The 115343-nt window shown below is 37.5% G+C and carries 109 protein-coding genes, 2 pseudogenes and 2 riboswitches (1 of these 113 running past the window's edge); of the genes and pseudogenes, 23 read left to right on the forward strand and 88 right to left on the reverse strand.

Annotation, left to right across the window (positions count from 1 at the left end; all coding sequences use genetic code 11):
• Positions 1–88: 88 nt before the first annotated feature.
• The 4 genes and pseudogenes from J2Z82_RS09060 to cls form a co-directional block, all read right to left on the reverse strand.
• Positions 89–1024: pseudogene (locus J2Z82_RS09060) on the reverse strand (aromatic amino acid lyase); the annotation flags it as partial.
• A 393-nt stretch (positions 1025–1417) separates the two neighbouring features.
• Positions 1418–2842 carry an alanine/glycine:cation symporter family protein gene (locus tag J2Z82_RS09065; protein WP_209480485.1) on the reverse strand — a complete coding sequence of 475 codons (1425 nt, stop codon included), beginning with the start codon at positions 2840–2842 and terminating at the stop codon, positions 1418–1420.
• Positions 2843–3001: 159 nt separating this feature from the next.
• Positions 3002–3523, reverse strand: a complete 522-nt coding sequence (locus tag J2Z82_RS09070; RefSeq protein WP_209480486.1) for an acyl-CoA thioesterase — start codon at positions 3521–3523, stop codon at positions 3002–3004.
• Positions 3524–3586: 63 nt separating this feature from the next.
• Entirely contained in the window at positions 3587–5029 is a 1443-nt protein-coding gene (cls, locus tag J2Z82_RS09075) for a cardiolipin synthase (protein WP_209480487.1), read from the reverse strand.
• Positions 5030–5128: 99 nt separating this feature from the next.
• On the opposite strand from cls, the gene J2Z82_RS09080 reads away from it, so the two are divergent.
• Positions 5129–5686 (forward strand): short-chain dehydrogenase, encoded by a 558-nt coding sequence (locus J2Z82_RS09080; protein ID WP_209480488.1) that lies wholly within the window; start codon positions 5129–5131, stop codon positions 5684–5686.
• Here the strand turns inward: J2Z82_RS09080 and megL are convergent, their stop codons facing one another.
• Positions 5687–6871: a methionine gamma-lyase gene (gene megL / locus J2Z82_RS09085; RefSeq protein ID WP_209480489.1), complete on the reverse strand. Its 1185-nt coding sequence runs from the start codon at positions 6869–6871 to the stop codon at positions 5687–5689. It lies immediately after the preceding gene.
• A gap of 786 nt (positions 6872–7657) precedes the next feature.
• On the opposite strand from megL, the gene rarD reads away from it, so the two are divergent.
• From rarD to J2Z82_RS09110, 5 genes are all read left to right on the forward strand, one after another.
• The gene (gene rarD / locus J2Z82_RS09090; RefSeq protein WP_209480490.1) at positions 7658–8560 is read left to right on the forward strand and encodes an EamA family transporter RarD; all 903 of its coding nucleotides are present in this window, start codon (positions 7658–7660) and stop codon (positions 8558–8560) included.
• A gap of 322 nt (positions 8561–8882) precedes the next feature.
• Positions 8883–9000, forward strand: a riboswitch (SAM riboswitch).
• Positions 9001–9097: 97 nt separating this feature from the next.
• Positions 9098–10858 carry a PLP-dependent aspartate aminotransferase family protein gene (locus J2Z82_RS09095; RefSeq protein ID WP_209480491.1) on the forward strand — a complete coding sequence of 587 codons (1761 nt, stop codon included), beginning with the start codon at positions 9098–9100 and terminating at the stop codon, positions 10856–10858.
• 55 nt (positions 10859–10913) lie between these two features.
• Complete coding sequence (locus tag J2Z82_RS09100; protein ID WP_209480492.1) at positions 10914–11918, forward strand: homoserine dehydrogenase; 1005 nt, start codon at positions 10914–10916, stop codon at positions 11916–11918.
• 368 nt (positions 11919–12286) lie between these two features.
• Complete coding sequence (locus J2Z82_RS09105; RefSeq protein ID WP_209480493.1) at positions 12287–13174, forward strand: GDSL-type esterase/lipase family protein; 888 nt, start codon at positions 12287–12289, stop codon at positions 13172–13174.
• A 12-nt stretch (positions 13175–13186) separates the two neighbouring features.
• Entirely contained in the window at positions 13187–13810 is a 624-nt protein-coding gene (locus J2Z82_RS09110) for a YpmS family protein (protein WP_209480494.1), read from the forward strand.
• 29 nt (positions 13811–13839) lie between these two features.
• On the opposite strand, the gene J2Z82_RS09115 is transcribed toward J2Z82_RS09110, so the two are convergent.
• On the reverse strand, positions 13840–14823 hold the full coding sequence (locus J2Z82_RS09115; RefSeq protein WP_209480495.1) for a helix-turn-helix transcriptional regulator: 984 nt from the start codon (positions 14821–14823) through the stop codon (positions 13840–13842).
• A gap of 54 nt (positions 14824–14877) precedes the next feature.
• Complete coding sequence (locus tag J2Z82_RS09120) at positions 14878–15513, reverse strand: hypothetical protein (RefSeq protein WP_209480496.1); 636 nt, start codon at positions 15511–15513, stop codon at positions 14878–14880.
• A gap of 274 nt (positions 15514–15787) precedes the next feature.
• On the opposite strand from J2Z82_RS09120, the gene J2Z82_RS09125 reads away from it, so the two are divergent.
• Positions 15788–17407: an ABC-F family ATP-binding cassette domain-containing protein gene (locus J2Z82_RS09125; protein ID WP_209480497.1), complete on the forward strand. Its 1620-nt coding sequence runs from the start codon at positions 15788–15790 to the stop codon at positions 17405–17407.
• A gap of 18 nt (positions 17408–17425) precedes the next feature.
• On the forward strand, positions 17426–17872 hold the full coding sequence (locus J2Z82_RS09130; RefSeq protein ID WP_209480498.1) for a hypothetical protein: 447 nt from the start codon (positions 17426–17428) through the stop codon (positions 17870–17872).
• On the opposite strand, the gene J2Z82_RS09135 is transcribed toward J2Z82_RS09130, so the two are convergent.
• From J2Z82_RS09135 to J2Z82_RS09175, 9 genes are all read right to left on the reverse strand, one after another.
• Positions 17832–18770: an L-threonine 3-dehydrogenase gene (locus J2Z82_RS09135; RefSeq protein ID WP_209480499.1), complete on the reverse strand. Its 939-nt coding sequence runs from the start codon at positions 18768–18770 to the stop codon at positions 17832–17834. The genes J2Z82_RS09130 and J2Z82_RS09135 overlap by 41 nt on opposite strands.
• A gap of 46 nt (positions 18771–18816) precedes the next feature.
• Positions 18817–20007: a glycine C-acetyltransferase gene (locus J2Z82_RS09140; protein WP_209480500.1), complete on the reverse strand. Its 1191-nt coding sequence runs from the start codon at positions 20005–20007 to the stop codon at positions 18817–18819.
• Positions 20008–20082: 75 nt separating this feature from the next.
• Entirely contained in the window at positions 20083–20487 is a 405-nt protein-coding gene (locus J2Z82_RS09145) for a hypothetical protein (protein WP_209480501.1), read from the reverse strand.
• Between the two features lie 327 nt (positions 20488–20814).
• Positions 20815–21591 (reverse strand): 3D domain-containing protein, encoded by a 777-nt coding sequence (locus J2Z82_RS09150; RefSeq protein WP_209480502.1) that lies wholly within the window; start codon positions 21589–21591, stop codon positions 20815–20817.
• A gap of 412 nt (positions 21592–22003) precedes the next feature.
• Positions 22004–22939 carry an ABC transporter ATP-binding protein gene (locus J2Z82_RS09155; RefSeq protein WP_209480503.1) on the reverse strand — a complete coding sequence of 312 codons (936 nt, stop codon included), beginning with the start codon at positions 22937–22939 and terminating at the stop codon, positions 22004–22006.
• Complete coding sequence (locus J2Z82_RS09160) at positions 22939–23991, reverse strand: ABC transporter ATP-binding protein (RefSeq protein WP_209480504.1); 1053 nt, start codon at positions 23989–23991, stop codon at positions 22939–22941. Before J2Z82_RS09160 ends, J2Z82_RS09155 begins: the two co-directional genes overlap by 1 nt.
• Positions 23992–24009: 18 nt before the next feature.
• Positions 24010–25167, reverse strand: a complete 1158-nt coding sequence (opp3C, locus tag J2Z82_RS09165) for an oligopeptide ABC transporter permease (protein ID WP_209480505.1) — start codon at positions 25165–25167, stop codon at positions 24010–24012.
• Positions 25168–26097, reverse strand: a complete 930-nt coding sequence (opp3b, locus tag J2Z82_RS09170) for an oligopeptide ABC transporter permease (RefSeq protein ID WP_092502152.1) — start codon at positions 26095–26097, stop codon at positions 25168–25170. It abuts the gene before it with no gap.
• A gap of 153 nt (positions 26098–26250) precedes the next feature.
• Positions 26251–27963 carry a peptide ABC transporter substrate-binding protein gene (locus J2Z82_RS09175; RefSeq protein ID WP_209480506.1) on the reverse strand — a complete coding sequence of 571 codons (1713 nt, stop codon included), beginning with the start codon at positions 27961–27963 and terminating at the stop codon, positions 26251–26253.
• A gap of 251 nt (positions 27964–28214) precedes the next feature.
• On the opposite strand from J2Z82_RS09175, the gene J2Z82_RS09180 reads away from it, so the two are divergent.
• The gene (locus J2Z82_RS09180) at positions 28215–28583 is read left to right on the forward strand and encodes a DUF3899 domain-containing protein (protein WP_209480507.1); all 369 of its coding nucleotides are present in this window, start codon (positions 28215–28217) and stop codon (positions 28581–28583) included.
• Between the two features lie 125 nt (positions 28584–28708).
• Here J2Z82_RS09180 and J2Z82_RS09185 read toward each other — a convergent pair whose 3' ends face one another.
• Positions 28709–29608, reverse strand: a complete 900-nt coding sequence (locus J2Z82_RS09185) for a DUF1002 domain-containing protein (protein WP_209480613.1) — start codon at positions 29606–29608, stop codon at positions 28709–28711.
• A gap of 276 nt (positions 29609–29884) precedes the next feature.
• Here J2Z82_RS09185 and J2Z82_RS09190 point away from each other — a divergent pair, with 276 nt between their 5' ends.
• Both J2Z82_RS09190 and J2Z82_RS09195 read left to right on the forward strand, forming a co-directional pair.
• Positions 29885–31084, forward strand: a complete 1200-nt coding sequence (locus J2Z82_RS09190) for an MFS transporter (protein ID WP_209480508.1) — start codon at positions 29885–29887, stop codon at positions 31082–31084.
• Between the two features lie 145 nt (positions 31085–31229).
• Entirely contained in the window at positions 31230–31475 is a 246-nt protein-coding gene (locus J2Z82_RS09195) for a YuzB family protein (protein ID WP_174615030.1), read from the forward strand.
• Between the two features lie 142 nt (positions 31476–31617).
• On the opposite strand, the pseudogene J2Z82_RS09200 reads toward J2Z82_RS09195, so the two are convergent.
• The 4 genes and pseudogenes from J2Z82_RS09200 to J2Z82_RS09215 all read right to left on the reverse strand — a co-directional run bounded on the left by J2Z82_RS09200 (position 31618) and on the right by J2Z82_RS09215 (position 35240).
• Positions 31618–32786: pseudogene (locus J2Z82_RS09200) on the reverse strand (iron-containing alcohol dehydrogenase).
• A gap of 18 nt (positions 32787–32804) precedes the next feature.
• Positions 32805–33182, reverse strand: coding sequence for a RidA family protein (locus tag J2Z82_RS09205; RefSeq protein ID WP_209480509.1), 378 nt, complete (start codon positions 33180–33182; stop codon positions 32805–32807).
• 49 nt (positions 33183–33231) lie between these two features.
• A complete protein-coding gene (locus J2Z82_RS09210; protein ID WP_209480510.1) occupies positions 33232–33852 on the reverse strand; it encodes a lysozyme family protein in 621 nt (206 codons plus the stop codon).
• A gap of 44 nt (positions 33853–33896) precedes the next feature.
• Entirely contained in the window at positions 33897–35240 is a 1344-nt protein-coding gene (locus tag J2Z82_RS09215; protein WP_209480614.1) for an MATE family efflux transporter, read from the reverse strand.
• A 259-nt stretch (positions 35241–35499) separates the two neighbouring features.
• On the opposite strand from J2Z82_RS09215, the gene J2Z82_RS09220 reads away from it, so the two are divergent.
• Positions 35500–37122, forward strand: a complete 1623-nt coding sequence (locus J2Z82_RS09220) for a long-chain fatty acid--CoA ligase (RefSeq protein WP_209480511.1) — start codon at positions 35500–35502, stop codon at positions 37120–37122.
• 454 nt (positions 37123–37576) lie between these two features.
• Here J2Z82_RS09220 and J2Z82_RS09225 read toward each other — a convergent pair whose 3' ends face one another.
• Complete coding sequence (locus J2Z82_RS09225; protein WP_209480512.1) at positions 37577–38611, reverse strand: NAD(P)H-dependent flavin oxidoreductase; 1035 nt, start codon at positions 38609–38611, stop codon at positions 37577–37579.
• Positions 38612–38796: 185 nt separating this feature from the next.
• Here J2Z82_RS09225 and J2Z82_RS09230 point away from each other — a divergent pair, with 185 nt between their 5' ends.
• Both J2Z82_RS09230 and J2Z82_RS09235 read left to right on the forward strand, forming a co-directional pair.
• The gene (locus tag J2Z82_RS09230; protein ID WP_209480513.1) at positions 38797–39588 is read left to right on the forward strand and encodes a serine hydrolase; all 792 of its coding nucleotides are present in this window, start codon (positions 38797–38799) and stop codon (positions 39586–39588) included.
• A gap of 18 nt (positions 39589–39606) precedes the next feature.
• Positions 39607–40899, forward strand: a complete 1293-nt coding sequence (locus tag J2Z82_RS09235) for a hypothetical protein (RefSeq protein ID WP_209480514.1) — start codon at positions 39607–39609, stop codon at positions 40897–40899.
• A gap of 542 nt (positions 40900–41441) precedes the next feature.
• Here the strand turns inward: J2Z82_RS09235 and J2Z82_RS09240 are convergent.
• From J2Z82_RS09240 to J2Z82_RS09270, 8 genes are all read right to left on the reverse strand, one after another.
• Positions 41442–44606: a DEAD/DEAH box helicase gene (locus J2Z82_RS09240; protein ID WP_209480515.1), complete on the reverse strand. Its 3165-nt coding sequence runs from the start codon at positions 44604–44606 to the stop codon at positions 41442–41444.
• A gap of 274 nt (positions 44607–44880) precedes the next feature.
• Entirely contained in the window at positions 44881–45015 is a 135-nt protein-coding gene (locus tag J2Z82_RS09245; RefSeq protein WP_092491349.1) for a YvrJ family protein, read from the reverse strand.
• A gap of 196 nt (positions 45016–45211) precedes the next feature.
• Positions 45212–45427, reverse strand: a complete 216-nt coding sequence (locus tag J2Z82_RS09250) for a DUF2922 domain-containing protein (protein WP_209480516.1) — start codon at positions 45425–45427, stop codon at positions 45212–45214.
• Between the two features lie 33 nt (positions 45428–45460).
• The gene (locus J2Z82_RS09255) at positions 45461–45685 is read right to left on the reverse strand and encodes a DUF1659 domain-containing protein (RefSeq protein ID WP_209480517.1); all 225 of its coding nucleotides are present in this window, start codon (positions 45683–45685) and stop codon (positions 45461–45463) included.
• Positions 45686–45818: 133 nt separating this feature from the next.
• Positions 45819–47018 carry an MFS transporter gene (locus tag J2Z82_RS09260; RefSeq protein ID WP_209480518.1) on the reverse strand — a complete coding sequence of 400 codons (1200 nt, stop codon included), beginning with the start codon at positions 47016–47018 and terminating at the stop codon, positions 45819–45821.
• A 458-nt stretch (positions 47019–47476) separates the two neighbouring features.
• Positions 47477–47578 carry a putative holin-like toxin gene (locus J2Z82_RS19600; RefSeq protein WP_280922988.1) on the reverse strand — a complete coding sequence of 34 codons (102 nt, stop codon included), beginning with the start codon at positions 47576–47578 and terminating at the stop codon, positions 47477–47479.
• Positions 47579–47707: 129 nt separating this feature from the next.
• The gene (locus tag J2Z82_RS09265; protein ID WP_245251320.1) at positions 47708–48427 is read right to left on the reverse strand and encodes a sulfite exporter TauE/SafE family protein; all 720 of its coding nucleotides are present in this window, start codon (positions 48425–48427) and stop codon (positions 47708–47710) included.
• Between the two features lie 159 nt (positions 48428–48586).
• Positions 48587–49180, reverse strand: a complete 594-nt coding sequence (locus J2Z82_RS09270) for a superoxide dismutase family protein (RefSeq protein ID WP_209480520.1) — start codon at positions 49178–49180, stop codon at positions 48587–48589.
• A 135-nt stretch (positions 49181–49315) separates the two neighbouring features.
• Between J2Z82_RS09270 and J2Z82_RS09275 the strand changes: the two genes are divergently transcribed.
• Positions 49316–49693 carry a PH domain-containing protein gene (locus J2Z82_RS09275; RefSeq protein ID WP_209480521.1) on the forward strand — a complete coding sequence of 126 codons (378 nt, stop codon included), beginning with the start codon at positions 49316–49318 and terminating at the stop codon, positions 49691–49693.
• Between the two features lie 232 nt (positions 49694–49925).
• Here J2Z82_RS09275 and J2Z82_RS09280 read toward each other — a convergent pair whose 3' ends face one another.
• From J2Z82_RS09280 to J2Z82_RS09290, 3 genes are all read right to left on the reverse strand, one after another.
• Positions 49926–50435 carry a DoxX family protein gene (locus tag J2Z82_RS09280; protein WP_209480522.1) on the reverse strand — a complete coding sequence of 170 codons (510 nt, stop codon included), beginning with the start codon at positions 50433–50435 and terminating at the stop codon, positions 49926–49928.
• Positions 50436–50707: 272 nt separating this feature from the next.
• Entirely contained in the window at positions 50708–52348 is a 1641-nt protein-coding gene (locus tag J2Z82_RS09285; protein ID WP_209480523.1) for an aryl-sulfate sulfotransferase, read from the reverse strand.
• Between the two features lie 29 nt (positions 52349–52377).
• Entirely contained in the window at positions 52378–52587 is a 210-nt protein-coding gene (locus tag J2Z82_RS09290; protein WP_209480524.1) for a hypothetical protein, read from the reverse strand.
• 79 nt (positions 52588–52666) lie between these two features.
• Between J2Z82_RS09290 and J2Z82_RS09295 the strand changes: the two genes are divergently transcribed.
• Positions 52667–53005, forward strand: a complete 339-nt coding sequence (locus tag J2Z82_RS09295) for a YqzG/YhdC family protein (RefSeq protein WP_209480525.1) — start codon at positions 52667–52669, stop codon at positions 53003–53005.
• On the opposite strand, the gene J2Z82_RS09300 is transcribed toward J2Z82_RS09295, so the two are convergent.
• From J2Z82_RS09300 to J2Z82_RS09335, 8 genes are all read right to left on the reverse strand, one after another.
• Positions 53002–53460, reverse strand: coding sequence for a hypothetical protein (locus tag J2Z82_RS09300; protein WP_209480526.1), 459 nt, complete (start codon positions 53458–53460; stop codon positions 53002–53004). The genes J2Z82_RS09295 and J2Z82_RS09300 overlap by 4 nt on opposite strands.
• A gap of 215 nt (positions 53461–53675) precedes the next feature.
• Complete coding sequence (locus J2Z82_RS09305; protein ID WP_209480527.1) at positions 53676–53924, reverse strand: hypothetical protein; 249 nt, start codon at positions 53922–53924, stop codon at positions 53676–53678.
• Positions 53925–54275: 351 nt separating this feature from the next.
• Positions 54276–54560: a TIGR04104 family putative zinc finger protein gene (locus tag J2Z82_RS09310; RefSeq protein ID WP_209480528.1), complete on the reverse strand. Its 285-nt coding sequence runs from the start codon at positions 54558–54560 to the stop codon at positions 54276–54278.
• A gap of 6 nt (positions 54561–54566) precedes the next feature.
• Positions 54567–54998: a DUF1801 domain-containing protein gene (locus tag J2Z82_RS09315; RefSeq protein WP_209480529.1), complete on the reverse strand. Its 432-nt coding sequence runs from the start codon at positions 54996–54998 to the stop codon at positions 54567–54569.
• Positions 54999–55022: 24 nt separating this feature from the next.
• Entirely contained in the window at positions 55023–55520 is a 498-nt protein-coding gene (locus tag J2Z82_RS09320) for a DinB family protein (protein WP_209480530.1), read from the reverse strand.
• Positions 55521–55727: 207 nt separating this feature from the next.
• Positions 55728–56063, reverse strand: coding sequence for a hypothetical protein (locus J2Z82_RS09325; RefSeq protein ID WP_209480531.1), 336 nt, complete (start codon positions 56061–56063; stop codon positions 55728–55730).
• 218 nt (positions 56064–56281) lie between these two features.
• Positions 56282–56839: a histidine phosphatase family protein gene (locus J2Z82_RS09330; RefSeq protein ID WP_209480532.1), complete on the reverse strand. Its 558-nt coding sequence runs from the start codon at positions 56837–56839 to the stop codon at positions 56282–56284.
• 23 nt (positions 56840–56862) lie between these two features.
• Positions 56863–57294, reverse strand: a complete 432-nt coding sequence (locus J2Z82_RS09335) for a VOC family protein (RefSeq protein ID WP_209480533.1) — start codon at positions 57292–57294, stop codon at positions 56863–56865.
• Between the two features lie 152 nt (positions 57295–57446).
• Between J2Z82_RS09335 and J2Z82_RS09340 the strand changes: the two genes are divergently transcribed.
• The gene (locus J2Z82_RS09340) at positions 57447–58532 is read left to right on the forward strand and encodes an N-acetylmuramoyl-L-alanine amidase family protein (protein ID WP_209480534.1); all 1086 of its coding nucleotides are present in this window, start codon (positions 57447–57449) and stop codon (positions 58530–58532) included.
• A 75-nt stretch (positions 58533–58607) separates the two neighbouring features.
• Here the strand turns inward: J2Z82_RS09340 and J2Z82_RS09345 are convergent, their stop codons facing one another.
• Together J2Z82_RS09345 and J2Z82_RS09350 are read right to left on the reverse strand one after the other, a co-directional pair.
• Positions 58608–59645 (reverse strand): MerR family transcriptional regulator, encoded by a 1038-nt coding sequence (locus J2Z82_RS09345; RefSeq protein WP_209480535.1) that lies wholly within the window; start codon positions 59643–59645, stop codon positions 58608–58610.
• 134 nt (positions 59646–59779) lie between these two features.
• The gene (locus tag J2Z82_RS09350) at positions 59780–61171 is read right to left on the reverse strand and encodes a sodium:solute symporter family protein (RefSeq protein ID WP_209480536.1); all 1392 of its coding nucleotides are present in this window, start codon (positions 61169–61171) and stop codon (positions 59780–59782) included.
• Between the two features lie 143 nt (positions 61172–61314).
• On the opposite strand from J2Z82_RS09350, the gene J2Z82_RS09355 reads away from it, so the two are divergent.
• Positions 61315–62574 carry a hypothetical protein gene (locus J2Z82_RS09355; protein ID WP_209480537.1) on the forward strand — a complete coding sequence of 420 codons (1260 nt, stop codon included), beginning with the start codon at positions 61315–61317 and terminating at the stop codon, positions 62572–62574.
• 178 nt (positions 62575–62752) lie between these two features.
• Here J2Z82_RS09355 and J2Z82_RS09360 read toward each other — a convergent pair whose 3' ends face one another.
• The 8 genes from J2Z82_RS09360 to J2Z82_RS09395 form a co-directional block, all read right to left on the reverse strand.
• The gene (locus J2Z82_RS09360; RefSeq protein WP_209480538.1) at positions 62753–63796 is read right to left on the reverse strand and encodes a ribonucleotide-diphosphate reductase subunit beta; all 1044 of its coding nucleotides are present in this window, start codon (positions 63794–63796) and stop codon (positions 62753–62755) included.
• A complete protein-coding gene (locus J2Z82_RS09365; RefSeq protein WP_209480539.1) occupies positions 63777–64211 on the reverse strand; it encodes a flavodoxin in 435 nt (144 codons plus the stop codon). Before J2Z82_RS09365 ends, J2Z82_RS09360 begins: the two co-directional genes overlap by 20 nt.
• A complete protein-coding gene (locus tag J2Z82_RS09370; protein ID WP_209480540.1) occupies positions 64208–66409 on the reverse strand; it encodes a ribonucleoside-diphosphate reductase subunit alpha in 2202 nt (733 codons plus the stop codon). Before J2Z82_RS09370 ends, J2Z82_RS09365 begins: the two co-directional genes overlap by 4 nt.
• A 383-nt stretch (positions 66410–66792) precedes the next feature.
• A riboswitch (cobalamin riboswitch) is annotated at positions 66793–66985 on the reverse strand.
• Between the two features lie 243 nt (positions 66986–67228).
• Positions 67229–67993 (reverse strand): GNAT family protein, encoded by a 765-nt coding sequence (locus J2Z82_RS09375; protein ID WP_209480541.1) that lies wholly within the window; start codon positions 67991–67993, stop codon positions 67229–67231.
• A 5-nt stretch (positions 67994–67998) separates the two neighbouring features.
• Complete coding sequence (locus tag J2Z82_RS09380; protein ID WP_209480542.1) at positions 67999–68529, reverse strand: GNAT family N-acetyltransferase; 531 nt, start codon at positions 68527–68529, stop codon at positions 67999–68001.
• Positions 68530–68731: 202 nt separating this feature from the next.
• Positions 68732–69211, reverse strand: a complete 480-nt coding sequence (locus tag J2Z82_RS09385; protein WP_209480543.1) for a thioesterase family protein — start codon at positions 69209–69211, stop codon at positions 68732–68734.
• Between the two features lie 19 nt (positions 69212–69230).
• Positions 69231–70205, reverse strand: a complete 975-nt coding sequence (locus J2Z82_RS09390) for a 3-hydroxyacyl-CoA dehydrogenase NAD-binding domain-containing protein (RefSeq protein WP_209480544.1) — start codon at positions 70203–70205, stop codon at positions 69231–69233.
• Positions 70192–71100: a beta-keto acid cleavage family enzyme gene (locus J2Z82_RS09395; RefSeq protein WP_209480545.1), complete on the reverse strand. Its 909-nt coding sequence runs from the start codon at positions 71098–71100 to the stop codon at positions 70192–70194. The genes J2Z82_RS09390 and J2Z82_RS09395 overlap by 14 nt, the downstream gene beginning before the upstream one ends.
• A gap of 195 nt (positions 71101–71295) precedes the next feature.
• Between J2Z82_RS09395 and J2Z82_RS09400 the strand changes: the two genes are divergently transcribed.
• Entirely contained in the window at positions 71296–72954 is a 1659-nt protein-coding gene (locus tag J2Z82_RS09400) for a BCCT family transporter (RefSeq protein WP_209480546.1), read from the forward strand.
• A gap of 77 nt (positions 72955–73031) precedes the next feature.
• Here J2Z82_RS09400 and J2Z82_RS09405 read toward each other — a convergent pair whose 3' ends face one another.
• Positions 73032–73307 carry a phospholipase gene (locus tag J2Z82_RS09405; RefSeq protein WP_209480547.1) on the reverse strand — a complete coding sequence of 92 codons (276 nt, stop codon included), beginning with the start codon at positions 73305–73307 and terminating at the stop codon, positions 73032–73034.
• Positions 73308–73452: 145 nt separating this feature from the next.
• On the opposite strand from J2Z82_RS09405, the gene J2Z82_RS09410 reads away from it, so the two are divergent.
• Positions 73453–74859 (forward strand): Na+/H+ antiporter NhaC family protein, encoded by a 1407-nt coding sequence (locus tag J2Z82_RS09410; protein ID WP_209480548.1) that lies wholly within the window; start codon positions 73453–73455, stop codon positions 74857–74859.
• A 19-nt stretch (positions 74860–74878) separates the two neighbouring features.
• Here the strand turns inward: J2Z82_RS09410 and J2Z82_RS09415 are convergent, their stop codons facing one another.
• From J2Z82_RS09415 to J2Z82_RS09425, 3 genes are all read right to left on the reverse strand, one after another.
• On the reverse strand, positions 74879–75532 hold the full coding sequence (locus tag J2Z82_RS09415) for a DUF421 domain-containing protein (protein WP_209480615.1): 654 nt from the start codon (positions 75530–75532) through the stop codon (positions 74879–74881).
• Between the two features lie 636 nt (positions 75533–76168).
• A complete protein-coding gene (locus J2Z82_RS09420) occupies positions 76169–76693 on the reverse strand; it encodes a hypothetical protein (protein ID WP_209480549.1) in 525 nt (174 codons plus the stop codon).
• 9 nt (positions 76694–76702) lie between these two features.
• On the reverse strand, positions 76703–77875 hold the full coding sequence (locus tag J2Z82_RS09425) for a ParM/StbA family protein (RefSeq protein WP_209480550.1): 1173 nt from the start codon (positions 77873–77875) through the stop codon (positions 76703–76705).
• Between the two features lie 308 nt (positions 77876–78183).
• Here J2Z82_RS09425 and J2Z82_RS09430 point away from each other — a divergent pair, with 308 nt between their 5' ends.
• The gene (locus J2Z82_RS09430; RefSeq protein ID WP_209480551.1) at positions 78184–79443 is read left to right on the forward strand and encodes a GGDEF domain-containing protein; all 1260 of its coding nucleotides are present in this window, start codon (positions 78184–78186) and stop codon (positions 79441–79443) included.
• 5 nt (positions 79444–79448) lie between these two features.
• Here J2Z82_RS09430 and J2Z82_RS09435 read toward each other — a convergent pair whose 3' ends face one another.
• Complete coding sequence (locus J2Z82_RS09435) at positions 79449–80174, reverse strand: DUF421 domain-containing protein (protein ID WP_209480552.1); 726 nt, start codon at positions 80172–80174, stop codon at positions 79449–79451.
• A 208-nt stretch (positions 80175–80382) separates the two neighbouring features.
• Here J2Z82_RS09435 and J2Z82_RS19350 point away from each other — a divergent pair, with 208 nt between their 5' ends.
• The gene (locus J2Z82_RS19350) at positions 80383–80886 is read left to right on the forward strand and encodes an EamA family transporter (RefSeq protein ID WP_245251322.1); all 504 of its coding nucleotides are present in this window, start codon (positions 80383–80385) and stop codon (positions 80884–80886) included.
• On the forward strand, positions 80835–81287 hold the full coding sequence (locus tag J2Z82_RS19355; RefSeq protein WP_245251331.1) for an EamA family transporter: 453 nt from the start codon (positions 80835–80837) through the stop codon (positions 81285–81287). Before J2Z82_RS19350 ends, J2Z82_RS19355 begins: the two co-directional genes overlap by 52 nt.
• Positions 81288–81406: 119 nt before the next feature.
• Here the strand turns inward: J2Z82_RS19355 and rlmN are convergent, their stop codons facing one another.
• The 32 genes from rlmN to J2Z82_RS09600 form a co-directional block, all read right to left on the reverse strand.
• Entirely contained in the window at positions 81407–82480 is a 1074-nt protein-coding gene (gene rlmN / locus J2Z82_RS09445; RefSeq protein WP_209480553.1) for a dual-specificity RNA methyltransferase RlmN, read from the reverse strand.
• 85 nt (positions 82481–82565) lie between these two features.
• On the reverse strand, positions 82566–83543 hold the full coding sequence (locus tag J2Z82_RS09450) for a metallophosphoesterase (protein ID WP_209480554.1): 978 nt from the start codon (positions 83541–83543) through the stop codon (positions 82566–82568).
• 22 nt (positions 83544–83565) lie between these two features.
• Positions 83566–85362, reverse strand: coding sequence for an ABC transporter ATP-binding protein (locus J2Z82_RS09455; protein ID WP_209480555.1), 1797 nt, complete (start codon positions 85360–85362; stop codon positions 83566–83568).
• 12 nt (positions 85363–85374) lie between these two features.
• On the reverse strand, positions 85375–86562 hold the full coding sequence (locus J2Z82_RS09460; RefSeq protein ID WP_209480556.1) for a nucleotidyltransferase domain-containing protein: 1188 nt from the start codon (positions 86560–86562) through the stop codon (positions 85375–85377).
• 19 nt (positions 86563–86581) lie between these two features.
• Positions 86582–87022: a lasso peptide biosynthesis B2 protein gene (locus J2Z82_RS09465; RefSeq protein WP_209480557.1), complete on the reverse strand. Its 441-nt coding sequence runs from the start codon at positions 87020–87022 to the stop codon at positions 86582–86584.
• 20 nt (positions 87023–87042) lie between these two features.
• Positions 87043–87333, reverse strand: a complete 291-nt coding sequence (locus J2Z82_RS09470) for a lasso peptide biosynthesis PqqD family chaperone (protein ID WP_209480558.1) — start codon at positions 87331–87333, stop codon at positions 87043–87045.
• Entirely contained in the window at positions 87330–88265 is a 936-nt protein-coding gene (locus J2Z82_RS09475) for an HPr kinase/phosphorylase (protein ID WP_209480616.1), read from the reverse strand. Before J2Z82_RS09475 ends, J2Z82_RS09470 begins: the two co-directional genes overlap by 4 nt.
• A gap of 76 nt (positions 88266–88341) precedes the next feature.
• Entirely contained in the window at positions 88342–88500 is a 159-nt protein-coding gene (locus J2Z82_RS19605) for a paeninodin family lasso peptide (RefSeq protein WP_209480559.1), read from the reverse strand.
• Positions 88497–90455 carry an asparagine synthase-related protein gene (locus tag J2Z82_RS09485; RefSeq protein ID WP_209480560.1) on the reverse strand — a complete coding sequence of 653 codons (1959 nt, stop codon included), beginning with the start codon at positions 90453–90455 and terminating at the stop codon, positions 88497–88499. The genes J2Z82_RS19605 and J2Z82_RS09485 overlap by 4 nt, the downstream gene beginning before the upstream one ends.
• A gap of 201 nt (positions 90456–90656) precedes the next feature.
• On the reverse strand, positions 90657–90788 hold the full coding sequence (locus J2Z82_RS09490; protein ID WP_209480561.1) for a paeninodin family lasso peptide: 132 nt from the start codon (positions 90786–90788) through the stop codon (positions 90657–90659).
• Positions 90789–90802: 14 nt separating this feature from the next.
• The gene (locus tag J2Z82_RS09495) at positions 90803–92731 is read right to left on the reverse strand and encodes a lasso peptide isopeptide bond-forming cyclase (protein WP_209480562.1); all 1929 of its coding nucleotides are present in this window, start codon (positions 92729–92731) and stop codon (positions 90803–90805) included.
• Positions 92732–92875: 144 nt separating this feature from the next.
• Positions 92876–93955, reverse strand: coding sequence for an acyltransferase family protein (locus J2Z82_RS09500; RefSeq protein ID WP_209480563.1), 1080 nt, complete (start codon positions 93953–93955; stop codon positions 92876–92878).
• 38 nt (positions 93956–93993) lie between these two features.
• A complete protein-coding gene (locus tag J2Z82_RS09505) occupies positions 93994–94710 on the reverse strand; it encodes a metallophosphoesterase family protein (RefSeq protein WP_209480564.1) in 717 nt (238 codons plus the stop codon).
• A 25-nt stretch (positions 94711–94735) separates the two neighbouring features.
• Positions 94736–95794 carry an acyltransferase family protein gene (locus J2Z82_RS09510; protein WP_209480565.1) on the reverse strand — a complete coding sequence of 353 codons (1059 nt, stop codon included), beginning with the start codon at positions 95792–95794 and terminating at the stop codon, positions 94736–94738.
• Between the two features lie 32 nt (positions 95795–95826).
• The gene (locus tag J2Z82_RS09515) at positions 95827–96957 is read right to left on the reverse strand and encodes an acyltransferase family protein (protein ID WP_209480566.1); all 1131 of its coding nucleotides are present in this window, start codon (positions 96955–96957) and stop codon (positions 95827–95829) included.
• 31 nt (positions 96958–96988) lie between these two features.
• Complete coding sequence (locus tag J2Z82_RS09520; RefSeq protein WP_209480567.1) at positions 96989–98311, reverse strand: UDP-glucose dehydrogenase family protein; 1323 nt, start codon at positions 98309–98311, stop codon at positions 96989–96991.
• 31 nt (positions 98312–98342) lie between these two features.
• The gene (locus tag J2Z82_RS09525) at positions 98343–99497 is read right to left on the reverse strand and encodes an NAD(P)-dependent oxidoreductase (RefSeq protein ID WP_209480568.1); all 1155 of its coding nucleotides are present in this window, start codon (positions 99495–99497) and stop codon (positions 98343–98345) included.
• 49 nt (positions 99498–99546) lie between these two features.
• Positions 99547–100614: an NAD-dependent epimerase/dehydratase family protein gene (locus J2Z82_RS09530; RefSeq protein ID WP_342453619.1), complete on the reverse strand. Its 1068-nt coding sequence runs from the start codon at positions 100612–100614 to the stop codon at positions 99547–99549.
• A gap of 22 nt (positions 100615–100636) precedes the next feature.
• Positions 100637–101863, reverse strand: coding sequence for an L-2-hydroxyglutarate oxidase (gene lhgO, locus J2Z82_RS09535; RefSeq protein WP_209480570.1), 1227 nt, complete (start codon positions 101861–101863; stop codon positions 100637–100639).
• Positions 101850–102434, reverse strand: coding sequence for a dTDP-4-dehydrorhamnose 3,5-epimerase (gene rfbC / locus J2Z82_RS09540; protein ID WP_209480571.1), 585 nt, complete (start codon positions 102432–102434; stop codon positions 101850–101852). Before rfbC ends, lhgO begins: the two co-directional genes overlap by 14 nt.
• Before the next feature lie 70 nt (positions 102435–102504).
• Entirely contained in the window at positions 102505–103167 is a 663-nt protein-coding gene (locus J2Z82_RS09545; RefSeq protein ID WP_209480572.1) for a CatB-related O-acetyltransferase, read from the reverse strand.
• A gap of 54 nt (positions 103168–103221) precedes the next feature.
• Positions 103222–104412 (reverse strand): phosphotransferase family protein, encoded by a 1191-nt coding sequence (locus J2Z82_RS09550; protein ID WP_209480573.1) that lies wholly within the window; start codon positions 104410–104412, stop codon positions 103222–103224.
• Positions 104413–104904: 492 nt separating this feature from the next.
• Positions 104905–105810, reverse strand: coding sequence for a glucose-1-phosphate thymidylyltransferase RfbA (rfbA, locus tag J2Z82_RS09555; RefSeq protein ID WP_209480574.1), 906 nt, complete (start codon positions 105808–105810; stop codon positions 104905–104907).
• A gap of 155 nt (positions 105811–105965) precedes the next feature.
• Complete coding sequence (locus J2Z82_RS09560) at positions 105966–107159, reverse strand: hypothetical protein (protein ID WP_209480575.1); 1194 nt, start codon at positions 107157–107159, stop codon at positions 105966–105968.
• Positions 107160–107231: 72 nt separating this feature from the next.
• Complete coding sequence (locus J2Z82_RS09565) at positions 107232–108302, reverse strand: acyltransferase family protein (protein ID WP_209480576.1); 1071 nt, start codon at positions 108300–108302, stop codon at positions 107232–107234.
• Between the two features lie 155 nt (positions 108303–108457).
• Complete coding sequence (locus tag J2Z82_RS09570) at positions 108458–110233, reverse strand: ABC transporter ATP-binding protein (protein ID WP_209480577.1); 1776 nt, start codon at positions 110231–110233, stop codon at positions 108458–108460.
• Between the two features lie 53 nt (positions 110234–110286).
• Positions 110287–110610, reverse strand: coding sequence for an ATP-grasp fold amidoligase family protein (locus J2Z82_RS09575; protein ID WP_209480578.1), 324 nt, complete (start codon positions 110608–110610; stop codon positions 110287–110289).
• Positions 110558–111217, reverse strand: coding sequence for an ATP-grasp fold amidoligase family protein (locus J2Z82_RS09580; protein WP_209480579.1), 660 nt, complete (start codon positions 111215–111217; stop codon positions 110558–110560). The genes J2Z82_RS09575 and J2Z82_RS09580 overlap by 53 nt, the downstream gene beginning before the upstream one ends.
• A gap of 231 nt (positions 111218–111448) precedes the next feature.
• Positions 111449–112342 (reverse strand): ATP-grasp fold amidoligase family protein, encoded by an 894-nt coding sequence (locus J2Z82_RS09585; RefSeq protein WP_209480580.1) that lies wholly within the window; start codon positions 112340–112342, stop codon positions 111449–111451.
• Between the two features lie 44 nt (positions 112343–112386).
• Entirely contained in the window at positions 112387–113397 is a 1011-nt protein-coding gene (locus tag J2Z82_RS09590) for a glycosyltransferase family 2 protein (protein ID WP_209480581.1), read from the reverse strand.
• A 22-nt stretch (positions 113398–113419) separates the two neighbouring features.
• Entirely contained in the window at positions 113420–114448 is a 1029-nt protein-coding gene (locus J2Z82_RS09595; RefSeq protein WP_209480582.1) for a glycosyltransferase family 2 protein, read from the reverse strand.
• On the reverse strand, positions 114449–115343 hold the 3' portion of the coding sequence (locus J2Z82_RS09600; RefSeq protein ID WP_342453617.1) for a glycosyltransferase. It continues 314 nt past the right edge of the window; 895 of the gene's 1209 nt are visible here — the last part of the coding sequence; the start codon falls outside the window, past its right edge; the stop codon is at positions 114449–114451.

A 115343-nucleotide genomic window follows, 5' to 3' on the forward strand; every position in this document is an offset into this window, starting at 1 on the left:
TTTACAATATTCAATTTGAACTCTTTGCTATATTTAGCCATATAAAAACACCCTAAAAGTTAGATTTTTAACTCTAACTTTTAGGGTGCAGTACCTTATCGGTTACGGCATTTACTTCAATTTCCAGCTTTTCTTTTACATAGTTGACTGTTTGCCATGATGCTCCAAGAACTTGTGGAATGCACCTTAATGAATATGCGTCCTGCACCCTGATTTCACCTTGCCTTGTTGTAAGATTGCTGTCGTAGAGAATTTCGCTGATTCGTGCTGCTACATCAATTTGTTCCTGATGGCCACGTACCTGATGCAAGTCATGGTCAAATGCATCCATTATTCCGTTTAATCCTTCCATTGTCATAGCTGCAATCAGTTCACTTTGATGGAGCAGCTTATCCATTTCCAAAAAGGCAACCACACCAACAGAGGTCATTGCCTGTGTCCCATTAATAAGCGCAAGCCCTTCTTTTGCTTTAAGAGTTATCGATGGGATGTCTGCATCTCTTAACGCATTCATCGTGTTCATCCGTTTTCCATTATAGAAAACTTCCCCCTCACCAAGTAAAGCCAATGCAAGGTGTGACAGTGGTGCCAGATCACCGCTAGCTCCAAGTGAACCCTGTTGGGGAATAACCGGATGAATCCCAGCATTAATCAGCGCGATAAATTGATTTATAAGCTGCGGCCGCACTCCCGAGTATCCTTTTACAAGTGCATTGGCTCTTAACAGCAGCATCGTCCGGCTAATTGTTTCTGGGAATGGATCACCGACACCACATGCATGCGAATGTATCAGATTTAACTGCAGTTCATCCAAGTCCTCCTCAGCAATTAAGACATCACTGAACTTCCCAAAACCAGTATTAATGCCATACATGGTCTTTTTTTTGTTAAGCATATTCTCGACGGTATTTCGGCTCGATGTTAAGTTTATCTTGGTATCTTGTGATAAAGCTACCTGCTCATTGTCATAAACAACTCGTTTCACCTCATCCAGTGACAACGTTCCCTCTGTTAAAATAATCATACTGCACCTCCGTATCATCGCTTTACTATAATAAAGCGCGCAAAGTAAAAGGAGGCTATGGTCGTTAAACCATGCCTCCTGGATATCCGTTATTGTTAGTGAGTGAATGTTGCAGTTTTCGATGTGAAAACATAATCGCACCTCAATGTTGAAATTTTCTTACTTTATATTGTAAGCGTTTTCCATTGAGGATGCAAATTTAATTTTGCTGGAGTTGCAATTGTGAACTTCAGCGATTTAATTGTGGGCTTCAGCGGATTTTGTGACAACTTGAGCGGAATCATTGTGAACTTCAGCGGATACTGTGACAACTTCAGCGAATTCACCTAATTCAGCTGTCAAACATTAAAAACTGCCTGCTCCCTCAACTGAGAGCAGACAGCACCATCATAATTATTCTTCTTTTTCCGATGTTTGCTCACGGCCCCAGAATTCAATACCTGTCTGGTCATCCAGTGTATCACGATAAAACACGGGATCTTTACCCGCCTTCCGCTGTTCGCGGTAATCCTGCAAAACGCGATTCGCAATTTTAAACAGCTTGGAAATGGCATAGAGGTTAATCAGCGCCATAATTCCCATTGTCAGGTCGGCCATCGCCCACACTAGATCGAATGTAGCGATTGCACCAAATACTACCATTGCCAATACAGCGATACGATAGATAAATAGTGCTGTCTTGCTTTCTTTAATAAAACCAATATTATTTTCCCCATAGTAATAGTTTCCAAGAATAGAACTATAGGCGAAAAAGAAAATTGCGATTGCTATAAAGACCGCAGCCCAGTCACCAATATGGAATTCGAATGCACTTTGTGTCAATTGAATTCCGTCCGCTTCACTTCCGTAAATCCCACCTGCAGAAATCAGAATAAAACCTGTCGCACTGCAAATAAGGATCGTATCGAAAAATACACCTAATGCTTGAATCAGCCCTTGTTTGGCCGGATGGGAAACCTCAGCAGTGGCAGCAGCGTTTGGCGCACTACCCATACCAGCTTCATTGGAAAATAAGCCACGCTTAATTCCCATTAGAATGGCAGCACCAAATCCACCGCCAGCAATTTCACGAATACCAAATGCATTGGCAAAAATTAATGAAATCATGTCAGGAACAGCAGTTATATTAATAACAAGAATATAAATAGCTATGATAATATACAGAATTGCCATCACCGGAACGATGATTTGCGTTACATTTGCGATGGTTTTTAGCCCGCCAAATATAACGATTGCCGTCAAAAGAACCAGAATTATAGCCATTACATTTTTACTTATATCAAATTCACCATTGAAGGCAAGACTTATTGTGTTGGATTGAACAGAGTTAAATACAAGCCCATATGTAAATGTAATGGTGATTGCAAAAACTATCCCAAGCCAGCGCTTATTAAGCCCTTTTTCCATATAATATGCAGGCCCGCCTCGATATTGATCAGCTTCTGGAACTTTATAAACTTGTGCAAGTGTACTTTCTACAAATGCTGTAGCTGAACCTAGTAACGCAATCAGCCACATCCAGAATATAGCACCAGGGCCTCCAACTGCAACCGCCGACGCAACCCCGGCAAGATTCCCGGTGCCAACGCGTGATGCAGCGCTTATTGCAAATGCCTGAAATGATGATGTACCTTTTTTTCCTGAAGCAAAAATTGTTCGTTTATCAAATAATACGCGGAACATTTCTGGCAGATAACGAAATTGAACAAATTTCGTTTTAATAGTGAACCAAAGTCCAACCCCGATCAAGGCTGCTATTAAAATATATGTCCACATCACTTCGTTTGCTATTCCTAGTAGTTTCTCAAAGAGTTCCATAATGAGTGTTCCCCTTTCAAACCATATTTAAAGATTTATTCCCCAATTTCTTGGTCTGTAATCTTTCTCGAAAAAAATAATAGAAGCCAGTAAAATATGGCTCCTGCTTTAAAGCAATTATATCTTAAATTTATATTTTATCAAAATGGAAATAAAACCCTAAAGCCCTTGGTTCCAAGGAAAATCTGTACCAAATGTAGAGGCTACCTCTTTCGAATGCTTTCTTCGTTCTTTCCGTCTCTCAGCACGAACAGGTGCAGATTCGTGTAAATTCTTTTGCTGACTAGTTACAGGATAAACAGATGGTATTGGTGTTGGGTGTCCATCTTCATCAACTGCTACAAACGTCATAAAAGCTGTTGTGCAAACTTTTCTATCACCTGTCAGCAAATCTTCTGTAACAGCCTTCACAAACACCTCCATTGATGTATTGTGAGTCCATGTTACAAACGCTTCAACACAGATGGTATCACCTTCTTTTACTGGAGCCAAAAAGTCTACTGAATCAGTTGATGCAGTAACAACCGGTTTTCTGGCATGCCGCCCTGCAGCAATCGCACCCACATCATCTATATGGGCCATTAATTTCCCGCCAAATAATGTACCATGTGAATTCGTATCTGGCGGCAAAACGTGTGATGTTTTTACTGCTAATGAATATGAGCATGCTTTACTTTCCATTTAAATCTCTCCTAAATAATATTATCTTAATATATCTTACCCGATATAACCCCCATCTACTCCTTACAGTATGGGTGAAAGTAATCTGGATACCGATTCTTTAAACCGGACTCCTAATGAGCGTTTGGCGTATAGTTTCCTCGTCATTATCGTTGAGTGTGCAACGTCATCGTGAAATGCTTCTACTAACCTTTCCGCTAAGCCTTTATCATATAAAAATGCATTGACTTCAAAATTTAATCGAAAACTTCTCACATCAATATTTGCGGTCCCGACAGAGGCTATCTTTCCATCAACAACGATCGTTTTTGCATGAAGAAATCCATGCTGATAAATATAAACATCTGCACCAGCATTAAGTAAATCACCAATGTAAGAGAGAGTTGCCCAGTAGACAAATGGATGGTCCGGTTTATTCGGGATCATTATCTTTACATCAACACCTGATAATACGGCAATTCGTAATGCATCCCGAAGGCTCTCATCCGGAATGAAATATGGCGTTTGTATGTAAACATATTCTTTTGCTGTCATAATCATTTTGATATAACCGTTTTTAATTTGTTCCCAATCAGAATCCGGTCCACTTGAGACGATTTGCACCCCGACATCCCCGTCACTTTCTGCTTCAAAGTAACGGTCTTCATACATAATATCGTTACGTGACGCCTGATTCCAATCCAAAATAAAGCGTGTCTGCATGTTGGGCACAGCATCACCGCTAATACGTAAATGTGTATCACGCCAGTAACCAAACTTTTTGTTATGGCCAAGATATTCATCACCAATGTTAAACCCGCCAATATAGCCAACTGTACCATCAATAATGGCTAGTTTACGATGATTCCGAAAATTGATTTTCAAATTAACTTTGGGTATCTTTGGCGGAAAGAATGATTCAACCTGAACCCCTGCTTTACGCATACGATTGAGAAACTTTTTACTGATTCCTCTTGAACCCATATCATCATACAATGCACGTACTTCAACACCTTCACTCGCCTTTCTAATCAGGACATCGGAAATTTTCATTCCTAATTTATCATGACGAATAATATAGTAAAGCAAATGTATATGATCCTCTGCCTTCTCCAGGTCCTCAAGCAATGCAGCAAATTTCTTTTCACCATCCGTATATATTTCCACACTATTATCTTGTGTGAAAAGGGCATCGTTATTACGTAGATGTAAATAATATAAATCCTTATATTCAATTAACTCTTTATGTTTAAAGTTAAAACTATTTTCTTCTATTGCCCGCAACTGCTTCTGTACAGCCCTTTTCACACCAAGCTTACTCTTTGTATCCCATGTGAATATCCTCTGGGAGCTTAGTCTCTTACCAAAAATTAAATACAAAATAAACCCGGCAATTGGGATGAAAAGCAATACCATTAACCATGCCCATGTTGAGCTTGGATCTTTTCTTTCCAGAAAGATAATCGCTAATGCCAGTGCAATATTAAAGAATAGTATAAAACCAAAAAAAACAGACAAAAAACTCACGTGTATATCTCTCCTTACCAAGCAGTTACATTATCCTTTAATATAGCATAATTTTGGTTAATACGTTAGCCTAGTATTATATATAAAGGGTGTGGAAAAATGAAAAATCAATACGCATTAGTTGTTGGAGGTACTGGCATGCTGAAAGATGTATGTCATTGGCTGATTCAACAAGAATATCATGTATATGTTATTGGACGGAACAAAACGAAACTTAAAAAGCTTAAACAAGATACTAGACAGCCAGAAAGCCTTCATGGGATTTCTGTTGATTATCAGAACAGTGCTTGTTTATCAAACGAATTATCAAACTTGTTTAAAAAAAATGGCATACCTAACATTGTGGTCAGCTGGATTCATTCGACAGCTCCAAAAGCCCTTCCTTTAATTAAGGATATGATAAGCAAACAAGATTTAAGTACTAATTGGCAATTAATTCATATACAGGGTAGTGCCCGTTTTTTTGGAAAAGAAAACACGCCTGTACCAGAAAACTGTTTGTACAAACGTGTCTATTTAGGATTTATTTTAGAAAATAACCATTCTCGCTGGCTTACGCATAATGAAATTTCAAGCGGTGTCATTCATGCTATTACTAGTGATAATAATGAAACCATAATTGGTACACTTGAGCCCTGGAATTTACGACCACAATAATTAAAGGTTGTTCAAAGATTGTTCCAGATCCTCCCATATATCTTCCCAGGCTTCAAGACCTGCAGATAACCGGATAAGCTGATCTGTTATTCCCATATCAAGACGGGATTCCTCTGGTACAACGGCATGTGTCATAGTTGAAGGATGCTGAATTAATGTCTCCGCATCACCAAGACTTACAGCAATCTTTAGGAAATTCAGGTTGTTCAGCATTCGTTGTGCATCCTGTTTCGCCCCCTTTATTTCGAATGAAATTAAACCACCGCCCCGTTTCATCTGTTTTTGACGAATCGGAAAATCCGGATGACTTTCATCATTCGGATAAAAGACACGTGCAACCTTAGGATGATTACGTAATTTCTCAAATATTTTTTCGGCATTATCACAGTGGCGGTCAATCCGAATCGGGAGTGTTTTAAGCCCTCTTAGTAATAACCACGCATCCAGTGGTGACATAATGCCGCCGATATCCTTTAAGGTTGTCATCGCAACTTTATCCAAAAAGTCTTTTTTTCCAACAGCAAGCCCTGCCACTACATCTCCATGACCGCCTATATATTTTGTTGCACTATGGAGTACAACATCACAGCCTAATTCAAGTGGTCGCTGTAAATAGGGTGATGAAAATGTATTATCGACAACCACTGGAATTCCCTTTTCATGTGCCACTTCAGCAACCATTTTAAGGTCAATTAGCTTCATTGTCGGATTAATTGGTGTTTCGACATAAATACATGTCGTTTCAGGCTTAATTAATGAACGAATTTCATCTTTTGTTTCCATTGCTGAAAAGTCATGTGAAATATTAAATTTTTCTTCCATCATTGCTAGTAAACCGAAAGTACAGCCATACAATCCTGATGAACACAATACATGGTCATTCGCCTTTGTCAGTGCAATCAAAATAGCAGATACAGCTGCCATTCCTGATCCAAAAGCAAGCCCGCGTTCTCCGTTTTCCAAAGCTGCAATCCGTTCTTCTAAAACGCTTACTGTCGGATTTCCCAACCTGGAATAAATATAGCCATCTTCCTCACCCGCAAACCGTCGTTCTCCTTGCTCTGCTGTTTCAAATGTATACGTTGAAGTCTGAAACAAAGGTGTTGCAAGACTACCAAGCATGTCTTTGGAATCGTACCCTTCATGAATAACCGATGTTTCAAAGTGTTTATGTTTTTTTACCATTAGTAAATCCCCCTAGATAAACAATATAGTAATCTCATATACTACTATCATATTGTATTTACCAACTTTTTGAAAGCGTTTTCCGATGAAATGTTAAGAGCAGAGTTATTGCTTTTTTCAGAAAGAAAATCTAGAATTGGTTTACTTACTCAACTTTCGTATCTAAAGAATAAGCCCAAACAGCTATCTTGATAATCTCGAAACGTTTTTAATTGTTGCCTTGATAAAAGTTTTTTTGTACACATAAGATATAAACTGCGAAGTAACTGCAGGAATAAAATCTATAAACTCTCGTCACTCCGTCCGGGATCGCTACGGGCGGATGCGCACCTTAGGGCAACGCTTCAGCTTCCTCGGAAGCAAAAACCGCTTCCTACGGGATCTTCAGCTGTTGCTGTTCCCGCTGGAGTCACCGCCCTCCGCTCACCCGGACTAGTGTAATGCTGTCACACATTTCTTCTATAGGGATTTCTACTCCAGTCAACAGCGTAGGAAATACACGTAGACTCCTGTGGGAGCTGAGGCTCATCAGCCGCCCTAGGTGCGCGAAGTGTATTTCCGGAGCGGCATCATTGCACTCCAACTTTTTACAAAGTACTTCGCATTATATATTAACTACGCACCGTTGATCTAAAGTCAACTCAAGCAGTGTATCTTCAACCTTTCTATTCCTTCAAGGTTTATGCGTTCATTTTACGCTGTGAAGATTGAATTATTTAGTTTAGTAGTATGCATGTCGGAAGTGTTACTTGAATCTGGACACATCGCAGAAATGAGGTTTTCAAAATGAATCAGGACAATAAAATCGGGATTTTATATGCAGCAGGTGCCTATTTATTATGGGGGTTCCTGCCTGCTTATTGGAAGCTTATAGACCAGGTTCCACCTGATGAAATATTAGCACATCGTATATTGTGGTCATTTATTTTCATGATTATTGTAGTTATAGTTGTGCAAAAATGGAAGCTCTTCCTAAAGGAATGCAGAATTATTTTAAACGATAGAAAAAAACTGACCGGAATTACATTCGCATCAATCGCCATTAGTATCAATTGGCTTACCTTCATATGGGCGGTTAACAATGAACATGTAATTCAGGCAAGCCTCGGTTATTACATAAACCCGCTTGTAAGTATTTTATTAGGAATGATTGTGTTAAAAGAAACATTAACACGGGGCCAGATGCTATCATTTCTACTAGCTGCAATTGGTGTGATTAATCTTACAATCAGTTATGGTGTTTTTCCTTGGGTATCACTATTGCTCGCATTCAGTTTTGCGATTTATGGGTTACTGAAAAAAACTGTAGATGTTAGTGCAATGTTCGGTCTAACTATCGAGACAATGATTGTAACCCCTATTGCTCTTATTTATTTACTATCTATCTCTGGCAGTTCATTGGCAGCTGATCCAATGTTCTCAAGCTTTGGGTTATTACTGTTTGGTGCTGGTGTCGTCACAGCGATTCCACTATTATTGTTTGCAAGTGGTGCGAAACGAATCCCATTATCAATGGTAGGATTTCTACAATATATCGCACCAACTATCATGCTAGTTCTAGGTGTGTTTGTTTATCAGGAGACTTTTTCACTGGCGCATTTTATATCGTTTGCACTAATCTGGACAGCACTAATTATCTACATGTCTTCTGCACATCGCAGTTCAGTTCGGCTTAAGGTGAAAAATTAGGCTCTTAGTGATAAAGTGGAAATATACTTGCCTTTCGCAGGCAAGCAGCTCGTCCCCCGCTTCTTGGGTCTTGCGCAGCTTTCTATTTTCCTTGAAGCCTTGCATATTTCCACTGCTGATAAGCTTTTACTATTTTTATTCAACAACAAACTTTAAAAAGCAGCCAAAATTTAAATCAATTTTCAGAATTCACTTGACGTACAATCATTCATACGTATATAATGTTCAATAACTTTAGAAAACTTGGCTTATCGCCAAGCCTTAGTTGCACTTATGCAGTAAGAAAGGATTTATACTTTCTTAACTGCCAATAAAGTTACATCTCTTATCGAGAGTGGTGGAGGGAATAGGCCCTGTGAAACCCGGCAACCTTAAAAGCTTTGTAAATGCTTAGTAAGGTGCTAAATCCTACAGGTCAAGTATGATCTGGAAGATAAGGGGAGGATCGTTACATATTACGCCCTCTTCTTAGGAAGAGGGCTTTTTATTATCTCCTCTCCCTCCAGAAAACAGTAAAATCTAAAGGAGGAATTTATCATGTCAAATTTTCATCTTCACAATCAGGAAACACAGTTACTTCACGGAGGTCAGGAACCAGATCCAACAACCGGATCACGTGCGGTACCTATCTATCAAACTACTTCTTACGTTTTTCGGGACACCGAACATGCACAAAATCTTTTCGGATTGCAAGAACCAGGTAATATTTATACACGAATCATGAATCCGACAGTTGATGCATTCGAACAGCGAATCGCTTTACTGGAGGATGGCGTAGCCGCTGTTGCAACTTCTTCTGGGATGTCAGCCATTACATTGGCCATCTTAAATCTTGCAAGCAGTGGTGATGAGATCATTGCTGACAGCAATCTATACGGTGGAACGTATAATCTGTTCGCTAATACGCTCCCTCGTTACGGAATCGACGTTAAATTTGTTGATGGAACAGACCCAGAGAGTATTCGTGCTGCATTTACCGATAAAACGAAAGCTATTTTCGGAGAGATTATTACAAACCCAAGTCTAAATGTGCTGGACCTTGAAAAAATTGCAGGGATTGCTCATGACAACGGGGTTCCATTAATCATTGACAATACATTTGCGACTCCTTACAATACGAAGCCACTGACATGGGGAGCAGATATAGTTGTACATTCAGCTACTAAGTGGATCGGCGGTCATGGTACAACTATCGGCGGCGTTGTCGTTGATGGCGGCAGGTTCAATTGGGGAAACGGTAAATTCCCAGTCTTCACTGAACCTGACGAGAGTTACAACGGCCTTCGCTATGTCGATATTGGGCCAGCAGCATTCGCCACCAAACTGCGCGTACAGCTGCTACGCGATATAGGTGCCTGCCTAAGTCCACAGAATGCATTCCTGCTTTTACAAGGACTGGAGACATTGCACTTACGGATTGAACGCCATAACAAAAACGCCGAAGAAGTTGCAGCATATTTACAAAAACATCCTGCAGTCGAATGGGTTAATTTTCCTGGATTACAGGATCACCCATCACACGAACTAGCTAATAAATATTTACAGAATGGCTATGGCTCCATTATAACGTTTGGAATAAAGGGAGGCCGTGATGCGGGCAGGAAATTGATTGACGGTGTTACACTCTGGTCACATGTTGCCAATGTCGGTGATGCGAAGTCGTTAATCATCCACCCAGCGTCAACTACACACCAGCAATTAGGAGAAGAAGACCTGGTTAAAAGTGGTGTTACAAAAGAGTTAGTCAGACTTTCTATTGGACTTGAATCAACCAATGATATATTAGTGGATTTAGACCAGGCTATTGCTAATGCTACCGGTGAAGCAAAAACATTCCAGGCAACAGAGGAAGATGCAGTCAAATGGCTTTTATCTTCACCGTTTGACCGTAAAGACGGTGGTATTCGCCAAAAGGTAGTTGCGGTTAGCGGACTGGATGATCAAACTAGTTCCTTTTATAAAAGCACGAAGCAATTACAGCAGTTAGGATTTCAAATTGTGCCGATAAGTTCTTCTTCAAAAGAAATATTAAATGAGCAAACATATAAACAGTTAGATGATGTGCCACTTGAAATCGATGCCGTTCTGTCCTATGACAAAATTCTACCACCAGAAACTATTGAGCAATTTATTAATAAGGACGGTAAAATTCTTTGGGTTGAAAATCCAAAAAATACAGATGAAACAGTGAAACATGCAAAAGCTGCTGGGATTTCTGTTATTACAGATAAAAACATTTATCAGGAAGCGGTTCGTATTCGAGCAAATGGCTCTAGAAGTGTGCTAGTAGAAGCTTAAGTGTAGAAATCGGGGGATCTGCGGTTCATGTTTTAAAAATGAGGGAGGGTAACAGATGAAACCGATAAATGTTGCATTGATCGGTCTTGGAACAGTTGGCTGTGGAGTCTACCAAACACTGCACATTCAAAGGCAGCGGCTCGAAAAGCTAGTCGGAGCCCCCATCAACATTTTAACAATTATTATTGAGAATCCTGACAAACATCAAAAAATTTCAGCCAAGACTAACGTTACAACAGATGTTAATGCTGTTTTAAACAATCCTGAAATCGATGTTGTCTTTGAAGCAATTGTTGGGAAAGAACCAGCATTTTCAATACTAAAAGAATGTATCCAAGCAAAAAAACATGTCATCACTTCTAATAAGGAAATGTTCGCAACCCATGGTGAAGAGTTGAAAAGACTTGCCTCCAAGTATAATGTTCAAATTGGATATGATGCTACAACAGCTGGTGGTATACCGATTATTCAGATTATCCAGCAACTGTTAAAAGCAAATCAGATCCAATATGTCCAGGCAATTTTAAATGGTACTACAAACTATATCCTGTCAGCTATGCGGGAAAAGAATATAACATTCTCCACTGCATTGGATGAGGCACAAAAATGGGGTTACGCAGAACCAGATCCAGAAAAGGATATTGAAGGCTTTGATGCATATTATAAGCTAATGATTCTTAGCGAACTTATCTTTGAAAAACAACCTGATTTAAAAAATGTTAAAAGAAAAGGAATACGTGATATTACCGAAGAATCCATTCAAGGGCTACAAACGGAAGGGAAACGATTAAAGCATATTGCAAAAATAGGCTATGATGCTACAGGAAAGCTCACTGCGAGCGTTGAACCAGAAGCTGTTTCAAAAGAGCATCCATTATATGCTGTTGAAGGCGTAAACAATGCTATTCATATTAAAGGCGATATAGTTGGTGACTTAACGTTCACAGGACCAGGTGCAGGATCATTCCCTACTGCAAGTGCAATGATTGAGGATTTCTGTATTTTATTTAAAAAAGAACAAACTGCAATAGCTAGCTCAAAAGCGCACGCGACCGTTTAGCGATAAATGGAATGCGCTCTCAGCGCTGCGGGTGGATCGACGCTGAAGCTTAATGTAAGCTTAGAAATTGTCTTTTCACCAAGTCTTAATGGTAAAAGTCTTGGTTGAACCTATGCAGTTCGATAGGATTTTCACCACTTAACTGCAAAAAATTCGTCTTCTCCAGAAGGCGAATTTTTTTAGTTTAAGCATAGAAGGGAAAGGGAATCATCTTTTATTAGACCAAAATGTAATACAATCGAAATATAAAATATTGATACTTGCCAAATATAAAGGGTACATATATAGTAATGAAACGTGATATGTACTAAGACAAATTATCATTTCAATATATATAGGTAGAATATTTCAGTATAGGTGTGAGATTCATGAAAAGAAGATACATTTTTATTATTTTGGGTATACTGCTTATAGGTTTAGCTATTATTATATTTATAAATCAACCTGAACCAAATATAAATAAATTAACAGATAATGATTCACAGGAAGAGACACAGCAGGAAACCGAACCAGACAAAGAAAAAGAAACGGAAGATGACCAGCCAGAAGAAGAAACAAAAGAACCAATCACTAAATTCAGAGAAATAATAAGTGATGCACTTCAAGGTACTATTGATTTTTTCACAAATAAAGAAGCGCATGTTACAGCCATAGGAGACTCATTAACACAAGGTGTCGGTGATGACGTAGTTGATGGTGGTTATATTGGTATTTTGGATAATACCATTAACAAAGATAATCAATTGGTGACATTTGAAAATTATGGGAAACGCGGGAACCGCTCAAGCCAGCTATTAAAACGGCTTGAAGAGCCAAAAATAGCACAATCAGTCGAGGAAGCGGATATCGTATTGATTACAATAGGCGCAAATGATATTATGCAGGTCGTCAAAGAAAACTTTTCCGACTTGACGATAAAGGATTTCTCTCAAGAACGGATTGCATACAAAGAACGGTTAAAAAATATTTTTGAAAGAATCAAAGAGTTAAACTCGGACGCTGATATATATCTATTAGGTTTCTATAATCCCTTTGAAAAATATTTTAAGGATCTTGAAGAACTTGGTATGATTGTTGAAAATTGGAATAACACAGGTAAGAATGTTACAGAACAATATGAGAATGCGACATTTATACCAACAGTTGATCTATTTGAAGATACAGATAAAGATATGATCGCAGATGATAATTTTCATCCTAACCACCAGGGATATCAACGGATTGCCAAACGAGTGTTAGAGCATATAACAGACTAGGAGGTGAGTGGAATGGCGGAACATAAAAAGTCAAAAAATAGATGGAAACGATTTTTTTTGATTTTACTAGGTTTGAACTTTGTCATCTTAATATGTATTGCTGCTCTTATTTTTTGGCCAGTTTCCGACACAAAAACACCTTCTGATGAGGAGTATGAAACGCAGCAAAGTTCAGAATTCGTCGTTCGTACGACCAAAAAGAACTTAAATGAGTTAGTAAATGCATATACCGATAAACTTTTAAAAGGTACTAACCACCATTATGAAGTGACATTGGATGAGGATGTTCACTTGATCGGGGAACTTCCCGTATTCTCATCTACAGTCCCACTCTCTGTTCATTTTGAACCCTTTGTACAGGAAAATGGTGACGTGATTTTAAAACAGAAGTCTATCTCTATTGGTTTACTGGAATTGCCTAATCAGAAAATAATGGAATACATGAAAAAGTACTTGCCAATGCCAAAGTGGGTTGCTGTTGATCCAAAAGAGGAGGAGATTTATCTCGCAGTAACAGATATGGAAATCAGAAGTAATTTCCAAGTTAGTGTAGAGCATATTGACTTAGAAGCAAACAATCTAGCATTTAAAATTAAAGTTCCTTACAAAACACTAGGAATCGAAATAGAAGAATAAGAGAAAAATCGGGAAACTAATCCCGATTTTTAATCTTTATAAACCTCACTCATTTGATTAATTTTGTCTTTCATTTTCTCTACAAGGTGGTCTGGAGATAGAACTTTTGCCTTGTTTCCCCATGTGAGAATCCAATTTATTAACCCATCCGACAGCTTAACCTTGGTTGTCAGCATAAAGTGGTCTTCATCCATTTCTTTAATATCCGCCTCTTGTCCAAAACGATCCAAAACTACATTAACCATGCTGTTATGGAATCTTATTTTCATCCACATTTCTTCTCCGGCAAACATATGAAAGCTTTGATTAACGTACTCCTGAAGATTGAATTCACATTTTGTAAAGTGCTTTTCACTTACCTCGATATGGCGGATTCGGTCCAATCGATAATGCCTTAATTCATTTGTATCCTGAAATCGCCCAATTAAGTAATAATAGTCATTTTGCCAAATTAAAGCATATGGCTCTACATGGTAGAAATCCCCATTACGATGATACTCGAATTCCTTCTTTACATTAAATTTCCCATATTGATATGTAAGTACCTTTCCCTCTGAAATTGCTCGATGGACACAGTCTATATTAATCTTGACCAGTTCATAGTCAATATTGGCTGACTGATCAAACAAAATTGGCTCTGGCAACGTTTTTGCAATATGTTTACTCGTCAGTTCCTTTACTTTCTGAATCAATTTCTCTTTCTCATTTGTTGTAATGAAGCGTGCCGATAAAATAGCATCAATAATCAGGCGCAGCTGATACGTTTCAAATAATCTCGCTTGATGGCTAAACAATATTTTACCGAATTTCCCTTTATTTTGGACAATTTCAAAGTCCATATCATCCAAAGCTTCAAGATCACGCTTTATCGTCCGGTTATCAAAAGTCACATCACCAGCAATTACTCGAATCTTTTCGCTTAGTTCTCCTATACCCATTTCATGATATTCATCCGTTTCATTAAATAAAATCTCTCTGATTTTTAATAATCGATAATTGCTACTTCTTTCCAATTAAATACATCTCCTTCCATAAAAAGAACCTATACATATAATGTAAGGTTCTTCTCATTTGATGACTAATCGTTTTACTTTTTTAGATAGTAAGAAAATAAATGATTGCTTTGTTAATTGTGTGTCACCTTTTACCAGCCTTCGTTGTGTTATCAAGTCCCTTTGGCTTTCTTGATAGTTACCTAGTGTTCCTTGATAAACTAATTCCAGCCCCTCATGATTGCGAATATCTGCTGGGGTTGTAAAACAGGTTGGCTTTCTAAATTCCAGTGATTCAACATCCTGAAGAACCGTAGCAACAAATTGAGAACAAAATAATGCGTCTTCCCTATTTATCTCAACCTGCAGCAATACCCCAATCAAGCCTAGAAAATTGTATTTGTAGTTACTTTTACGCAGTTCGATTTCTTCAATTTTCTCTTTAATTTTATTCGTATCGGTTTCAGATAGCGCATATGAATACACAGCACATGCCGAATTTTTTAAAAAATCACTGCGAATATCTTCCTTCACAAATCCTCCGATAAAAGGATTTCGCGGTTTTTTTCGACCAAAACTGTAAACTTCCTGTAAGTCTGGCTCAAATGCAAGAGAGACATGATTTAAAGGCTGCTTTGTGCAATAGTTAATTAGCCGGGATAAGTATGTCCCAGTGTCTGTAAAGAGAAAATAAATTCTGTTTTCCCCCATTTAAATTCCCCTCCGTTAAGTCACCAATATATGATGGCAACTTGTTAACGTTTTATATATCGTTAATTTATTGTTACATACATTCAGTAAAAAATATAGTCTTTTTTAAGTTACAGATAGTATAAAAGTAAATAATTTTAAATTAATCCAAAATATCTCAAAATTTTTAGTGATTTCTTATTCCCTTAGAAGTTTTTTAAACGTTTACGTTGACGAAATGGCTCAAATCCCGTAAGCTTACCTTGATTACTATTTAATGGAGGAAGCTACAAGCATGATTAATGTTACAAATGTAAGTTTACAATATGGCGATAAAAAATTATTCGAAGATGTAGATTTAAAATTCACTCCCGGGAACTGCTATGGCTTGATTGGAGCTAATGGTGCAGGAAAGTCAACTTTCCTAAAAGTATTATCAGGTGAAGTTGAGCCCCAGTCAGGTAATGTATCTTTATCCCCCGGTGAACGAATGACTGTCTTAAAACAGGATCATTTCGCTTATGAAGAATACGAAGTGCTCGATACAGTCCTAATGGGACATGAACAATTATACAGCGTAAAACAGGAAAAAGATGCTATTTATATGAAAGCAGACTTTTCCGAAGAAGATGGTATGCGCGCAGCTGAGCTAGAAGGCGAATTTGCTGAAATGAACGGCTGGGAAGCAGAATCGGATGCCGCAGTTTTATTAAAGGGACTTGGCCTTCATGAGTCGTTACACTCAATGAAGATGGGTGATTTAGCTGCAGACCAGAAGATTAAAGTGCTGCTTGCTCAAGCTCTTTTTGGCAATCCTGATATTTTATTATTGGATGAGCCTACAAACGGCCTGGATATACAAGCAATACAATGGCTGGAAGAATTTCTGATTAACTTTGAAAACACAGTTATTGTAGTGTCTCATGACCGTCACTTTTTAAATAAAGTATGCACACACATTGCTGATGTTGACTATGGAAAAATAGAAATTTATATCGGCAACTATGATTTCTGGTACGAATCCAGTCAGCTAGCGACAAAAATGGCACAAGAGTCAAATAAGAAAAAAGAAGAAAAAATTAAGGAATTACAGGCGTTTGTTGCCAGATTTAGTGCAAATGCATCGAAATCAAAACAGGCAACATCACGAAAGAAACTTTTGGATAGCATTACTTTGGATGATATCAAACCATCTTCACGTAAATATCCTTATATTTCGTTCACACCTGGACGTGAAATTGGTAATGACTTATTACGTGTAGAAGGATTAACAAAAACAATCGGTGATACAAAAGTATTGGACAACCTTAGCTTTACGATGAATAAAGATGACAAAATTGCCCTCGTCGGTAAAAATGACATCGCTAAGACAACACTTTTCAAGATTCTTATGGGTGAAATGGAACCAGATGCTGGAACATTTAAGTGGGGTGTAACGACATCACAATCCTACTTCCCTAAAGATAATAGCGCCTATTTTGAAAACAATGACTTGCCACTGGTTGACTGGTTGCGTCAATATTCACCAGAAGATGAGACGGAAACATTCTTGCGTGGATTCCTAGGTCGTATGTTATTCTCTGGTGAAGAAGCATTGAAAAAAGCAAGCGTCTTATCAGGTGGTGAGAAAGTTCGTTGTATGCTTAGCAAAATGATGTTAAGCAGTGCGAACGTATTGATATTAGACGAGCCAACGAACCACTTGGATTTGGAATCCATAACTGCATTGAATAATGGCTTGGTTAGATTTAAGGGGTCTATTTTGTTCACGTCACATGACCATCAATTTATCGAAAGTATTGCAAACCGTTTGATTGAAATTACACCTAATGGGGTTATCGATAAAGAAATGAGCTATGATGAGTACATTTCTGATCAAAAGCTGCAGCAAAAAATTGCTGAAATGTATGCTTAATAAAAGAAGAGACTTGATTTGAGTTTTTATTCAAATCAAGTCTCTTTTTTTGCTCGTTTTGGATTGGCTTGTCGCTCGAGTTGCGCAGCTGTCGCTCGAGTTTCACCGCTTGTCGCTCGAGTTTCGCTGCTTGTCGCTCGAGTTTCGCTGCTTGTCGCTCGAGTTGGGCTGCTTGTCGCTCGAGTTGGGCTGCTTGTCGCTCGAGTTTCGCTGCTTGCCGCTCGAGTTCCGCTGCTTGTCACTCGAGTTCCGCTGCTTGTCGCTCGAGTTTCACTGCTTGTCGCTCGAGTTTCGCTGCTTGCCGCTCGAGTTTCGCTGCTTGTCGCTCGAGTTTCACTGCTTGTCGCTCGAGTTTCGCTGCTTGTCGCTCGAGTTTCGCCGCTTGTCGCTCGAGTTGCGCTGCTTGTCGCTCGAGTTTCACTAATTAGTTCGTTTTCAAACTTATCTTATCAATCATGTCTTTAGTCATCCTAGCAATATCATATTCTGCCTTAAATCCCCACTCTTCAGCTGCGTTTGAGGAATCAATACTGTCGGGCCAGCTCTCAGCGATGTTCTGACGAACAGGATCAACATCATAAGTCAATTCAAATTCAGGGATATGTTTTTGAATTTCTTTTGCAAAGTCCTCTGGCGCTGCGGATATCGAGGAAATGTTGAATGCGTTTCTATGTACAAGTTTGTCAGAGTCTGCCTCCATTAACTGGATAATTGCATTTAACGCGTCTGGCATGTACATCATGTCCATATATGTATTTTCAGCTATGTATGATGTGTACTTCTTATTCTTGATTGCTTCATAGTATATTTCTACTGCGTAATCAGTTGTTCCACCGCCGGGAGGTGTCTCATAGGAAATCAAGCCTGGATAACGGACTCCACGAGTATCTACGCCGAATCGGTGAAAATAATAGTCGCAAAGCAGTTCTCCGGCAACTTTATTGACCCCATACATTGTCGTTGGCCGCATTATAGTATCCTGTGGCGTCCTCAATTTTGGGGTAAGTGGACCAAATGCACCAATTGAGCTTGGCGTAAAGAATTGCAGATTAAGTTCTCGAGCTACTTCCAGTGCGTTCATCAGGCCACCCATATTAAGATTCCAAGCTGTTTGCGGGATTGACTCCGCTTTTGCTGACAGTAAGGCTGCCAGATGCATAATTGTGTCTACATTATGCTTCTTTGCTGTTTCAAATAAACTTTCTGCGTTGGTAACATCTATTGTTTCAAATGGACCCTCTTCATCTTCTCTCTTTCGAATATCGGATCCAATTACATTTGATGCACCATAGTGTTTTCGTAATGTTGTTACAAGCTCTGAACCAATTTGACCAGATGCGCCTGTAACTAGTATCTTTTTCATATTAATTACCCCCAACAATTCCTTCAGATAAAGATCTCATCCTTAATTAGATGAGACCCATTTCTTTACCTACCTTTTTATAAATTTCTATTGCTTTATCTAGCATTTCCTCAGTATGTGCTGCAGTTGGCATGTTACGGACTCGCCCCGCTCCTCTTGGAACTGTAGGGAAAACAATCGATTTAGCATAAACACCCTCTTCATTCAATCGCTTACTGAATTTCTGGGTATCATTCTCGTCACCGATGACACAAGGCGTAATTGGTGTTTCACTATTACCAATATCAAATCCTAAATTCTTCAAGCCTTCTTTTAGGTAATCACTATTCTTCCACAGCTTCTCATTTAGTTCCGTGGATTCAATCAGCAGGTCAACCGCCTTTGTGCTTGCTGCCGCATCAGCTGGTGAAACGGCTGTCGAAAATAAAAACGGGCGTGAGCGTACTTTTAACCAGTCGATTAATTCAGCTTTTCCGGCTACATATCCGCCAATTACACCAATGGCTTTAGATAACGTTCCCATCTGAAAATCAACTTTGTCCTGTAAGCCAAAATGCTTAACTGTTCCAGCACCTTTACCTAAAACACCTGATCCATGTGCATCGTCAACATATGTAATTAAATCAAACTCTTCAGCTATATCAACAATTTCTGGCAGTTTGGCAATATCTCCATCCATTGAGAATACACCATCTGTTATAACCATTACTTTGTTATATTGACCGGACTCAACTGCTTCTTTTGCCTTTTTTCTTAAGTCCACCATATCGGAGTGATTCACACGAATTATTTTTGCCTTAGATAAACGACATCCGTCGATAATTGATGCGTGATTTAATTCATCTGAGAGGATTGCATCATTCTTATCCATTACTGCTGAAATAGCAGCCATGTTACAGTTAAAACCTGATTGATAAGAAATAACAGCTTCTGTCCCTTTAAATTCTGCAAGCTTCTCCTCAAGTTTTATGTGCAGATCCAATGTGCCATTGATTGTACGAACAGCACCTGCACCGACACCATGTGAGTCAACTGCATTTTTTGCAACTTCCTTTAGACGTTCATCAGTTGCCAGACCGAGGTAATTATTTGATGAAAGATTTATAAGCTCTTTTCCATTAATGTTAATTGTTGGTCCATTCGCCCCTTGTACAGGATCAATTTCGTTATAAAGACCTCGCTCTTTTAAGTCCATTATATTTTCTTCCAAGAATGAATGTAATACTTTACTTGTCATTCGTTACTTCCTCCTTAAAGTATGTAAACGATAATAACTCTTTATCACTAAATATATTTTAACACATCGTACGTATTATTTAACAATTCCGTTTGATTCATACGATTTCTGCTTTTCATCTTTTAATTTCAGAATAACACCAGTGACTAAAATCAACGATGATAACAATGCAAGATATAGACCTGATCCAGCTTCACTGACCGATTCCCCCATATAATGCTGTGATACTTGTATGATGTAATAAAGCAGGAATACTGCTGCAGCTATTGATCCTGCAATTCCTAATAAACCTGGTGACTTCTTAGTATAAACAGTAAAAATTGGATAAATGAACAAAACAAGAACAATATAGCCGCGATGGGCGAATCCACTTGCGCTATCAGTAAATGCAAGATTAACCCACGGTAAAAACAAGGAAATTATATATAGTATCGTGGAATTTATAATTAAAACTTCACCGATGCTTCTTTTCTTTAACATATGACTCCCTACTTTCTTATTATATTACAAGCTTGTAACATTTACCTATTTTTTATTACATATTTCTATGGTATGTATATCATTATTTTACTATAATATTAAATAGATTAACAAAGTGAGGTATGAAATATGAAAAAACTATTAATTGTACTATTTATGGTTTTAATATTAAGTTTCGGTATTATTGGCTATACCCAATCTACTGATGATACAAACAACGTCGTGGACGAAAAGAATAAAAAAGAGATTATTGTTAATTAATGTTTAATTGCAAAATAAAAAAGGAAAACATCTACTAAAAGATGCTTTCCTTTATATGCTAGTTAGCTATTCAACTATTGTTACATCAACTGTGCGAACGCCCCAGTCATATGCTTTGTCTTTTGTTTTTACATAAACGTCAATTTTATTACCTTTAATTGCACCACCGATATCTGCAGCAGTTGCATAGCCGTAACCTTCTACATACACCTCAGATCCAAGTGGAATTACATTAGGATCGACTGCAATTACTTTAGCATTTGGGTTTGCATTTAAGTCAACTCCAGTAGAAGTAACCCCAGAACATCCATCGCAATTTGCAGTGTATGCAGTCGCACTGACTGAAATTGTTTTACCTTCTGGCTTATCTTGTGATGACTTTTCTTGTTTACTAGATTCTGCAGTTTCATTTGATGAACCATCGTTATTAGAAGATTCATTTGATGAACTTTCTGTTGAAGCTGTTGCTGGAGCAGAATCTTCCTTCGCTACATTAACACCTTTAATTTCAAGTTCTTGTCCAATTACAATTAGATCTGATTCGAGTTTATTCCATTTTTTCAGATCTTCCACAGATACATCATACTCTTTTCCAATTCCAATTAATGTATCACCTTGCTCTACCATATATGTCTCATTTATAAATAGTTTCTGCTTTGGCTGTATAACTGTTGTTTTTAACTCGTTAGTTTCAACCAATTCATCTACAGTAGTATTATATTCCTCTGCGATATCCCAAAGGTTATCTCCTTTTTCAACCTTGTATTCCGCTGCAGATGCAGTGGTTAATGTTGCGCCAGCAATGATGACACCTGTAGCTATTGATGCTACTAATTTCTTCATAGGTAGTCCCTCCTTTAATTTCTGACATTGCCCATAGTATCACAGGTTAATAGGCAATGCAGTTACAAGACTTTTAAGAGTCTATTACAAGGATTACCAAACTAGCGAAGATTTATTACAATTATAATAGATTTATTTCAAAGTACTATTTTTGTTACATATTTATATAAGAATAACTGGTTTAGATAGTATGATAGACTTTATTGTAGTCAGATCTTAATAAAACTCCTGCTGTTTTAAGCAGTGGTCCGTTTATATGTATCGCTGATAGTGATAAAGTAGCTTGAATCTAAATTCACCGAGCGTTTATATGAAATTCTGTTGAACCCCAACTAAACTTATTTTTATTAAAAACAGCATTTTTTTCCCAAAACTAAACCCCTGCTGTTAATTCAGCAGGGGTTTTACTTACTTATTTATTATTTAATTGCTCTTGATACTGCTGAAACTCTTTCTCAGTACAGCGAACCCAGTGATCCGGTTTAACTTCACGAAATTCTGGTTCTTCATCAGTATCATAATCAGCAGGATCGTATGCGAACCTTTTCCGACTTCGTTCATATTCTGGGTCTGGTAATGGAATTGCTGATAAAAGTGATCTTGTATATGGATGAAGTGGATTCCTGTACAACTCATCACTGTCAGCCAGTTCCACCATATTACCATAATACATAACACCTGTACGATCACTGATATATTTAACCATTGAAAGGTCGTGAGCTATAAATAGGAATGTAAGGTTATGTTCACGCTGTAATTTTTTAAGCAGATTCACAACCTGTGCTTGAATAGACACGTCAAGTGCTGAAATAGGTTCATCAGCTATAATGAATTCTGGCTCAACCGCTAAGGCTCGTGCAATACCAATACGCTGCCTTTGACCGCCACTGAATTCATGTGGAAAGCGAGTTGCATGCTCTTTATTCAGTCCGACTGTTTCCAGCAATGATTCGACACGGTTTTTACGCTCTGTTTCATTTTTTGCCAAATTATGAATATCAATGCCTTCTGCAATGATATCCATAACAGTCATTCTCGGGTTTAATGAAGATGATGGATCCTGGAAAATCATCTGCATTTTCCGGTTAAATTTTAGCATATCCTCTTTGGATTTTTTGCCGTGAACACTTTCATTTTTATATTTAACTTCACCACCAGTTGCCTCATATAAACGGATGATTGTCCGGCCAGTTGTTGATTTACCACAACCGGATTCACCAACAAGACCGAATGTTTCCCCTTTATAAATATCAAATGATATCCCGTTCACCGCTTTGATGGTGTTCTTACGCCCTGCTTTAAAGAATTTCTGTAAATTTTTTACTTCAAGGAGTTTTTCGTTTTCCATTACTCTTCACCATCCTTATCGTCTGTCGAAGCAAATCCTTGCATTCTACGTTTGACGGAAGCAGGTGGTTCCATTTTTGGTGCATCCTTATGCAATAGCCAGGACGCAGCATAATGTGTATCAGATACCTTAAACATAGGCGGTTCCATCTTCGTATCTATCTCCAATGCGAATTCATTTCTTGGGGCAAATGCATCCCCTTTAGGTGGATTCAACATATCTGGAGGGCTTCCTGGAATAGTAAATAATTCTTCCTCTTCACTATCAAGTGTTGGCATTGAGCCCAGAAGTCCCCAAGTATACGGATGTTTTGGATTATAGAATATCTCATCCACTTTCCCAATTTCAACAATTTTGCCAGCATACATAACCGCAACCCGATCCGCAACATTTGCCACAACACCCAGATCATGCGTGATAAATACAATCGCACTGTCTGTTTCACGTTGAATGTCCTTCATGAGATCGAGAATTTGTGCCTGAATAGTAACATCAAGTGCTGTAGTTGGTTCATCAGCAATAAGTACTTTCGGATTACAGGCAAGCGCTATTGCTACTACTGCACGCTGACGCATTCCACCGGAAAATTGGTGCGGATACTGATTTAATCTTAGCATAGGGTGTGGAATTCCAACTTGCTCCAATAGATCAATCGCTTTTTGTTTTGCTTCTCCACGTCCCATATTCCTGTGTTTGATCAGACCCTCCATAATTTGGTTCCCCACTTTCATTGTTGGGTTCAGGGAGGTCATAGGGTCCTGGAATACCATGGACATATCTTTTCCGCGAATTTTTTGCATTTGCTTATTTGAATAGTTAGCAATATCATTTCCTTCAAATAAAATCTCTCCTGATTTTATTTGCCCTTGTGGCTTTGGAAGTAGTTGCATAAGAGCTTTTGTTGTTACGGATTTCCCAGAACCAGATTCACCAACAATAGCCAGGGTTTCACCTTTTTCTACATCAAAGCTCACACCTCGAACAGCTTGAACTTCACCGCTGTAGGTGTTAAATGATACGCTCAGATCTTTCACTTCCAATAATTTACTCATTCAAAGACACCTACCTTTTTATTTATGCATTTTCGGATCAAACGCATCGCGAAGTCCGTCACCAATCAAGTTGAAGGCAATCATGATTACTGAAATCAAGACTGCGGGATAAAATACCATGTAAGGATAAAGTCTAAAGACATCGAAGCCTGAATTAATTAATGCACCAAGCGATGCTTCAGGTGGTACAATACCAAGCCCAATGAAGCTTAAAAATGCTTCGAAGAATATCGCATTCGGGATGGTGAACATTGTATTAATAATAATTATCCCTGCAACATTTGGTAACAAATGTTTCGTAATTGTTTTTCCGCCTGATTGGCCTAGTGTCCTTGCGGCAAGCACAAATTCCTCGTTTTTCAACTTCAGAATTTCACCCCTTACAATACGTGCCATACCTATCCATCCGGTTATCGTAAGGGCTATGATAATAGAAACTATGCCTGGCTGCAGTACAATGATCATCAGCAGGATAACAACAAGGTTAGGAATACCGACGAGAATTTCAATTATTCGTTGCATGAAACTATCAATTCTTCCGCCATAGTATCCGGAGATACCGCCATAGGCTACACCTATCACCAGATCAATCAATGCAGCAACTGAAGCAATAATAAGAGAAACTCTTGTCCCCAGCCACATTCTTGTCCATTGGTCACGTCCGAGTGTATCGGTTCCTAACCAATAGTATTGATCCATCATTTCCTGCGCTTCATAAATATGATAAGTAGCCTCTACTTCGGCTGAGTCCTTTGAGCCATCTCCTTCAGCCAGTACTCTTATATCAATAAAATCTTCTTTGTTATCATAACGCATAACCGCGTTTTTAGTTGCGTCTTCAACCGTATCGCCATCGAATTCACTTGTTAAAGTACCATTTAAACCTAGCCAGGATATGTTTTCTAGAACCGGTACACGTGGTGGCATTTTTGCCCTTGAAAGATCCTGACCATCCATCGTATGCTCGTTGAAATATGGTCCTATAATACTCAAGAGAACGACAATAACCAGCAGAATCATACTAATAACAGCAAATTTATTTTTGAAAAAGGTTCTTCTTGCATCCTGCATAAATGATCTCGGGGGACCAGAAATCTTTTCACTTGTATCTTCTTTCCGTTCGAGGGGAACTAAAAGTTCTTTAGGTACATCTTTATGCTCGTTTTCTTGTGTCATTTAACTTTCCCCTCCCGTCAGTCGAATTCTTGGATCGATTAATACATATAGAAGGTCGATAACTAGAATAATTGCCACAAATAAGAAGGCAAAGAATAGCGTCAGACCCATGATGGTAGGGTAGTCCACAACCATGACAGATGTAACGAATTGTTCACCAATTCCCGGTACGGCAAAAATCTGTTCAATAACCAGTGTTCCTGTCATTAAGCCAACGGCCATAGGACCTACTACTGTTACCAGTGGAATTAGAGCATTTCTTAAACCATGCTTAAAAATAATTCCAAACTCAGTTACACCTTTAGCTCTTGCTGTAGTAATAAAATCAGAGCCAAGTACTTCAAGCATTTCTGTCCTTGTAAAACGAGCTGATATTGCCATCGGAAAGATTAATAATGCAATTGTAGGCAATATGGTATGTTCATATGTCCCCCATAATGCAACAGGGAACATCTCAAACTTCACGGCGAGATACCATTGTAGTAACCCTGCAAATATAAAGGAAGGAATAGAAGTACCCAATACAGCAATAATGGTTGAGGTATAATCAAGTACACCATTATGTGAAATGGCTGCCACCAGCCCGAATAATATACCTAGGACTGTCCCAAATACGAGGGCTTGTGCACCGAGTACCATGGAGGGACCGATACGAGCCATAATGATATCCGTTACCGGGGTATTGTCAAACTGGAAGGAAATACCTAAGTCACCTTGTACAAGACCAGCTATGTATTTCACGTATTGAACAGGAATGGGATCGTTCAATCCGTATTTTTCTAATACAATTGTCTGTTGTGCTTCACTTAGTTTGTTTTCAACTGATAGTGGACTTCCTGGAAGCATTTTCATAAGAAAAAACGAGACGGTGGCAATAATGAACAATGTAATTGCCATATAAAAAACACGCTTTAATATATAACGAAGCATTTCTGCACCTCCTGAATTTCTGTTTAATCGTGCTGATATTAAAATATTCAATATTATATGACTTTTTAGTAAAAAGGGCAAAAGAGAGCATATGCCATAAGGTCATATACTCTCTTCCCTTTCAAATTATAGCATATTTTATTAAAATAATTTTTATTCTTCTGCTCCTACGCTTGCCCATTTGTATTCGTAAGTAGGGCCGAACGCATTAACGTAAACATCTTGAACACTTGGACGTACTAGCTGAGCAGATGCACTTTGATAAATAGGTGCTACAGCTGCTTCTTCAGCTAGAATTTTTTCTGCTTCAAGGAAGTTTGCGTAACGAGCTTCAGGATCTTGTGCTAGCGTTGTCGCAGTTTCTTCTAGCAATGAATCATATTTTTCGTTTGAGAATCCCATTTTGTTGTTTCCGCCATCAGTAAGCCATAAGTTTAAGAAAGTATATGGATCAAGATAGTCTGGTCCCCAACCAGCGAACTGAATTTGGTAATCCATGTTTGTATCCAAATCAAGGCGCTGTTCAAATGGAACTTGCTTCAATTCTACAGTTAATCCTGGAAGATTTGTTTGAAGCTGATTAGCAAGATATTCGTTCATTGTTTTAGCAGTTTCACTATCGCCTGCTAAGAATTCTAATGTTACAGAATCTTGACCAATTTCTTCAAGACCTTTTTCCCAAAGTGCCTTTGCTTCCTCGACATCATGTGTTACAAGATCGCCATTTGCCTCACGGAAGTCTTCGCCGCTTGGAGTCTGTACGAAGTCTTTAGGAACAAATCCTGTTGATACAAGTGAACCATTGTTAAGAATTTCGTTAACTAATGCTTCCTTGTCAAATGCTTTACTAATTGCTTTACGGATATTAACATTTGCAAGCGCATCGCTTCCAGTTTGGTTAAGTTTTAGATAGAATAATGATGTTTCAGGTACTACACGATAATCGTCATGTGTAGAATATTGATCTACAAGGTCAGAAGATAAACCAGCACGGTCAATTTCACCGGATTCATAAAGGTCTACTGCTGTTTGTGGATCTTTTACAACTTCATAAGTCATTTTTTCAAGTTTTACTGTTTCAGCATCCCAGTAGTCTGCATTCTTGTTAAGTTCCCAAGAACTGCTTGTGCTTTCCCAGTTATCCAATGTATATGGTCCGTTGAAAACAAGTGTGTCTGTGCTTGTAGCATACTTGTCACCTTGCTCTTCAACAAATTTCTGATTTAGCGGATAATATGTTGCAAATGTAGTTAATGACTCAAAGTAAGGTACTGGGTTTTCCAGTGTAACTTCAAATGTGTAATCATCAACTGCTTTTACACCTAATTCTTCAACAGGTACATCACCTGAGTTAACAGCTGTTGCGTTTTTAATAACGCCACCCATCATGTATGGACCATACTCTGATCCAGTATCAGGATTTACTGCACGCTGCCATGAATAAACGAAATCATGTGCTGTTACAGGGTCACCATTTGACCATTTAGCGTCTTCGCGAAGCGTAAATGTCCAAGTAGTACCATCTTCACTAATCTCGTGATCTGTGGCAATACCAGGTACAACTTCTCCATCTTTCAAGCGATAAAGCCCATCCATTGTTGCACCAAGGAACTGAATACCATACTCATCAGTAACCATAGAAGCATCCATTGATGGAATAGTATCACCATTAATGAAGTTCATTACCTGTTCAGGCTCTGAAGCTTCTTCTTCTCCTGTATCTTCTTCTCCGCTGTCTGCCTCAGTGTTAGTGTCTTCTCCACCTTCTGACGACGTATCGCCTCCGTCATCTCCACCGGAACAAGCTGCGAGGAAGAGACCTAGCATTAAAGCTAGTGCTAAAAACCATACCTTCTTCAACTTCATGTTGAAAATTACCCCCTTGATAATATTAATTTTTCTGACTTTTTAGCAGATTCTATCTACTAAATAGAATTATACAATTTTTCTTACAAGTTTGTAAAGACTTTTTTAAGAAAATTAAATCAGAATGCTCTGTATCGGTTGCCCATCGGTACTTTGCAAGTAATTAATATTTTACATTTATATTTCAATTCAACTTTTTTGAATTATGATATACTCAATATTATATAATTTTTGAAGGTGGAATAGAAGAAATGGATAAGAAAAATTGGTTTATTCTGATTCTCAATATAAGTATCATCTTTATTATGGTATATTTCCGAGCGTCTATCTTTTCATTGGTTCAAATCTTAAATATGACATTCTATTTCTTATTAATTTATAGTGTCATATTTTTATTAATGTATACAATGAAAGGTGGCTTTTACGACGGGGTTACATTCGGTTTCAGAAGATTCAGGAGTGTAATGTCAAAACAACAGGATTATCTTGATGAATGGAAAGAAAAGCCACTACCTTCATCAAAAGTTAGCCAGCGTATCTATAAAATTGCACGTTTTCAAAGCATCGCATTATTTATCCTACTGATAGTCTTAGTGCTCATATATTATAGCTATCAATAATTGATAATTCTAAACCACTATTCTAATGGATAGCTAATTACAATCTAAAAAGATAATAATGACTGCCATATTATGGACAGTCATTATCTTAATTTCCCTAAAATTACCTTTTATTATCCTAGTACTTAGTTAAACAAGCCTTCAAAAAAGTTTCCAATTAAGTTTGTGAACTTTTTAAAAAAATTCTCTACTTTATTCCAAAATCCTTCATCATTTACAAGATCTTGAACTTTAGAAGCAATATTATCAAGCTGATTCTTCACTTCATCAAAGTTAATATTTAAATCCTTCATTTTATTAAATAAGTCGATTAGCATTTGACGGTCTTCTTCACTTAATGAAATCCCCAATTTGTCAAGCTGCTCCTGAACGATTTTCTCAACATCTTCCTTTGTAGCTGGGTTCTGGTCAGCTATTGCTTTTTTAATTTCCGTAAGCAATTCACTTACCTTTTCCTGACTTAACCCATCCTTGGTAAGATCTGTTGCAACACCAAGTTCTTCATCAGCTAATTGCATTCTTTCCTTATCAAGTGGTTGTCCTTCAGCATCATAGGCCTTATAAATCCCTGTTAACGCAGAGTGTCCGCTGACTTTTACAGGTGAAGCCACATCAACTGTTGCATCCTCTACTCCTGCCGTCAAGAGTGCATTTGCATACATTTCATTTGTTACTTGTGTAATATTTTCTGGTGTTACAATATTTATTGATAGACCCTCACCTTTTTCTTGCCGGGTGATTTTCGCTGATGAAAACATTCTTGAATTTGGATCCCCATCAATATACTTGGCGATATCTTTACCTGTTACTGTATACTCTTTCACCGCTTCAGGATCGTTAACATCCAGTAGGTCACTTACTTTGTTTTTTTGCTCATCTGACAAGGTATCCCCGTATACAACTATTGGAACACCTAGCTTTTCATTTATACCGCCATTATTAGCAGCCTGAACCGGAGCCGCAAGACTAGTAATCAATCCAACTATTAACACAAAAACAGCAGCCAACTTCAAATAACTTTTCATCATTATAGTTACTCCTTTATTAGTCAGTTTTTTTATCCTATGCTTGTCTAAATACTATTAGTAATTACGATACATTATAACGTTTTATGATGACCGTGAATACATTTTTCCCTATTTGTTATATAATCTAACATTTTTGTTAGTTAAAAATGAGCATTTAATTTTCAAATTAATTCATGTTACTATATATTTATATTTAGAGTACCGAAATAAATTTGAAAGAAGGGATTTGTTATTTCAGAGCAAAATCCTAATGTAAAACGAAATTTAATTATTATGTGGTTCGCCAACTTTTTCATTGCCGGAAGTATTACTATGGTACTTCCATTTATTTCTTTATATATAGAAGAATTCGGTAATTTCACTGATTCTTATGTACAAACATGGTCAGGATGGATATTCGGAATCACCTTTGTCACTGCCTTTATTTTCTCACCAATCTGGGGCCGTATCGGTGATAAGTACGGCAGGAAAAAGATTCTTATAATTTCTGCTGCAGGTCTTGGTTTATCAGTACTCCTAATGGGGTTTACCTCCTCAGTATGGGAGCTTTTTTTATTGCGCTTATTTATGGGGGTATTTACTGGATTTATTCCAATGTCCCAGGCCATGATTTCAACGCAAACACCGAAGAGAATCGCTGGTCAGGTGCTAGGGACTTTGCAAACTGGAAGTATAACAGGAGCATTGATGGGACCATTACTTGGTGGCGTGCTCGCTGATGCTTTCGGATATGCCTCCACATTCAAGTGGATTTCCATCACAATATTTTTATCCGGTATCATTGTGTTGTTTGGCGTAAGAGAAATTCTTATAAATTTTTCTGATGATAATCAGGATCAAGTTTCTTATTCTACTAAAGAGGTCCTCTTGCATATCATACAAAATCCGGTTTTACTCGTCGTCATGCTCATTTCCACTTTGGTACAAATTGCACATTTTAGTATCCAGCCAATTTTGTCCTTATATGTAGCTGAGATACACGGACCGGTCAGCATTGCATTCTATTCCGGAATGGCGTTCTCAGCAGCTGGACTTGGGAATTTGTTAATGGCTAAGCGCTGGGGTAAATTAGGGGATCGTATTGGTTATACCAAAATAATGATTTTCTTATTATTTATGGCTGGTATTGTTTATCTGCCCGGCGCATTCGTTACCAATATTTGGCAATTAGTTGTACTAAGATTTTTATTAGGTATTTCTATCGGTGGGTTGGTTCCGGTTCGAGTAGCTTATATACGCCAGGAAGCACCATTATCAATGCAAGGGGAAGTGCTCGGTTATAATACCAGTTTACGGTTTTTAGGGAATATCATTGGACCTGCACTAGGAGGTATGCTGGCAGGGTTCTTCGGCTTCTCCGCAGTGTTTTTCGTAACTAGTGGATTGCTATTAATAGGCGGGTTTATAATGCTTGTGGCATGGTATAAGCACGAATACGAGGGAAAGCGATCGCACTCACTCTCCTCTTCCTAGCAGATTTCAGCGGAGCATGCTAAGTAATAAATGTTGAATTCAACAAACAAAATTCCCCACAATAATATATTGATTTGTTATACTGGATATGCTACAACTAGTAGAGTCAATAAATTATTCAGACATTAGAAAGAAAGTGATAGCAATGGGAATTGTCGTTGTTGAGGTTTGTGACGGAAATGCGATCACTACTTTAGATATAGAAGGCATCATCGAAAAGGAATTTCCTGAGGTAGCCGTGCTTATGAATGAATGTTTGTCATTTTGCGGGCTATGTCGGGTTAAGCCATATGCACTAGTAAACAATAAACGCGTTTTCGGTAACACTCCTGAAGAATGTTTAGATAAAATAAGATCAGCCATAAAAGAAGAACTAGCTGTTTATCAATAACAGCTAGTTCTTTTTGTTATAGAAAATAATAGGCTGTGAACCTTAAACACGTTTGACTAAGTATGACTACAGTGTCGAAACGTCCTGTAGAGGCGAATAATTTTTGTTATTTCCCGGGAAATTTTTTGTCGGAAACTGCCGTTTATAGGCTAGCCTTGAAAATTTCTACTGAATCCTGGCGAGATAATTTTTTAAAGTTACCATACTCAGGACGTGCAATAACGGTTTTATCGGCCATCTCTTCAACGGTGTTTTCATCGATGTCGTATTCCGCTAATGTAGCTGGAGCCCCAATATCATTCCAGAATTCGCGTAGTTTATTTATTCCCTCAAGCGCAACATCACGATCACTTTTTCCTTCTGCTTCAACATTAAACACACGAACTGCAAGTTGTTTAAAGCGATTTGTGTTCGTATCATCCAATACATGCTTCATCCAGTTTGGAAAAATAATCGAAAGTCCACCACCATGAGGAATGTCATGCACCGCTGATACAGCATGCTCAAGGTTATGTGTTGCCCAGTCACCACGATAGCCCATATTCAACATTCCATTTAATGCTAAGGTTCCACTTAACATCATTGTTTCACGGTACTCATAGTCTTCCAGATCATCCAATAATTTTGGAGCTGTTTCAATAACCGTACGCAGTATCGATTCACAAAATTGATCCTGTACAGGCGTATTTCCTGTTTGGTGAAAATAATGTTCCAACACATGCGACATTATATCAACGCTGCCATATACTGTCTGGTCGCGTGGAACGGAAATGTATTTGTTGGATCAAGAATGGAAAATTTAGGAAAGGTTGATGGTGTTCCCCAGCCATGTTTTTCATGTGTTTCCCAATTGGTAATAACCGATCCTGCATTCATTTCAGATCCTGTTGCCGCAATAGTCAGGACTGTTCCGAATGGAAGCGCATCGTTTACCTTTTCTTTTTTCGTGACAATATCCCATATGTCAATATCCGTTTTAGCGCCTGTTACGATTGCTTTTGTCGCATCAATTGTGCTTCCTCCACCAACAGCAAGCACAAATTCAACATCTTCATTTTTGCAAATTTCAATGCCTTTTCGAACTGTTGAAACGCGTGGATTAGGTTCTACCCCTGCAAGTTCAACTACCTCGGCATTTATTTTACTTAATTGATTCATGACTTCATCATATACGCCATTTCTCTTGATACTTCCACCACCATATACAAGCAGCACTTTTTTACCGTAAGCAGCAACTTCATTAGGTAATGCTTCCAGTTGACCTTTTCCAAAAATTAATTTAACCGGGTTATAGAATGTAAAATTATCCAATTATTATTCCTCCTGATGCTATTTTGTATATACGATTACGTCCATTTCTACCAGAACGTCCTTCGGTAATCGGCTGACTTCAACTGTCGCTCGTGCCGGATATGGTTCAGTTAAAAAACCACCATATATTTCATTTACAGTTGCAAAATCATCCATTGAATTAAGATAGATAGTAAATTTAACCACCTGGGAAAAATTAACTCCAGCTTCAGTCAGTATCGCCTGCAGATTTGCCAGCACTTGTTCTGTTTGGTTTTCTATACCATCAACTACCTCACTATTGCTAGGGTCGATTCCGATCTGTCCTGAAACATAAATAAAATCCCCAGCCTGAATTGCCTGTGAATATGGTCCAATTGCAGCCGGTGCATATGCAGTATGTATTGCTTTTACCATGTTAATTCCTCCTTATAATTTAATTTTATCATTTCCATATTCAGTATTACTACTCTTTTGCAAGTTCGTCCCTATATTCCATTACATCACGAACATAATATATATCACCATAGCAGGCATTATACTGCTTTGCTTCTTCTCGTAAACATGTATATATCGATTTATTTGATGAAGTATTATACATTTTTTGAGAAAAATTAATAGCTGCTTCCTGGGTATACGTTCCCGAATTATCGTTAATGTAATCAATAAAACCTTTTCCAAAATTGTATGACTGAATAGCCACTTTCAAATCTCCATTTGCTTGTTTAATTGTCTGGGAAAAATAATAGACTCCTTGTTTAATGGAAAGTTCTGGTTCATCTATGCATCCTCTTTCTCCGCAATAGCTTTCAGATGACTGCATTGGGTCATTCCCCCGACCACCAGATTCCTGCATCATCATTGCAAGCATCACATCCACATATTTTGTTACACCGTACTGTTTTGCATACTTTTCAACAGTCGGCTTATATTCCCATACCTGCTCACTTATCAACGTGCGCGAAACTTCAAACTGATGACTGTCTGGCCGCTCAAGCGCCAGAAAGGACACTATGATAAATACACTAACCAAGACAGCTGCTATCACGAACGTTTGTTTAATTGCTTTTTTTGTTTTAGTTTTCATAAAATCCCTCTGTCATTCTTTTGCTAGTTTCATAGAATAAGCTTCTATTGGTTTTTTGCGAATAACTCTTTCTCTCGCCATTTTCCGAATCGGTAGTACATATACGCAAATAAACTGCTTACCAAAAAGCTTGACCCCATCCCAATTGCTATGCCAGTTTCACCAAGCCAGTTGGAAAAAAGAGCGGTTAATGGATAGCGAAGCACCCACAATGAAATGACGTTTAGTGCGAGTACCTGGTACATTGCTCCGGACGCCCTAACAATTCCATTTAATATAAAATTAATCCCGAGGAATGGATAACATAGTGCGATAATCTGCAGATATCTTGTTCCGAATACTATCGCTGCTTCATCCTGAATAAATAGCCGTATACCGTATTCCGCAAAAAATACAACTAGAATTCCTACGATAAGCATAACAGAAAAATTGTAGAGAACACCAAACCTTGCAATGCTTTTTACACGTGACCAATTCCGAACCCCAATATTTTGACCAGCCATACTGCTAACTGCTGTTCCAAGCGCGTGTGCCGGCAGCATCAAAATACTATCCAAACGTTGTGCAGCACCAAAGCCAGCGACTACACCTTCCCCGTATATCGTTACAACACTCATTATTGCCGCTACTCCTGCAGAAATAACAGCCATTTGCAACCCTGATGGAATGCCAAGATTTAAAATTAGGCCGACTTCCTTTTTTGATGGAAGTGACGGCATGGTGAATGGGGCTAATTTACGGTACAAAACATGGATAATTCCATAGAGAAATGCACTTCCCTGTGCCACTATTGTGGCATATGCCGCTCCATCAATACCCAAATTGAAGCCGGCTATGAACAATGGATCAAGCACAATATTTAATGCTACCGCCAGCATTACAAACCGAAGTGGTGTTTTACTATCACCGAGTGCACGAAGAACAGTGCTTATAAAGTTATATCCAAACAAGAACAATATTCCTAGGAAGTTTACCTGAAGATATGTCTTCGCCTCAGTCATCATGCCTTCCGGAGTGCCCAATAATTGCAGAAGCTGCTCAGCCATAAGATAACCAACAGTTCCTAATAAAATTGAAAGCAACACCAAAATTACGACAAATGCATTGAGATAGCGTTTTAACCCCGTATCATCTTTTTTACCTTTTTGCTGTGACAGAATTGTCAATGCAGCATTATTTAACCCGATTACAAATGATAATACCGTAAAAATAATTGTACTCGAAACAGCTACAGAACCGAGTGCATTTGCTCCAAGCAAATTACCTACCCATAAACTGTCGGCAAACTGGTAGGATGTTTGCAGCAAATTTGTCAGCATAATCGGCCCTGAAAATATAATCAACTGCTTCAGAATATTCCCTTGTGTGAAATCATGCTGTTTCTTCATCATCGTCAGCCTTTCTGACTCCCACCTAATATTGAGATCTTCTATTTAATATTAGTATCTTCATAGTATCGAGAACTTCAGCCTAATTCCGGCATTTTCAACTTAATACCAAGATCTTCTCATATTTCTATCCCCATTTTACCACGGATCAATAAACTCCTCCTTTTGCAAAACTTATTTATAAAGTTTTTATAATAATTGAAATAATGTGATATTATTAAAGTGTGCTTGTATAATATATAAAAAGGAGATGTTTCATATGATGCAAGTCCCGTTAACAGTAGGACCCATGCTTGAACATGCAGAAAAGTTTTTCTCAAAAAAACAAGTCATCTCGCAAACGCACGATAAGCTTCACCGGCTTACATATGCCGATATCGGAGAAAGAACAAGGCGCTTAATGAGTGTTCTCGATAGTTTGGGAATACAAAAAGGTGATCGGGTCGGCACATTAGCCTGGAATCATCACCGGCACCTGGAGATTTATTTTGCCGCACCAGGTATGGGGGCAGTGTTGCACACCATTAATATCCGATTATCCCCTGAGCACATTATTTACATTATAAATCATGCAGAAGATAAGATTTTATTTATTGACGAAGACGTTTTACCCCTCATCGAAGCCGTACAGGATAAGCTTCAAACGGTTGAAGCATTTGTCATTATGACTGACAAATCCGAACTTCCAGAATCTACTTTAAAACCACTTTATTCATATGAAGAATTACTGCATACAGGAGATCCCACACATGAATTTTCAAAAGCAATCGATGAAAATGACCCAGCCGGAATGTGCTATACATCCGCTACAACAGGTAAACCTAAAGGTGTTGTCTACTCGCACCGCGGGATAGTCCTGCACAGTTATGCTCTAGGATTAGCTGATTCAGCCGCGGTATCAGAATCTGATGTATCAATGGCTGTCGTACCACAGTTTCACGTTAATGCCTGGGGTACACCATTTGCATGTACCTGGTTTGGATCTACACAAGTCATGCCTGGACCACGGTTCACGCCAAAACGACTCGCCGAATTCATAGAAAAATTCAACGTCACTATTACTGCAGGAGTTCCAACTATATGGTTAGGATTACTGCGGGAACTGGAACAAGGGGATTATGACACGTCAAGCTTGCGTGCAGTACTTTGCGGTGGATCCGCTGCACCAAAGGGACTTATCCAAGCCTTCGAGCAAAAGTATAAAATACCATTTATTCATGCCTATGGTGCAACTGAGACAACACCACTCGTGACACTTTCCAGACTGAAGAGCTACCAGGAGGAAGAGTTAAGTGAAGAGGATAAATTGGATCAACGCGCCAAACAGGGCGCACTGATACCTGGCCTCGACATGAAAATCATGGGTAATGATGGCGAAGTTGCCTGGGATGGTGAACAAATGGGTGAGTTACTACTTCGCGGGCCATGGATCGCCGACGAATACTATAAGGATGAACGAAGCGAGAATGCGTTCGTTGATGGCTGGTTCCATACTGGTGATGTTGTAACCGTAGACGAAGAAGGTACACTTAAAATTGTTGACCGCACGAAGGACCTGATTAAGAGTGGCGGAGAATGGATTTCTTCCGTAGATTTGGAGAACGCCCTGATGGCACACGATGCAGTTTTCGAGGCAAGTGTTATCGCAATTCCAGACGCTGAATGGCAAGAGCGACCAGTTGCATGTGTTGTTTTACATGAAGGATTCGCTGACAAAGTCGGTAAAGAAGATATGCTTGAATTCATCCGGCCACAATTCGCTAAATGGTGGCTGCCAGATGATGTTCTGTTCTTCGATGAAATCCCTAAAACATCAGTGGGTAAATTTCTGAAGCGACAGCTACGTGAGCAAGTTAAAGAACATTATAATATGCAAGAGTGATAAGGTAATGAGGAAATCGGCTATTACGCCGATTTCTTTTTTATTGTAGAAAAATGTTCTTCTTATCAGAGGTTATCGACTTGAATTGAAGATTATCAACCTGTATCGTGACTTATCAACTTGAATTGCTGGTTATCAACCTGGATCCGGACTTATCAACTTGAATTTCTGGTTATCAACCTGGATCCGGACTTATCAACTTGAATTGCTGGTTATCAACCTGATCAAGGACTTATCAACTTGAATTGTAGATTATCAACCTGGATCCGGACTTATCAACTTGAATTTCTGATTATCAACCTGTATCGTGACTTATCAACTTAAATTGCAGGATATCAACCTGGATCCGGACTTATCAACTTGAATTTCTGATTATCAACCTGTATCGTGACTTATCAACTTAAATTGCAGGTTATCAACCTGATCAGGAATTTATCAACTCATACTAAGGAGGTTATACTAACGACTGTATAATTTCGGTAACTGTTTCTTCTTTTTCAATGTTCCCAACACCTTGACCCGCCCAAAGCGATTGCACATCAGCAACAGCGAAATCTTTACCGGCATTCCTAATATCTTTTGTAAGCTGATTTTGTATTGGAAAAGGCAGTGGCGGGATACCACTCGCCTCTACTTCTGCTATGAATCTATTATTAATAGCGCGTGCGGGTCTGCCAGAGAAGACGTTGGTAATTTTGGTATCATTTGTTTGTGCCTTAATGAGTGCTCTTCGATATGTTTCATTTGTTCCAGCTTCTTTTGCTAACAGAAACCGCGTGCCGAGCTGAACTCCTTCTGCTCCCATTGCTAATAATGCTTTAACTTGTTTCTTTTTATGGATTCCACCCGCTGCTATAACCGGCAATGAGACAGTGTCCAACATTTCCTGCAGCAGCACATGCAAACCAATATTGCTTCCATTTGGGTGTTTTATTACATCAAATGTGCCACGGTGTCCACCCGCTTCACTCCCCTGGGCGACAATTGCGTCGTATCCTGCATCCTCTAATTGTTTAGCCTCATCAAGATTTGTAGCCATCCCAATTAGGGTGACGTTATTTTCCTTTAAGCGTCTAATCAAAACAGAAGACAAAACACCAAATGCTGTGCTTACTATAGGAATATTTTCCTCCAGGATGACATAAATCTTCTCTTCTAGATTGTCTTTAACTTTAACTGAATCTTCTCCTGGGTCAATGTCCAATTCTTTTCTATAGTTGTTTAATATATGTTGCATTCTCTGAATATCAGTGGAGAATGTCTCCAAGTTGGTGGCAAATATATTAACCGCGAATGGATTATTGGTTAGACTTTTCACTTTTTGAATTTTTTCCTTTAATACTGCCGCACTCATATACCCAGCTCCAATCGTGCCAAGTGCTCCATTCTGAGTGACAGCTGCTACCATTTCTGGAGTTGTTATCCCACCAGCCATTCCTGCTTGAATTATAGGTACTTCCATATGCAGCTTTTCAAATAATTCATTCACACCAACACCCTCCTCCTCTTTTCATTCCCAATACTAGAATACCATACTATCTAACATCTCCTAAAATCTTCCTAAAACTTTCCTAACTTTCCTTCTTGACAATATTGTGAAAATTTCGTAATATGTTATTATTAACGAATGGTGTCGTTAAATGTTAATTTGAGTATAAGGATGTGGAAATAAAGGTGAACCAACTGCAACTTGAAACTGGTATTCGTACTATTATCAACGAAACGATAGACAATTTCTCTATCTTTATACATACCAATGACGGAGATATCGCTATTAATGCATATGAACCCAGAAAGGCAGCTAGCTTAATTAAAATACCTATCCTAATTGAGGCCTTCCGCCAGCTTGAATCTGATCTGTTCCGGGCTGACTCACTAGTATATATTGAGCAAGATATGAAGGTTGGCGGGGCAGGCGTTATAAATTATCTTACTAGCTCGAATGTATATAGTTATAAAAATTTGATGGAATTAATGATTATCATTTCCGATAACACTGCTGCAAACATTGTTCTTGATAAGGTAGAAATGTATCAGGTTAATGCACTAGCGAGAGATTTGAAATGTGAGCATACCGAAATGCAACGCAAGTTTATGGATATAGCATCACAAAGCGCCGGGCTTGAAAATTATACGAGCGCATACGATATGTATCAATTCTTATCTACTATTGCTGATCACTGCAAAACGATAAATGACAATAGCAGATCACAAATTGTAAAAATATTATCGAATCAGCAATTTAGGGACAAACTTGCCAGCTATTTACCCTTTAACTCAGATGTACACCTATATCATAAATCAGGCGAGTTAGATGGCGTGGAACATGATGCTGCTATTCTGGAATACCAGAACAAGCGCATTGAAGCAGTTGTTATGAGTGAGGGCTGGAAGAATAACGGAATAGGAAAAAGACATATTGCAGACATAGGAAACCTATTAATTGATTACATAAAATCAAACTAGTTATGAGGAGGAATAATAGTGAAAGTAAAAATTGCTGTTTTTGGGCGCGAGAAGTTAATTGATCGCCTTACTAAATATGTTGAAGACCAAGAGGACATTGAAATTTTCCCGTTTGTTTATACTGAAGCAAAAGAGACCACTGAATTGGTCGAAAAGGCGTTTATGTGTGATATTTATTTATTTGCGGGATCATTACCGTACTTATATGCAAAAGATAAGGTAGAGAAGAAGAGACTCCCGGCAGTACAGGTTGATTTTGATGAATACATGATCTTAACTTCTTTTTACCGAGTCAGAAATCATCACAAACAGGAACTGAATCGACTTTCAATTGATGTGATGAGTCGAAGGCATGTTGATAAGGTTTTGAATGAAATGGAGTTAACCAATGAGGAAATATATACTTACAGTTATGGAAATGATGAACCAGTAGATATTAACCGGATTGCCGGATATCATGAAAATCTATGGAATGAGGGTAAAATTGATTACGCCCTTACTTCGATCGAAGAGGTTGAGTCAATTTTGAAGGACAAGGGTATTCCAACTAGCTGTATGGAAATTCCCTTACTTAACATTGAACGCGCAGTTGAACAAGCCAAATCTATTACAACTCTAAATCAATCTAAAAGCGCTCAAATCGTTGCTGGCTACGTTCAGATCAAAGAATTCGATTTGATTAAGTCAGTAAAAGGCGATTTTCAAGCACAGCAATTACAGCTAAAGCTACACCAAATTCTATTAAATTACTCCCAAAAAACATATGCTTCTGTTCTATCAAATGGCAATGATAAGTTTGTAATATTTGGAACAAGAGGGATCTTGGATCACATCACCAATCATTACCGTGACTTTCCATTACTCAAGGAAATGGAGCGTGCCTTAAACACCTCGGTAGATATAGGGTTCGGTCTTGGTCTAACTGCTAAACAAGCCGAGGACAACGCAAAGTTAGCATTGGAAGCTTGTACCCAGTCAAACGATGGTACATGTTATATTGTCAATGAACGTCAAGATACCATTGGTCCGCTTGGAGTTGAAAAGGAATTTAATACATCGGAATTGTACCGTTCCTTAATCCATCAAGCTAAGCTTAACAATGAGTTATCCTATAACTTTATAGACTTTATCGAAGTCAGAAACAATGAACCCTTTTCATCAAATGATATCGCCAGTTACTATCGGGTCACGAAGCGAAGTGCAGAGCGTACTGTTAAAAAACTATTGTCTGGTGAAGTTATTAAAATAGTTGGCGAGGAAAAACCTTATATGAAGGGACGACCACGGAAATTATTTCAATTGAATCAGTAATCGACTGTGGAAAGTGAATAGTTGCTCTGACCACTTCTATGTTTTCGGGGTGTGGGTCCGTTACTCTCCTAGGTTTAATCAGTAACAAAAAAATACCGGAACAAAATAAAATCCGAACTACGATTCGAAATTCTTGAAATAGAATTCGAATTAGTTCGGATTTATTTTGCAGTTAAGAAACTATAACAACTTTCTTACTGCATAAGTGCAACTATGGCATCCACCAAAGGGCTTGGTGAATGTCTAGTTCGCGCACCTTAGGTCGGCTGATGAGCCTCCACTGGGTTTTGCTTAAGATTTTTTGTTGTTAAATAAATAATTCATTATATCATCGAAGAATGTTACTGAATCGGTTATTAGAAATATAGGTAGGAGCATTATGGCTAGTACAACTGCTAGGTTGGAAACAAAAAATTTCACAAATCCTTTAAGCACACCAACCAATCTCACCATCTCCTTTATAGATATTATGAATCTGCAATAATAATAATAACCTATTTATAATCTGATCAAACGTGCACACATCATATGGACTCGGATACTTATATATTAAGAAGTTCCCGGACATCATCTTCACTTAGGCTAGACAGCATTGTTTCACCCGGCTGGATTACCTGATCAATCAGCTCACGTTTTTTCTGCTGGAGGTCATATATTTTTTCTTCGATTGTCCCCTCTGTTATGAGGCGGATTACTTGGACAACATTTTTCTGACCAAAACGGTGTGCACGACCTGTAGCCTGATCCTCAACTGCCGGATTCCACCATAAATCATACAGGATAACGGTGTCTGCACCAGTTAAGTTCAACCCTGTCCCACCCGCTTTAAGCGAAATGAGAAATACATTATTTTCGCCATTATTAAAACGCTCACTCATTTTTACGCGGTCCTCTGAAGCTGTTTGCCCATGTAAATAAAAGTAATCAATCTCCTCTTGTTTCAGTTTCTCAATAATTATCTCGTGCATGCTTGTGAATTGTGAGAATATCAGCATCCGCTTTCCATTTGCAATTGCATTTCGAACGGTATCCATTAACTGGTTGAGCTTTCCTGATTCTCCCTGGTAATTTTCCACAAAAACTGATGGATGGCAGCATATCTGACGCAACCTGGTTAACCCAGCCAGAATTTTCATCCTATTTTGGTTAAAGCCACTTTCCTTCATGGACTGCGCTGCTTCTTGCTGCAGATCGCGCCAATAACCAACATACAGATCCTTTTGGTCCTTTGTTAATTCAGATACATGAACTGTTTCGATTTTATCTGGCAGCTCTTTTAATACATCTTTTTTCAGCCGTCGCAAAATAAATGGCTTTGTCAGTTTGGCAATTTTTTCATGTGATAACTGTTTAAAGCTACGTTGATTTGGCATTAGTCCGGGTAATATAACCTGAAAAATTGCCCACAGCTCGTCGATTGAATTTTCGATTGGTGTTCCACTTAAAGCAAATCTTCTACTCGCTTTAATTTCACGAATTGCTTTCGATGTCTTTGTTGCATAGTTTTTAATATACTGTGACTCATCTAAAATTAATGTTTGGAATGATTGCTCGCGATAAAGCTCTATATCCTGCCGCAGTGTTGCATAGGATGTAATCCATACATCCATATCAGTAAGTTCCTCAATCTTCTTCACGCGTTCTAATGGGGCTCCAGTTAGAATTGCCACATTCAAATCGGGTGCAAATTTATCACATTCATTTTTCCAGTTGTATACAACTGATGATGGTGCAACAATCAAATGTGGTTTATCACTGGGCTCTGACAGGATATAAGCAATACTCTGTAATGTTTTTCCAAGCCCCATATCATCAGCCAGTATACCCCCAAGATAATATGCACTTAATGACTTAAACCATTGATACCCGGTCATTTGGTAATCTCGTAATGTTGCATTAAGATTCTCCGGCAATGGATAAACCTGTTCCTCCGGGGATTTCAGCTGATGCAAAAGTTTACGAAAAGACGGGTCGTAATTCTTTTTTGTGTCAATTAACTCATCAACCTGTGCACCACGGTAGACAGGCATTTGAACATTCCCATCGTGTAAGTCGTCTTTATGAATAACCAAATCATCAAAAAGTTGCTTCATGGAAGAAAATTCGTCTCCCTCGAGAGAAAGTAATGCACCGCTTTGCATTCTGTAGTAGCGTTTCTTTTCCATTACAGCATTGAGAATCTGACTGATTTCTGAATCATCCACACCATCAATATCAAAGCCAATTTCAAGCAGGTTTGAAGATGATTCATGTCGTACACTCGTACTAGGCGATGGCTCATTTTCTACAATAAAGTTACGTATCTCTGAAGTAAGGAATAGCTCGACATATTTATCAAGCAATGGCAGTACATCATATAGAAATTCATATAGACTTTCTTCATCTGCTTCGATATATAATTCTTTACCATTGTAATGAAAGTTCGCATGCTCAATAAGATGCATTATCTGCTGTTCTTTTTCAACATCACGAATAATGATGACATCATCCTGTTCACGACCGCTAAACGGATCAATCTGGTAGTCACCATAATGATATTCAAGTTTGCCGACAATCCAATCTGCCTGAACTTCCAGGTATAACTTTGCACGTAAAGGCACTTGAATTATTTCTGCTGCGACATTTTCATCTATTTGCACATCCCCGACCTTCTTAAGTGATGGAAGGACTTCGGAAATAAAAGCATCAGCCTGCTTTTTAGGAATAGGAAGGTGTTCGTTTTCTCTTCCCACCTGGGTGATTTGTTCGATAATCGGAATCTGTTCCTTCAGAGGAAAATAAAATGCACCATGTGAAAACAGCATTTGATATAGCTTGAAATAAGTCATGGAAGCCATATCGTCCATGGACAAAATCAGTTCTCCCTGTTCATTTTTCGCAAGGTCAAAATGGAATGGCAGTTCATCCTCTACAACATCGATATGCTGAAAGCTCTGATCCCTTGTCTCAACAGTGAAGTCTCGTTTAATGAGCATGTGCAATAACTGTTTTACAAGTAATGGCGGGATAACAACTGACCGTTCTGGTGAGTCCTGGTAATGATAGATGCCGCGATCAAGATATATCTTTTCATTGCGTAATACGGAATACAACAATTCAAAGATCTCCATATCCTGCTGCAGGAAATAATGTGTTTCCGGATTATATGTGAAAGTCTTTGTAAAGTAATGCTCGTTTCCTTCCATAACATCGTTTAGAAAATCATGTGCATTTTTAACAACAAGGCATCTTTTCTCACCGACTTTTAATTCCAATAACAGATTACGTTCAAACGACCACTTGCAGTAATACTCTACATGCAGGGGTACTTTTTGGGATAACACTTCAGATGTTGGCTGAAAATTAGTTAATGATGATATGGAATCGATCAGCCAATTAGTAGTTTGATAGTTATCACCTATTTTCCGAGGAGGATTATTTGTTTCTCTAACAGAAATTGAAATTAGAGTGGCAACAATATGCTTACACGATCCATATGTGTCAAATGCCGGGCAATCACAATACGCGTCAACAGACCCCTTCGCAAAATCGGACGTATTAATTTCAACAAAATAATCCTCAGTCCCGTGTACAGTTGCAGTCCAGACTTGATAATTTATGTCATACAGTAATTCACTAACTAGGTTTTTATTGTAATACTCCAAACCGCGTCTGTAGACAACGGATGGAAACATTTTTTGTATATTGATATCACGAAAACTTTTCAAAACACAAGTACCCTACCTTCTACCATCTCTTTATCTATTATTGTATATGACAAGTTCTGTTTTTTAAACTAAATACTTTTACAAGGATGGGATATTCTGGAGGAAATTATACTTTAAAGGACAAGTTTAAAGGAAGGCTCAGAAATTTAGGCATTCGTTAATTGGATTCTTACGAGAGCGTGATTGTATTCTAGAACACTTATACTTTGGAGCGTATGCCTGATAGATACAGCCTTAGTTGCACTTATGAAGTAAGAGCTCTCATGTGAGAGTCCTACTTCAACTTACTTGGCAGTGCCTGGATGGATACGATTAGATCGTTAAGTTTACCTTCGATGCGGTGTAACAAATAGAATGTTACCACAATCGGAAAGCCTACTTCTGTCACAAAGGATACCCATGTTTCCAATGAAATCACTCCTGTCTGATTTGAATTTTTACATATTTATGCTTTCATAGCTGTTTAGAAAACTTGGCTTATCACCAAGCCTTAGTTGCACTTATGCAGTAAGAAAGGATTTATACTTTCTCATCTGCTAAAAAAAGACCAAGGGCTCGAGTGCCACTGGTCTTTAGAACAGATAATAACGATTATCGCTACCTTATTAAGCTAGTTCAATTTCAGCTACGTTACGTTCTACGATACGTGCGCTCTTTTTTGAAACTAGACTGCCGCCTGATGATGTGAATGCGTCTTGTGTGATGATTTCGTCCATTGCGCTGGTGACAGCAGCTGGATCAACTGGTTCAACCGGGTTTTCCATTGAATATGTTACAGTTTTACCTTCGTTATTTAAAAATTTAAGTTCAAGCTTCTTCATTATATTTCCTCCTCCCTTTTATTTTTTTATGAATTATGCCTGACTAACTTCTGAGCTGTCTTTACGTTCAATATTGTAAAGCGGACGTTCCTGAAGTCCTGCAAAAGCTGTTGCGATTGCGTACAACTGATCAGCAGTTGCAGCAGGTTTAACGTTATTAAAACTTTTGGTTTTGTAGATGATATCACCTGTTAGAATATCGTTGCCGTCATCCAGTGTTAACGTTAATTGTGTTTTAACTATTTGTGATACAGCCATGTCAATCACCTCCTTTCACTACTACTATCGTTTCTCAGCAGTAAAAAGTGGCATCAACTAAAAATTTATTTTTTATGCCACCTTTTCGGGTTGGGCGGCGATAGTATTTATGCATAATAAAACCAAGCAGCAATTATGCAGCTGCTTGGTTTTTACGCTTTGTTCTTATAAATAAATATAGGTAAAGAATAATTGAAAATAATACGGAGCCGGCGGAGGTTACATAAATTACACTATAATCAAACATATAGGCAAGCTGGCCAAATGTGATTGCACCTATTCCAACACCTAAATCGAAAAACGAAAAGAATGTAGCGTTTGCCATTCCCTTTCGATTATCAGGAGCTTTATCTACGGACCAAGCCTGTAATGCTGGCTGCACTGAACCAAATCCAAGCCCATACATTCCAGCTGCAATTAGCATAATAAATGTACTTGGCAGCCATGATAATAAAAGCATTGCACAAAAGATAAGAATTGTCCCTGGCAAAAATACATATACATGTCCCTTTTTATCATAAATTTTCCCCGCAAAAGTCCTGGAAACCATTAGGAAAAGAGCAAATACAAGGAAGTATGATTCAATTCCAAGTATATGTTTTTCCTCAGCATATAACGGCAGGAAGGATGTGATACCTCCAAATGTAACAGTTATAAAAAACAATAGCACTGCTGGTTGTATTGCAGTTTTTTCAAAAATATCAAATTTGACAGTGGTTGTTTTTGCTGCTAATTGATCAACCTTTTTATAACGAATTCTTGATGATAACAAAAATGCCACAAATCCTAACAAAGCACAAATCAGAAATAGTTGCGTAAAAGAAATGTGCCCAACCAATGTGAGCCCTAACGTTGGACCAAATGCGAGTGCCAGATTACTAGATAAACCAAAGTACCCCATTCCTTCACCACGTCGCTTTGGAGGAATCAGGTCTGTTGCAATCGTTCCAGTTGCGGTGGTAGACAAACCCCAGCCGACACCTTGCATAATTCGCATAATAAATAAAAACACAATACTTGCGGCAAATGCATAAGATCCAACAGATAATACAAAAATAGCAAGGCCTGTCATATAAACAAAACCTCTGCCCTTCGATTCCAATGCATGCCCAGCATATGGACGGAGAAGGAGGGCTGAGAATGTAAAAACACCAACAATAACACCTATTAATTGATCACTGCCTCCTAATTCTTTGACGAAAAGCGGTAAGGTTGGAAGCGTCATTTGAAATCCTAGGAAAATGAAGAAGTTAGCCAAACAAATAAGCACGAAATCCTTTGACCAAATTTTATCCGGGATAGTTGAAGTCTTTACCTGCGAATTTGTAGTCATTAATTTCCGTCCCTCCCTTTGATACTCAAAAACACATTATACATGGCTCATTCACGCCTGTCATTTTCCGTTTCGCAGTGTTAATACTTTTAGTTTTTGAGTTTATTCACACTAGCAGCAGAATATGGTATACTTTAATCAGATAATAAATATATTAGAACTTGGCTTATTAAAGGGAGTCTTGATGCTTTCTTAAAGCCCTTTTATACTGTGGATTGCATAAATTAGCCTAAGTTGCACATATTGTAAGAGAGTATAAAAACTTTTTCACCTGCTTAGAAAACTTGGCTTATCGTCAATCCCCAATATAGATAAGCCTCAGGTGCACTTATGCAGTAAGACCTAAAAAGACCACAGCGTGAACTGTGGTCTCTGGATAAGTGGTTCCCCTAAGGGATCAGCCATTTCTTTGCGAATAGACCTCACCCTAATATCATTTCAGGGAAAATAGGGAGGGTCTATTTTTTATTGATCGTCGAAATGATCAAGGCGAGCAATGCAATTAACATGGTACCAAAACTTCCCAGCACCATCATCACTTCATACACGCTCAGAGGCATCACCCCCTTTTCACAAAAGGGTTAGCCGACCTCCCTAAAAGAACATTATCCTTGTCCTATTATAATATGAACTTATACAATAAGAAACGTACATTCGTACCAGTTTTTACGATTTTTTAAATTAACGGGCTATTGCACCTGCTGTACAAACAAATAAATACCCGTAAATAATAGCAATACATATGTAAGTTTGCGAAACAGGTCTTGACTAATCCACCTGAATAAAACTTGCCCTATAAACAATCCAATTACAACAATTGGCAATGCCATTGCACTCGATACCCAAATTTCTTTCGATGTGCCTGCAAAAAACACTTGAACAAGCAAACTCGCCAAATAAATCCATAAGTAGAATGCTAATGTTGTACCACGCAGTTTTTCCTTTGTCGTGTCAGTTCCAGAAAAATATAAAAGTATTGGTGGACCTGGCATACCGATACTAGTTGTAAATACACCTGAAAACCCGCCTACCAGTAAATCACGCTTGCTTGTCTGACGTATACGAAATTTCAGAACTAACAGCAACGTCAATACGAGTATAAGTACACTAACTGCAAGCTTTAGTACTGTCATGTCCATCATTAAAAATATTGAAATACCTATAGGCAAGCCAAATAGACTTCCCACTATAAATCGTTTTAAAATTTCCATATCGATATCTTTCTTTATTTTCATAATGAGCGCAATTGAAATCACCAGCGACAAAACCAGATTAATCTGGATTGCATCACGTGGCTCAAATAACAGCAATAAAAATGGTGTTGCCATTATTGAAAAGCCAAAACCTGTGCTTGTTTGTAAAATTGACGCGACCAGGATAATTATCGAGAATAAAACAATTGTATCCAAAAAAACACCCTCTATACTCATTTACTAGCATCTAGTTTAACAGATGAAAGCATTTAGATGTTTTTCATATAATATAAAAGGTATACAAAAGTTTGTATACCTTGGAGTGCAAGTCTTAATGAAGAAATTCTTAGCCATAGAAAAACCTGGGCAATACATCTATTCGCCTATTACACCGCACGCTATCCTATCACCTGCATTACCAGATGGCTGTGACCTATAATCGTCTGCTTCAGCATGAATTATAAGCGCCGTACCATCATTTTTAAGTAAGGAATTCTTTTTACCTTTTATTAGTGTCACCATATCAGCTATGCCTTCTGTTCGTACTGTTCCATCCTCTTTTACTACTATATTTGGCAAGTCCCCAGCATGTGGTCCCTCTGGATGTTCAAATCCATGTTTCGCGTTGGTCGGATTGAAGTGACCACCGGCCGACTCAAAATCGGGCGCTTCGCATAATCCTTTTTCATGAATGTGAAACCCGTGGGTACCTGGTGGCAAGTTCGACGCATCAAGCGTAATATTAATTCCATCATGTACTTGTCTAATTGTTGCTGTTCCGACTTTTTCCATATCCCTATTATACATTGTTACATTAACTTCTGTTGTTTCTTCGCTTAGACTTCCAAACGTTTCTATACTCGGCTCGTTACCTTCTTGATGAGTATTTTCCATCTCATCTGTATCTGCGCATCCAATTAATACAAAGAAAAATACCATTGTAGCAATTAAAACGATCCACCTCTTCATGTTTAGTAAGCTCCTTTCTATTTGGTGAAATTCTTTCAAACCTTATTCTGTACATAACTGGAAAACTTAAACATTTAATAATTATAATTTGAAGTTTGTTATAATAAAGGAAATATAATTTAGGAGGAATTTCTTATGGGAATTTTTGATGGTATGATGGGGAACGCATCTGAAGTGGATGCTAAAGATGTAGAAAAAGAACTTACAGAATTATTAAGCTCGACCGAAAGAGTAGAACATGCATATAAACTAATTCGCGACTTAATGGTCTTCACCAACAAGCGACTTGTTTTAGTGGACAAGCAAGGCGTAACCGGGAAAAAGACAGAATATCATTCAATTCCATACAAAAATATTACACACTTTTCAATCGAAACAGCTGGAACATTTGATTTGGAGGCTGAGTTGAAGATCTGGATTTCTGGCGCATCAGCACCTGTTCAAAAAACATTCAACAAACAACTAAATATTTATAAAGTACAAAGTGTCTTAGCAGAATACGTAACTGGATGAACTTCATTTGCGAGGTTTCATCGAGTGGGAGTAAAATACAAGCCAGGATCCGCATTGTTAACCATGATGGATCCTCGTTCCGTCATTTCGCTTGTTAAGCCGCATTATTTCACTGTTATTGTTCATTAAGCGGAACGAGGATTCACTGCCGATCTGTATATCGGATTAAAAATACACACGCTAGTTTAACGTGTGTATTAATTTTTTTACATATGCACCTATTTTTTAAAAGTTAGACAGTTACTGCCTCATTTTTATGTTTTTGTTTAGGATTATGTGCTTTCAGGAATGGAACAACCCAGCGGTCTAATCCAAATCGACCTGCATTATACCCAGCTACCAGGATGAAGACTGTAATCAATACCATTTGAGCATTTGTGCTGACTGTACCACTGAATAAGAATGCAAAGTTCATTGTGATACCCATCAGTGCTGCAAAGTTTGTAAAAATACCTAAAATTAGCGCTAACCCAACTAACAACTCGCCCCACATAACCATAAAGCTAAATAACTCAGCGTTCGGCATTGCGAATGTTTCAAGGAAGGTTGCCCACCAGCCTTGAACAGCTGGATGTTCCCCGCTTGCACTAGCTATTGCTCCTTGCATAAAACCACTTGCCTCAAAACTGCCTCCCGTTATCTTTCCATATCCTCCAGTCAGCCATTGGTACCCAATGTATATTCTAAGAAACGCCAATATGCCAGCAACTACTTTATTATTGCGAATAAAATTTACAAACATGATATCCATCTCCTTAAAGTTTTTATATTTTGTTTGTTCAGTATTTCACAATTTAAATTGGATGAATCTCTTTACTACACTTATATAGTAACATGGAATCACTTAATTTTGTTTATATTGTTCAGTATTTCACAATTTAGATGAAAAGTTGTGACGAAGATGTGAACTTGCTACATTGTTGTAGTTAGACCAGTCAATACTGGAGTCTGGAAATGAATCTGCGCCACGTAGGAAGGGTCCCCTTGTATGGCGCTCCTCCTCATTCTCCTAAATCAATATTCCATTTTTTCCTCTGAATATAATGGTAATCGAAAGGCCCGATAGGCTTGGCGGTGGCTTTCCTCTTCGAAATCCGATATAACAATTTCATAGATCACATCTGCAGGCTGCTCATTGTTTACTTCGATTACCCTGCTATTCATGCCATCCTCTACCTCAATATAGCCTGATGTCAGCATTCGATTCCCTGTATCATAGTGATAGTTTGCATCCCCTACAATGCGTGAATATAATGCTTCATCACGTTCTTCACCAAATGCCCAAACCTCTTCAACCGTCATTTTTTCTGGATTGACACGATACTGTACCATGCGGCTGAAATCTTCACTAAGTGGATCGTCACCTCTTGTGATCACAATATTGTTGTCAAACAAGAGAATGTCCTCTGTCTGTTTGTTATTATCCTGATCAGGCATTGTCATCATCGCATGTGGTCCACCTGGAAACTTGAAGTCGTCTCCCTTTGGAGTCAATAAATATTTCTCATACGAGTCAGGCCATTCTTCATCAGCGGCAAGAATCCATTGTATTTCACCTTCTGGATACGATTGTTTCATAATAAGATCCTGGTGTCGGCTGGATACTAAAATAGCATCATCATTTTTGTCATACCAGACAGCATTTTGGTGAAACCAATCCCCTTCGTCAGAGCTGGGTCCGTCGTAGTTCTGATACAAGGATTCCGGAAATACATCCCGATAACTAAACTCACGTACGGTCTCCCCTGTATCTCGGTCAATCTCAATCATTTCATCTTCAATATAGTCTGATTCCGTGTCATGAACCGTCGCCAGAAGATTTCCATTAGGTAACTCTATTGCACCATGATGGACCAAGTTTGTATCTTCATAATTGCCAAGCTGGATTATATAGGAGTTATTAACTTTCCCAAGCATGTCCATTTCAAGCATTTCGTTGTATTTTTCCTGCCCTTCTTCTTTGGTAATGTACAACAGATTTCCGTTCTCGAGTCGCTCAAAAACATGCGAATTCCATAAGGTTGAATACCATCTGACCTCTGCATTGTGATCGACTGCATATACATACCGTGAACTTGGAACAATAAATGTCATTCCATTTTCCATTTTTTCTGGATTGGACTCAACAACATTGGTTGTTAAGAAATCATCTGGTAATGGCTCTGTTTGGATTGTCACGGTACTGCTTATCGTTTCGCCAGATTCAGTAGTTGCTTCGATAGTCACCGTATTTTCATAATCCGGATATAAGCCAAGAACAGGTACGGAATGTTCTTTTTTAAACTGATCATATGTATGCTGAACATCCCCGTTTTCATCTTTCCCCTCAACCGTTACAGTAATCTGTACAGGCTCGTCCGTTTTAAACATAGCCAACGCTGTTAATGGGGTTACCCCATAAGGATCAACCGTGATAAAAGGATCATTTAGGGAATAGGTTCCCGCCACATACTCATTCTGAAGTTTTTGTTCCATTTCCTTCTGTTCATTTATACGGGTTTTGTCTTTTGATGACAGCTGTTCTATTTTTCCATCAGATTGAAAAGATGGGTCAACCTCTATAGTCTCATCCTGATTATTCATAAATTCAATACTTATAAAAAACACAACTGTAACAATTGCGCTTAAAAGAAAGACTGTGAGCGTCTTGTTCATGCATGACTCTCCTTCTCTGATACTTTATCTTATGATTTTTTTATTGCGTAAATAATAACATAAATACCTGCCAGTGCCGTAATACTAGCTATTGTAAGTGGAATTGTGCCAATTTCTTTTAATGCCATGCTAAAATTACGAAACTCGGCAGCATAAATTGCAGATGCAATCAGGGCTGAGCCATATATGATTGCGCTAGTCATTAACAGTTTTACCCCAAAATCTATTCTTTTCATCATATTTTATCTATCCCCTCTTCTCGCTTCGTATAAAAATCAGTCGTAATGACACAATAAACATTAGATTGGAGGCATGTACATGCGACTAATACTCATTTCATTCAGTGTAATTCTATTACTTTTCCCAACTAACCTAGGAGCGTTTCCAGTTCAACAAATTGCAGTTGCAAAAATAGATATCCCTTCTTATGCTAAATGGGGAAGAATGGCTATGAAGGAGACGAAAGCAAAGTACCCTAATGCTGATATCATCGATTACCTTCACAGAGGAAGTGAAACGAAAGATGGTTCAACAGTTGAAAAGTTCAAACTCTGGCTAAAAGAAAACAATAGAGAATTCGGTGTGTTTATAAACATAGAATTTAACACTGAAACAGAAAAAGTTATCGATATTACGTTCCGGGAGTCATCAAGCTAAGGTTGTTCTTTGCTTTTTAACGTGAATTCTTCTTTATTTTCATCCCATTGAACATTGACATCAATTACTGCATCCTCTGATACTAAATCATTGCTGCTATGCGTAAAGACTTTCTGTTCAGGTGGCTTGTCAAATTCAAGTCCTTTCCCCCCTCCGTTTAATGGGGCTTCATAATTAAATTCCAGGCTTCTCACCAATGATAATTCATTGAGATCACCTTTATACGTAAGTTTTAATTGTGATTTGCTTTCGCTGTCATATTCAAAGGTGTCATTCTCTTCATAGAACACTTCCTGACCTTTTACTCTATATTCTGCTTTCCAATTTTCACTTTCGCCCACAAAAGTGTAGTTATGTTCAATGACTTCTTTGTTTAGAGATTTCATTACAGAGGTTGTAGCAATTAGTAAAATCACAAGTCCGACAATGCCAATGATTAGCTTATTACGGTTCAATTAAGAACCCTCCCCCTTTTGATAACTTCTATTATAGCCATCAAATTTCCTGTTAGAAAACTTGGCATTCGCCAAGCCTTTGGGCGAATTGCCTTAGTTGCACTTATGCAGTAAGAAAGGATTTATACTTTCTTATCTGCCAAAAAAGACGCATCCTTTATGAGAAGATATGCGCCTTTTTGTTGATTATTTAAATTCTACTTGATCTGTTAATTCTAATATCGGCTCTTATGGATAGCCTCTTGTGCCTTATGCAGATATTTCTGTTTAACCTTAATATCATAGGTTGATGAAAAGTTTACACTTCCTAAATTTCCATTCATTGGTGTGGCTGATTTTGTTTTCGCAATTATTCCTGCATCATTAAGATTACCTTTAACTCTCCCGTATTCTTCCAGATCCTGAGTGAAGCAAACAGTTTCCCAGCTATTTTCCCGAAAAAAATAAACGATGCGCCGCAGCATTTTAAATACCTCCAGTCACTTATCATGAGTGAATTTTTTTCCACATCAATATCCTTGGCAATAAAAGAAACCGGTGTAATCATTAATTATTATATCGCGCCCCTCCACATTCCCCCTCTTCTTAATTAGCTTCACCGACTCTTCTACTCCTGCTGCAATCACACTTTACCAAGACAGTTTACTTGATAGATATCCTAATCATCTTATGCTTATAATTATTAATATTGGTCTGTCCTTTATGAAAAAGTCTTATTGACAATTTCTACTTATTCCATAAAATACCTTCTAAAAAACGCATTCTTTATACAAGAAATGCGCCTACATTTACTCGTATATTAATGCTCCTCTATTTCACCAAAATGGTTCCTGTTCATTGGATAACTTTAATATAAATGGGTGAAAGATGAACGAAGCAATGATAACCGCTGTTATAGTCACCAATGCCGCCCACAAATTTAAATCAAGCAATACAGTGATCGGGAATACAGCTAACGGTAAGAAGTCTAACCATGACCTTCTTTTTTTTGACTTAGTTGTCTCATATTGTTTTTCACCACAATGTGGACATTTCATCTTAAAAGCTGCAATTGATTGAATCCACGTCCATTCGTTCTCGCAGTTTTGACAAATCGGCATTGCAAGTTAGTCACCCTTCTCATTCGGATACGTTTCTCTTAAAAAAGCTATTGAACGGTTGATTAGTGCTTTTAATACATCAACATCAATATCAGCTAATTTATTGATATACACACACGCTTTTCCTGTTGTATGCTTTCCAAAATCTTTAAGGAGTTCCTCTCGTTCTGTATCACCTGTTGCAAAATACAAACTGATTTTCGCCTTACGTGGTGAGAAACCAACAAGCGGTGCATCGCCTTCGTGGCCTGTTGCATATTTATAATGATAGGAACCAAAGCCAATGATGCTTGGCCCCCACATCTTTGCTGAATAACCTGTTGTTTCCGTAAATATATCCAATAATTTGTAAGCATCCTCACGCTTTTTAATGCTATCAACATTTTCGATGAACTCTATCACACTATTGTCATTTTCCTTCGTTTTAAGCTCATACATTTGCTTCACTCCTATTTAATAAAATTAGCTAAGATTTTTCATATCTGTTGGTGTTAACAGATCCGTATCAGATGGAATATATCCTAATTGCCTGGCCATTGATACAATTTGTCCTTTATGATGAAACTCGTGGGTGGTTGTGTGTGTGAAGAGCCATATTACAGAGAGGTCTTCATTATCTTCCTGCCAGGGAACTTGTCCTGTCAGTTTATATTCATACTCACCTTCGAATTCATCTATAAAATTGTAGACAAGATTGTCAATTTCCTTAAATACCTTCCTCATTCCATTGACGTCACTTACTGACATAGGATTAACAGGTGTTATATTCTTTTTAAGTCCAAATTCACCTAGCCAGGATTGGTAGCATTCAGCAACATGCGCATGGAGATTTCGTATAGATCCCCAGCCAAATCCTTCAATTTCTTTTACATAATCATCATGATTCAACTGTTCACAAAAGCTAAAAAGCTGCTCTCTGGTATATTTAATTAAATCATATTGGCTTTTTAATAGATTCATAATGATTGACTCCTTCTCTATGAGCTATTTCTGCTTATTGCGAAAAATCACGAACAGATAAAAAGATAATATAACAAAATATATAAGACCAATACCTAGCAAAGCTTTAATAATAAAGTCCATAGAAATCCTCCTTATTTATGCTCCCCCAGGTACTGTTAAACCAAACGCGCATCTGTGTCTGATTGATTAATTATTAAATTAATTTTATTTCTCAATGGCTACTTTTCCATTCTTTTTTTGCAAATCGCTAACCTGTTTTAGACCTTTTTCAGTTTCATCCCGGAATTGTTCCACCAATGGCATCAGTTCATTAGTCATACGGTCGAATAATTCCTGGTTCAGTTCCTTATCACTGTAGATAATTAAGGATTTGAAAATCTCATTTAGAGTACCTTTAACTTTATCATATGACTCGATATCACTATTTAGTAAATTACGAACACCCTGTTCATAATTCGAAAGTAGCCTGTTAGCGTGTGAATCAGAAGATAAAGAGTGAAACGTTTCAAAGGTAGATATCTGCAACAAGACATTTTCCATGAGAGCAGGATTTCTCTTTTCTATTGCTCTTACAGTCCCTGTTATATGACTTTGAAAAATTAATAATTCCTTTCGATACAGCTCACCCTCCATATCTTTATTAGTTTCGTATTGATTAAGTGAAACAATACTTAATATAACGATTAAGATGATGGTAATTGCTGCATATAACTTTCTCCTATTAATCTCCTGCCTAATGTTACGATTTTTAATCTACCTCAATCCCTCCATACTCTTTTCACTTTCACTAAAGCTTTTTCATTGAACGTTAATTTGTAGATATCCGGCATACTTAACGCTTTCCAGAAATGAAAATCATATTGCTTATCAAAATAATTCATGATTATCGCCATAATATTACCATGTGTTCCAACCGCAATATTTCTCCCTTTATACTGTTCTAACACATGCTTAATAGCCACTACGCCTCTTTGTTGAGCATGATAATTTGACTCTCCACCGGGCCACGCAAAATTATAATCCTGCCAGACTTTCATTATGGCATCATCAAAATCATCAACTGGCTTTCCAGCTAACTTGCGCTCTTTGAATCCCTCCTCTAAAATAACTTCTTGTTCTATGTATTCTGCTGTTCCTTCAACTGTCTGAATGGCACGCAGATAAGGGCTAGATACCACCACATTAATGTTTTCATCTTGGAGCAATTCTGTAACCCTTCCAGCGGTGATAAATCCTTTTTGAGATAAAGGTCGTTTTCGCTCATCAGGTGTATAAGTCGAGTGGGCGTGACGAACTAAATATATATTTGTATTCATAATGCCTCCACCATTCCATTATCCTAATCAATAATTAACATGTCATTCTCATCGAATTCCCAGTTTTCACCATAGGCAACTTCCCACATATAGCCATCTGGGTCTGAGAAATAACCACTATATCCACCCCAAAAAACACGCACAGGATATTTAACTATAGTACCTCCAGCTTGTTCAGCTTTTTTTATTACTTCATCAACTTCCTCAAGCGATTTTGCGTTATAAGCAAGTGTAATTCCAGAGAACCCATGTTTTGTTGGCGGGTGTTCATCATTTATATCCATTGCTAATTCTTCCAGTGGGTACAATGCCAGCTTTGTCCCATTGTTTTGGAAGAAAACAATACCCGGATTATCATCTGATACAGAAGTTTGAAAGTCTAAGCCATCACGGTAGAACTTTAGCGATTCACTTATATTTGCTACACCAAGTGTTAATAGATTGATTCTGTTCATCTTAATTCTCCTTTCTACTCTATTAATTAATTCTATATTCCCCAAATAAATCCTCCATTTTTTGCTAGTTCTTTTGATTGATTTTGCAGAAAAAAGGTTTATTATTTTTTTATAAAGGAAATAAATTGAGCACTAAGTTTAAGGAGGATTTCATGAAACAAAAGCGATTTCTGATTATTGCTGGTGGTTTTTTGCTATTATTTTTAGTATTTATCCCCTCCGTTCATGCCGATAGTGGCCAAACATATGAGGTTGGAACTGATTCACTGAATGTCAGGTCTGCCCCGGCCCACAGTGCTGAAGTAATAGGTCAGCTTAATGATGGTGACCGATTAGTTGTTTTCGACAAAGCTTTTGGTTGGGTGCAAACATATTACTACGGACAAGTAGCATGGGTGGCATCGGATTATTTGTTTGCCGTTAATGGGGTTACTTCTGTTAACCAAAAGGAGATTACAGTTACAGCTGATGAGGTAAGACTCAGAACTGGTCCAGGCACACAACATAATATACTCGGTTATGCTTCCTCTGGAGATACATACACCATGGTTAAAACATCAAATAAGTGGAATAAAATTATACTCAACGATGGCTCTGTTGCATGGATTGCTTCTTGGCTTACAGATACCAGCGGGAGCAATCATCCAGCAGAATCCAGCGAAAATAACAATCATGCAACAAAGCAATCCGGCGGCTCTTTAGCAGGATACAACATCGTCCTTGATCCTGGTCATGGCGGCAAAGACCCTGGTGCTATTGGGATTGGTGGTACGTTTGAAAAAGGAATCATCATGGATACTGCTGATAACGTTGCTAAACAGTTACGTGATGCTGGAGCGACCGTTATCCTGACCCGTAAAGACGATTATTTCATCCCTCTGGAAGAACGCGTGAGGATAAGTAATGCTTATAATACACATGCTTTTATCAGTCTTCACTATAATGCATATCCATCACTTGCGATAAATGGTGTAAGTACTTATTTCCATTCCGGTGGGGATGATCGTGTTCTGGCAAGTGAAATTCAATCTGCCATTGCACAAAAAGTTCCATTAAAAGATCGAGGTGTTATGCAAAAAGGATATCATGTGCTGCGTGAGAATAATGATTTGTCTGTGTTAATTGAACTGGGGTTCATCACCAATCCGTATGATTTAGATACGGTTCGAACAGCGGAATATCATAATAATGTAGCAGAAGGAGTTGTTGAAGGTTTAAAGAATTATTTTAATGAGTAATATGAAGGGCTGTCCATTAGCTATTATGGCTAATGGACAGCTTAAGTGTAACTAAAGTCTGTACGCTTGGTTTCACTACCTTTTCTTCGCATAAACCATACTTAATATATCGTTAAAATGATATGTCTCCACGTGGTAATTGTTAGCAATCAACCATTCCTCTAACCTTGATTGGTCGGCATAAAATTCATCCTCAATAGCCTCGATTGCTTCAGTATTTCCTTGTGTACGGAATCGTTCAATCACTTCTTTTCGATGCTGTTCATTTTGAAACATCAAATCTACAATACAAATCTGCCCATCATCTTTCAGGACACGCGTCATTTCTTCTAATGCAAGCAGCTTTTCATTATCTGGGATATGATGCAATGCATAGCTTGATACGATTCCGTCAGCATGGCCATCCAACAACGGGAGCGCCAGAAAGTGTCCTTTTCGTGTTTCAATTGTCGGATGTTTTTTGCTGCAAACTTTAAGCATTTCTTCGGATTGATCAACGCCGATTACATTCACTTGCTTTTCGAGAAATCTCGATCCTAAGTTACCAGTGCCGACTCCAATATCCACACATACATCATCTGGCAGTAGCTTGATCGTATCTGTAATTCTGGATAATGCTTTATCATAATCCTGATGAACATTAAATCGATAGCCGGCCATTTTGATATTCTGATCATATCCTGCAGCCTGCTTATCAAAATTCCATTTGTCCTCCCAGTTTTTCCGCAAATTTTTCATGTTTTTTAAGTGCTGGGAAAGTATGAAGATATCTTGTGCCTGATAGTTATCATCTGCTGTCTGTTCTACCATTTTATCAATCGTGTTGATCATATCCTTCATCTCAATCCATTTTTCAAAGAGAGCTGATCGCTGAACGTTCAAATAATCTCTCATACTCATATTAGGATTATCCAGAATTCCCTTTATATTTTCAATACGCATGCCGATTTCCCGTAATGCAAGAATTGTACTTAGATGCAGAAGGTCTTTTTCAGAATAGATTCTGTAGTGATTTTCTGTGTCTTTCTTTGGCGTAATCAGTCCCTTTTCTTCATAAAATCGTATTGCTCTTGGTGTTGTATTTAACTGTTTTGCGACTTCTTTAATTTGCATATTTTAACCCCTTTCTATTACCACTATAAACGTTGACGTTACGTTAATGTAAAGGGACAAAAAAGTGTCATAAATTATTTTTAAATTTATGACACCTAAATGGATTGAGATTCGATTATAGGGTGAATAGAACTTTATTTATTTCGGTCATCTGAAGTCATTAGTGTGACGACAATCAGTACGATTACAGCTACCGGAAGTGCTACGATAACACTGTTCAATTCAAACGGCTTTCCAAGCAGAATTTCCCAGGTTAACGTCGTTACGACACCAGCAACCATTGAGGATACACCACCAGCCATGTTTACACGCTTCCAGAAGAAAACGGCGAGTAATGCTGGGGTAAGACCTGCTCCATAAACTGTATATGCGTACATTTGTACTTCAAGGACTGTTGGGAAGAATCGGATTAAAATATACGATACCACACCCAACAGAATAATGAAAAATTTTGTCATTCCTAATAACTGCTTGTCCGAAGCTTCTTTTTTCATATATTTTCCGACGATATCATATGTCACGTTGGTAGCTGCTGATAAAAGATAAGAATTACCTGTAGTTACAATAAACGCTGTTGCAGCAGCCAGCAGTATTCCGCCAATCACTGTTGGCATCACAGTGGTTGTAGCCATTAATGCCATTCCAGGATCGATATTTGGGAACATAGAACTAGATGCAAACGCAATAAATGAAATCGCTGGAGAAATAAGCAGCATTCCAATTAGCCAGCCAATTTGGGCTCTTTTTGCTGATTTACCTCCTGTCGATGATGCCAGACGCTGGTACATGTTCTGGTCACCTAACAGCAGAAATAAGGATGGTAACAAGAACCCGAGTAATTGGATGTTGTTTAATTCACCTGTTGCAGTTAAGTGTTCAGCCGGAACATTATTCGTTACGCCTTCCCAGCCACCTGCTATCACATAAATCGTTGGCAATGTAATAAACAATGCTGCGATTGCCAAAAATGCACTTAATGCATCGGTTGGTGCGACTGAACGGAGGCCACCGATTGATGCCAGAAACACGATGAGAACTGCTCCAATAATGGTACCCACTTCTACTGACATTCCAGTTGTTAAGTTTAAAATAAATCCAAGACCTGTCATTTGGTACGAAACGATTCCAACGAAGGCAAGAATAATAATGATACTTGCAATCATTCTTGCAGTTGAACCGTATTTCTCTTCCAAAATCCCCGATACGGTATACTTACCGAATTCACGAATTTTTGGTGCAATTAAATAAAGTATACCAATACCCACAAGGGTGGGGATCATCATCATTAGTGCAGGGATAATTCCATAGGTGAATGCCATTGATGTCTCTCCACCAGAAATACTTCCACTGCCTGTCCACGTAGCAAGCAATGTACCTGTTAAGACTATCGTTCCTAACCCTTTTCCTGCTAAAATGAAGTCCTCACTATTGGATATTTTTCGTGAATAGTAAATACCCATTATAATCATGATAAGTCCATAGGCTCCCACAAACCAAAGCAAAGTAGGATTATGTTCAATACCCATATGTTACACTCCTTTTTTTCTATGTTGTTTTTACTTATAATGCTGTTATTTAGGCTAACATATACAGTTGAAATTAATATGGATAGAAAGAACTAATTGAAATGTTATAATGGACATAATTTGTAAAAAGAGAGGTTTTTCCAATGAATGAACAGCTTCAGAACCTAATTGACTATACCCATGAAAAACTTGGACTAAATGATTACTATCTGAAAAGACATCATTTTTTTCGCGAGATAAATAACTTAAATGAAACAGCATATATTTTGAATATGGAATGGTTTCCGAAAGAGCTGACCCAATCTGATGAGGATTATAACCCGCCTGGAACAGCTGTAATTGATATTAATTTCCACACCAAGGCTGTTAAGCGCATTATTTTTGTGGAGGATGTATCATATGCCGAAAGCAGCTTGTATCCATCTTCCGAAAAAGAAAATGCGATTGAATGGATTGAAGAATTGACTGGTTTAACTTTTGGCAGACAATTCCTGCTCGTTAGCGAGGATGACAATGTTTTAAGCTTTGGAGCAGCTGTTGACAATATCCCTGTGGCACCAACTGGAACAATTGAACTAGAGTTTAACAATGAAGGAAAACTAACTATATTTTCGATTGATGGGGATTTCCCGAATGAGGACCAAATACAGTGGGAACCATTTAGTTTAACACCCGATAAGTATGAACCCCTAGCAAGCAGGCAATGTAAGTTAATAGAAGTCCCTGACAAGGATCAGGAGAAATGGCTGCCAATCTATGGAATAGAGGAGATTTATTTAGTAAATGATGGGGAAAGAACAATCCCATTTGATAAGGACCTAAACTCATTTGTAAAGAAAAATAGTGTAATGAAATGGGACAAGCCAAGTGAAGGAGAATTTATAAAGCAAGATACAGACTTGTCGATTGAGGTGACGCTTGATCAGTTACTGGCAAATGAACCGCATCCAGACACAATACCAATAACCAATACGGAAGTGGAGACTTGTGAACAAGAGGTATTGCGTTTTCTGCAATTGGAATTCCCGAATGAAAGCGGTGAATGGAAGTTAACTGGATTATATCTTGAGAATGGATATATTTTCGCGGAACTAAAACCAACGAAGTTTACGAACCGTGCTTTTGATCGAAAAATTAAACTAATGATTGATCGTGAAAATTATAACGCTGTTAATTATATCGATAATGATATGCTGCTTGATATGTTTAAGCATTTTAAAGATGCGGATGATCCATCTGTTTCACAGGAGGAAGCATTCGAAAAGATTCGCGATTATGTAGAAGTAGAACCTGTTTATGTTTATAACAATGAGAAAAATAGTTACATCATGTGTGGGAAAATGGACTGTCCATATGGTGTGAACGCAATAACTGGTGATATAGTTCTGTTGGCTGGATTATAAGATGGAACGGTGTGCTCTAGAGTGGGCACACCGTTTCTTGTATTTATTGAACTCAATTGTGAATATTTGAGCCGGATATTTGTGAACTTGAGCCGATTTTGTGACAACTTGGGCCGAACTTGTGTCTGCATCAGCCGATACTGTGACAATTTGAGCCAATCATCCTTATCACGCTAAACTAAAGGTCATCAAATCCATTCAAATCGCTCGTCTTCGTATATTGTCGTGACTTTTGCTCAAAAAAGTCTGTTTTCGTTCCATCGAAGTTATCAACATAAGCACGGATCCATTTCATTGGATTATCTGTATGATCAGGATAGATTTCGCTGAGTCCCATCATACGCAGCATTTTGTTCGCACGGTATTTAACGTAGCCTGACATTTCATCCAAATCGATACCTTCAACATTTTCCAAAACATAACGGGACCACTCTGTTTCAAGCTCGACTGACTCGCTAAACTGCCGGTAAATCCATTCAGTAAATTCAGCCGTATTTAACTCCGGATTCTCATCCAGGGTTGCTCGGAATAACTCAGCAATAAACCGGCCATGCTCAAGTTCATCCCTATTGATATAGCTTATCATTGTTGATGTACCGACCATTTTATTTTGTCTGGCCAGATTATAAAAGAATGCGAATCCTGAGTAGAAAAACATGCCTTCAAGCAACCCAGTATACACCATTGTTTTTAGAATGTTTTCCATCGTTGGCTCGTCCACAAATGCATTGTATTGCTGCATGAGCTTATCATTTCTTTTTAGCAATATCGGATCATTGCGCCCGAGCTGGAATGCCTCATTTTGTTCATCGAGTGATACGACAGACGACAGCACATAGGAATAACTCTCATTATGGACGGCTTCCTGCTGGGCAATCACTGCCATGATCGACTGGACAGACGGATCACTGGCATACAAGGAGAAGAGCAGTGCCGTTCTTGTCTGAGGTGCATCCAGGGTTGATAATAGTCCAATAATTTTTAAATAAGCGTCCTGATCCGTTTTCGCAAGCAACGAAAACTGGCGTACGTCGCCGGACATATTTACTTCATCAGCCTGCCAGTAATTTCCGATGAGCCGCTTGTACATTTTATACCAATGCGGATATGCGATATCGTTCCAGTTCAAAATTCCGCTTGCTTCCCCTCCGAATAGTGCCGTTGATTTGTTAGGGTGCAATGGCTCTAATGTTTTCGCTTTTTTAAGCAAGGATTTTGACATCGTGCAACACTCCTTCTACCCATTTTTCTACTACTTGCTCCTGTGAACCTCGTGGTGACTGTTCAATTTTTAATCCCGGCCACTGGCTATGATAAAAAGTTGTTAATTTATCGACTGCTCTACAAAAGAGCTTATCCCCGCCGAATTGCGTATCACCAGTACCAAACACAGCGACATGCTCAGGTTTATAGCCAACCTCCAGCACAAAATCTTTCACTTCATCTGGCGTACGACCCATATCCCACGTGAACGTTCCGAGAAAAATATAATCGTATTCAGATGCATCAATTGGAGGATCAATTCCAATCCGATGCATCTCTGCTGTCATACCGTCTGATCTTGCTTGCTCAGCAATAATTTCCGCTACTTCCTTTGTGTTCCCACTGTATGATAGATAAGCTATTAAACTTCTCAACTCTCACACCACACACATTCTTCGACATCATTGGCTGTTGAACGTACATAATAGGTCGTCTTTAGACCTTCCTTCCATGCCTGGAGATGTAAATCAAGCATCACTGACGCTTTAATAGTGTGCGGGACATAAAAGTTGAACGATATACTTTGATCAATATGTTTTTGTCTTGCAGCATTCTGTCTAATCGACCAGCGCTGATCAAGAATATATGCTGATCTTCGGTAAACATCATATGACTGGGAATCTAGTTCTGGTGCAGTGACTGCAATCTTGAAATCCTTTTTTTCCTCATAGTAAAACGGTTTGAAAATTGGATCGATACTCGCAGTGGAGCCAGCAATCATGGATGTAGATGAATTTGGTGCAACCGCCATGAGATAGCCATTTCGAATGCCATTTTCTGCTACGTCATGCTTCAGGTTTAGCCACTTTTCATCGGTATAGCCCTTTTCGGTAAAATAGCTCCCATTTTGCCATTTACTGCCACCAAACGCTGAATAGTTCCCTTTTTCTTTACTAAGTTCCATGCTGTTCTTTATCGTCAGGTAGGCAATTTTTTCATATAAGTTGTCGGCATAGGATACTGCCTCATCTGATTCCCAATGGATATGTTCTTTTGCCAGCAGATGGTGCCAGCCGAATGTCCCAAGACCAATAGCACGGTATTTTTGATTCGTCATTTGTGTTTGTTTAATTGGTAATGTGTTGATGTCAATCACGTTATCCAGCATACGAACCTGAATAGTAATAAGCCGCTCAAGCACACCATCAGGAACTGCTTGTCCCAGGTTAATCGAGCTTAAATTGCAAACTACATAATCGCCTGCTTTATATTTTTTTACAATCGTATTCTCAGCTTCCACATACTCCTCCAGAAATTCAGTTGGTGATTGATTCTGAGTAATCTCAGTGCATAAATTTGAGCAATAAATCATCCCGTTATGTGGATTATTATTTTTCCGGTTCACTTCATCACGGTAGAACATGAATGGTGTTCCCGACTCAAGCTGTGATTTCATAATTCGTTTGATAATATCTATTGCCGGCACGACTTTACTCGATAGCTCCGTCGATTGTACACATTCCAGGTACTTCTGACGCCACGTACCATCGCCTTTTTCCTCATCATAAAAATCTTCCAGGGAATAACCCATAACCTGACGAACTTCATGCGGATCAAATAAATGCCAATCACCGCGGTTTTCTACCTGTTCCATAAAATAATCCGGTAAGCTGACACCCGTGAAAATATCATGGGCGCGCATACGATCATCACCATTATTTAATTTAAGATCGAGAAATGGCTCAATATCTTTATGCCATACATCCAGATAGATAGCGATCGCACCTTTTCGTGTCCCCAGCTGGTCTACGTTAACAGCGGTATTGTTGAGTTGCTTAATCCATGGAACGACACCGCTGGACATATTCTTGTATCCCTTGATTGAACTGCCTCGGCTGCGGATTTTCCCCATATAAACACCAATTCCACCACCATTTTTGGAAAGCTTAGCAATATCAGTATTACTGTCATAGATAGACTGCAAACTATCATCTACTGTGTCGATAAAACAGCTGGACAGCTGACCGTGGGATTTACCTGCATTTGTTAAGGTTGGTGTGGCAACGGTCATATATAAATTACTCAACGCCCAGTATGCTTCTGTCACATAATGACTGCGATTTACTTTCGCCTCATCCTGCATTAAGTACATCGCAATGATCATCCATCTTTCCTGTGGTAGCTCATATGTATTCTTGTTATGGTCTGTTGCAAGGTAGCGAGTTGCCAGCGTGTACAGTCCCAAGTAGTTAAATAATAAGTCCCTCTCTGGCTGAATCACTTCGGCAAAGTAATCTATTTCTTCTTTCTTATACGTTTTTAACAAATGCTCTGAATAGATACCCTTTTCCGTAAGTGTTGTGATAAGTTCATAGAAGTTTCCGTACTGTAAATCCGCATCATATCCCCTGTTTTCTGCCGCAGTTTTGTATAATTCTTTTAAATAAATACGGCTAGCTGCAAAGGTCCAATCAGGGTTGGCCTCATCGATATTTTCAAGCGCTATTTTTATTAGGTTTTCCGTGGTGCCGGTTTGATTGGCTTTTTCCAACAAAATTTCTTTGTTTATATTCAATCCTTTTGTTGCATAGTCAATCAATTGCGAGATTTGCCCATTTGCTGTCATTACCATGTTTTTTCCTCCTTTTTTCTAAAAGAACAAAAGCGCAAGCGCCTGTTCAGCGCCGTATGGACTGGACTGACCCGTGTGAGATAAAGGATACACGAAGAGCGTAAGCGATTCGATGTTCACTTATCGTAGACACGGAGAGGGAAGTCTACTAGGCGCTAGGCGCTGGCCGGTGAGAACGCCACGTCCTGTGGCGTCACCGGCACTAGTACGTCCTGTACGTCGGAGCTGGACGTTGCTGATTCAGAAGTCCAGTTATCCACAGCACTTAAATTTTATAATTTCCTATAAAACAAAAAACGTCCACCCAGGGGATGAACGGTTAGAACGACAGAAGATATGTATCTAGCTCTCTCTATCGTTTCACCTTCTCTTACCCCGAGGAATTGAAACTACAAGCTATGGCAGGTCTCCTGGCTCGTGCTTCTGTCTACTAGAGTCCTTCCCATACCGTAGCCATGAAGCTTTCGGTACAGTGGGTTACTCGTTCGTCCACACTTACAGTTGCGGGGACAGCTCCAGTTTTTCACTGGATTCCCTATTATGACAATGGATGTCACCTTAACTTGTAACACTATATATAGTTGTTATTTCTATTTATATACCAATATATTGTATTGAAAGACTATCATAGAATATTACTTCTTGCAATACTGATATAAAAAAATAGTCTTAATGGAGGATTTAAGTTTTAATATAATTGCAATGATTTTTGTGAACTTCGGCGAACTTGTTGTGAACTTCAAGCAACCCTATTGTGAACTTCGGCGAAATCAGTGTGAACTTCAGCGCTTCCATTGTGAACTTCAGTATTTTGGGGATTTAACTGATCATCTTATAAACCTTATTCCGCTCAATCACATGACACCCATTGGCCATAAAAGTTTTTAACATCGGCTGGTTACTTTCACTCGTACCGCCAATATAACAGGTAGCATTAAATTCATCCTTTAACAGCTGCAGTGCGAGTTTATGAAGGGGCATGCTTTTTCCTTTGCCACGTTCGCTTGGAATCAAGCCAAAATAAAAAAGCCTTCCTTCGTCTAGGGTACCTGGTTCAATATGTGGAATAGCAACTCCAACTGGCCGCTCTTCCTCATAAGCAACTAAACAGGAATCTTTATAGTCAGGACCTAATTCTATTTCCAAGCTTTTCATTTGTTCATCAAGCGTTAATGAAGATGGGGCATTGAGTGAATCAGTCATTGATTCTGCCCAAATTTCTTTAAACTCATGTTGCGAAATACTATGTAATGACTTAAATGTAAAATTAGATTCCAGTTCAACTACCTCATTAAGTTCCTTATAAACAGTGACCATTTCATCATGAAACTGAAAATTATTGTCCTGAAGCAATTCATAGATCTCTTCAGTGAATTTACTGTTTACCATAATGTTCACATTGGGGATTTCCCCGAGTTCAAGGTCATCAATAAAATTAGTTATAAAAGCAATCATTTCCTCAGCACTTAATGCCTTTGTCTCTTCAATCGTTACAAAGTTTTCACCTTTCAAAATTTTAACTTTTGCATAAATTTCTAATTTGCCAATAGTTCCTTCAGGTCCCATATTTTGCACGACACCCAACCTTTCTATTCCTTGAACCATTCATTTTCCAATATACTCATTTCCCATACGTTCCAGTACTCATCTCCAACTTTTGCTGCTTCTCTATGTAACCCTTCTTTTGTAAATCCTGACTTCTCATAGCAAGCAATTGCTGACGCATTAAAATCATATACACCAAGACTCACTCTGTGCAAATTATGTTTTTCAAAAGCAATTCTTAAGACTTCTCTAATCATTTGCTGACCTATCCCTTGTCCTCTCACGCTTTTATCACCAATTAATACTCTGCCGATTCGCCCCTTATTGTTGGCTTTATCAATCCTTCCTAACGAAATATGACCAATTGTGTTTCCTGATTCTTTATACACAACTTTATATGCAAATGTATCGGAATCTTCGCTATTCGCATTCTGAATATAGTTTGATAATTGGCTTTCACTTAAAGGGTACTCAAATTGATTAGCACCACCCCATTGGTATAAAAATTCTTCTGTGTTAATCCAATTGATCAGCTGTTGGAAATCCGTACTTTCGAATTGCTTTAACTCAATCATTTTCACATTCTCCCCTAGAAATTAATTGTATTGCTAAGTATAAAGGTTACTTTCAAACTTTCCAACGCTCCATTATTTTTAAAACTTGGCTTATCGCCAAGCCTTTATATAGATAAGCCTTAGTTGCACTTATGCAGTAAGAAGGTATTTATAATTTCTTAACTGCTTAAAAAGACGTCACTCGATGAGCAACGCCTTTACATTACTTCTTCTTGCTTCGTATTCCTATTACTCGACCAGCTTCTTTGGGCTTCTTGTCTGGAGTATGATAAGCTGCTAAATCTTTAACCATTGCAAAAATTTCATCTGGAAAAGGTGCAGGTCTGCCTGATGTTTGGTCAATTCCCATCAGCATTTGCTCGCTTGTTGCAGCACGTTTTCCATTTTCACCATATAATTCGTAAAAAACATGTGCGCGTTTTTCGTCATAATCAAGCATTTGCAGATGCACTTCAAACGGTTCACCAAGCTTCATTTCAGCTAAATAACAAACATGATTTTCCATTGTAAAAACCGTATAGTGATTATTTTCGCGAAAGTCATCTGTAATTCCAACCAGCTTCATAAATCGATCGACGCCCCAGCTGAATGCACGGACATATTCAGCATCATTCATATGCCCATTATAGTCAATCCAATCCTCCGGAACTTGATCAGTAATAATTACTTTTGCTTCTCCCATATAAAACTCCCTCTTTCTATCAAAGTTTACCGGTAAGATTTGCGCCAGGCCAGTATTTTTCTAATAACTGCTGCAGTTCAATCAAAAATTGATCCCTGCGTACTTCTAGACTGTTCATCTCAACTCCATCAGTCTGCTTTTCGCAGCCGGTAATGACCTTTTGAGCCAATTCGTCGGTTAATTCAGGAGCCACAAGTTTTGTCCATGGCAGCTTCAATGCTGGACTAAATTGATCAAGCAAATGACGCATACCTTGCTTGCCGCCTCCCATATGTAATGTTAAAAACGGTCCCATCAATGCCCAGCGTAACCCTGGCCCGTAGATGATAGAGGCATCGACCTCTTCTGTTGTTGCAATACCATCGTTAACTATATGAAGTGATTCGCGCCAAATAGCTTCCATTAATCGATCAGCGACATGCCCTTCGATTTCTTTTTGGATAACAAGTGGTTTCATATTTATCTTATCATAAAAATCCTTTGCTTTTTCGATAAAAAACAACTCGGTTTTACTGCCGCCAACCAGTTCTACTAATGGTATTAAGTAAACTGGATTAAATGGGTGGGCAACAATAACGCGCTCTGGATGGTGAGCGCAATCAGCCTGAAGTGTGCTTGGCAATATGCCGGATGTACTCGACGCAATCACCGTTTCTTTAGGAGCGAATTGGTCTATTTCAGCGATAACTTTTCGTTTAAGCTGTTCACGCTCCGGTACGTTTTCCTGAACAAAATCAGCATGAGCCAGGGCAGTTTCAAGGTCTGTTTCAAAAGACAAATCATGCATAGATGCCTCATCTGATAATCCCATCTTCTCCATTGCTGGCCAGGCTTGTTCTACTGCATCACGCATTCGTACTTCTGCCGTCGGATCCGGGTCAGTTGCCGTGACATGATAACCGTTCGCTAAAAATCGAGTAATCCAGCCATTACCGATTACACCAGTCCCTACGACAGTGATGTTTTTTATCTGAGAAATATCATGTCCATCCATGTTGATCCGCCTTCCCATCTTGTTTACGAATTTTTAATAATTCACGTGCATCATGCGGAGTCATAATTTCTGATCCTAAACTATGGACAATTCCAATTGCTTTATCAACCAGCTGCTCATTTGTCGCCAATGTTCCCTTTTTTAAATACATATTGTCTTCCAAGCCAACACGAATGTTTCCGCCCTGAAGGACTGATTCGGCTACCATTGGCATTTGCATCCGTCCGATACCAAACGCAGCCCAGCTAGCATTATCCGCGACACGGCTTTTCATATATGCCAGTGTCTCTGCATCAGCATCTGCTCCCCACGGAATTCCAAGGCAAAATTGGAACATTGGATCACCATCAATCAACCCCTCTTCAACCAGTTGATTTGCAAAACGTACATGCCCTGTATCAAAACACTCAAGTTCTGGTTTAACACCGCTTTCCTGAATTAGCCTTGCTTGTTTTCGCAGCCAGTCTGTGGGGCTGACATAAACCTGATTCCCAAAATTGACACTTCCGCAATCAAGCGTACAAATTTCAGGTAACAGCATACCTACTGGCTCATGGCGCTGTTCAGGGGTTTGCATATCGGTACCCTCACCGCCCTTAGCAGGATCAGCATCACTTGGAACCCAGTCGCCACCACCACCGGCAGTAATATTAATAATCACATCTGTATCTGCTTCACGTATTCGTTCCACCACTTCTTTAAAAAGTTCCACATCATGACTTAGCTTTCCTGTCTTAGGATCGCGTACATGAACATGAGCAATTGTTGCACCTGCTTTTGCCGCTTTAATGGATGAATCTGCAATTTCTTTTGGTGTTACAGGTACATTAGGATTTTTTGATGTAGTATCTCCAGCACCTGTCACCGCACATGATAAGATAACGTTTTTATTCATGTAATTCCTCCTAACAGTGTCCATTATAATAAGTTTTCTCTCCTGCTTATACTGTTTACTAAAAACACTTTTTTATTAATTCCACATCCCCTTACACAGTACTGTATGTCTTCTGCAAACTGCTAAGAAAGATTAATGATTGTGTATATCCTGCTCCGTTATAGAAAAGCTATCTTTAGAAAGGGTGATATCGAAATGAACAAAAATTTGATTGACTGGCCAACATTTATAGGTGCTCTAATATTACTCCTCGCTGTTTCCATTCCACTTGCTGTTTTCCCTGAAGCGGGAAAAGAGATTGTCAGTGCTGCAAATGAATTCATGACAGGGAATTTTGGTGTGCTCTATTTATTAGGTGGACTCGCAGCTTTCGCATTTCTGATCTTTGTTGCGTTCAGCAAAAACGGTCGTATAAAGCTTGGGGATGAAGATGATGAAAGGGAATTTGGAACTATTTCATGGGCAGCCATGCTTTTTGCTGCGGGGATCGGTTCGAGTATTCTCTACTGGGGAATGATCGAATGGGCTTACTATTATCAAGGTCCGCCATTTGGCATAGAGGGGAACTCTCGTGAAGCGATTAACTGGGCACCTGCATATGGTATCTTCCACTGGGGACCGATAGCTTGGGCGATTTATACACTGCCAGCGCTGCCAATTGCATACTTTTATTATGTAAGAAAAAAACCTGTATTGAAAATAAGTGAAGCAGTAAGACCCGTCCTCGGACGATTGGTAGATACACCACTAGGAATAGTTATTGATGTCCTTTTCATGTTCGGACTTATGGGTGGCGCAGGAACAACACTAGCACTAGGTACCCCTATGATTGCTGAAGGTGTTAACTCGATTACCGGCTTACCCGTGAACCTAACCTTAAAAGCTGTGATTATGCTGATTTGTACTGCTATTTTTGCTATAAGCGCCTATTCCGGCTTGCGTCGCGGAATAAAAGTATTAAGTGATATTAACTTATGGCTTGCCATCTTCATTTTATTATTTATCTTTATCTTTGGTCCAACCTTGTTTATTAGTGAAACGACATTGACCAGCATCGGTCTTATATTCGATAATTTCTTTAAAATGGCGACATGGCTGGAACCATTTGGAAATATAAACGGATTCACCGAAACCGAATTCCCTGAAGCTTGGACAGTATTTTACTGGGCTTGGTGGGTAGTTTATGCACCATTTGTTGGTTTGTTTGTTGCTCGTATTTCCCGCGGGAGAACGATACAAGAAATGATTTTCGGCACAATGATGTATGGAACAATAGGCTGTATCCTGTTTTTTGGAATTATGGGGAACTATGGTCTGCATTTACAGCTGACCGGAAGTTTTGATGTTATTAGTTTCATGAATGAAAATGGTGCACCTGCAGCTATTATCGCCATTATGAACCAGCTTCCAATGTCCGGCATAATGGTTACCCTTTTCACCATACTTGCAATTATTTTCCTGGCAACGACCTTCGATTCATCATCCTATATACTGTCTGCCGTTGTCCAAAAGGAAGTAAAGGGAGAACCACTCCGCTGGAATCGCCTGTTCTGGGCATTCACACTTTGTCTGATGCCACTTGTTCTGATGATTGTCGGGGACCTCCAGACGCTTCAAACAGCCAGTATTGTAGCCGGTTTTCCAGTCATTTTCATCATGGCGTTGATGGCATGGTCATTTATGAAAGCCTCCAATGAAGACATAAGGGCATCCAAGGATTATGAGCCACCAACAATTTACATTGATCATCGTGAAACAAAAGAGCTTCGCCGAAGGAAAAGAAAAGAACGGCGGTCCGCGCTGGAAGCCCTGGAAGGTAAGGATATAAATAAAGATAATAATCGTGATAAATAGACCGTTGGCATGCAGACGGATGATTTCTCAGCATGATTTGCAGCTACCACCCTTTCATTAGAGTAAGTGTTTTTAAATTAGCAAAATAGTGTTTGTATTTTCATGACGTAATAAAGTGTTCTGGCATGTCTTCCTTGTTGTGTATAAGGGTTGATTAGAGGGCGAAGACGGTAAAGAAATTCTTGATCACATTTACATGAGGGACCATACCGTCTATAGCACATATCATGTTCTTTACAGGCAGCATCAATCTTGTTAACTGGAGAACCTGGTCCACTGCAGGCCGGCCCGCACCATCTGTATCCTGGAAATAGGCAAATCCGCGGACGTAAATTCCCATTCTTTTTTTCCATAACTTTGCCTCCTAACTTACTGGAATTATATCTAGTTTATGTGAGACAAAACGGATTGGTTGTTTGAAAACCTAAGTACAATTAATACTTTAATTAACACAGAATGAAATCAAGTAAAACGTAACTATGGAAGGTGGCAGTTACAATGGAACATGCTTGGCTATCCTTAATCCCATTTATAATCGTTATCGGATTGTCCATTTGGCTTAAAAAAATCCTGCCGGGACTTGTGCTTGGCCTCCTTGTTGGAGCGTTGCTTGTTGAATTTAGTGTGTTAGGCGGGTCCCAGGAAACTGTCAATTATATCGTAACGACTTTATCAGACGAAAATAACATTAAGATTATTGCCTTTCTTTATTTATTTGGCGGCCTTATAGGCATGATGAGAATCTCAGGTGGTATTAAGGGTTTTTCTGAGTGGATTGGTGGAAAGATAGATTCACAACGTGGATTGTTAAGCCTGATTTGGCTCACACTGCCATTTACATTTATGATGCCGATGTTCCGGATTATGATGATCGGTCCAGTGGTTAAATCGCTGATGAGTGAAATGAAAATATCCAAACGGAAAGTCGGTTTCACGATGGATGTATCGACTAGTTCGGTAATTGTCCTGTTACCTGTTGCGACTGCATTTGTCGGTTTTATGGTCTCACTTGTTGAGGGTGGCATTCAGAAACATAATCTGGATATGGATCCATATCAAATTTTCCTGCTCAGTATTCCGTTTAACTTTTTTGCCATCGTTATGCTGATCATAGGGCTGATTCGAACATTCTGGTCGTCTTCTGAGAAAGAAGTGGAAAAAAAGAAATCAAATGAGGAAGAGAGCTATCACCGTAAAGGAATTAAAAAGGAGTTATCGATGGTTAAAGCACAGCCTTGGAACCTGATTGTGCCTTTATTTTTATTACTGGGGTTGTCGCTATTCCTTTTGTGGCAAGATGGAGTCGCTAAGGGAGCGGACACTATTTTCCAAGCGTTCTCGGAGGCCGATGCAACGTTTGTTATGCTGCTGGCGGTATTTATAACACTAATAATCACCTTTGTTTTTTACATGATACGTAAACAGGAATTAGGGGAAACAATCTTCCACTTCTTTGATGGAGGAAACCAATTGATGCAAGCTATTATTCTGCTTGTACTTGTTTGGGCATTGTCGCTCGTTGCAGAAGATCTCGGGTTTTCCCAGTTCATCAGCTCAACGCTAGGTTCTTTTTTACCAAGCTTTACTATTCCTGCTATCATATTTCTCCTCGGTTCGGTTGTTGCCTACTTCATTGGATCATCCTGGGGAACATGGGGCTTATTCATGCCACTTGGAATAGCACTGGCTGTATCGACAGGTGCGTCGATTCCTTTGACGGTAGGGGCTGTATTTGCAAGTGGTTCATTTGGCGCGATGACATCTCCACTTGGCGACACAACCATAACAACTGCATCCATCCTGGAGATGCCTTTGGTCGATTATGCGCGCTATAAATTAAAAATCTGCTCAATAGGTGTAGGGATTGCTGTTGGGATATATCTTGCCGTTGGGTTATTTGTATAGACAGTAAAACACCCCCACCTTATTGTAAATGTTTTGGCGAGGGTGTTTTCGGATTATCTTCGTCCAATTCGTTAAAAATATCTTTCTGGTTGGTTACTTGTGTCAGTTGAGTATTCAGTTGTGTTAATTGCTGATTAAGCTGCTGAAGTTCTTTACTTGGTGCTAACTGATTCAGTGTTCCTTTTATATCAGTTGCCATCTGCTGAAATTCTTTCTTCGTAACTGGCTGTGCTTCTTTTTTCAATATAAATCCTACTTGACCATTCGGTTCCAGTGTTGCCCACTCTATATCACTTAGATTTAATACATTTTTAAGGCGCAGGTTCATCTCAAGCTGGTCTACAGTTAATCTTAATTTCTTTAGGTTTTGTTCCTGTAATTGACCGTTTTTAATTAACACTTTGGATTTTCCAGTAATAATTTTTTCAAATATATTTCCCTTAACTTGTGCATATTCCATTAAGAATAATGTGAAAACCAGTACTGCCCCTACAGCTAAAGTCTGCCATATGTTATTGCCAGAGACCGGCTGTATAAGTAGTGAGCCGATACCAATCATGATTACCGTTTGCGGGAGAGTCATTTGTGAAATAGACTTTCTGCCTGCAAACCGCAATAAGAATGTACCACCCAATACGATAAGTACTGCCTTCCATATCCAATCAAGCTCCATCATATCAAACTCCCTTACGATTGTTATGATTAGTTTGACTTGATTGGTGATTATTATACGAAAGGGGGACATGGACAAAATTGTTTTAGTCAAAATAAAATCCGAACTATGATTCAAATTTCCTGAGATAGAATTCGAATTAGTTCGGATTTATTTGTTGCTGATAAGATATAAAATGCGACGTAGTGAAAAACTTTTATTTAAGCTTCTTTCCCTTCTCTTAAAGAATGAAGGTTGAGTGCTTCGATTCGTTCCGGCAGAATACTTCGCTTTCCATGGGCACGACCTCAGCCTCCTCAGAAGCACAGAACGCTTCTTCCGGGGTCTTCGGAACGTGCTGTTCCCATAGGAGTCTGCGCATTCTGCCTCCACTGGAAGAGGCTTCTTGATTAGAGCTTGAAGTGTTCCCTATGGCTATGGCTAAGAAGATTAAGTAAAAACAATCCCAGCGGAGGAAATACACGTAGACTCCTGTGGGAGCTGAGGCCTAGATGAGACTACGCAGCGACGTAGGAGCAAGGAGGCTCATCAGCCGCCCACGGAAAGCGTAGTGTATTTCCGGAGCGATGTCATCGCACATAAATTATTTTTCATATTGTGTCGCACCATATATCAACTACGTATTAGATCCAGCCGTTATTTATTCATTTTCGAGAAAAAGTCACCTAGGGGATCTTCCTCATCTTCGTCAGGCTCTTCTTCTTCCTGATGAAGTTCATCCAATTTATCCAAATCCATTGCGTCTAAGTTTATTTCCGGTTCGTCATTTGAGGCGGTAGAATCTTCTTCCTGTAAATAGAGTGCCTCTTCCACATCACGAGAATTACTGTTTAAGGACGCTAACAAAGTTGTTGCCCGCATGGGATCCTGAAGCAGCTGATATAATATACTGCCAATTAATGCTTCAGAATGCTCATGCTTCAACCAGCTTTTCTGCTCTTTGGTTAATTGTTTCGGGAGTGGTACTGTTAATGTTTCCCGTTCTCTTGCAAAGGTCTCATTAACGCCTCTTAATACATATTGTGCGATTTCGCTTGAAAAATTTCGCCGTTCCGTTTCCTTGAGTCGTTGCAGTTGCTTTAATAAGTAATCAGGTGTATCTGACGGGACACGAAACGTGATCGATTGTCCCCGTTCGATGCTTTTTTTGGAATCTCGCATACTATCACCCTACTTTTCTTTCGTTGTCTCTTGTTCCTTTGCCTCTTTTGGAGCATTCTTGTTCATAAAATCAGTGATTAATTTGTAATATGCATTGGCCATCATCCAGATGCTCTCATTTTCATCTTCAAAGAAATCCAGGTTGTAGCCATCAAGCTTATTATTAAGTGCCTTCAGATAATCCTTCAGCACCGCTGATCCGCCACCAACAAAATAACAGATTTCCGACTGGGAATTCTTTTGCCATACATTACGTAGATAACGATATTCTTTCTTAGCAAGCTCCAATAAAATTCGATCAGTAATGTCATGAACGTTTGTCCGACTTCCTTTTACCATAATGTGATGACGATCATTTTTACGCGTGATTATATCAACCACATCACGACGGCTGTCGAGCTCTACACCATGTCTGGTACGAATTTCTTCGCGGATCTCCTCAAGGGATTCTGCAACACCAAGATGGAATCCTTGTGCTTTATCATCGTCAACATTCCGGTTGCGAATAACAGCGATATCCGTTGAAAGTCCGCCAATATCTTGAATCAGTATTTGCTTATCAATTAATTCCTTATTAATAACGTTAAGATCATTATCCATAATAAGGTTTACATATGCTGCAAAGCCCTCTGGATAAACCTTTACTTCATCAAATTTAATGTTTACTTTTTTCCCTTGATATTGTGGTGTTACTAAAAACTCAATCTGATGGACGGAACCAAGCAATTGAGAGCGGTACCCTACATCTTTTCCTTCCTTCACTTCACGTAATGGAAGACCTGTTCCCAATGTATAGTTGGCATCAATCACATCTTTTTTCGTTGCTTTGAATGCATCACTGCTCACTGCATCAAATGCAATAGAAGCAAATAGCATAATCAATGTCTGGTCTTCCTCAGACTTACTGCTTCCCGGATCCAGTTCTGTTGAATTATTCGTTTTCGTTGCCAAATTACCTACCCGATATACCGCATTGTTTTCTTCCAGGGCAGGGGAGTGGACGCGAATGTGCAGGTTATCTATTGGATCCTTTTTATCGAGGTCTTCAATTCCAATAACCGGACGGTCCTCCATATCCCTCGCAATTACATTTGGTATGTAGCAATTACTTTCCATTTTTCCAAAGTTTGCTTTTAATGCATCATTTCCTACATCGACTGCTGCAATTCTAGATTTTGTCATGTTTGTATTTCTCCTCTCGTGAAAATGAACTTGCAAGTATAACGTTAATAGATTTACTAGAATTACGCAATCGGACTTTTATCGTATTCTTTTATGTACACATGTTTTCAATATCGCAAACATTATTATACCGGAATGTATTCGATTTTGTGTACAAGAAAACAGATTTGCACACATGTTGTAAACATTTTGCATTCATGTTTACAATAATGTTTACAAATAAATGAACACACAATATATCCAGTTATGGTATGATTAAGATTATTATATAGGTTGTAAGGCCTATATATTAAAGGGGGGGACAATCTATGTTGCGAGTTAAAATCTTCATCATAATCCTATTCTTAACTGCCTTCGTTGTAGCAATTATTTCTGGACCAATCTTAATCGAAACCTCAACATATATGAAAGCCCTTCTACTGTATTGGCTGTTCTCAACTCTTTACACACATCTTAGAGTGCATTCAAAAAACGGAAAGTTAAATATGGATTACGGTGTCTCCTATAGTATGTCAATTGCTCTGTTCGCTGGACCACTTGGGCTATTTATCTATGAAGCACTTTATGGCTTTACTGTATATATCATTAGAAGAGTTACAAAAACTGGTGACCCGGATGAATTGTTACATACATTTTATAATATTGGTTCATTCGCACTTAATAACACAATTGTCTTCTATTTATTTTTCTATTTTTATCCCAGTTTTCAAAACATCCCTTTTGGCTTTTGGCTGCTAATTATCCTGTTAGCCCTGATTGTTGCCCTATTATCAGATATATACCTTATTACAATATCCTACTTTTTTGGTGATATTAGCACTCCAGGAGATGCAATCGACTTCATAAAAAGCCGCAGTATAACAGATCTAGGTAAAATAGCATTCTCAAACGGATTCTTGCTTGTATTTCTACAAGCGGAAAGCTGGCAGATGGTTATAGCCCTATTTATCTTAAACTATCTCGTCAGTCGTTCTTTCGTTGATAAATCATTAAGCATTCAAAATAAAGTAGAGCGTGATAAATTTGAACAAATGGCATATACCGACTTTATGACAGAAGTGTACAACCGTGCTTTTATGGATAAAAAAATGAAGGAATTTAATTTATCAGGTGAATATCTGGGGATAATTGTAGCGGATATTGATAAATTCAAACAATATAATGATAATTATAATCACGCTGTTGGGGATAAGGTTATTCAAAGTTTCGCTACCACTTTGCACAGGTACCTAAACGATGAAGACTTCCTGTTCAGAACAGGTGGTGAAGAATTTACGATATTCCTAAGACATAGAACATTTGAAGAATGCTCGATACTCGTTGAGCAGATGCGAGATGGTGTAGTGAATAGCCCGGTACATGCGGAATTTCATTCGAAAAACGTATCCATTTCATACACAGCCTCATTTGGATTATATTTCTATAAAACTAGCAAGTATCTATCTATTGAAAAGGGTTATATATATGCCGACCACCTATTACTTCGATCAAAGGAACTCGGTAAAAACCTTGTGTCAGTGAAGAATGGAATGAATGATCTTCCATTGTCTGTGAGATATTCGGAGTGAAAAGCCTAATGTCGTATAGGTGGAGCTTCTACATCCTGGTCATCCATTAATGAAATTTGAAGCTCGTGCTCGTAATTAATGGAGGCATAAAAAACGTCGTCTAAGTTGTCAATATTCCTACTGGCTAATTGCTCCATCAACCAGCTTTTATCCAGATTTAGATTGTGTAGCACATTCGAATATATATTTCCCTCTACGATAACAGAAAACGTTATTGATGAGGTTGTTGTGACGATGTCCAAATCTTGTAAAGTAACTGATTTATTGGATGTTTTTTTCAAAACACTTAGTGATCCATTGGCTTCAATGATAGCCGTCTCAACTTCATTCAAATCAAATACATTCTTCTCGCGGAGCATCTGCAGGATGTTGTCAATGGAGTAACGCATCTGTTTCATGTTTTTATGTAACAGTTTACCATTTTGGACAACGATGGTTGGTTCAAATGTCAGTAGTTTTCCGATTTTTCGATTGGATATTTTCCACTTAGCTACGATTCTTTGAAGTATAGCAATAGCAATAATCGCAAATGCAGTCGGAAGATGGTGTATATTTGGATCTGCTATGTCAGCACCTACCACCGCACCCAAGGTTACGATAATCAGAAAATCAAATATTGGTAACTCCCCTATCGCACGTTTACCCATAAAAATTGTTACAAAGAGTAATAATGGTAAAATAGTAACAATCCTGCCAAGAATGATAAGCAATTCTTTTAATGTTTCCAGCATGTTAATACCCCTTCTCATAACCTCTACTCTAATAGATATTGTATAGATAAATATGAACTATAATACTAGCATCCTTTCCTGTAATGGCCCTTTTCATACATTAATAGATTTCATGAAAGATGGGCTTATTATTCATAAAGGCTTCCATCAGCCAAGAATCAACCATCTATGTTATCCTTGTTATGCTTAATATAGGAGGCGGAAATTGATGGGCGATAAGAAGGGGATTTTATTTGTATTAATAGGTGCAGGCAGTTTTGGATTCACACCAATATTTGCCAAATTAGGATTCAGCAACGGCTATACACTCGGACAAATTAATATCATTCAAATGCTTATATCCCTTGTTTTACTATGGAGCATCGTCATAATTAAGCGGTCATCATTCAGGGGATTAAACAAGAAGAACATAAAACAGATTATGATAACAGGTTCATTCGTCGGACTAACGAGCATATTTTATTACGGTTCGATGATATACCTTCCTGCTTCATTAGCAATAATATTATTATTTCAATTCGTTTGGATTGGCATCCTATTTGAATGGATTCTTAGTAAAGTTAGACCAAGCCTAATAACCTTATTGGCAATGGCACTGATATTAATAGGAGTGTTTTTTGCCTCAAATATTTTAATTGCAGTCTGGAAAAATTGCCTGCGATGGGATTTGTATTTGGGATTCTTGCGGCATTTACATATGCAGGATTTATAAATTTTAGTGGTAAAGTGGCGACAGAGGTTGATCCATGGGTTCGTAGTTCGTTGATGGTTACAGGATCGACTGTGTTGGTAATACTGATTTTCATAAAGGATATACCGTATATACCTGTGACTGATGGTTCTTTATGGATTGTAACTGCAGGGGTTGCCTTATTCGGATCCGTTATGCCTCCATTATTTTTCGCGCTTGGAGCGCATTTAATCTCAGGTGGCCTCGTTAATATTCTGAGTTCATTTGAATTACCAGTGGCTATTATATCGGCAAGTATAATCCTCTCCGAATCCATCACACTTGTACAATGGCTAGGAACGTCTTTGATTATAGGCGCAATTATATTGAATGAATTAGGGAGTATGCGGTTTAATATTAAAAAACACTCAACAAGTGACTAGGAAATAAATCTTTATTAAAGTGAAAAACCAATCGTCGGATAATGACGATTGGTTTTTTATGCTTATACTGATAATCTATTCGACGTGATTTGACAAAAACCGGGGAGTGACAGGCACCACTATACCGTTTTTTTCTCTTTGTTTTTCTTGATTTGTTTGCTTCGGAGCTGTCCGCAGGCTGCATCAATGTCTGCTCCGTTTTCCCAGCGAACACCACAATTAATGCCATTTTGTTTTAATGTTTCATAAAACGCCTGAATTGTTTCTGAATCACTTCGCTGATATTGATTATCATCAACTGAATTGTATGGAATTAAATTCACATATGTCAGATGCTTCTTATCCCCAAGCAGTTTAGCAAGCTGTCTTGCTTCTGTCTTATGGTCATTTACATCCTTCAGCATGATATACTCATACGTTATGCGGCGATTTACTTTTTCCAAGTAATAATCAACAGAGTCCATGAGCTTCTCAATCGGAAATGCCTTGTTTATTTTCATAATTCGTGTTCTGAGTTCATTATTTGGTGCATGTAATGAGATGGCAAGGTTAACCTGTGTGCCAGCATCAGCCCACTCATATATTTTGTTTGCAATACCACTTGTTGATACGGTGATATGTCTTGCGCCAATGCATAGACCTTTATCATTGTTCACGACATTAATGAAATCCATAAGATTTGTAAAGTTATCAAATGGCTCTCCAATCCCCATAACAACGATATGACTAACGCGCTCACCTTCATCTTTTTCATCAAGATGCTTTTGTACATTCATGATTTGTTCAACAATTTCGCCGCTGGAGAGATCGCGACTCTTCTTCAATAGACCACTCGCACAAAATGTACAGCCAATGTTACAGCCTACCTGTGTCGTTACACAAACAGATAAACCATAATTGAAACGCATTAACACCGTTTCAATAATATTACCATCTGACAGCTTGAATAAATATTTAATCGTACCATCAGCTGATTCTTGCTTGATTTCCTCTGACAACGTGTGAAGAACGAAATTCTCTTCCAGAAGTGCAATCGTATCCTTGTTCACATTTTTCATCTCAGAGAACGCTGTGACGCGTTTTTTATAAAGCCAGTTCCACACCTGGTCGGCACGGAATCGCAGTTGACCATTATCCATTAACCAGTCTGTTAATTGTTCATATGTTAGTCCATAAATGGATGTTTTACTCATTTTGTACCCTCATTTCAAACATTGCAATTCTTATATTGTACTATATTACTACATCAATCGCAACGTCGCAACACAAACCTTATAATCACCGCTTCAGCGTTAAAAGATTGATTTCCGGTGGGTTAAACAATCGAAACTTTAAAAAAGATAATGCATCACTGCTTCCTAAGCCTGCGCTAACATATTGTTTCGTTTGTTTATACTCCCACAGTCCCTTCACACGATCATTTGACGGAAAAAAGCTGCTTTTACTCCATGGCTCCGGGACGAAAAATGCTCCAACAAATGGAAGTCGAATTTGTCCGCCGTGATAATGACCTGCCATTATCAGATCATAGTCCCTCCAAATTGTTTTATTGCTATTTTGGATAAAATCAATTCGCTTGTCTGCCACTGGATAGTGGTTTAGTGCGATTACCACATCCGCTTCGTTTACATCATCAAGGATTTCCATGTCCTGCCATAGCTGTTTTTGATATGTAATATAGTTCTCATTTGAATTATATGGTGGTGTGACGATTCCCTCACTTGTTCCCACATATTCAGGACTGCTTATTATCGACAACTCGAAGTTAACAAAATGAATATTAGCCCCTTCCAGTTTAACCGTTTCAACAGACTCTAATAATTCAACGCCTCTTTGTTCTGTACCTTTAACGAACTCACTTTTTTCAATACCCGGGGTAAATTGATAACTATAGGGGTCATCGTTCCCTGGCACGTACCAGGCATTTTCTTTATCTGTTATCCCATCAAGTATCGAATAAAAGGACTTGAAATCCGTGCTTTTTGTATTGTCGAGAATGTCTCCTGTAAAAACAATCGCATCATAGTCAATATCATTAATGGCACCGATCAAGCGCTTCTGATTGTTACCGAATTCTTTTTCCTGCAGGTCAGAAATCTGAAGAATCCGGAAGCCTTCAAGCTCTTCCGGCATATCATCAATTGCGATATCCTCCTCTGTAACGGTAATTCGATTGTTATCCCAAACTATATAACCAATTAAAATGAAAATACCTAGTAAAGCTCCTAGTAAGATTCTTCCTCCAATCTTCTTCAATGATAACCCGCCCCAATGCTCATTATTGTGTTACTTCTGTCTGATTTCGCAATAAATAGCTGAATGTGCTTCTTTTTTCTTTAGCTAGTTCCGTAAATCCACCCTTTTGAATAACTTCTCCCTCGTTCAGTACAACAACCTGATCTGCATTCCGAATGGTCGACAAACGATGCGCGATAACGATAATCGTCATCTTACCTTTAAGCCTATCCAGCGCTTCCTGGATTTTCGCTTCATTTTCTGTATCAAGTGCACTTGTCGCCTCGTCCAGCACAAGAATGGACGGATTACGCAGAATTGCACGCGCTAATACAAGACGTTGCCGTTCACCGCCTGATAGTTTTATCCCCCGATCTCCAATCAGTGTATCGATACCGTCCGGAAGTCCGTTGACGAATTCAGCAGCTGAGGAGAATTCCAATGCTTCCCACATTTGCTGTTCGTTCGCGTCTGGTTCTACTAACAACAAATTTTCCCTTATACTCGTATTAAAAAGAAATGGATCCTGTGGCACATAACTGATCGACCGCCTTAATGATAGAAGATTTTCACTCGTTAAGGGGGTTCCATCAATTAATACCTGCCCTTTTTCGGCCTGGTTAAGTCCCATCAGTATATCGATTAATGTGCTTTTCCCTGCACCAGAACGTCCGACAAACGCGGTCATCTGATTGGAAGGGATGCTTAAGCTGATATTCTGCAACGCATAGTGGGGTTCATTTTGGTTATATCGGAAATAAACACCATCACATTGCAAGCCTTCTCTAATAGCAAGTGGCCGTACATCCTGATTCCCACTCATCGCAAATTCTCTAGCTGTCTCACATTCTTTCTGGAGTGCATTAACAGCTTTAAAGGATGGGATCGTTGTTGCAATTTGTTCCATAGAAGACTGGATCCCTGCAACTCTGGGCCAAAGCCTTGAAAAGATGACGATAACTAACATTAGTTGCGCTGCCTGTGCGCTAAACATGGTTACCGCAATATAAATAAATGCAGCAATTAGAACAGCAGATGCAATCTTATAATATAATTGCGAGGTTGATTTCAGTCTCGTATAATCTACTTGCTGGTTTTGCATCTTTTCCGTGACCGAACCAAACCAGTCTAACCTGGAATCCTCCAATGTATTACTTTTGATATCTTTGATGCCATTAACTTGATCAGTGATACCTGAAAGATAACTTCTGCCCAGTTCAAAGTTCATTTTCCCTAAAGCAAGCGATCGTTTAAGAAACTTCCGGTTAAAAAAGATAAGTACTAATCCACAAAGTAAAACAAATACCGTAATATTCGGTGATAGCCAGAATGCAAGCCCAATCTGGATTAACGTGAAAACAAGTGACGCAGCAAATTGTAAAAATGAGTATGTACCCGCACTGGCACGGGCTATTTCGGCTGTTAATATATTAATTAGATCTGATTTTCGTTGTTTAATGAAAAAATCCCAGTTCGCATGAAGTAACGACCGATAAGTCTCCATCCGCATATGTCTTAAAAACCCTTGCTGTATAACTGTATTTTTTACAGTTAACTGTCTGTTCATAACATTTTGCCCAACAACAACAAGCACAAATATCGCTAAAATTAACGGCAAACCAAATGAACTTGGAATATCCTGCAGAAAACTAAACATACTTAACAGTGGCGATCCCCCAGCATCCATATCGACTATCCCACTCATACTAATTAAGGGAATCAATAAAATTATTCCAATCCCTTCAAGCAACCCGATACCTATCATTGCAAAGAGATTAATATACAGGATTTTACCTGAATACGCATGAATTTGTTTTAAAAAGTAAACTACATGTTTCAATTGAAAGTCCCCCTAGGGTAAAGCATGCTTTCTTGTTTTTCTCCAAGCCCATAAAAATGGCCGCAATGGAAAATAGAGAAAATGGACTGCCTTTGGTAATGGTAAAGTGCTCTGATCTTCTGGATATGGATAAAGAAAGCTCATTATAAAAATTAATCTTTGCTGTGTGCTCATTAACGAAAACAGATAATGTTTATGATAGTTAGCAACGGCTTCAGGAACAGGCTCCGTATGTAAGTTAACCTGTTGTTTATAATAAAATAGTGCCTTTTGCGCTAGTTCCTTTGGGCAGGTATGGTTGGTTAATGCTTTCATCCCTCTAGTAAGCTTTGTATCTAGCAGCTGTTCCACTAGAATTAACGCTTGCCCCCCAGTTTGATATAGTTGGTATTTTTTTAATAAACGTTTGGTTAGCTGCCAATCCATGTGCTGATGAAGTAATTCACGAATATCAACTAGCCACCGCATACGGGACCAGCCATGGCGTGCCCCATGAGACACAAGGAATAAAAACATGTCTTCTTTGCCAAGAACATTTACTGGGAAGCTTGTAAGTTTACTAATGCACTTTCGCTGCCACATTTCTTTAAAACTCGGTTCCTTTCCGGGTCCGGGATTCAGCCTCCAATGCACTTCAAGTTTAATCTTCTTTTGCGGGTGAAAATAGGTAACATGATGATGCCGCCACTTCCAGTCATTCAGCACCGTTTTAATATAGTTATCCTTTTGATACCCTTGTTCTGCTAGAAGTGTGTCTGCCTTTTCAAGTTGATTGATCGGAATTAGCATATCCAAGTCACTTGAAGTACGAAGCGAAATGTCTCCGTATAGCTCATATGCAAGAACAGGTCCTTTTAAGAAAATCAACGGAATTTCATCGTGAGCAAATGTCCTCCCTACCCGCTCCATTTCCCCGCTTAAATAAAGCATCTGAAACGTGTTTCGTTGATATTGCTTATAGAGGAATTCTTTCACATATTGAGGAATTATATCGTCATCCATCAGTTTTAATTTGGGACTTAACACTGGATAGACACGGTGGTGCATCGTTAAATCAACGAACTGTTCCCAATCGATATTTGTTATCAATTCAGGATTTTGTATTACAAGCTGAGCAGGTGAGTCACTCTTTAGCAATTTAAAAATAAGCTTTAATTCTTTAGGTATATCTGTTAGGTCAAGCTTGAACTTATCAACCATTGGTAATTATCCTCCCTGCTCAAACACTTTTGGCAAACTTACTGATTACAGTAAAGCGTTCCATTCCTTCCGAGCCCGTAATATAAAAAGGGCCACTTCGCAGCCAAGCATGTGCGATTAATTGTCCAGTATTATCCTTAGCAGTCCCCAGATAAAGCGTGCTTTCAATTTTCCTTCTTTCCAGCATTTTCATTGCAGCAATGGCTTTGACAAGACATTGACTTTCCCATAACGTGTAACGGCTAGTGATCTGAATAGTTTGGGATATATGTGCCAGAAGTGCTTTATTTTCTGTCTGTAGCGTAAACGGTGTCTCCACCATAATATCTCCCAGTGAAGGTGCAACTTTTGGAAATGGAAGAGCTTTGAGAATACGGGCCCATCCTAAATAAAAATACGATTCAAATAAGAGCAGCTTCGACTGTCTATTTAATTTGATAAAAACAATTAACTTTTTCATAAGGGTCGTTCCTTTCTTAATTAGCCTGCATTCACTATGCCTTCCTCTAATAAAAGGGTTAAAAAGGATAGGACCTGCTCTTCACATTCACTATGTTCGACATCATACTGCTCGGTTAAAGAAGCAATCAGATTCTGGACGGTGATTGGCTCCTTTAGTAGCTCCCATATCTCGCCGCCCATTTCGCCCAAATTATAATACTTGCCATTATGAATGCTCAGCATCACTTTTTCCCCATCCATATCGCTGACAATGTTCCCTTCTTTTTGGCTAACCAGATGTTGGACAGAAAGACTTTGGTTTTTAATCATACAATTTCCTCCTTCCTGTTAACTCTAGTTAAAATGAAATCAGCTAGTTTATCGGCTGTAAACTGATTTATTGGCCTAATTAACCGATGAAAATCTATTTTATTGACCATGTTTGCAGAAGCACTAAAGTGCCAATCCATTATCCCTGAACGTGAAATAATAAAGTTTCGATATGTATGGTGGAATAATGTATGGAACCGTTCCAGTTTCTGAATTGGATTAACTTCAATCTCATTAACATTTGATCTGATTAGTTCAAAAATACCGACTAAAGGAACTGGTTTGTCAGCAAATTGTTCAAGAACTGGAACTGCGAATTTAGTCTCTCTATCTATTATTGGCCGAAGATGTTCTGAATCAATCCCAAACTGATCCAGACTCTCCTGCCACAATTTCTGCTGCGGATATGCCGGGGTAACAATCGGGACATTCTTTTCAGAAAAAGTCACTGGAATTACGTCATCACTTAAAAGCTGATAACCCCGCTTTAATAATGCTGAAGCAAGTGTTGATTTTCCAGCACCAGAATCACCAACAATTGCATATGCCTTTCCATCAATCACTAGTGCGCTGCCGTGTAATGGGAGAACCATTCTTTGCATGAGTAATGCCCCCATACAGGTGCCGAGAATATAAAGACGTACTTGATCTTCCTCTGAACCCTCGATGGGGGAAACGAAAATCTCCCGTCCATTTTTAACTAAATAAACAGCGGTATCCGGCACATGAAACATAGTGAAGTCTTTCTCCACCACAAAATATCTACCAGCCTCGGAAAGTTCAGACCACAACCCTGCTAAATCAGCTTTATGAACCTTCACACTAGCTAAATGTTCTTCCATGTCTATTTGCGGCAATTCCGGTAAAAAAAATTCACTGAAAATGCTTAGACCAAAAGCTTTGTATGTGAATTTTTTTAACGTGTTAATCATCATGTGAGTTCCCCCATTTTTATGGTGGCCCTTATACTTATTAAAGTATAAGGGCCGACTTTCTTAAGTAGTGCGGTTAGCTACCCAAGCAACTTGAGTTGGACATGCCTTCGTGCGTTTCGCCTCTTGGATGCTCTCCCACATCAAAACAATCGGCATTTTCGTTTCCTGGTCCATTCAGGGTCATGCTAACGTCGAGCACTTCAAGCACTGGTTGTTTCCATACTTTCTTCACGTCATCACCTCCTTCTTACCAAAACGTTTAATAAAGCGGGAAAAGATCAAACTCCGTGTCAACAATTTGAAATCTGCACCAAACAATAATTCGTGTTTTGGCTCATTACCTATTTTTGATAATGCTTCCTTAATCATCTTCCCGTTAATAAACTCGTTAACTTCACTGTCTTTAGAAAGCGCATGTAATTCATTAATTAAACTATTCCAATCGGATTTCATTCGGTGTACGATATCTGCTCCTTGTATGCCACGTTTTCTCTGATTCAGCCTTACCTCATCTGGCAGGAAATCCTTCATAGACCTCCGAATGATCGATCTGTCCATACCACCTGTTACATACTGCTCATTTGGTAGCGCCAAGCAAAACCGAATGACGTTTAGATCATTGGTTGGGTCACGATTCCATATTCCATATCGTAAAGACAACTTTGTTTCAGCCACCCCACTTTTATTCCAAGTAAATAGCTGCTTATAATACTTATTTCTGTATTTCGTTAGATTAGTAGGGTTGCTGTTCAAACTGAATCCATTAGCTTCAAGCTTTTCAAAAACATTCGTCTTTTCTGCGAATGATGGATTTATAAATACAGGGAAATTATCATTATGTTGTTTCTTCTTTGTCACTAATGACCGCATTGCTCTTTTAGCTACAAATGGAATTACAACTGACTTTCCAGTATTATAATTAGTACAGTATGCATCTAATTCGTTATAAAGGCTGACCCACCTTAACTTCTTAAACATATCTGTATAAAAATCGTACGTTAATTTCATGGACCCCCATGAAATTGAGTGATTACCTCTTGCCCCGTTTAGCATCACTTTTATCCCATCTTTCTGGGCATGTTCATTTATTCCTTTTAACCAAAAAGCATTTTCAAAAAACTTATAAGGCATTTCCATAATTTCGAGAAAATTATCGACTTCTGATAATGGGCTTATACCATCGAAACTTAAATAGTTATCCGATATATTACCTATATGATTTACAGTTTCCTTTATATAAGGACTTTCATTAGCTACATAGTAATTGGGAGTCCAATCTTCAAAAGAATCTTCGGGAATATAACTAAAAGTATGTAATCGCTTGTTTTCTTTTTTAAGCTCCGGTGCTGCAAAACTGACCACTGAGCCAGAATCTAATCCGCCACTTAAATGTGAACCAACCTCTCCATGTGTACGAACCCTTGCCTTTACAGCCTTTTGAAAAACATCCCGAAATGCTTCCTCATATTCTTCGTTGGACGTAAGCTTAAGTGTTTCATTCACTTCAATCGTGAAATATCTTGAAAATGAAACCTTACCATTCTTAACCGTTATGCTATGTGAAGGTGGAATTTGTTGGATAGATTTATAAACTGTCGAAAACATATCAACCGCTTCAACCATCGTTGGGATTGCTATAAATTCAGCAAGCCACTCTTCATTCAGTTCTTTGTCAACATACGGTAAAGTAAATAATGGCTCCATCGTCGTAGAAAACGCAAACTTGTTTTCGTTACGGTAGAAGTAAAGGGTCCTTGCACCTGAAAAATCTCTGGCCCCAAATAACTTATTCTCTTTTTCATCCCATATCATGAATGCAAAATCACCGAGCAACTTCTTCGGCATTTCTTCTCCCCATTTGTAATACGCCAATAGAATTAATTGGCTATCAGGCATTAACTTTCTTTGTTCTTGATCAACCTGTAGCATATTAAACAATTCATCCCGATTATCGATAATCGGATCAGCTGTAATTGCTAGCTGTCTTTCATAATCGTAATATGGCAGGAGCTCACCTATTGACTCTGGTGTTATCCACTGGGCATGGCACCCTAGGAAAATATTATCGTTTTTCCATGTATTAATATCGTCGGAGGGGTATTGTAAGAAGGATTTCATTAAGTTATTCGTATGGTCAAATGGTATAGGATCTCTATTAGCATGGAAAATTCCGGTTATTGCACTCATTTGGTCCTCCTTTGTTCTTTAAATAGAACGAATGAGTCAAAAAAATTCCTCAGGACTTAGAAATGACTCTCTTTATGTATTCTTTATTAAGAACATTAATTAATTTATACCACCTTTTTCACCTCATGTCAATGGTAAAAAAAGTTGTAAGCACTTATAACCTTTTTAACAATATAAGTGCTTATCAACATTCAATCTTTGCTAACTAAGAGTTATGTCTTCAAATGGAGTACCCGCGTCAAAAGCAGCATCAGTATATTCCCCATCTACCCCAAGCATAGTCTGATTCACATCCAATACCTCGAGTACAGGTCTTTGCCAATCCTTTTTCAAATCACCACCCCCTTTCAGGTGAATTTATTTATAAACCTAGATACAATTAAACATCTCATTAGAGTTTTATAACTTGGATCAGTCGCATTTTCGGTTTTCATTTCACCTTCAATACTTGAAAGTGCACTCTTAATGACGCTCCCGTCAATATATTTTAAAATTCTACCATCACTGCTAATCTGTTTTATCTCTTCAATAGCGACGCTTGAATTTGGAACCATTCTATGAACCCAATCTGCTCCTTGAATACCACGATACCGCTGGTTTAGTCTCACTTTATCAGGGATTAGATTCTTTGTAGAATTTCGTATAAGAGCGCGATCAAGCCCATTCTGAACATATTGACTCTCAGGAAGGGATAAACAAAACCTGATAACACGTATATCATTAGTCGGGTCACGTTTCCACAGCGAATAACGTAGCGACAGTTTGGTGGACAATGTATTCGTTGCGTTCCAATAGAATTCATTTTCAAAATGTCTTTTTCGTTGAACGTATATATTTGATGCGCTGCCTCTACCTATACCTTTCTCTTCAAGGCCTCTAAAAACATCTGTTTCCTCTGCAAATTCCGGACTGATTAATAGAGGAAGTTTATAAGAAGTTTTTGAAAAAAATTGATTGATAAATGGAAATCCGATTTTTGCGATTCGTGGTAATCTTCTAAGCCTCGCACCACCAACATTATCACTATAGTGGTTTAGTTCCTGAAACAGGGTAACCCACTTTACTTTTTTTAATAGCAAAGCGTAATAATCTAATGGGGATCCCCATGAAACAGAAAAATTCCCTCTATCACCATTAAGTAATACACCTATTCCCTCTTCATGAGCTTTTTCCGCCATCCCCTTTAACCAAAAAGAGTTTTCAAAAAACTTATATGGCATTTCCATCATATTTAAAAAGCTGTCAATCTCTGAATACGAATCTCTACCGGGTAAATTTATGTAGTGGTCTTTTATTCCACCTACATGTTCAACCGTTGAACGAATAAACGGTCTCTCATCAGGCAGTAATTGTTTAGGAGTAAAATCCATAAAATCATCTGGAGGGAAATAACTAAAACTGTTTAGACTTTGACCTCGCTCTTGCAATGTTTTTGAAGCAAAGCCAGCAACTGCCCCCGAATCTAAACCACCGCTCAGCTGTACACCCACTTTTCGATTTGTACGTAAACGAGAAGTAACTGCTTCTTGAAATATTTCTTGAAAAGCCTCAACATATTCTTCAGTTGAACTCAATTTTAATTGCTTATTAGGAAACAACTTACAATATCTTCTAAGCTTAACTTTATCCTTATAAACAGAAATTGTATGAGATGGCGGTATCTGCATAATACTCTTATAAGGAGTTATCGAGGCATCTGCAGTATCAAACATTCCAGATATAGCTAAATATTCAGCAAGCCATTGTTCATTCAATTTCTTTTCTATGTATGGTAAAGATAATATGGAATCTATTGTTGTACAAAAAACAAATCGCTGCTGAGAAATGCTATAGTAAAGCGTTCTCGTTCCTGAAAAGTCTCTAGCGCCAAATAGTTTTTGCTCTTTCTCATCCCAAATCATAAAAGCAAAATCACCAATTAAATGCTTAGGAGTATCCTCTCCCCATTTATAGTAGGCAAGTAAAATTAACTTGCTATCTGGCATGATTTTTCCTTCTTCTTTATCGATTTGCAATTTCTGAAACAATTCTTGTCGATTGTCAATAATAGCATCTGCTGTTATTGATAATTGCCGCTCATAGTCATAGTAAGGTAGCTGCTCCCCAACTGATTCAGGTGTTATCCACTGGGCGTGACAGCCTAAAAAGATATTCTCTTTTTGCCATATTTGAACATCATTCGCAGGAAATTTTTGCAATGACTTCATCATGCTAAGACTATGCTCTCGTGACACAGGTTCTTCGTTTATATTATAGATTCCAGCGATTGCACTCATAACGTCCTCCAGCACATTTGTTCTTAATCGAGTACATACAAGTCATTTTTAATCCTCAAATGTCCAAAATAGTTATAGTATTGTTCCTTATAAAGAACATTACTATAACTATTTATTAAATGCAACAGCGAAAATTGGCTTTTTTTAAGAAACTTTACGCCTTCTATAGTTGTGATTAAGAGGGAGCTTCATAAATTGCTTATCAATAACCCTAGCAAGCGGATTATTAATGCTATTGATTACAAATGAGGTAACAAGACAAAGGAGCACAAGCCAACTAAATATCAAAATAGGATAGTAGGGTGCAAAAATCGCCACTTTAAAAAATGATATATAAAAGAACATGTGTGTTAACCAAATATTTAATGAATGACGTCCAAAGAAGGCAAATCCTTTTTGTACAGATTCTTTCTTATCCATTAGGCAAAAAATACAAATAAACAAAATAGCCGTAAATGGAGCAACAAACATCGTCTCAAAAATTCCATGAAAAATAACCAGAATGATTACACCCAAAACACACAACGTATTTTTAAATTTAATATCATTAAAGGTGTTGTTGAGCTTAGAATAAATTTGTTCCTTAGCAAAAATAATACCTATTATGAAGGCGAGTTGTGATGTACCCAGTAAAACGGTAGCGTTATTAAGCATGGTCAATATCGTGCTATCAAATTCGATTACAAACTTTATTCTTTGTATATAAGTGATTAAGTAGATAAATCCTGAAACCATAAGAACTATAATAGTGTTATTTCGCTTTACCAATTTAATTAATGGCGCTGCCATTATTACTAATAAGACATACGTCTGTAAGTACCACCATGCCCCATTATATGAATTAGACAGCAAAGAAAAGTTAAGCAAAAATTGGCTAATCCCTCCAGGAAATGCTTCCATTTTGCCAATAAGAAATCCAATACCCATAAACAAAAATAGTATAATCCAGAAATTGATTAATAATTTCAATATCCGCTTTATGTTTTTGTTCAAAACATTCCCTTTCGCCAGGCTAATAGAAAGGCCATACCCACTGACAAATAAGTAAATTGGGACACAAGCATCTCCAAATAGACCAATATAATAAATAAGCGGTATATCGTTTATCATTGGGTAAGTTTCGTATAGTCCATTAATATCTTTTCTTGCAAATAAATGAAGGGATAGCATAAACAAAATAGCTACCCCTTGAAGCATCTTCATATCTCTTTTTGAAAATTCCACGGCATTCAATCCTTCTGCATAATTTAATTATATATACCTTAAATTCTAGCTTTTGCTAAAATATTCTCCATCAGATTTTTATTCGGGTAATCTGATTCTCTAAACTGGCCAATTACATCATGTTCGTTATACTTAACTCTAACAATAGACACTTGATAGCTATCTTCTTCAACATTCACTACAACATATGAAGCCATGTTTAGTCCGTCAAACGGCAAGCCAACACTCCCAGTATTCACAATACATTTCCCGTTTATATACCTTATATAGGCTTTATGGATATGACCGTATATATAAAGATTAGCAACTCGTTGCATTAATTTTTCCTCTACAGCTTTATCTTGGTCATGTGGTTGAACAACATCAAACAAACTTAACGGCGTCGCATGAAATGCATGAATTTTTAAGTTATTATATTCTAGATTTAACTCTGTTGGAAGCTGACTAAGGTAATCGATGCTATCCGAATTGAGTTTCGAATAAGTCCAGTCTCTTTCCTTATTCATTATTTCGAAAGCTTGTTCAGGTACCTCGCCGTTTTGAACACCACGAACTACCCATTCATCGGCATTTCCTTTGATGACTTCCGTATTCAATGATCTTACTAACTCCAGTGAGCGCTTTGGCTCTGGACCTCTATAGCATAGATCGCCAAGGACATAAATCTTATCAATATTCTTTCCCTGTATGTCATTTAGAACGGCATCCAAAGCAATCGCATTGCCATGGATATCTGAAATGAAAGCTAGTCTCACTGTTATCACCTCTTCTATATTTTCATTACACAGTATAACTTTTTAATTCAACCGATTTATTCTCAATTTTTTTATAGCTTTCTTTTCTTCCATTAAATAACAGGTTTGATACAGGGTGTTTCCGTAGCAATTCCCCTAGAATAATTGAAATCAAGACACCACCAATCGTATTAATAATCCAATTAAATTCAATTCCTCCAAACAGAAAACGATTTACGTAACTTAAGAAAATAAACGAAACACCGACATGGAATATCAATATTGACAATGATCTACTGCCAATAAAAGTAAGTGTATTCACAATAAGCCGGTATTTAGATACCATTCTTACTAGATTTAATATTAGAATACTACCAGTTATCCCTCCAACATAGAACATTAGAAGATTATTATAATCCCTTGTAGCTACGCTTACTATCTGGTTATAGTCAATAACTAAAGTGAAAATGAATATGAGTGCAATTCCTATTGTATATATACTTATAGGTTTCATATTTTCCAATACCTTATGCTCTTTAAACTTTAAACCTATAAATAGAAACAATTGTACAGTAAATGCTATATCTAATCCCCACGGTAAAAACACAAGTTTACTTATTAAATAACCAATTAAACCTAATATAAAATAAACGCCCACTTGCGCACTTAAACTGCACTTATACCTCGTTAATACTCTTTGTGTTAAACAAAATAATAATTGGGCGGAAAATAAACAGGTCAAATACCAAAGCGGGAAATTAATAAGTTGACCTACATTACCATTTAGCGAGCCTAACAGAGGTTCATACCAAATAATCTTTTCTTTAAAACCAATTTGGCTAGCAGTAACCCAATAAATATAAGAAAGCAGGCAGGCAGAAAAATACGGAACTATTAAATTTACCAGACGCCTTTTAACCAGGCCGGAAAAATTATATAAATATCTAGAGGGGCTAAACAAGTAACCATTAACCATGAAAAAAAGTGGTATACAGAATAAACTTAAAACCTTTCCTAAAGTTGAAGGCATGTCAGTATGAGCGGCTACAACTACTATAATTGATATTCCTCTGACCATATCAATTTGAGTTAACCTCTTCTTCATTGCATCTCTCCTCTAATAACAACCTATTCTTATTAAATAGCAGTTTTTTTACCTTGATCCACTTGTTTCTTCGCTCTAAAATAATTGCTATACTTGACCCTTGAAAATAATAACCTTATTCCAAGAATAAATTTATTAAATAGTATAAAGAAATGATAAGAGGTAAATAACACCACAAGTGCAAATAAAAGATTAAATAAAATATTACTTCTCAAGTAATCCAGTCCGACAAAATTAATAGATAAAACCAATACACTTATTACAAACAAATGAGCAACGTAAATTCCAACTGCATTTTTCCCCACTTTTGCTATCAATGTATATCGCCCTATCGATGTATTTTTCAATGCTATAAATAAAAGACATAATGTTAAGGGGGCAGTTGATAAGTAATAATCCCCAAAGGTCCGTTCACCGTCTAGCACAAATACAGTAATTAATCTCTCCACAACCTGAATTAATGAAAAAAACAGGATTAAGTAAATGAAGTATCTTGATTTAACTCCACTGAGTTTCTGCATAATCCATTTATAATGAAAGGCAATGTAGCAGCCAAGTGTTGTATAAAATACCCCAAAACACAAGGCGTCTTTCGTTTGTATCGGTAAGTGAAATATACTGGAATATGTTTGCCCAAAGAGGCCAATTACATTTAAGATACCGCCCAAAATCAGCAGTAGACCTAGCTTTCGAATTCTGATAAATACATATAAGATAACAATCGACCAAATTAACGCCGTCAAGTACCATAAATGATACGACGTCATCCCTTCTCCATAATAAAGGGCATCTATATTTACGAATGCTTTTATGTATTGATTCAATTCAGAGCTGACGTTTGATCCCATATAAATAGCTAGTACAGCTCGTAAGATAAGATCATAAATTAGATAAAATAAGTACCAAGTAAAAAACAATCCAATCAGCTTGAACATATAGCGACCAAAATAGGCTTTTGAGGTTAGGTTATTCATCACTTTTTGGCCAAAGAAGTATCCTGAAACAATAAAAAAGAAGGGTATCACCCATCTTGGAAAAACACCTATTATAAAGGTTATATGTTCACTGCTCTGCCAATCGTAGCCATAAGTTACGGTATGTAAACAAACAACTAAAAATACCGCAAAACATTTTACAACATCTATTGTAGTGTTTCTTTCCAAGTATAGTTCCTCCCTTCACCGTTTCAAAACGCTATATTAATACTGTCTCACCTATTACTGCCGGTCTTCCAACCGAATGGTATTCTATCCCTTTATCTTTAACCATATCTAGTGAAAAACAATTTCTTCCGTCAATAATAATAGGTTCAATCATTAATCTCCTAACATTGTTAAAGTCCATTTCTATTATTTCTCTCCACTCTGTTATGATAAGAGCTAGATTAACTTCGGTTAATGCCTCACTTATCGAATTGGCAAATTGAACCTCATTAGAAAGTACATGTTTTGCATTTTCATTGGCAATTGGGTCATAAGCAATAACCTCAGAACCTTCCTGAAGAAGTCCAGTTGAAATAACAATAGATGCAGCTTCACGCATATCGTCTGTATTAGGCTTGAATGCCAATCCCAGTAAAGCAATGCGCTTACCTTCCAAACTACCTAAGCGTTGTCGTGCCTTATCTACTAACAGAGCTTGTTGATTATTGTTCACGTTAATTACAGCTTTCAACAGGTTAAAATCATGCTCTACTCCACCAGCGATTTGAACCAACGCATTTGTATCTTTTGGAAAACAAGATCCTCCATAGCCTATTCCTGCATTCAAAAATTGATTTCCTACTCTTTTATCTTTCCCCATTCCTTTAGCAACATCATCAACGTTTGCCCCAAGTTTTTCACAAATAGTAGAAATTTCATTTATAAAACTAATTTTTGTTGCCAGAAATGCATTAGATGCGTATTTAATCATTTCCGCACTCCGAATATCGGTTTTAAAAATCGGGACACCAAATGGTTTGTTAACCTGTTCGATTATTGATGCTGCTTTATCATTTTCTGCACCAATTACAATACGATCGCCATTAAATGTGTCACTGATTGCTGAACCCTCTCGCAGGAATTCCGGATTTGATACGATGTCAAAGGATATATCTTTGGGGGTTTTGGCTTTAATTAACCCCCCAATATATTCATTTGTTCCCACTGGTACAGTACTTTTAGTGACTATAACTATATCTTTTGAGATATTCAATGCGATATCTTCAGCTACTATTTCAATGAAACTTAAATTAGCTGTACCATCTTTATTTTGTGGGGTCCCAACTGCAATATATACAATATCTGTATCTTTAAGACACTCTTTCAAACTACTTGTGAAACTAAGCCTATTTTCATCTATATTCTTTTGCATAAGTGATTCCAGGCCAGGTTCATGAATAGGAGAAAGACCCACCTTCAATTTAGCAATTTTATCCTTATTAACATCAACACATGTGACACAATGACCAATATCTGCTAGAGAAACGCCAGTAACTAAACCTACATATCCCGCTCCAACTACTGTTATATTCAACTATTCTCCCCCCCTAAATTCATTCCAGTTTTCAACTATTAATTGGCAACTTTTCAATCGTCTCAAGCCATGCTGTTAAAGCTAAACTCTCCGGCAACTCAACATCATCGAACGTAATAATCTGTCCTTCTTCAACTGTTCGTTTCATGACTGCATTCACCAGCAAACCAATAGGAACGTGATTTGGATTCGAAATCATTTTAACGGCTTCCCCTCTTACCTGAAAACTGCCGATTCCCTTTTCGATTTCCTCCCCAGGTTCAAGTGTTCTCTTTGCAATAGCTGCGACTCCAATAGAAGGATTTTCTCCATTGTTCAAGAGAACACCACCCCCATTAATAACCCTTTTGATTGTTTTCACAACTTCCAGGTGGCAAAGATGAAAGTTTTGCAGAATTGTATAATATGGTCCTTCTCCCATCTTAAAATAACGAAGTGCATCTTTTTGACGGCTGTCGTGTTCTGCTGTGATAAATACACCCGGAGGAGCTTTAGGTGCTAACACAAATTCAGAGATAGGATACCCTAACTGTTTAGCCTCTTCAGCTAATTCGGCACCTATTTCGTTTAAGTCATTTGAACTGGGTGCCAAAAGACCATCAACAGCAATGCCAGCGCCAAGTCCGTTAGCAACTAATGCCTGTTCAACTTGAACCTTTGTGCCATCCGTAAACGATATGGTCATGTCAAGACGAACACCATTCTTTTTCGAGAAATACTCCATATCCTCAAGTATTGGATCTAGTTTTAGAAACCCTTTAATATTTCCATATACTAATGGTTTGAATCCCATTCCTACTACATTCTCATGTAATGATGCCAGGCATCCTGGTTGATCTCCCTCTGCTTCAGTAATGAATCCTCTCTTTGCAAAATATGAACCAGTTGTCACTTGAAGTTCAGCATTCATTGTTATAACAGGTAAGGAAGCTTTAATTGCCTGATCAATAACTTCAGTTCCATAAATAACATCACCACTGCATTCGACTACTACGTCACAATTTCCAATGAATTCTTCTACGGAATTTGTAAGAGTTTCTTGAAAGGGATAAGCATTCATAGTAGTAATTTCACGACGAGTGAGAACTTTTGCTAAGCTTAATTCAGACTGTTTTTCAACCTCCAACGCTATTCCTTTACCAATCAACCCTGTTCCAGCAATACCAACTCGCGTTATTTTATCCATTAATTAGCCTCCTAATAAAAGTGCCTTTCTCAATAAAGAACAAACAGGATTAAAAAAATACTCCCTTGCTTCGGTGAGCTAAACTAAGTTCTTCATTTTTTGGTATTTCTAAAATGCCTCCATACATACCAACTTGCTTCATTATCTCCTGCCATTTAATTAGTTCCTTATACCAATCTAGCGTTATCGTCTGCTCCGTCTTTTCAAGTGTTCCAGCTTCCAACTTCTGATAAATTTGAAGTGCCCCATCTGCCGCTGTATGATTAGCCTCCCAATTCAAAGCGTTCTCGATCTTCTCAAAATTAACGCGATAAGAGCGCTGGTCTGGTTCGCCATACCACTCAATCTTCACGTCAATTGGCAATGAAGCGGCAATTTCCTCCGCTAGCGGCCCTAATTGGTAATTATTTCGCTTAGATCCTATATTAAAAATCTCACCATTAACGATATGAGCATCTGCTTCTAACAACAGGCACATTACATCTGTCGTATCTTCCACATGTACCATTGGTCTCCATTGTGACCCATCCCGCATTAAAGGAATAATCCCATTTTCCCATGCACCATAAGTCATCCCATTTACTGCTAGATCGAACCTCATTCTTGGTGAGTAACCATATACAGTTGCTTGCCGCATCACAGCCACTGTAAAATTATCATCAGCTAATGGAAGGACCCCATTCTCAGCCTTTTCATTTGCTTTTGCATAGACTGTTAATGGATTTGTTTCAGCATACTCATCGACAATTGTATCCTTATCCTGGAACCCATAAATGCTGCAGGAAGAAGGCAATATGTATCGTTCTACGCCCATCTTTTTTGCAAGCATAGCTGTGTTCACTCTTGCTGCATAATTCACATCATACGTAACTTCTTTAAATAACTCCCCACTTGGATCATTTGAAATAGCTACTAAATCAATAACTGCATCAATATCTAAGAAATGCTCTTCTTTTAACCGCCGGCAATCCTCATGAATAATCGTTAAGTTGGAATGAGGTTGCAGTTTGTCGACTCCAAAAAAGAATCGGTCAATTACCGTAACTGTGTAATTATTTTCTAATAACTTCGGTACTAAAATACTTCCAATATATCCACCTGCACCTGTTACGAGCACATTTTTCAATTTTTCTTCCTCCTTACGAGATTTTATCCTTCTCTAATTTTTTCCCCTGTTTTTTAACTATTCCATCTACCACATATCGTGAAAATGGGAATGCACAGGTAAAACCTGGTGACACTGCATTTAGTATATGGAAGGAATGCTTATCACCTTCAACAACAAAATCCTGTACGAGCTCTAATGTCTCCTTGTTCAATAGTTGAGCACGAATTCCGGGTCTTATGAATTCGCCAAAGTTTTTAGGATTTAAATCCTTAACCATCTTTAAGGATAAATTTACAAAATAAGCTTTCTTATACTTTTTCATTTCTTCAAATGCCAGTGATCGGAAGTTAAACGAATTGGTTAAAAACAACTTTGCTTCATAAAATAATATGCTGAAAAACTCGTTAAACTTGAAATTCTGAAGTCCACTGTAGTTCTCCCGCCATAAAGCAGGGATAGCTGTTGGCCCGATTTTTATTGAGTCATTAACTGTCTTCGTATAATGTACACCTAAAAAAGGATTAGCTAAGTTCGGAACCGGATATACATTTGTCTTCACATCCGATTTATTCTTGGCATACGTAAGATAGATTCCTTTAAACGGAATAATTGTATACTTCTCACCAAACTGATAATCCTTAGCAATTTTATCTGCATATAACCCAGCTGCATTTATAAAATAATCACACGTGAAGGTTCCATTATTTGTTCGAATTTCTTTATTTAATTTCCCCTTATATTGGGTATTGCACCTGATTTCCACGCCCTTTTTTATGACTTCAGCTTTAACTGTCTGACATACCTCAACTGGATCTACAGAAGAGGTTGTTGGAGAATAAAGAGCCAACTTACAGGTCTTTACATTAGGATCAATCAAATGTGCTTCCTGTTCTTTGAGCCACTGAAGTTTAACGCCGTTTTTCTCTGCTCGCTTTTTTAATTCTTTTAATCCCTGTAACTCTTCCTCATTTGTGGCTACCACAAGCTTTCCACACTTATTTATCTTCAGACCATGTTCATCACAATACGCCGTCAATTCCTGGTTGCCTTCTCTCGTAAACTTTGCTTTCAAGCTATTAGCAGTATAATAGAATCCAGCATGTAACACACCACTATTCCTGCCGCTGGAATGATGAGCTACATCGGACTCCTTCTCTAAGATACAAACAGACTCATCCGGAAATCTATTCTTTAATTCCCTTGCAATGGACAATCCTATGATGCCGCCCCCAACAATCAGGTAATCATAAGACTCCATGATCAGCACTCTCTTTAGCCTGATATTGGGAGTTAATCTCCGCATCCTTTAACAACGGCTGCTTAGCATCTTTTTCGGATAATATTGGGTTAGAAGCAGGCCAGTCAATTCCAAGTGCAGGGTCATTCCAAAGTATGCCCTTATCATTCTCTGCCGAGTAATAGTCATCTACCTTATACTGAACATGTGTGTTTTCCTTCAATGTACAAAATCCATGAGCAAATCCTTTTGGAACGACAAGCATCCGATGGTTTTCCTCACTCAACATAATCCCGACCCACTGACCAAATGTTGGGGAACCTTGACGAATATCTACTGCTACATCATAAATTGCTCCAGTAATCACCCTGACTAGTTTTGTCTGAGCCATTGGATTTAACTGATAATGAAGCCCTCGAATAACATCCTTTTCTATTGAAAGCGAGTGATTATCCTGAATAAAATCAAAATTCAAACCATGCTCCTTAAACCTGTCAAGATTATAACTTTCCATAAAAAAACCCCGATTGTCCTGAAAAACAACGGGCTCAATAATTTTCACACCATGAAGTTTTGTATCAATTACATTCATTAATCCCTCATCCTTTCTATTAGTTATCAGGGGAGATAGCATATAAGATCAACAATATTAAATCAACTTATTAACCTTCAATTGTTGTTGTTTTAGATTGAAAATAAACTAATCGCTGAAGAACAGACTCATCCACTCTTTTATAAAAATAGTCAATATTATTTTTTATATCTTCTTTATCCAATTTACTAAAATCAAATTCTAATAATTTGTTTATAGTCTCTTCATCAAATCTATACCCGATAATTTTGGCTGGATTACCTGCAATAATTGCATATGGGGGAACATTTTTAGCTACAACTGCATGAGCCCCTACGATAGCTCCCTGACCTATTTCCACCCCAGACAGAATCACAGCATTAAGCCCAATCCAAACATCATCTCCAACAGTTATTTTTCCTTTGGAATAACTTTCTGTAACACTCCAATCATTTAACACTCTATTTTTAAATGGATATGTTGAAAAATGATTAAAGTAATGGTTTCCTCCAAGGACAAACGTAACATTACGAGCAATAGATACGTAGTTCCCTATGGATAAGGCCTCGCCTTCTACATTCCATCTCTCAACTTTCAATGGACCGTATGTCATTTTGCCTATATCTATTCCATGAAGTGAAAAGGTTCCAACAGGATACATTAAATTATGACGGTTTTTCTCTCGGAACATTTTATAGAACTTTCTGTTTTTATATTTCTTTAAGAATGGATTTAAAATTTTATTAAGTATCATATGATTAACCCCATTTTTTATTTATATTTACAGAAGAAAGACAAAAATAATGAATTATACAGAAATTATAGATGACCTTTTCATGTTTATTTGTAATTGTTCTATATTTTCAACAGCCGGTAATAAATAGCTCGTATAGTTGTCGTTAAACTCTTCTTTACTTAATTCGAGGAACCAGATTATTATTAAAGAGTAAAGGAAGAATACTCTTCCTATGTCATCAAGATGGGGACTATTGGCTAAATATAAATCATCGACCACATCAAAAGGTTTTCTTAACTTACCTAGAAACCATGCAATATCTAACCAACTTGGACCCACACTCAATTGTCCCCAATCAATAAGGTATAGTGAACCACTTTTCTTTTCTATCAGCATGTTTTCTTTATTAAGATCACTATGCCTTAGAGAATAATGATTATTAGGTTTTATTGTTTTGGACATTTGATTATCAACAATGCATTTTTCTACTCTTTTCATTAAATTAATACATGTCTTAGAATAATTTTCCATTTGCATCCTTTTAAATATTGCAATAAAAATTTTTTTATGTACTTCCTCTTGATGACTTAGTGACAGTAAACTGAAAGCATTTCCCATAAATTTGTACTTATGCCTCCAGTTAATGTTAATCTTAGGATTAGCGTTGACGCTCTTTTGCATTAATCCATCTTTAATCAATTGCTCCAATTTAATAGATGAAATCACTTCACTTGCTTTTATTACTTTTTGGACTTCATCTACATCGAAACTAGGTTCGTCACCTATGATTTTCTCCATAGTAATTAGGCATAAGTTAGATTCTTTATATTCTAGTAGATTAACAAGTTTAGGAGTTATCTCTCTAATTGGCTTATAATTCCGATACACTTTAGTATAAAAAAACAATTCATTTTCCCCTATTGTCCTTGTTAAAATTTTTGTTAAATATTTAAATTCTCTTTCTCCATTGATTTCAGTATGATCCATCAAGCCAAGGTTAGACCCACCACCCAAATATTTATAATCAGACGTAATTTTACTATTACCATTTAGCGCAATTCCCGTCCCTATCTCTTTTTTCAATTGATTAATATCTTCAAATTCTTCTTCAACAGTTTTTTGCAGTTTAGCTGTTATATTTTCAATTTTGGGCGAGTCTTTATATTTAGCTGCTTGCTTTCTATAATAAAAAAGCTTAACTCTATGGTATAAGCTTTTTATTTTATACTTTCCAACGCGCTTAGATTCATTTTTACTTAACATAAATTCCCCCACTTTTACTCTTAGAGTTAAAGAATCAGTTTAATTAAAATTACTGAATTACTACTTTTAATTGATTTTGTAATAAATCTCTGAAAATACTTCATTAGCCAACTGTGAATTGCCACCTTTTTGAACCACTTTCCTTCTCTTAGTACCACTACTAATCAGCATTACTAATAGATAAGCGATGAATAATAATGACTGTCATCTTACCTATTTAGTTGTTCCACTACTTCTAGAAGTTTGGCTAAATTATTTGCATTAGCAGATCATCCAAAAACTATTGGTTAAATCCTTGAGATGGCCAGGTGTACTATGCTTCTGCGATGTCGCATATTGCTTAGGTAATAACCCAACAAGTTGTTCTGTGTTTCTGGTTTACAGAATATTTTATGCCTTGAATGACCTCCTAATCGGCTGAGAGTAAATGGTAATTCTGAATATAATCAACGAGATTAACAATTTTTAAACTACTTACCACTCCATTGGAATTTATTTAACAAAATGTAATCCTTCACCCTCTTTATTCCCGTTCAACTCAGCTAGCCGAATTAAATATTTGCCATAATCACTTTTCTTTAAAGGCTCCGCCAGTTGCATTAATTCAGCCTCAGAAATATACCCTTTATTAAATGCAATTTCCTCTAAACAAGCCACTTTCAGTCGAGTTCGTTTTTCAATAATCTCTATAAACTGCGACGCTTCCAGCAATGACTCATGTGTTCCTGTATCCAGCCAGCCAAAGCCGCGTCCAATTAACTCCACCTGTAACTGATCTCTTTTGACATAAGCATTAAGGATATCGGTTATTTCTAATTCCCCTCTGAAAGACGGTTCTACAGCCTTGGCAATATCAACTACCTGCTTATCAAAGAAATATAACCCTGTAATAGCGAAATTCGATTTAGGGTGTTTTGGCTTTTCTTCTATGGACAGTACTTTTCGATTCGCATCAAACTCAACAACCCCAAATCTTTCCGGATCATTAACGTTATATCCAAAAATCGTCGCACCATTTAGCTGTTTTCTAACCCTTTCTAGCTGAGAAATGAACTCATGACCGTAAAAAATGTTGTCCCCCAAAATAAGGGAGACATCATCATTTCCAATAAAGTCCTCTCCAACAATAAACGCTTCCGCCAACCCATTTGGTTTTTCCTGAATGGCATACGATAAATTTATACCCAGCTCCTCACCCTTCCCCAACAACTGCTCAAACCTAGGAGCATCTTTTGGAGTGGAGATTATTAGAATCTCCTTTATTCCTGCCAGCATCAGAACGGAAAGCGGATAATAGATCATTGGTTTGTCATACACTGGTAATAGTTGTTTGGATATTGATTTTGTTAATGGATATAGTCGTGTTCCGCTTCCGCCTGCTAGAATGATTCCTTTCATAATAGAACCTCCTTTTTATAATTGATTTATAAACACACCATGGTGCTAGATTACTGTTTAATATCCTTGATTATTTCAATAACAAAGGAATCTCAATAAAAACATCACTTCTTCAATAAGTTTTATCTCCAGGTTAAAACAAAACCTCCCCAAACTTATTTTGTAAGCCTATATTGATAATCCTGTTTTCTTTTTTCTTCCAATAATTTAAATCGTTTTATCCACGTTATGACTTCAAAAAGTTGTCCTTTTTTCTTCGGTTGTCCCATGTTTAATTTAAGTATTATCAGTTCCAAATAAAACAAATATCGGTATATTGTAAATTGTTCCGGGATTTTCATTTGTTCAGCATCAATTCTTTTACTTCGCTTCAATTTTTCAAGAAACAACTGACAGCTCATGTCTAGTTCACGATGCAAGTCATTAATAGATCCCTCATCAGCGGTATTTAAATGGGCTTTTTTCGATGCCTGCATAAACATGACATAGTAAAAATCAAAATAAAGGGTTCGAAAACCAATTGTCATCCAATCGATGACATGGTATCGGCCTCTTTTCGCTAGGATATTTCCCTCCCAAAAGTCTCCATGTGAAAGGACTAAATCTATATTTCCGCGATATAGAACCCGATTTAAATCTTGATTAACCTCGTTTATAAAATGCCTAATTATCTGCGTTTCCTTAATGCAGTTATACTTGGACTCGAATTGATGTAATATTGATTCCGCTGCAAATAAGTTATCTGCACTTATTTTTACAAAGTCAACTTTCTTTGGTTTAGTTGTTGACAAAATATCTATAAGTATAGGAAAGACTTCTGAGTAAAATGTAGCTAGATTATTAAAATCATAGGATGGACTACTAAGATTTATATACTTTTCTGTCATATACCGATCTTTTTCATTCCATTGAATTAATTCTGGAGCCAATTTGCAGTTTGCTGCCTTTTGGGCCGTATTTATTTGAGCTCTTACTTCCTTCTCGGTCAAACCGTTTACAAAAACAGTTGTCACAACGTCTTGTTTTAAATCAAAAACTTTTATTTCGCCTTGTCGCAGTTTCAATAAACAATGACCGAAACACTTTGTTTGAACAATAGAAAGCGATCCTCCTGTTTGATATCTTACTTTCACACGATAGAAATCATAAACGAATTGAACAACACGCACAGCTCTGGTTATAAACCCCGGAAAACGATTTAAAAGTGGCCACCCTGCTGTTTTTCCCAGAAATGAAAGTGGCCTCATTTTCCAGTATAATACTAGAAAAAGTTTTATAAGATTTTGATCCTGATTAATATAAATTTTGTTTCCAACAAGAAGAAACTTATAATAGTTACACTTTTCCATATCTATCTCCTACTTAGTTATTCTGATTTTTTTACAAAACTGATATAACTACTTACTCTCCATATAAAACAATTAGAGGATAGGTACGTTGTTATATTTACTATGAGCTTTATATGTCATAATACGTCCGACCATATACTTACCAAAGCGGAATTGATTAAATAAATAAGCTGTGCCGATACATAAGAGCAAAGTGGATAAAAACATCAAAAATGTATAAGATGGTAAGTTTATAAATTCAGGTGGTTCTATGCTACTTAATAATCGAAAGTAAAAAAGGTTTAACAAAAATATACTAAATGAATAATTACTGATAAACATCACTAATTTGGGTACCTTTCCGATACTTGAAGACACATACACAATTAAAAATATCACTGAACTGGCATACAACAGCATATCTACCCTTTTTGAATCATAATCCAAATGAAATATTCTGTTCATCAGCAACATTAATACCAATGCTAAAAACGGCGTTACCAGCAGCCATTTTTTTCTAAAGAAGTTTAGTACGGCCTGAAAATTCCTTCCGCAGTAAAACCCTAATACGAAATAAAAGAGCCATCCGGTAAATGGCATCCAATAGCCTTTTGTCCATATAAAATGTCCAACTGCATTATCTGGCACCTCCGTAAAATTAAAAAAAGCCAAATAAAGGAAATTAATTAATAATGCAATTGGAATAGTGTGCTTTGCAGATAATCGATCTAAATATCTCCTCAAAAATAGATGTAAGAAATAAAATTGAAATATAATTAAAATAAAATAGACCGCTGAGTCTCCAAGAAAAACACTCATTGCTATTCTAGTCATGACTTCTTGAAACGTCCATTTCTCAATTGAAATTAATGCATACACAATACTCATAAACAAATATGGAAGTAGCAGAAATTGAACTCTTTTCCTCATAAATGTATCAGGTACCTTCTCGGTATACTTATTTGCCAAGAGAAGCTCTGAGATGAATATGAATACCGGAACCCCAAAAAGAACGGCCATATGTAACACATATGACCCAAGATAATCTATGGAAGATCCCGTTAAATATTTATTTCCGCTACCAATAGCATGACCTAATGTAACAGCCAGACAAGCTATACATCTGAGCCAAAATACTTCATTAATTAAACTTTGACTTTTCATTTGAGCCCCCCTTTAGTTTCTCTTATGCCAGTTAATAATTTTATAAGTTTTTAACTATTATTTATAAGTATTTCTCATTTCAATTACAATTCAGAAAATCATGTTTTAGTCATCTACGATAACCGATTTCCTTACATAGGCATCGCAATATTATTTCAGATAATTGATTTTTCCAATTTATTCTCCACTGCTACCAGTTCTGCTTTGCTAATTTTGAAGACAATATCACAATTTTCTATTGTGCTTAGCCTATGCGCAATAATAATCAATGTCTTTTCACCTTTTAATCCATCAATAGCCTTCATGATTTCTTTTTCTGTTTCATTATCCAATGCTGATGTTGCTTCATCCATGAATAATATCTCCGGGTTGTGATATAAGGCTCGTGCTATCCCTATACGTTGTCGTTGACCACCAGAGAGTCTTACACCTCGTTCTCCAACTTCTGTATCCAATTTGTCTGGAAGTTCCTCAACAAACTCCTTTAATTGCGCTTGATCTAGTGCCCGCCATACCTCCTTATCATCTATTTGTTCTTTATTTATTCCAAAAGCAACATTGCCACGTATCGTATCATCTGACAAAAATATAGCTTGTGGAATATAGCCTATTTTTTGTTGCCACAACAACTTCTGATCCTGCAAACTTTTTTCGTCTATCAAAACTGATCCCTTTTCCGGACGAAACAGTCCGAGAATTATATCAACTAGTGTTGTTTTTCCTGCTCCCGATTCTCCGACAAATGCCACAGAACTACCTATAGGCACCGTAAGTGATACATCCTTTATTGAATAGGTATCTTGATTTGGATATCTAAAGGAAACATCTTTTACTCTTATTGAATCCTTAAACGTTCTTTCACCTCGATTAATTACCACTGATTCTTTGCTGCTTTTTATTTTTCCGTATTCATCTTTGTTTAAAAATAAATCATCGTAAACAACTGAAAGAGCAGGTTGATTGTATCTAATACTTGTAATCAGTGATACAACTCTAGTAATGGATGGCATTAATCTAAAAGCTGCCATAGCGAATAGCGCCATTGTAGAAATAAGCTGAGTCATACCTGTGCCTTGAAAAACAATAATTAACATCGTAATAAGAACAATAGATACCAGCAGTGTTTCGATAAATAACCTAGGTGCCAGTTCCAACATCTTCATGTATCTGCTATTATTAGCCTTTATCTGGCTTTGTGAAGTATAGGAATTGATAAAAAAACTTTCTTTACCTGAGACTTTAACCTCTTTACTTGCTCCCAAACCTTGGTTCACCCACTTTATCATCATTCCACTTACTTTTTGCTGTTCCTTACCAAGAAGACTTATTTTTTTGCGGAGGATGGCAAAAAATAAAAAAACACTTCCACCTAACAAGATAGAAGCTACTAAAGTTGCAACTGGAGCCGTTACCAATAATAAAACTAAAATACATGTAATAACCAGAAACTCTGTGATTAGTTGAAAGCCTGCCATAACGATTCCCTTAAAAACCTTTGATACCTCACCGTTTACATTACGCAGTAACTGTGCTGTATTTCGCTGTAAATGGAAGGTATACGGCTTTTTTAAATACTCCTTAAATAATTCTCGGGATAATTTAACCTGTTGATTTAAGATCACTCTAAATTGAGTATAATTAAAGAGGAGTAAATACAAGTTTTTTAAAATAAATACTGCTAGTAAAGTTACAACAGAAAATATTATAAAAGTTGTCGTTGATTCAAATTGGAACAAATCATAAATATATGATAATATAGCTTGCTCCTGAATAATTGATGGGTCTGTTACTATACCAACAAATGGAACAATTAATCCGATACCAATAGTTTCAAATAACGCTGCTGCTATCATCATAAAAAATAAAATGATTAATTTCTTCTTTTCTCTTTTGTTAAAAAGATTTAACAATTTAACTAAGGATACTTTCAATTTTTTCCTCCCCTTTTTTGACACTATAAACCAATACATTAAAAATCATTCTCTTATTCAGCTTTCGAAAGAGTTAGATGCTTCCCAAATAATTCATCAAATTTAACATCACTAAACTTTCCAAATCCGTTATTGGGTGTAAATGTTAATTCACCAACATATATTTTTCCTTGGCTATAATATAAGTCCACACGAACAAATGGAAATCCATCAGAAAGTTTACGAGATATCTCTAACATTTCATTATAATGATACGGTTTCTCTACACTATTATTTGTATCTGGTATTCCATTAATGTTCATATTTAACCAATTCCAATTTACATCATAGTACCCTTTTTCTCTCACATTTTTCCGTAACTGTAACTGCCACTGCATACTTTGGCTCACCACGGTAACAGTAAAATTTATATTCTTTCATAGCTCCATTAGGGTCGCCTATTAGTTGTTCAATTATTACTTTTCCCCTTATATTTTTGTAATTCTTTTCTCCTGAGATATAAAAATAATTTGTATTTATCCATTTCGTAATCTTCTTTTTTGCAAAATTCCAATCCAGTTTTGATTTATCTTTAACAATCATGTTCCAACCAGACCCATGTGTTGCTTTTATCACAAATTTCTCAGGAAGTGAATCTAAATCAATATCACTAGCACTCTTATAAACTCCTATCTTCGGAATTAAATAGTCCTTACCTACCGTCTCATGTACATAACTTCTCACTTCATTTTTATCAACATATTTAGAATAATTCTCTAAAGAACCATACAGTTTTAGCCATTGAATTTTTTCTGTAAGTGTAATTGGTTCTTTAAAATTAATGTTATAGCCATGTTGTTTTAGAAAATTTTTTTTGATAAATTTTTTGTGTGTATATGGTATTAGAAATCTTGATTTTTCTTTTAACCTTTCTATGTTATTCAAACTTTTAGTTACCATTTTTTTTAAATGACTTATCATATAAAGTACGGTATCCCTTACCATAAAATATAGCCCCCTACCTAGAACAATAAATTCTTATATACCTGGATACTCTTTAAATATTGGACTTAAATAATTTTTCCAGACAATCTACTTTAAGTATTTTGGATGGAGCCACAAAAAATAAAATACTTCTACCTGGTAAGATAGAAGTGTAAATTGTTAATTGAATTATATCTAATAAAAAGTAATCAGTTCTTCCTATTCTTGTTAATGGTTTTTAAAACTTTCCATTTACAAAAGAATTAAATGTTTGCCAAATAGTCTATCAAATTCAATATCACTAAATTTCGCAAAACCATTACATGAAGTAAATGTTAACTCACCAACATATATTTTTCCTTGATTATAATATAAGTCAACACGTACAAAAGCAAATTCATTAGACAACTTACAGCATATACCTAACATTTCATTATAATGATACGGTTTCTTCACACTATTCATCGTAATGGGTTGATCATTTATATTCATATTTAACCCATTCCAATTTAGATCATAAAATTCAAGGTGCCTCAACTCAGGATCAGAAACAACCATTATAAATTGAGGTTGACCATGATAACAATAAAACTTATATTCCTTCATATCCTGAGCAGGATCTTCTAATAATTGTTCAATTACTACTCTGCCTTCTATATTCTTATAATTCTTTTCTCCTGAGATATAATAGTAATTCGTATTTATCCACTTTTCAATTCCTTTTTTAGCTAAAAACCAATCTACATTCGATTTATCTTTAACAATCATATTCCAGCCAGAACCATGTGTGGCCTTAATAACAAACTTCTCGGGAAGTGAATCTACATTTATTTCATAAGCGCTCTTATAAACCCCAATTAATGGAATCAAATAGTCCTTTCCTATTTTCTTTTTTACATAATTCCTTACTTCATACTTATCAGCGTATTTCGTATGTTTTTCTAAAGACCCGTATAACTTTATCCATTGAATCTTTTCCGAAAGAGTAGTGGGGTTGTCGAAGCTAACATTATATCCATGATGCTTCAAAAATCTTTTTTTAATAAATCTTTTATGCGTAAAAGGGAATAGAAACCTAGATTGGTTTTTTAGGTTTATTGAAATATTTATGATCTTAATTAATAAATTCTTGAATTTACCTGCCATTATAACTCCCCCCTAATAAATTTTTCTCTTCCTTATTTATCTATTCAAACAGTGTTTGGCCTTTTAATAATAAAAGTGTATAAACTGTACATATTGTAAAATATGCTTCCCAAAAAATAATTTCGGACAACTATTTTTAAAATTACTTTTGCTTTAAAAGGTTCTCCCTTTATTAATTCCTTAAAGTATTTATTCTTGTTTATATCTATCCGCATAGATCTCCACTTTTTGTACAATACTTTACTAAATTTATTCTTGTTTATGTATATCATGTCTTTATTAAAGTTATGAGTGAATGCCAGATATTCAAACTCTTCCTTATGGGTTTCTAACATATTATGTTCTTTTAACTGTTTACGAACGAAACTTGTTGCTTTCTCAACCTCTAATAATAATGGCGAGATTGTATTTGAAACCGAGTTAATTCTAGAGTTGAAATAAAAATATAAATACTCATCTACAACACAGGCATTGGGTAAATGAATACCCAGGGAGCATGAGAATGCTAAATCCTGCGCCTTAGCAATACCATTTGGAAAGGTAACGTCTTTTTCTATAATGAACTTCCTTTTTATTAACTTACTCCATAATGATGGCATTATTTTATTTGTCATTACCATATTTAGAAATTTTTCACCAGTTATCTTTTCATACTCTTGTTTTGTATAGTTTTTTTTATTTTTCTCTCCATCTGTATAGATAAAGTTGTAACATACTATATCATAATCACTCTGTTCAGCCTTATTATATAGTACTTCAGCCGCGTCTTCAGTCAACCAATCATCACCATCTACAAACAAAACATACTCACCACTAGAAGCTTTAAACCCCTCCTCTCTTGCCCGCATTACTCCTGCATTTTTTTGATCAATTATACTAATTCTATCATCCTTCTTACAGGTTTCCTTTATTTCCAGTAACGTGTCGTCTGTGGAACCGTCGTTTACTACAATTATTTCAATATCTTGTAATGTTTGATTCATGAGAGAATCTATACATTTTTTAATATAATTTTCTATATTATATGCCGCTACTATAAAACTAACTTTTGGCATTAAAATATCCCCTTTATAAATTCTAATAAATCAGTTTAATTGTCATCTTCAATCTTATTAATTTCATAAATGCTTTTGTTCTCCTTTTTATACATAAGATTTTTAATATCTTATAGAAGTGAGATGGACAATTGTAAACAGATATATCCGATACAAACTCATCATTTTCCATTATTGATTTCAGAACTTTATACTTGTCATGTTTAGTTAAATCATTATTCATTATTACTTTATGCATGTAATTCAAGGTAACACCAGTAAAGTAATCTCTTACATTAGCGATCTTATCTTCTTTGTTATATTCCTTACATAGTTTAATTAAAAAGTTTTTATTGTCTAATATATTCTCATGAAAATTGGGCATAAAGATATTAGTAAGTGAGTCCCTGTTACGGATATAATAGTTATATAAAGGACTATTAATGTATACTAAACTATTTACGATTGTGATTAATCGAAAATTTAATCTCGCATCTTCGCTATGGTCTTTATCCTCATCAAACCTGATTAATTCATCCGTGTTAAATAAAGATTTCTTATATAGTTTGTTAACACTAGAGGCTATACTGTAATTATTATTATCAATAATTGAAGGTATTATATCTTCTCTAATTGTATTTTCATCTATAACTCCGGTCTGATTATTCCATATTGGAGTAATTGTTGTAGTTTCATTTCTTAGGTTTATTATTCTAATTGGGCATATAACTATATCTGCCTTAGAATGTTTAATTGCTCTAAACAGCTCACTATACATGGTTGACTCGATAGTATCGTCGGGATCAACAAAACCTATGTAATCTCCTTTTGCAATATCAATCCCTCTATTTCTTGCTGAAGAAACACCCCCGTTTTGTTTGTGTACCACATGTATTCTGTCATCTTTAGCTGCATATTCGTCACAGATATCACCACTCATATCTGTCGATCCATCATTGACAAGAATTAATTCAAAGTCTTTAAAAGTTTGGGTAAGAATAGAGTTGATACATTGTCGAATATATTGATCAACATTATAAATAGGCACAATAATACTAATTTTAGGGTTCATTTATTTAACCTCACTTAGGTTATTAAAATAATCTGCTGCTTGTTGTGTTGTATCCATCATGTTGTCAATTAAATTATTTGACAGTTTCTCTCGCACTTCAGGGGTATCTATTAAGTATTTAATACTTTCATAAAGCTCATTGAAGTTCCCCTTAACAATCAATCCATTAAACCCATCTGTAATTTGTTCTTTTGCACCGGTAAAATCAGTAGTAACAATTGGCTTATATAAACACTTTGCTTCTGCCAATGTGAGACAAAATCCTTCATGTCTGGATGGCTGAACATATATATCTGCATTTTTTACATATGGATAAGGATTCATTTTACTGCCTAACAACATAAAACTTTCTTCTAATTGATATTCGTTTATCAGCTTCTCATAATCACTTCTCGCCCTACCTTCCCCAATACAATACCATCTGACTTTATATCCATCTTGCTTTAGCTTTGATAATACTTGAATTGCCATATCCTGACCTTTTTCCTTTGACAATCTGCCTACCGTAACAATTTTTATTCCTTTATAGTTCTTGTCAAAATTCACATGCTCCATTGACATTTCATGAATCACTTTATTTTGAATAATGTTCGGAAAAACTTTAGGCTTATCTTTATAATATGGGAGAACCTTCAACAATCGCTGCTTTGCTTCCTCGGAAACAGCATGCACACTATCAAATTGTTGATGTAATTTCGTATACAACTTTTTATTAATCACATGTTTTTCAACATCGAAATGTATCCAAGTTGATTTATTATACGCCTTTACTTTATTAGCAACATAATAATCTATAACTTCTGTCGGTCCTTGGTATGCAATAGCAATATCGAATGACCTTGGATACTCAGGAATTTCCTTAAATAATGGTCTATAGTATATATACCGATCATTT

It is taken from the genome of Virgibacillus litoralis (genome assembly GCF_017873675.1).
Lineage (GTDB): Bacteria > Bacillota > Bacilli > Bacillales > Amphibacillaceae > Lentibacillus > Lentibacillus litoralis.

Bases quoted from the DNA above. Each gene is read 5' to 3' on its own strand.
- J2Z82_RS09065 (WP_209480485.1), bottom strand. From the start codon at position 2,842: ATGGAACTCTTTGAGAAACTACTAGGAATAGCAAACGAAGTGATGTGG.
- J2Z82_RS09070 (WP_209480486.1), bottom strand. From the start codon at position 3,523: ATGGAAAGTAAAGCATGCTCATATTCATTAGCAGTAAAAACATCACAC.
- J2Z82_RS09080 (WP_209480488.1), top strand. From the start codon at position 5,129: ATGAAAAATCAATACGCATTAGTTGTTGGAGGTACTGGCATGCTGAAA.
- megL (WP_209480489.1), bottom strand. From the start codon at position 6,871: ATGGTAAAAAAACATAAACACTTTGAAACATCGGTTATTCATGAAGGG.
- rarD (WP_209480490.1), top strand. From the start codon at position 7,658: ATGAATCAGGACAATAAAATCGGGATTTTATATGCAGCAGGTGCCTAT.
- J2Z82_RS09095 (WP_209480491.1), top strand. From the start codon at position 9,098: ATGTCAAATTTTCATCTTCACAATCAGGAAACACAGTTACTTCACGGA.
- J2Z82_RS09100 (WP_209480492.1), top strand. From the start codon at position 10,914: ATGAAACCGATAAATGTTGCATTGATCGGTCTTGGAACAGTTGGCTGT.
- J2Z82_RS09105 (WP_209480493.1), top strand. From the start codon at position 12,287: ATGAAAAGAAGATACATTTTTATTATTTTGGGTATACTGCTTATAGGT.
- J2Z82_RS09110 (WP_209480494.1), top strand. From the start codon at position 13,187: ATGGCGGAACATAAAAAGTCAAAAAATAGATGGAAACGATTTTTTTTG.
- J2Z82_RS09120 (WP_209480496.1), bottom strand. From the start codon at position 15,513: ATGGGGGAAAACAGAATTTATTTTCTCTTTACAGACACTGGGACATAC.
- J2Z82_RS09125 (WP_209480497.1), top strand. From the start codon at position 15,788: ATGATTAATGTTACAAATGTAAGTTTACAATATGGCGATAAAAAATTA.
- J2Z82_RS09135 (WP_209480499.1), bottom strand. From the start codon at position 18,770: ATGAAAAAGATACTAGTTACAGGCGCATCTGGTCAAATTGGTTCAGAG.
- J2Z82_RS09140 (WP_209480500.1), bottom strand. From the start codon at position 20,007: ATGACAAGTAAAGTATTACATTCATTCTTGGAAGAAAATATAATGGAC.
- J2Z82_RS09145 (WP_209480501.1), bottom strand. From the start codon at position 20,487: ATGTTAAAGAAAAGAAGCATCGGTGAAGTTTTAATTATAAATTCCACG.
- J2Z82_RS09150 (WP_209480502.1), bottom strand. From the start codon at position 21,591: ATGAAGAAATTAGTAGCATCAATAGCTACAGGTGTCATCATTGCTGGC.
- J2Z82_RS09155 (WP_209480503.1), bottom strand. From the start codon at position 22,939: ATGGAAAACGAAAAACTCCTTGAAGTAAAAAATTTACAGAAATTCTTT.
- J2Z82_RS09160 (WP_209480504.1), bottom strand. From the start codon at position 23,991: ATGAGTAAATTATTGGAAGTGAAAGATCTGAGCGTATCATTTAACACC.
- opp3C (WP_209480505.1), bottom strand. From the start codon at position 25,167: ATGACACAAGAAAACGAGCATAAAGATGTACCTAAAGAACTTTTAGTT.
- opp3b (WP_092502152.1), bottom strand. From the start codon at position 26,097: ATGCTTCGTTATATATTAAAGCGTGTTTTTTATATGGCAATTACATTG.
- J2Z82_RS09175 (WP_209480506.1), bottom strand. From the start codon at position 27,963: ATGAAGTTGAAGAAGGTATGGTTTTTAGCACTAGCTTTAATGCTAGGT.
- J2Z82_RS09180 (WP_209480507.1), top strand. From the start codon at position 28,215: ATGGATAAGAAAAATTGGTTTATTCTGATTCTCAATATAAGTATCATC.
- J2Z82_RS09185 (WP_209480613.1), bottom strand. From the start codon at position 29,608: ATGAAAAGTTATTTGAAGTTGGCTGCTGTTTTTGTGTTAATAGTTGGA.
- J2Z82_RS09190 (WP_209480508.1), top strand. From the start codon at position 29,885: ATGTGGTTCGCCAACTTTTTCATTGCCGGAAGTATTACTATGGTACTT.
- J2Z82_RS09195 (WP_174615030.1), top strand. From the start codon at position 31,230: ATGGGAATTGTCGTTGTTGAGGTTTGTGACGGAAATGCGATCACTACT.
- J2Z82_RS09205 (WP_209480509.1), bottom strand. From the start codon at position 33,182: ATGGTAAAAGCAATACATACTGCATATGCACCGGCTGCAATTGGACCA.
- J2Z82_RS09210 (WP_209480510.1), bottom strand. From the start codon at position 33,852: ATGAAAACTAAAACAAAAAAAGCAATTAAACAAACGTTCGTGATAGCA.
- J2Z82_RS09215 (WP_209480614.1), bottom strand. From the start codon at position 35,240: ATGAAGAAACAGCATGATTTCACACAAGGGAATATTCTGAAGCAGTTG.
- J2Z82_RS09220 (WP_209480511.1), top strand. From the start codon at position 35,500: ATGATGCAAGTCCCGTTAACAGTAGGACCCATGCTTGAACATGCAGAA.
- J2Z82_RS09250 (WP_209480516.1), bottom strand. From the start codon at position 45,427: ATGAAGAAGCTTGAACTTAAATTTTTAAATAACGAAGGTAAAACTGTA.
- J2Z82_RS09255 (WP_209480517.1), bottom strand. From the start codon at position 45,685: ATGGCTGTATCACAAATAGTTAAAACACAATTAACGTTAACACTGGAT.
- J2Z82_RS09260 (WP_209480518.1), bottom strand. From the start codon at position 47,018: ATGACTACAAATTCGCAGGTAAAGACTTCAACTATCCCGGATAAAATT.
- J2Z82_RS19600 (WP_280922988.1), bottom strand. From the start codon at position 47,578: ATGCCTCTGAGCGTGTATGAAGTGATGATGGTGCTGGGAAGTTTTGGT.
- J2Z82_RS09270 (WP_209480520.1), bottom strand. From the start codon at position 49,180: ATGAAGAGGTGGATCGTTTTAATTGCTACAATGGTATTTTTCTTTGTA.
- J2Z82_RS09275 (WP_209480521.1), top strand. From the start codon at position 49,316: ATGGGAATTTTTGATGGTATGATGGGGAACGCATCTGAAGTGGATGCT.
- J2Z82_RS09280 (WP_209480522.1), bottom strand. From the start codon at position 50,435: ATGTTTGTAAATTTTATTCGCAATAATAAAGTAGTTGCTGGCATATTG.
- J2Z82_RS09285 (WP_209480523.1), bottom strand. From the start codon at position 52,348: ATGAACAAGACGCTCACAGTCTTTCTTTTAAGCGCAATTGTTACAGTT.
- J2Z82_RS09290 (WP_209480524.1), bottom strand. From the start codon at position 52,587: ATGATGAAAAGAATAGATTTTGGGGTAAAACTGTTAATGACTAGCGCA.
- J2Z82_RS09295 (WP_209480525.1), top strand. From the start codon at position 52,667: ATGCGACTAATACTCATTTCATTCAGTGTAATTCTATTACTTTTCCCA.
- J2Z82_RS09305 (WP_209480527.1), bottom strand. From the start codon at position 53,924: ATGCTGCGGCGCATCGTTTATTTTTTTCGGGAAAATAGCTGGGAAACT.
- J2Z82_RS09310 (WP_209480528.1), bottom strand. From the start codon at position 54,560: ATGCCGATTTGTCAAAACTGCGAGAACGAATGGACGTGGATTCAATCA.
- J2Z82_RS09315 (WP_209480529.1), bottom strand. From the start codon at position 54,998: ATGTATGAGCTTAAAACGAAGGAAAATGACAATAGTGTGATAGAGTTC.
- J2Z82_RS09320 (WP_209480530.1), bottom strand. From the start codon at position 55,520: ATGAATCTATTAAAAAGCCAATATGATTTAATTAAATATACCAGAGAG.
- J2Z82_RS09325 (WP_209480531.1), bottom strand. From the start codon at position 56,063: ATGGAAAATGTCTTGTTGCAGATATCTACCTTTGAAACGTTTCACTCT.
- J2Z82_RS09330 (WP_209480532.1), bottom strand. From the start codon at position 56,839: ATGAATACAAATATATATTTAGTTCGTCACGCCCACTCGACTTATACA.
- J2Z82_RS09335 (WP_209480533.1), bottom strand. From the start codon at position 57,294: ATGAACAGAATCAATCTATTAACACTTGGTGTAGCAAATATAAGTGAA.
- J2Z82_RS09340 (WP_209480534.1), top strand. From the start codon at position 57,447: ATGAAACAAAAGCGATTTCTGATTATTGCTGGTGGTTTTTTGCTATTA.
- J2Z82_RS09345 (WP_209480535.1), bottom strand. From the start codon at position 59,645: ATGCAAATTAAAGAAGTCGCAAAACAGTTAAATACAACACCAAGAGCA.
- J2Z82_RS09350 (WP_209480536.1), bottom strand. From the start codon at position 61,171: ATGGGTATTGAACATAATCCTACTTTGCTTTGGTTTGTGGGAGCCTAT.
- J2Z82_RS09355 (WP_209480537.1), top strand. From the start codon at position 61,315: ATGAATGAACAGCTTCAGAACCTAATTGACTATACCCATGAAAAACTT.
- J2Z82_RS09360 (WP_209480538.1), bottom strand. From the start codon at position 63,796: ATGTCAAAATCCTTGCTTAAAAAAGCGAAAACATTAGAGCCATTGCAC.
- J2Z82_RS09370 (WP_209480540.1), bottom strand. From the start codon at position 66,409: ATGGTAATGACAGCAAATGGGCAAATCTCGCAATTGATTGACTATGCA.
- J2Z82_RS09380 (WP_209480542.1), bottom strand. From the start codon at position 68,529: ATGATTGAGTTAAAGCAATTCGAAAGTACGGATTTCCAACAGCTGATC.
- J2Z82_RS09385 (WP_209480543.1), bottom strand. From the start codon at position 69,211: ATGGGAGAAGCAAAAGTAATTATTACTGATCAAGTTCCGGAGGATTGG.
- J2Z82_RS09390 (WP_209480544.1), bottom strand. From the start codon at position 70,205: ATGGATGGACATGATATTTCTCAGATAAAAAACATCACTGTCGTAGGG.
- J2Z82_RS09395 (WP_209480545.1), bottom strand. From the start codon at position 71,100: ATGAATAAAAACGTTATCTTATCATGTGCGGTGACAGGTGCTGGAGAT.
- J2Z82_RS09400 (WP_209480546.1), top strand. From the start codon at position 71,296: ATGAACAAAAATTTGATTGACTGGCCAACATTTATAGGTGCTCTAATA.
- J2Z82_RS09405 (WP_209480547.1), bottom strand. From the start codon at position 73,307: ATGGAAAAAAAGAATGGGAATTTACGTCCGCGGATTTGCCTATTTCCA.
- J2Z82_RS09410 (WP_209480548.1), top strand. From the start codon at position 73,453: ATGGAACATGCTTGGCTATCCTTAATCCCATTTATAATCGTTATCGGA.
- J2Z82_RS09415 (WP_209480615.1), bottom strand. From the start codon at position 75,532: ATGGAGCTTGATTGGATATGGAAGGCAGTACTTATCGTATTGGGTGGT.
- J2Z82_RS09420 (WP_209480549.1), bottom strand. From the start codon at position 76,693: ATGCGAGATTCCAAAAAAAGCATCGAACGGGGACAATCGATCACGTTT.
- J2Z82_RS09425 (WP_209480550.1), bottom strand. From the start codon at position 77,875: ATGACAAAATCTAGAATTGCAGCAGTCGATGTAGGAAATGATGCATTA.
- J2Z82_RS09430 (WP_209480551.1), top strand. From the start codon at position 78,184: ATGTTGCGAGTTAAAATCTTCATCATAATCCTATTCTTAACTGCCTTC.
- J2Z82_RS09435 (WP_209480552.1), bottom strand. From the start codon at position 80,174: ATGCTGGAAACATTAAAAGAATTGCTTATCATTCTTGGCAGGATTGTT.
- J2Z82_RS19350 (WP_245251322.1), top strand. From the start codon at position 80,383: ATGGGCGATAAGAAGGGGATTTTATTTGTATTAATAGGTGCAGGCAGT.
- J2Z82_RS19355 (WP_245251331.1), top strand. From the start codon at position 80,835: ATGGGATTTGTATTTGGGATTCTTGCGGCATTTACATATGCAGGATTT.
- rlmN (WP_209480553.1), bottom strand. From the start codon at position 82,480: ATGAGTAAAACATCCATTTATGGACTAACATATGAACAATTAACAGAC.
- J2Z82_RS09460 (WP_209480556.1), bottom strand. From the start codon at position 86,562: ATGGTTGATAAGTTCAAGCTTGACCTAACAGATATACCTAAAGAATTA.
- J2Z82_RS09465 (WP_209480557.1), bottom strand. From the start codon at position 87,022: ATGAAAAAGTTAATTGTTTTTATCAAATTAAATAGACAGTCGAAGCTG.
- J2Z82_RS09470 (WP_209480558.1), bottom strand. From the start codon at position 87,333: ATGATTAAAAACCAAAGTCTTTCTGTCCAACATCTGGTTAGCCAAAAA.
- J2Z82_RS09475 (WP_209480616.1), bottom strand. From the start codon at position 88,265: ATGATTAACACGTTAAAAAAATTCACATACAAAGCTTTTGGTCTAAGC.
- J2Z82_RS09485 (WP_209480560.1), bottom strand. From the start codon at position 90,455: ATGAGTGCAATAACCGGAATTTTCCATGCTAATAGAGATCCTATACCA.
- J2Z82_RS09495 (WP_209480562.1), bottom strand. From the start codon at position 92,731: ATGAGTGCAATCGCTGGAATCTATAATATAAACGAAGAACCTGTGTCA.
- J2Z82_RS09510 (WP_209480565.1), bottom strand. From the start codon at position 95,794: ATGAAGAAGAGGTTAACTCAAATTGATATGGTCAGAGGAATATCAATT.
- J2Z82_RS09525 (WP_209480568.1), bottom strand. From the start codon at position 99,497: ATGGATAAAATAACGCGAGTTGGTATTGCTGGAACAGGGTTGATTGGT.
- lhgO (WP_209480570.1), bottom strand. From the start codon at position 101,863: ATGGAGTCTTATGATTACCTGATTGTTGGGGGCGGCATCATAGGATTG.
- rfbC (WP_209480571.1), bottom strand. From the start codon at position 102,434: ATGAATGTAATTGATACAAAACTTCATGGTGTGAAAATTATTGAGCCC.
- J2Z82_RS09545 (WP_209480572.1), bottom strand. From the start codon at position 103,167: ATGATACTTAATAAAATTTTAAATCCATTCTTAAAGAAATATAAAAAC.
- J2Z82_RS09550 (WP_209480573.1), bottom strand. From the start codon at position 104,412: ATGTTAAGTAAAAATGAATCTAAGCGCGTTGGAAAGTATAAAATAAAA.
- rfbA (WP_209480574.1), bottom strand. From the start codon at position 105,810: ATGAAAGGAATCATTCTAGCAGGCGGAAGCGGAACACGACTATATCCA.
- J2Z82_RS09560 (WP_209480575.1), bottom strand. From the start codon at position 107,159: ATGGAAAAGTGTAACTATTATAAGTTTCTTCTTGTTGGAAACAAAATT.
- J2Z82_RS09565 (WP_209480576.1), bottom strand. From the start codon at position 108,302: ATGAAAAGTCAAAGTTTAATTAATGAAGTATTTTGGCTCAGATGTATA.
- J2Z82_RS09575 (WP_209480578.1), bottom strand. From the start codon at position 110,610: ATGCAGTGGCAGTTACAGTTACGGAAAAATGTGAGAGAAAAAGGGTAC.
- J2Z82_RS09580 (WP_209480579.1), bottom strand. From the start codon at position 111,217: ATGGTAAGGGATACCGTACTTTATATGATAAGTCATTTAAAAAAAATG.
- J2Z82_RS09585 (WP_209480580.1), bottom strand. From the start codon at position 112,342: ATGGCAGGTAAATTCAAGAATTTATTAATTAAGATCATAAATATTTCA.
- J2Z82_RS09590 (WP_209480581.1), bottom strand. From the start codon at position 113,397: ATGCCAAAAGTTAGTTTTATAGTAGCGGCATATAATATAGAAAATTAT.
- J2Z82_RS09595 (WP_209480582.1), bottom strand. From the start codon at position 114,448: ATGAACCCTAAAATTAGTATTATTGTGCCTATTTATAATGTTGATCAA.